At 44.5% G+C, this 115,343-nt stretch carries 96 protein-coding genes, 1 rRNA gene, 1 pseudogene, 1 riboswitch and 1 other annotated feature (2 of these 100 cut by a window edge); of the genes and pseudogenes, 63 read left to right on the top strand and 35 right to left on the bottom strand.

What is annotated here, in order from left to right:
• The 16 genes from AC1ECB_RS12750 to AC1ECB_RS12675 all read left to right on the top strand — a co-directional run.
• Positions 1-35 carry the final stretch of an ABC transporter ATP-binding protein gene (locus AC1ECB_RS12750; RefSeq protein ID WP_485669039.1) on the top strand. Its footprint begins 751 nt before the window's first position, so the window shows 35 of its 786 coding nt (coding positions 752-786); its start codon lies beyond the left edge, outside the window; it ends in the stop codon at positions 33-35.
• On the top strand, positions 32-1,672 hold the full coding sequence (nikA, locus tag AC1ECB_RS12745; RefSeq protein WP_485669038.1) for a nickel ABC transporter substrate-binding protein: 1,641 nt from the start codon (positions 32-34) through the stop codon (positions 1,670-1,672). Before AC1ECB_RS12750 ends, nikA (AC1ECB_RS12745) begins: the two co-directional genes overlap by 4 nt.
• Positions 1,673-1,695: 23 nt before the next feature.
• Complete coding sequence (locus AC1ECB_RS12740) at positions 1,696-2,250, top strand: methyltransferase family protein (protein WP_485669037.1); 555 nt, start codon at positions 1,696-1,698, stop codon at positions 2,248-2,250.
• Positions 2,251-2,432: 182 nt separating this feature from the next.
• A complete protein-coding gene (locus AC1ECB_RS12735; protein WP_485669036.1) occupies positions 2,433-4,670 on the top strand; it encodes a TonB-dependent receptor in 2,238 nt (745 codons plus the stop codon).
• A gap of 666 nt (positions 4,671-5,336) precedes the next feature.
• Entirely contained in the window at positions 5,337-5,921 is a 585-nt protein-coding gene (locus tag AC1ECB_RS12730) for a methyltransferase family protein (protein ID WP_485669035.1), read from the top strand.
• Positions 5,914-7,833, top strand: coding sequence for a TonB-dependent receptor plug domain-containing protein (locus AC1ECB_RS12725; protein ID WP_485669034.1), 1,920 nt, complete (start codon positions 5,914-5,916; stop codon positions 7,831-7,833). The genes AC1ECB_RS12730 and AC1ECB_RS12725 overlap by 8 nt, the downstream gene beginning before the upstream one ends.
• 317 nt (positions 7,834-8,150) lie before the next feature.
• Positions 8,151-8,897 (top strand): class I SAM-dependent methyltransferase, encoded by a 747-nt coding sequence (locus AC1ECB_RS12720; RefSeq protein WP_485669033.1) that lies wholly within the window; start codon positions 8,151-8,153, stop codon positions 8,895-8,897.
• 96 nt (positions 8,898-8,993) lie between these two features.
• Entirely contained in the window at positions 8,994-10,148 is a 1,155-nt protein-coding gene (locus tag AC1ECB_RS12715; RefSeq protein WP_485669032.1) for an ABC transporter substrate-binding protein, read from the top strand.
• Between the two features lie 15 nt (positions 10,149-10,163).
• Positions 10,164-11,210: a FecCD family ABC transporter permease gene (locus AC1ECB_RS12710; RefSeq protein ID WP_485669031.1), complete on the top strand. Its 1,047-nt coding sequence runs from the start codon at positions 10,164-10,166 to the stop codon at positions 11,208-11,210.
• Positions 11,210-11,977, top strand: coding sequence for an ABC transporter ATP-binding protein (locus AC1ECB_RS12705; protein WP_485669030.1), 768 nt, complete (start codon positions 11,210-11,212; stop codon positions 11,975-11,977). The genes AC1ECB_RS12710 and AC1ECB_RS12705 overlap by 1 nt, the downstream gene beginning before the upstream one ends.
• A 130-nt stretch (positions 11,978-12,107) precedes the next feature.
• The gene (locus tag AC1ECB_RS12700; RefSeq protein WP_485669029.1) at positions 12,108-12,620 is read left to right on the top strand and encodes a GNAT family N-acetyltransferase; all 513 of its coding nucleotides are present in this window, start codon (positions 12,108-12,110) and stop codon (positions 12,618-12,620) included.
• A 478-nt stretch (positions 12,621-13,098) separates the two neighbouring features.
• Positions 13,099-14,418: an S-layer homology domain-containing protein gene (locus tag AC1ECB_RS12695; RefSeq protein WP_485669028.1), complete on the top strand. Its 1,320-nt coding sequence runs from the start codon at positions 13,099-13,101 to the stop codon at positions 14,416-14,418.
• A gap of 32 nt (positions 14,419-14,450) precedes the next feature.
• Positions 14,451-16,049 carry a nickel ABC transporter substrate-binding protein gene (gene nikA, locus AC1ECB_RS12690; protein WP_485669027.1) on the top strand — a complete coding sequence of 533 codons (1,599 nt, stop codon included), beginning with the start codon at positions 14,451-14,453 and terminating at the stop codon, positions 16,047-16,049.
• A gap of 350 nt (positions 16,050-16,399) precedes the next feature.
• Complete coding sequence (locus AC1ECB_RS12685) at positions 16,400-16,810, top strand: MarR family winged helix-turn-helix transcriptional regulator (RefSeq protein WP_021170768.1); 411 nt, start codon at positions 16,400-16,402, stop codon at positions 16,808-16,810.
• 16 nt (positions 16,811-16,826) lie between these two features.
• Positions 16,827-17,738, top strand: a complete 912-nt coding sequence (locus AC1ECB_RS12680; RefSeq protein WP_485669026.1) for a cation diffusion facilitator family transporter — start codon at positions 16,827-16,829, stop codon at positions 17,736-17,738.
• Positions 17,739-18,032: 294 nt separating this feature from the next.
• On the top strand, positions 18,033-18,620 hold the full coding sequence (locus tag AC1ECB_RS12675) for a GNAT family N-acetyltransferase (protein WP_485669025.1): 588 nt from the start codon (positions 18,033-18,035) through the stop codon (positions 18,618-18,620).
• On the opposite strand, the gene AC1ECB_RS12670 is transcribed toward AC1ECB_RS12675, so the two are convergent.
• From AC1ECB_RS12670 to AC1ECB_RS12640, 7 genes are all read right to left on the bottom strand, one after another.
• Complete coding sequence (locus tag AC1ECB_RS12670) at positions 18,574-19,338, bottom strand: SDR family NAD(P)-dependent oxidoreductase (protein ID WP_485669024.1); 765 nt, start codon at positions 19,336-19,338, stop codon at positions 18,574-18,576. The genes AC1ECB_RS12675 and AC1ECB_RS12670 overlap by 47 nt on opposite strands.
• Positions 19,339-19,451: 113 nt before the next feature.
• Positions 19,452-20,207, bottom strand: coding sequence for a TIGR03943 family putative permease subunit (locus tag AC1ECB_RS12665; RefSeq protein ID WP_485669023.1), 756 nt, complete (start codon positions 20,205-20,207; stop codon positions 19,452-19,454).
• Positions 20,197-21,129, bottom strand: a complete 933-nt coding sequence (locus AC1ECB_RS12660; protein WP_485669022.1) for a permease — start codon at positions 21,127-21,129, stop codon at positions 20,197-20,199. Before AC1ECB_RS12660 ends, AC1ECB_RS12665 begins: the two co-directional genes overlap by 11 nt.
• A gap of 89 nt (positions 21,130-21,218) precedes the next feature.
• Complete coding sequence (locus AC1ECB_RS12655; protein ID WP_485669021.1) at positions 21,219-22,895, bottom strand: ABC transporter ATP-binding protein; 1,677 nt, start codon at positions 22,893-22,895, stop codon at positions 21,219-21,221.
• Between the two features lie 2 nt (positions 22,896-22,897).
• Entirely contained in the window at positions 22,898-23,740 is an 843-nt protein-coding gene (locus AC1ECB_RS12650) for an ABC transporter permease (protein ID WP_485669020.1), read from the bottom strand.
• A complete protein-coding gene (locus AC1ECB_RS12645; RefSeq protein WP_485669019.1) occupies positions 23,724-24,731 on the bottom strand; it encodes an ABC transporter permease in 1,008 nt (335 codons plus the stop codon). Before AC1ECB_RS12645 ends, AC1ECB_RS12650 begins: the two co-directional genes overlap by 17 nt.
• A gap of 8 nt (positions 24,732-24,739) precedes the next feature.
• Positions 24,740-26,335, bottom strand: coding sequence for an ABC transporter substrate-binding protein (locus tag AC1ECB_RS12640; RefSeq protein ID WP_485669018.1), 1,596 nt, complete (start codon positions 26,333-26,335; stop codon positions 24,740-24,742).
• Between the two features lie 536 nt (positions 26,336-26,871).
• On the opposite strand from AC1ECB_RS12640, the gene AC1ECB_RS12635 reads away from it, so the two are divergent.
• The 6 genes from AC1ECB_RS12635 (at position 26,872) to AC1ECB_RS12610 (ending at position 33,047) form a co-directional block, all read left to right on the top strand.
• The gene (locus tag AC1ECB_RS12635; protein WP_485669017.1) at positions 26,872-27,297 is read left to right on the top strand and encodes a DUF3842 family protein; all 426 of its coding nucleotides are present in this window, start codon (positions 26,872-26,874) and stop codon (positions 27,295-27,297) included.
• Between the two features lie 4 nt (positions 27,298-27,301).
• Positions 27,302-27,505 carry a CooT family nickel-binding protein gene (locus AC1ECB_RS12630; protein ID WP_485669016.1) on the top strand — a complete coding sequence of 68 codons (204 nt, stop codon included), beginning with the start codon at positions 27,302-27,304 and terminating at the stop codon, positions 27,503-27,505.
• Between the two features lie 88 nt (positions 27,506-27,593).
• Positions 27,594-27,838, top strand: a binding site (T-box leader).
• A gap of 98 nt (positions 27,839-27,936) precedes the next feature.
• Positions 27,937-29,571 (top strand): class I adenylate-forming enzyme family protein, encoded by a 1,635-nt coding sequence (locus tag AC1ECB_RS12625; protein ID WP_485669015.1) that lies wholly within the window; start codon positions 27,937-27,939, stop codon positions 29,569-29,571.
• A gap of 139 nt (positions 29,572-29,710) precedes the next feature.
• Positions 29,711-31,396, top strand: a complete 1,686-nt coding sequence (locus tag AC1ECB_RS12620; RefSeq protein ID WP_485669014.1) for a carbon starvation CstA family protein — start codon at positions 29,711-29,713, stop codon at positions 31,394-31,396.
• 1,026 nt (positions 31,397-32,422) lie between these two features.
• On the top strand, positions 32,423-32,728 hold the full coding sequence (locus AC1ECB_RS12615) for a type II toxin-antitoxin system Phd/YefM family antitoxin (RefSeq protein ID WP_485669013.1): 306 nt from the start codon (positions 32,423-32,425) through the stop codon (positions 32,726-32,728).
• The gene (locus AC1ECB_RS12610) at positions 32,697-33,047 is read left to right on the top strand and encodes a type II toxin-antitoxin system RelE/ParE family toxin (RefSeq protein WP_485669012.1); all 351 of its coding nucleotides are present in this window, start codon (positions 32,697-32,699) and stop codon (positions 33,045-33,047) included. The genes AC1ECB_RS12615 and AC1ECB_RS12610 overlap by 32 nt, the downstream gene beginning before the upstream one ends.
• A 407-nt stretch (positions 33,048-33,454) precedes the next feature.
• Here AC1ECB_RS12610 and AC1ECB_RS12605 read toward each other — a convergent pair whose 3' ends face one another.
• The 10 genes from AC1ECB_RS12605 to AC1ECB_RS12560 all read right to left on the bottom strand — a co-directional run bounded on the left by AC1ECB_RS12605 (position 33,455) and on the right by AC1ECB_RS12560 (position 44,583).
• Positions 33,455-33,928: an OmpH/Skp family outer membrane protein gene (locus AC1ECB_RS12605; RefSeq protein ID WP_485669011.1), complete on the bottom strand. Its 474-nt coding sequence runs from the start codon at positions 33,926-33,928 to the stop codon at positions 33,455-33,457.
• Between the two features lie 818 nt (positions 33,929-34,746).
• Positions 34,747-35,595: a hypothetical protein gene (locus tag AC1ECB_RS12600; protein ID WP_485669010.1), complete on the bottom strand. Its 849-nt coding sequence runs from the start codon at positions 35,593-35,595 to the stop codon at positions 34,747-34,749.
• Positions 35,596-35,606: 11 nt separating this feature from the next.
• Positions 35,607-36,791 (bottom strand): type II secretion system protein GspD, encoded by a 1,185-nt coding sequence (locus AC1ECB_RS12595; protein WP_485669009.1) that lies wholly within the window; start codon positions 36,789-36,791, stop codon positions 35,607-35,609.
• A 142-nt stretch (positions 36,792-36,933) separates the two neighbouring features.
• Positions 36,934-38,502 (bottom strand): hypothetical protein, encoded by a 1,569-nt coding sequence (locus tag AC1ECB_RS12590; protein WP_485669008.1) that lies wholly within the window; start codon positions 38,500-38,502, stop codon positions 36,934-36,936.
• A gap of 10 nt (positions 38,503-38,512) precedes the next feature.
• The gene (locus AC1ECB_RS12585; protein WP_485669007.1) at positions 38,513-39,694 is read right to left on the bottom strand and encodes a glycosyltransferase family 87 protein; all 1,182 of its coding nucleotides are present in this window, start codon (positions 39,692-39,694) and stop codon (positions 38,513-38,515) included.
• Between the two features lie 20 nt (positions 39,695-39,714).
• Positions 39,715-40,377 carry a PHP domain-containing protein gene (locus AC1ECB_RS12580; protein WP_485669006.1) on the bottom strand — a complete coding sequence of 221 codons (663 nt, stop codon included), beginning with the start codon at positions 40,375-40,377 and terminating at the stop codon, positions 39,715-39,717.
• A gap of 1 nt (position 40,378) precedes the next feature.
• The gene (locus AC1ECB_RS12575) at positions 40,379-41,350 is read right to left on the bottom strand and encodes a lysylphosphatidylglycerol synthase transmembrane domain-containing protein (protein WP_485669329.1); all 972 of its coding nucleotides are present in this window, start codon (positions 41,348-41,350) and stop codon (positions 40,379-40,381) included.
• Entirely contained in the window at positions 41,340-42,422 is a 1,083-nt protein-coding gene (locus AC1ECB_RS12570) for a DUF362 domain-containing protein (RefSeq protein ID WP_485669005.1), read from the bottom strand. Before AC1ECB_RS12570 ends, AC1ECB_RS12575 begins: the two co-directional genes overlap by 11 nt.
• Positions 42,419-43,609 carry an AarF/UbiB family protein gene (locus AC1ECB_RS12565; protein ID WP_485669004.1) on the bottom strand — a complete coding sequence of 397 codons (1,191 nt, stop codon included), beginning with the start codon at positions 43,607-43,609 and terminating at the stop codon, positions 42,419-42,421. Before AC1ECB_RS12565 ends, AC1ECB_RS12570 begins: the two co-directional genes overlap by 4 nt.
• 11 nt (positions 43,610-43,620) lie before the next feature.
• Positions 43,621-44,583, bottom strand: coding sequence for a decaprenyl-phosphate phosphoribosyltransferase (locus AC1ECB_RS12560; protein ID WP_485669003.1), 963 nt, complete (start codon positions 44,581-44,583; stop codon positions 43,621-43,623).
• 469 nt (positions 44,584-45,052) lie between these two features.
• On the opposite strand from AC1ECB_RS12560, the gene AC1ECB_RS12555 reads away from it, so the two are divergent.
• A complete protein-coding gene (locus tag AC1ECB_RS12555) occupies positions 45,053-46,366 on the top strand; it encodes a hypothetical protein (RefSeq protein ID WP_485669002.1) in 1,314 nt (437 codons plus the stop codon).
• A gap of 1,106 nt (positions 46,367-47,472) precedes the next feature.
• Here the strand turns inward: AC1ECB_RS12555 and AC1ECB_RS12550 are convergent.
• The 5 genes from AC1ECB_RS12550 to AC1ECB_RS12530 form a co-directional block, all read right to left on the bottom strand.
• Positions 47,473-47,934, bottom strand: coding sequence for an OmpH/Skp family outer membrane protein (locus AC1ECB_RS12550; RefSeq protein ID WP_485669001.1), 462 nt, complete (start codon positions 47,932-47,934; stop codon positions 47,473-47,475).
• 109 nt (positions 47,935-48,043) lie between these two features.
• Entirely contained in the window at positions 48,044-50,152 is a 2,109-nt protein-coding gene (locus AC1ECB_RS12545; RefSeq protein ID WP_485669000.1) for a TonB-dependent receptor, read from the bottom strand.
• A gap of 367 nt (positions 50,153-50,519) precedes the next feature.
• Positions 50,520-50,795: a hypothetical protein gene (locus AC1ECB_RS12540; RefSeq protein WP_485668999.1), complete on the bottom strand. Its 276-nt coding sequence runs from the start codon at positions 50,793-50,795 to the stop codon at positions 50,520-50,522.
• 146 nt (positions 50,796-50,941) lie between these two features.
• Positions 50,942-57,451 carry a two-partner secretion domain-containing protein gene (locus tag AC1ECB_RS12535; protein ID WP_485668998.1) on the bottom strand — a complete coding sequence of 2,170 codons (6,510 nt, stop codon included), beginning with the start codon at positions 57,449-57,451 and terminating at the stop codon, positions 50,942-50,944.
• Positions 57,452-57,821: 370 nt separating this feature from the next.
• Positions 57,822-59,546, bottom strand: coding sequence for a ShlB/FhaC/HecB family hemolysin secretion/activation protein (locus AC1ECB_RS12530; RefSeq protein WP_485668997.1), 1,725 nt, complete (start codon positions 59,544-59,546; stop codon positions 57,822-57,824).
• A gap of 182 nt (positions 59,547-59,728) precedes the next feature.
• Positions 59,729-59,850, bottom strand: a riboswitch (molybdenum cofactor riboswitch).
• Positions 59,851-60,514: 664 nt separating this feature from the next.
• Between AC1ECB_RS12530 and AC1ECB_RS12525 the strand changes: the two genes are divergently transcribed.
• The 12 genes from AC1ECB_RS12525 to AC1ECB_RS12470 all read left to right on the top strand — a co-directional run bounded on the left by AC1ECB_RS12525 (position 60,515) and on the right by AC1ECB_RS12470 (position 69,339).
• Complete coding sequence (locus AC1ECB_RS12525) at positions 60,515-60,715, top strand: helix-turn-helix domain-containing protein (protein WP_485668996.1); 201 nt, start codon at positions 60,515-60,517, stop codon at positions 60,713-60,715.
• Positions 60,716-60,976: 261 nt separating this feature from the next.
• Positions 60,977-61,384, top strand: coding sequence for a hypothetical protein (locus AC1ECB_RS12520; RefSeq protein ID WP_485668995.1), 408 nt, complete (start codon positions 60,977-60,979; stop codon positions 61,382-61,384).
• Between the two features lie 34 nt (positions 61,385-61,418).
• On the top strand, positions 61,419-61,634 hold the full coding sequence (locus tag AC1ECB_RS12515) for a hypothetical protein (protein ID WP_485668994.1): 216 nt from the start codon (positions 61,419-61,421) through the stop codon (positions 61,632-61,634).
• A gap of 7 nt (positions 61,635-61,641) precedes the next feature.
• A complete protein-coding gene (locus tag AC1ECB_RS12510; protein WP_485668993.1) occupies positions 61,642-62,220 on the top strand; it encodes an ECF transporter S component in 579 nt (192 codons plus the stop codon).
• Between the two features lie 20 nt (positions 62,221-62,240).
• On the top strand, positions 62,241-63,083 hold the full coding sequence (locus AC1ECB_RS12505) for an energy-coupling factor transporter ATPase (RefSeq protein WP_485668992.1): 843 nt from the start codon (positions 62,241-62,243) through the stop codon (positions 63,081-63,083).
• Complete coding sequence (locus AC1ECB_RS12500) at positions 63,065-63,913, top strand: energy-coupling factor transporter ATPase (RefSeq protein WP_485668991.1); 849 nt, start codon at positions 63,065-63,067, stop codon at positions 63,911-63,913. The genes AC1ECB_RS12505 and AC1ECB_RS12500 overlap by 19 nt, the downstream gene beginning before the upstream one ends.
• A gap of 24 nt (positions 63,914-63,937) precedes the next feature.
• Entirely contained in the window at positions 63,938-64,723 is a 786-nt protein-coding gene (locus AC1ECB_RS12495; RefSeq protein ID WP_485668990.1) for an energy-coupling factor transporter transmembrane component T family protein, read from the top strand.
• 33 nt (positions 64,724-64,756) lie between these two features.
• Positions 64,757-65,317, top strand: coding sequence for an Ig-like domain-containing domain (locus tag AC1ECB_RS12490; protein WP_485668989.1), 561 nt, complete (start codon positions 64,757-64,759; stop codon positions 65,315-65,317).
• Between the two features lie 112 nt (positions 65,318-65,429).
• The gene (locus AC1ECB_RS12485) at positions 65,430-66,227 is read left to right on the top strand and encodes an Ig-like domain-containing domain (RefSeq protein ID WP_485668988.1); all 798 of its coding nucleotides are present in this window, start codon (positions 65,430-65,432) and stop codon (positions 66,225-66,227) included.
• Between the two features lie 27 nt (positions 66,228-66,254).
• Positions 66,255-67,028 (top strand): hypothetical protein, encoded by a 774-nt coding sequence (locus AC1ECB_RS12480; RefSeq protein ID WP_485668987.1) that lies wholly within the window; start codon positions 66,255-66,257, stop codon positions 67,026-67,028.
• Complete coding sequence (locus tag AC1ECB_RS12475; protein ID WP_021170727.1) at positions 67,012-67,221, top strand: hypothetical protein; 210 nt, start codon at positions 67,012-67,014, stop codon at positions 67,219-67,221. The genes AC1ECB_RS12480 and AC1ECB_RS12475 overlap by 17 nt, the downstream gene beginning before the upstream one ends.
• A gap of 39 nt (positions 67,222-67,260) precedes the next feature.
• Positions 67,261-69,339, top strand: coding sequence for a (Fe-S)-binding protein (locus AC1ECB_RS12470; protein ID WP_485668986.1), 2,079 nt, complete (start codon positions 67,261-67,263; stop codon positions 69,337-69,339).
• A 274-nt stretch (positions 69,340-69,613) separates the two neighbouring features.
• Here the strand turns inward: AC1ECB_RS12470 and AC1ECB_RS12465 are convergent, their stop codons facing one another.
• Complete coding sequence (locus AC1ECB_RS12465) at positions 69,614-69,949, bottom strand: MarR family winged helix-turn-helix transcriptional regulator (RefSeq protein WP_485669328.1); 336 nt, start codon at positions 69,947-69,949, stop codon at positions 69,614-69,616.
• Positions 69,950-70,398: 449 nt separating this feature from the next.
• Between AC1ECB_RS12465 and AC1ECB_RS12460 the strand changes: the two genes are divergently transcribed.
• The 9 genes and pseudogenes from AC1ECB_RS12460 (at position 70,399) to hydG (ending at position 81,036) form a co-directional block, all read left to right on the top strand.
• Complete coding sequence (locus AC1ECB_RS12460; RefSeq protein WP_485668985.1) at positions 70,399-72,048, top strand: hypothetical protein; 1,650 nt, start codon at positions 70,399-70,401, stop codon at positions 72,046-72,048.
• 522 nt (positions 72,049-72,570) lie between these two features.
• Positions 72,571-72,969: pseudogene (locus AC1ECB_RS12455) on the top strand (M23 family metallopeptidase); the annotation flags it as partial.
• A gap of 65 nt (positions 72,970-73,034) precedes the next feature.
• A complete protein-coding gene (locus AC1ECB_RS12450) occupies positions 73,035-73,286 on the top strand; it encodes a hypothetical protein (RefSeq protein ID WP_485668984.1) in 252 nt (83 codons plus the stop codon).
• A 153-nt stretch (positions 73,287-73,439) separates the two neighbouring features.
• Positions 73,440-74,057: a glucosaminidase domain-containing protein gene (locus AC1ECB_RS12445; protein WP_485668983.1), complete on the top strand. Its 618-nt coding sequence runs from the start codon at positions 73,440-73,442 to the stop codon at positions 74,055-74,057.
• Positions 74,058-74,071: 14 nt separating this feature from the next.
• Entirely contained in the window at positions 74,072-75,010 is a 939-nt protein-coding gene (locus AC1ECB_RS12440) for a DUF1848 domain-containing protein (protein ID WP_485668982.1), read from the top strand.
• A gap of 37 nt (positions 75,011-75,047) precedes the next feature.
• Complete coding sequence (locus AC1ECB_RS12435; protein WP_485668981.1) at positions 75,048-77,051, top strand: molybdopterin-dependent oxidoreductase; 2,004 nt, start codon at positions 75,048-75,050, stop codon at positions 77,049-77,051.
• A gap of 134 nt (positions 77,052-77,185) precedes the next feature.
• Positions 77,186-78,961: a carbon starvation CstA family protein gene (locus tag AC1ECB_RS12430; protein ID WP_485668980.1), complete on the top strand. Its 1,776-nt coding sequence runs from the start codon at positions 77,186-77,188 to the stop codon at positions 78,959-78,961.
• Positions 78,962-79,333: 372 nt separating this feature from the next.
• Entirely contained in the window at positions 79,334-79,600 is a 267-nt protein-coding gene (locus tag AC1ECB_RS12425) for a TM1266 family iron-only hydrogenase system putative regulator (RefSeq protein ID WP_021170718.1), read from the top strand.
• Between the two features lie 17 nt (positions 79,601-79,617).
• Positions 79,618-81,036, top strand: coding sequence for a [FeFe] hydrogenase H-cluster radical SAM maturase HydG (gene hydG / locus AC1ECB_RS12420; protein WP_485668979.1), 1,419 nt, complete (start codon positions 79,618-79,620; stop codon positions 81,034-81,036).
• Between the two features lie 210 nt (positions 81,037-81,246).
• On the opposite strand, the gene AC1ECB_RS12415 is transcribed toward hydG, so the two are convergent.
• A complete protein-coding gene (locus AC1ECB_RS12415; protein ID WP_485668978.1) occupies positions 81,247-82,395 on the bottom strand; it encodes an efflux RND transporter periplasmic adaptor subunit in 1,149 nt (382 codons plus the stop codon).
• A 283-nt stretch (positions 82,396-82,678) separates the two neighbouring features.
• Between AC1ECB_RS12415 and AC1ECB_RS12410 the strand changes: the two genes are divergently transcribed.
• From AC1ECB_RS12410 to AC1ECB_RS12385, 6 genes are all read left to right on the top strand, one after another.
• Complete coding sequence (locus AC1ECB_RS12410; protein ID WP_485668977.1) at positions 82,679-83,743, top strand: hypothetical protein; 1,065 nt, start codon at positions 82,679-82,681, stop codon at positions 83,741-83,743.
• A 275-nt stretch (positions 83,744-84,018) separates the two neighbouring features.
• Entirely contained in the window at positions 84,019-84,621 is a 603-nt protein-coding gene (locus AC1ECB_RS12405) for a TetR/AcrR family transcriptional regulator (protein ID WP_485668976.1), read from the top strand.
• Positions 84,608-85,585 carry an HlyD family secretion protein gene (locus AC1ECB_RS12400; protein ID WP_485668975.1) on the top strand — a complete coding sequence of 326 codons (978 nt, stop codon included), beginning with the start codon at positions 84,608-84,610 and terminating at the stop codon, positions 85,583-85,585. The genes AC1ECB_RS12405 and AC1ECB_RS12400 overlap by 14 nt, the downstream gene beginning before the upstream one ends.
• Positions 85,582-86,484, top strand: coding sequence for an ABC transporter ATP-binding protein (locus AC1ECB_RS12395; protein WP_485668974.1), 903 nt, complete (start codon positions 85,582-85,584; stop codon positions 86,482-86,484). Before AC1ECB_RS12400 ends, AC1ECB_RS12395 begins: the two co-directional genes overlap by 4 nt.
• On the top strand, positions 86,484-87,389 hold the full coding sequence (locus AC1ECB_RS12390) for an ABC transporter ATP-binding protein (RefSeq protein ID WP_485668973.1): 906 nt from the start codon (positions 86,484-86,486) through the stop codon (positions 87,387-87,389). Before AC1ECB_RS12395 ends, AC1ECB_RS12390 begins: the two co-directional genes overlap by 1 nt.
• A complete protein-coding gene (locus AC1ECB_RS12385; RefSeq protein ID WP_485668972.1) occupies positions 87,386-88,510 on the top strand; it encodes an ABC transporter permease in 1,125 nt (374 codons plus the stop codon). Before AC1ECB_RS12390 ends, AC1ECB_RS12385 begins: the two co-directional genes overlap by 4 nt.
• A gap of 547 nt (positions 88,511-89,057) precedes the next feature.
• Here AC1ECB_RS12385 and AC1ECB_RS12380 read toward each other — a convergent pair.
• From AC1ECB_RS12380 to AC1ECB_RS12370, 3 genes are all read right to left on the bottom strand, one after another.
• Positions 89,058-89,255: a hypothetical protein gene (locus AC1ECB_RS12380; RefSeq protein ID WP_485668971.1), complete on the bottom strand. Its 198-nt coding sequence runs from the start codon at positions 89,253-89,255 to the stop codon at positions 89,058-89,060.
• 212 nt (positions 89,256-89,467) lie between these two features.
• Positions 89,468-90,244 carry a LytR/AlgR family response regulator transcription factor gene (locus tag AC1ECB_RS12375; protein WP_485668970.1) on the bottom strand — a complete coding sequence of 259 codons (777 nt, stop codon included), beginning with the start codon at positions 90,242-90,244 and terminating at the stop codon, positions 89,468-89,470.
• Positions 90,231-91,931, bottom strand: coding sequence for a LytS/YhcK type 5TM receptor domain-containing protein (locus tag AC1ECB_RS12370; RefSeq protein WP_485668969.1), 1,701 nt, complete (start codon positions 91,929-91,931; stop codon positions 90,231-90,233). Before AC1ECB_RS12370 ends, AC1ECB_RS12375 begins: the two co-directional genes overlap by 14 nt.
• Positions 91,932-92,080: 149 nt before the next feature.
• Between AC1ECB_RS12370 and AC1ECB_RS12365 the strand changes: the two genes are divergently transcribed.
• From AC1ECB_RS12365 to AC1ECB_RS12355, 3 genes are all read left to right on the top strand, one after another.
• A complete protein-coding gene (locus AC1ECB_RS12365) occupies positions 92,081-93,409 on the top strand; it encodes a C40 family peptidase (protein WP_485668968.1) in 1,329 nt (442 codons plus the stop codon).
• Positions 93,410-93,489: 80 nt separating this feature from the next.
• Positions 93,490-95,034: a hypothetical protein gene (locus tag AC1ECB_RS12360; protein ID WP_485668967.1), complete on the top strand. Its 1,545-nt coding sequence runs from the start codon at positions 93,490-93,492 to the stop codon at positions 95,032-95,034.
• A gap of 22 nt (positions 95,035-95,056) precedes the next feature.
• Complete coding sequence (locus AC1ECB_RS12355; RefSeq protein WP_485668966.1) at positions 95,057-95,419, top strand: hypothetical protein; 363 nt, start codon at positions 95,057-95,059, stop codon at positions 95,417-95,419.
• Positions 95,420-95,777: 358 nt separating this feature from the next.
• On the opposite strand, the gene nadE is transcribed toward AC1ECB_RS12355, so the two are convergent.
• Both nadE and AC1ECB_RS12345 read right to left on the bottom strand, forming a co-directional pair.
• A complete protein-coding gene (nadE, locus tag AC1ECB_RS12350; RefSeq protein ID WP_485668965.1) occupies positions 95,778-97,670 on the bottom strand; it encodes an NAD(+) synthase in 1,893 nt (630 codons plus the stop codon).
• Between the two features lie 161 nt (positions 97,671-97,831).
• Entirely contained in the window at positions 97,832-98,905 is a 1,074-nt protein-coding gene (locus tag AC1ECB_RS12345) for an HD-GYP domain-containing protein (RefSeq protein ID WP_485668964.1), read from the bottom strand.
• A gap of 195 nt (positions 98,906-99,100) precedes the next feature.
• On the opposite strand from AC1ECB_RS12345, the gene AC1ECB_RS12340 reads away from it, so the two are divergent.
• The 5 genes from AC1ECB_RS12340 (at position 99,101) to pckA (ending at position 103,901) form a co-directional block, all read left to right on the top strand.
• Entirely contained in the window at positions 99,101-99,358 is a 258-nt protein-coding gene (locus AC1ECB_RS12340) for a CPF_0552 family protein (protein WP_485668963.1), read from the top strand.
• A 255-nt stretch (positions 99,359-99,613) separates the two neighbouring features.
• A complete protein-coding gene (ybaK, locus tag AC1ECB_RS12335; protein WP_485668962.1) occupies positions 99,614-100,093 on the top strand; it encodes a Cys-tRNA(Pro) deacylase in 480 nt (159 codons plus the stop codon).
• A 33-nt stretch (positions 100,094-100,126) separates the two neighbouring features.
• Positions 100,127-100,801, top strand: a complete 675-nt coding sequence (locus AC1ECB_RS12330; protein WP_021170702.1) for a B3/B4 domain-containing protein — start codon at positions 100,127-100,129, stop codon at positions 100,799-100,801.
• A gap of 35 nt (positions 100,802-100,836) precedes the next feature.
• Positions 100,837-102,336, top strand: coding sequence for a threonine synthase (gene thrC, locus AC1ECB_RS12325; RefSeq protein ID WP_485668961.1), 1,500 nt, complete (start codon positions 100,837-100,839; stop codon positions 102,334-102,336).
• Positions 102,337-102,365: 29 nt separating this feature from the next.
• Positions 102,366-103,901 (top strand): phosphoenolpyruvate carboxykinase (ATP), encoded by a 1,536-nt coding sequence (gene pckA / locus AC1ECB_RS12320; protein ID WP_485668960.1) that lies wholly within the window; start codon positions 102,366-102,368, stop codon positions 103,899-103,901.
• Between the two features lie 40 nt (positions 103,902-103,941).
• Here the strand turns inward: pckA and ligD (AC1ECB_RS12315) are convergent, their stop codons facing one another.
• The 6 genes from ligD (AC1ECB_RS12315) to AC1ECB_RS12290 form a co-directional block, all read right to left on the bottom strand.
• A complete protein-coding gene (gene ligD / locus AC1ECB_RS12315) occupies positions 103,942-104,868 on the bottom strand; it encodes a non-homologous end-joining DNA ligase (RefSeq protein ID WP_485668959.1) in 927 nt (308 codons plus the stop codon).
• Positions 104,858-105,721 (bottom strand): non-homologous end joining protein Ku, encoded by an 864-nt coding sequence (gene ku / locus AC1ECB_RS12310; protein WP_485668958.1) that lies wholly within the window; start codon positions 105,719-105,721, stop codon positions 104,858-104,860. The genes ligD (AC1ECB_RS12315) and ku overlap by 11 nt, the downstream gene beginning before the upstream one ends.
• A 19-nt stretch (positions 105,722-105,740) precedes the next feature.
• Complete coding sequence (gene ligD, locus AC1ECB_RS12305; RefSeq protein ID WP_485668957.1) at positions 105,741-106,727, bottom strand: non-homologous end-joining DNA ligase; 987 nt, start codon at positions 106,725-106,727, stop codon at positions 105,741-105,743.
• A 261-nt stretch (positions 106,728-106,988) separates the two neighbouring features.
• Positions 106,989-107,285, bottom strand: coding sequence for a zinc-ribbon domain containing protein (locus AC1ECB_RS12300; RefSeq protein ID WP_485668956.1), 297 nt, complete (start codon positions 107,283-107,285; stop codon positions 106,989-106,991).
• A gap of 129 nt (positions 107,286-107,414) precedes the next feature.
• Positions 107,415-109,226, bottom strand: a complete 1,812-nt coding sequence (gene pepF / locus AC1ECB_RS12295; protein WP_485668955.1) for an oligoendopeptidase F — start codon at positions 109,224-109,226, stop codon at positions 107,415-107,417.
• Positions 109,227-109,330: 104 nt separating this feature from the next.
• Positions 109,331-110,113, bottom strand: coding sequence for an N-acetylmuramoyl-L-alanine amidase family protein (locus AC1ECB_RS12290; protein WP_485668954.1), 783 nt, complete (start codon positions 110,111-110,113; stop codon positions 109,331-109,333).
• Between the two features lie 84 nt (positions 110,114-110,197).
• On the opposite strand from AC1ECB_RS12290, the gene AC1ECB_RS12285 reads away from it, so the two are divergent.
• The 5 genes from AC1ECB_RS12285 to AC1ECB_RS12265 form a co-directional block, all read left to right on the top strand.
• Complete coding sequence (locus AC1ECB_RS12285; RefSeq protein ID WP_485668953.1) at positions 110,198-112,054, top strand: B12-binding domain-containing radical SAM protein; 1,857 nt, start codon at positions 110,198-110,200, stop codon at positions 112,052-112,054.
• Positions 112,035-112,991, top strand: coding sequence for a tRNA modification radical SAM protein MnmL/YtqA (gene mnmL / locus AC1ECB_RS12280; protein ID WP_485668952.1), 957 nt, complete (start codon positions 112,035-112,037; stop codon positions 112,989-112,991). The genes AC1ECB_RS12285 and mnmL overlap by 20 nt, the downstream gene beginning before the upstream one ends.
• Positions 112,992-113,079: 88 nt before the next feature.
• A complete protein-coding gene (locus AC1ECB_RS12275) occupies positions 113,080-114,612 on the top strand; it encodes an ATP-binding protein (protein ID WP_485668951.1) in 1,533 nt (510 codons plus the stop codon).
• A gap of 130 nt (positions 114,613-114,742) precedes the next feature.
• Entirely contained in the window at positions 114,743-114,898 is a 156-nt protein-coding gene (locus AC1ECB_RS12270; RefSeq protein WP_169535135.1) for a hypothetical protein, read from the top strand.
• Between the two features lie 400 nt (positions 114,899-115,298).
• A 16S ribosomal RNA gene (locus tag AC1ECB_RS12265) occupies positions 115,299-115,343 on the top strand (it continues 1,511 nt past the right edge of the window).

The raw sequence follows: 115,343 nt of genomic DNA, 5'->3' as shown, positions 1-115,343 counted from the left end.
AAAACGATGGTCAAGAACAAGGAGGCAGAAAATGAGCAGAAAAAGGATTTGTCTGTTAGTTGTTTTAATCCTGACAGTCACGCTGATTGCCGCAGGCTGCAGGCGGGCAGGCAGTGCTGATGAACAGGCGGCTGCCGGCAAAAATAATCCATTACCCGGCGGCGAGGTGGCAGAGGTAGTTAGCTGTGATGCTGTGGATTTTGCATCTTTTGATGTAAAGGGCGCAGGCGGCGGGCAAGGGTTCTTTTTTCACTCGGCCCTGGTTTATGAAACGCTGGTTGGCTATCAGCAGGGACAAATCGTGCCGCGTTTGGCTGAGTCCTGGGAAATGAACGGCCGGGAATATGTATTTCATTTAAAGAAAGGAGTAATGTTTACCGACGGTAGCCCATTTAATGCGGCAGTAGTTAAATTGAACCTGGAAATGCTGAAACAACACAGTGGTGTGCAGCTTGCGTGGTTCGGTGCAATCGCTCAATTGGAAGCGGTTGAGGTCGTTGATGAATATACGGTTAAGCTGATTTATAAACAGCCCTACTACGCAGCCTTGCAGGATCTTACCGGTGTATGGACCGGCATGATGTCACCCAAAATATTTGAAAATGGGAATATCCCCTATGGCAAAACGTTTACCGCAACTTATGGCACAGGTCCTTACCAACTGGCGTTGGAACAGTCGGAAAAGGGAAAATATTATACATTCGTCAGGAATGAAGGTTATTGGGGCGAAAAACCAAAGGCAAAAAAATACATTGTTAAAATCATCCCGGGGTTAGATGCCAGAATGATGGCGTTACGGGCAGGAGAAGTTGATTTTGTGGTGGGAGAACGCTTGATCTCTCAGGATGCCGTTGCCCAGTTTCGCTCTGACAAGAATTTTGGGGTAAAAATTTCGGAAGAAAGGATGAGAACCAGAAAACTCCTGCTGAATACAGCGAGAGGGCCATTAATGGATGCTAAGGTAAGAAAGGCGATTGCCTGCAGCATCAATAAAGCAACAATTATTAAAAATATTCTTTACGACATGGAAGAACCGGCAGACCATGTGCTAAATCCCAATTTGCCTTATTGTGATGTCAAGGTTGTACCTTATGAATACAATCAGGAACAAGCTCGGGCGTTGCTGGAGGAAGCCGGCTGGAAACAGGTTCCTGGCCAGCCAATCAGGGAGAAGGAGGGGCAGCCGCTAACTCTGGAAATGATTTACCGCACCGGTTATGGTTCGGACACAGAGGTTGCCCAGGCTGTACAGGGGCAATTAAGGGAGATCGGCATTGATGCCAGGACAGCCGGCACGGAAATGATGACTGCCTACAACAAAGGCACTGCCGGGGAGTTTGATATTGCGGTAAGCAGCACCTATGGACTGCCCTATGATCCACATACCTATATCAGCCCGATGCTTAACAATAGTTGGGATAATCCGGCCCAGCAGGGGCTTTCCCGGAAAAAAGAAATTAATGAAAAAATCGTCAGGCTGTTTCAAACGGTAGATACTGCGGAAATCCAGGAAATTTATAGTTATTTACTGACTGTGTTACATGAAGAAGTTGTCAATGTACCAATCGCATATAGCAAAGAAGTTCTGATTTTTAACCGGAATAAAATAAAAGATATTGATTTTAGCGGATTGCCAAACTTGGTTGATATTAGTCAAATAACATTCAATTAAAAAGAGTATAGGGGGTAAAAGTAATGGAATTAGTGCCGGAATTTTCAATTGGTTTATGGAATGGATGGTGGTTTTCGTTAATCTATCTTATCGTTAATCAAGGTATTCCCTTTTTCAGGAAAGGGACTCACAAACGTTTATTTACGCCAGCAAATCCGCATAAAACATTGTGGGAGGCAATAAATTATTACATTTCCTGGGTTGCCTGGATTGGGTCTGTTATTTTCCCGGTCTTTGTGCCTATCAATACCGGGACCGTTTATTTTTATGCCGGGACTTGTATATATTTGGCTGGCATGGCTTTAAACGCCATAGCATTGTGGAATTATGTAACTACTCCTCTTGACCAGCCGATTGTTAAAGGATTATACCGGTTTAGCAGGAATCCGATTTATATTATCTATAACTTCACCTGGTACGGCGTTGGATTGGCCCTTGGTTCCTGGTTGTTAATTATCATCCATACTATTGAAGTGATTGCCTGCCATATCATAACATTGTCTGAAGAGCGGTACTGCCTGCAGAAATATGGGAGAGAATATCAAGACTATATGACTAAGGTGCCGCGTTATTTTTAGAACTTAATTATTAGGATGTTCCCACGAAAATTGGATTAAATCGCTGGGGAGAAATCTATACATGAATAATCATTAGCAAATGTTAGTATTTCCTTGAAAAATTACCTGGATATAACTCTCTTAAAGATATATACTTAGAGAATTTACGTGATATTGTAATAAGGTTGGGGGGATTTACAATAATGCCACATATGAAATCACTAAAAAAAAAGCAAGCCATGCTTTGTGCCATGGTGAGTGGGGCGTTACTATTCCAAACACCGGCTGTTTCTTATGCTGAGGAAGTGGAGGAGCAAAGTCAGTATTCCTTCGAACAAGTGGTGGTTACGGCTACTAGAACCCTGCAGGCAACGAAGGATATTCCGGCAAGTGTTACTGTTATTACTGCCAATGATATTGAAAAAATGAATATCCAAAGTATTGATCAGGCCTTTATTATGGCTGCCGGAGTATACGATGCCCGGCTAAGGGGAATGTCATCCATAACGCCAATGGTTAATATGCGTGGTGTAGGATCTCAGACTTTGGTACTGGTGGATGGACAACCGCTAAATGATGCCTATATTGGATTTGTAACATGGTCAAGCATTCCTATTGATAGCGTAGAACGTATCGAAATAGTAAAGGGAACCGGTTCGACTTTGTATGGAAGTCAAGCAATGGGTGGAGTCATTAACATTATCACCAAAAATTCTCAGCAATCTCAGGCCAGCGTATCATCAAGATGGGAGACCAATAACACCTGGATGCACCAGGTCGCTATTAACGATAAGCTTACTGATAAATTAAGCTATCAGTTGAACTACGAGAAAAAAAGCACAGATGGGTATGGATCTAATCTGGCCGTGGTTTCGCCAACTCAAGGCACAGGTACGGGCAGCGTAACTGGTTGGAAACGCAGCACGACGCCAAAAGGCGTTAACAATTATATTGTGGGTGATATGGGGAATTCAACTTGGAATGAAGACAATATTGGCGGCAAATTAATCTACAAATTTAGTGATAATCGTACTCTGACTGCCAGTATACTGCATAATAAATATGAATTTGGTTACGGTTCTGAACATAATTTCCTTACTATGAATGGAGTTTCTTTTACAGGAAATGCCGATGTCGGTAATGGTAATATGATTACCGTAAATGATCGGACTTTTTGGGCGCAGCCTGGTGGCCGGGAAACAAATGTTTATACGATGAGTTACAGGGATGGTGAGAACGGGTGGACATTTAGCGGCGGTCTCACCGATACTGTAAAAAATTATATCATTAGAGCATCTAATCTAGATGGAACCGGACGGGTGCAAGATATGCCCTCAAGCCGGTTGAATATGGACTTGCAGAAAGAAATGCGGCTTAGTCCCAATGATTTGGCGGTTTTTGGAGTGCATTATGGTAAAGACAAAATGTCGGCTCATGAGTATTATCAGAGCAATTGGCGGGATTTTGGCAGTAAAACCGGTTTATATAATCAGGCGGCTGGTAACGCCAGCACAATAGCTTTCTTTGGGCAAAACGAGCATAAATTTTCTAATAAAATTAGTTTGACCACCGGGCTGCGTTATGACCGGTGGAGTACTGACGGTATGACACAGGCCGGACCGGCAATCAATCCTTCATATTATTCTGAACGGAGTGATTCGGCCGTCAGTCCGAAAATTGCTTTACAATATACAATGGATCAAACTTCCAGCATGTATTTATCCTGGGGGAAAGCTTTTCAGGCTCCCGATCTGTATAGTATTTATTCCTCATCAATTGGAAATGGGGTTCCGTACAACATATTGAATGACCCTAATCCTGATTTAAAACCGCAAAAAATTACAACAGTTGAACTTGGTGGAAAAAAGAAACTTAGCGATAAAACTAACTTAAGTATGACAGTTTTTCACAATAATATTACTGATATGATCTATAAGCGGACCGTAGGAACGATCACCCGAGACGGGAATACTTACACTTTAACTCATTTTGAAAATACCGGTGAAGGGACTACTAACGGGGTGGAAGTCGAACTTAGTCACAAAGTTAACTCAATATGGTCGGCTTTCCTCAATTATACCCAGCAGCGTCCGGTTATTACGAAATGCAAAGCGAACCCTGCAAGTGAAGGCAAGATAGTGACGTATGTACCGGAAAAGATGTTGAAATTAGGGATTGATTATCAAAAAGAAAAGTGGCATGGGCTGTTGACTGGTAACTATACCAGCAAGCGCTATTGGCAAGATGACAACAGCGACGTCGTTAATGGCGTCTACAGTTCCTTTGATCCTTTTTTTGTTATGAATATTAGACTGGAATACCAGTGGGATCAGCATAATACGATTACGCTGGGAGTTGATAATTTATTTGACCGTCAATATTTTAACTATTATCAGGCGCCTGGACGGACTTACGCATTACAGGTAACTCATAAGTTTTAATGCCCAAAATTTTTGACGCGATATAGAAAACGTTCAGTAGCGATGCCTGACTTAATATGTACTTATTGCAAAAAAGTAGCATTTTTTGCTTAGCAGGTAGTATTGACAACAAATGAATTGAATAGTATTTTTTTCTTTATTATAATCGACAGTAAGGTAATTATATACTGTAGCCTGATGTTCACGTTTTTCAGGATTATAAGCCTTAGATTTTCGTATTCTTGTACAAGCTATTGAATCTTTTACTTTCTGATAATGAAAATGTTGATCTGAAGATCAATCTGATGTAAATTGACAGTGAAGCCTATGTTGAGATGACTTGAAGGTCATTAGTTTGCTGTTGTTGTTGAAACAATAACAGCAAACTGATGACCTTTTTTGTCCATGGAACGGTTAACTTTCCCTGGATTGAACGACTAAGGCTTCTGTCAGCGTCCGAAAAGACTTGGCACAAGTCAAGTCTTTTCTTAAATGACTGTGATGGGGACAATCAGTGCATAGCTTGAGTATTGCTACCTGAAAAATCTATATAAGGCATTCAATATTGACAATTCGCGTTTATGGTGAGGAGAGATGAAAACATGAATTATCGATAAAAGAAAATAGCCGCTGTTGTCTAGTGTAAAGTGAGAGACTCAAAGTAAATATTATGTGAGGCGGTGGATTATGGAAGCAGCATGGTATCAACGGCTGATGATGATACAGATTATCTGGTATATTGTTTCCTGGTTGCTCTTTGCGTTTATAAATGCAGAGAGAATGACTAGTGCTGGTCCCGGCAAGGCATGGCAGATGGGGAACAAACTTATTTTTGTTTTAGGCTTAATATGGATGTGGTTTATTCCTTTTTCGCTCAATACAGCTTTTGGGATAGGTTGTTTCATAATTACTGTTGGCGAGATTGTACTTTCATTAGGCTTTTGGGCGATGCGCAAGCATCCGGAGCAAAATCAAACTGTCGTGGATTGGGGTATTTATAAATTCAGCAGAAACTCTCATGTTATGGCAGGAATTATTTGTTTGTTTGGTACGATTATTGCTGGCTGGAATCCTGAATCTTCCCTATATTTGGGTCTGTGGGTTTATTTTTTGGTGCGTGTTATCCAGGTTCACATGGGTGTGTTAAGTGAAGAAAACTTGAATATCAAACGATTTGGTCAAGAATATATCGATTATATGAAAAAAACGCCACGTTATGCGGGTTTTTCGCTAGCAATAATTAAACGGCGAGGAGAAGGCATGCATGAATAAACGACAAAAAAAGCTAGTAAGTGTTTTTATTGGCTGTGCATTAATGTTAGGCGCAACGGAGGCGATAGCAAAAGAACCGGAGTATAATCTGGACGATTATGTTGTAACTGCCAACCGTATTCCGCTACAAAAGGCAGACACTGCGGCCAGTGTAACCGTGATTACCCGTGATGAAATTGAAAAAGGCGGTTATACGCGTGTTCTTGAAGTTTTGGAAAAGACTAACATTGCAACCTTTAGTTCTGCTACAAACGATTATAGCATAAGCTCAATTTTTATTAATGGTGATGATCGTGTCCTGATGCTGGTTGACGGACGTAAAGTCAACAATGAATATGCCGTAGGCGGTGGCAAACTCAGGTTCAACCTCAATCTTTTGCCAAGTGTAAAAAATATTGAACGAATAGAAATTGTTCGCGGCCCGGTTTCTTCGCTGTATGGCAGTGATGCCGCCGGCGGAGTTATCAATATTATTACCCGTAAAGCTGGCACCCAAGAGACAAGTGTGCAGATGCGCAGCGGCAGCTGGGGAATGCAGAATTATACCTTGACGACAGAAAACAGCGAAAACGGTTTTGGTTATTTAATTACTGCTGAGCGCAAGCGACAGGATTATTTTGAATACAAGGATGCTAAGACAGGTTCAGTTAAGCGTATGCCAAATAGTGCCGTAGATCAAGATTCAGTTAGTATGAGACTAGATAAGGATTTAAGCGGGGGTCGCTCGCTCACATTCTATTGGAACTATATGAACAGCAATAACGGTTATTTTTTGACGCCACAGGGTTATAAGTGGCATAATCCTACCGCTTATGAAATTAATCGCAATAACGATCTTGATTTGACATATCGTTGGAAAAATAAATCGGGAACAGATGGATTATTCAAAGTTTACCATGGTGATGACCGGCTTGAATATTATCATTATATGGAAGGAACAGCGTTAGAAGTAGATAAGTATGTAGTAACCAGCAGGACAACCGGAGTAGAATGCCAGAATAACTGGAAGATAGCAGATAATTATGATATCGTTGGCGGCGTCAGTTGGCGAAAAGTAAACGTGGATATTCCCAGTGGTGGAGTTTATAACAAAGAAATAGCTAATAAAGCTATATTTTTAGAAAATCACTGGCAGTTGCCCAGTGATTGGTCTTTTACTGCAGGAATGCGCCATGACCAATACAACGTATTTGGCGGTCAAAACACTACCCGTTTTGCTGTTAACCGGAAAATTAATAAAGATACCAATATTTTTGCTTCCTGGGGACAAATGTTTAAGGCACCGGTTATTGAGGAATTGTATAGCCTGGGCATACCACGCGGTAATCCGGATTTGCGCCCGGAAACAGGCGAAACGCTTATGCTTGGCTTGAATACCAATTTGAATGACAAAACCAAATTACAGGCCAGTGTTTTCAGCAGTCGGATTGATGATGCTATTGTAAGATATACGGATGGTCTGTTAATTAAGTTTAAAAATGTTAACAAACAAAAACGGCAAGGTCTGAACATTGATTTGCTCCACCAGTTGTCTCCTGCATGGAATATTTCAGCCGGTTATGCTTATGTTCAAGTGCAAGAGAAAGGTATGGGAAACAGAGACTATTATGATGATCCTAAAAACAATCAGCCCAATGGTTACCGATTGAATGTTGAATACAGTTGTGATAAATGGGATGCCGGACTTACACTGCGTGGCGCTACCGGGCGTAGTCTGGCAGCCTTTACATCCACCTCATACTGGGTAGTTGACTTGGCGGCTAACTACAAAATAAGCTCTGATCTTAAAACTTATTTTAAAGCCTATAATCTTAATAACAGAGCTTATGAATTAAAAGCAGAAACAGGTTATGCTGGACAATTTCCCATAGCGGCACGTCATTTCGCTTTTGGCTTGGAACGACATATGTAGTATGGCAAGTCCCTTGGTAGCATAGTAGTTATTAAGCATAACCTGGTGATTTATGAATAATTTCACAATATGTATTGTACTGTTGATCATAATAAGTTATAATTTTAGCGAATACTGACTTGAAGGTCGGTGAGCTAGCTAGGAGATTTAGTACCTAAATATCAATAAGTAGACATATCCACGAAGGGTATTTGGACGATTACAGTCCTATCCTTTGTGGTTTTTTGTTTTTCAGGGGGAGATATCACCACTACTAAGTTGTTGGGTAATATAGCGAAGGTATAGCTAAAATTTGTTTTATAAAGGAGATAATCGATATGCTGGAACAACGTATAGAAACTTACTGGAATGGACGTGCTGATAGCTATAGTGATCTTGTAAAACGGGAAATGGTCTGCCGGAAAAAACAGGCCTGGGAGTCGTTACTGCGTAAGTACGCGGGTGAGCAAGAAAATCTCCAGGTGTTAGATGTGGGAACGGGTCCAGGTTTTTTTGCCATATTGCTGGCAGGACTTAATTATTCAGTTACAGCTATTGACAAATGTGAAGAAATGTTAAAACAAGCTCGGAAAAATGCGCTATCAGCCGGCAAATTTATTCGCTTTATAAAGACTGATGCCCACGCCGTTAGTTTACCTAACGAGAGTTTAGACTTAATTGTTTCTAGAAATGTCACCTGGCTGTTGCCAAATCCAATGGAAGTCTATCAAGAATGGCACAGGCTGTTAAAACCAACAGGAAAAGCATTGGTTTTTGATGCAAATTGGCATTTAGGTCTTAGTGACCCGGCTCTTCAGGCCGAATGTGATAAATCTTTGCAGTTGGCAATGGAAAAAGGGTACAAACAAAATACTTCACCTATGCAGCGAAACGAAAATGATGCTATTGCCCGTAAGTTGCCTCTAACCTATGAAAAACGACCGTTGTGGGATGAGCAAGCTTTTCGTAATTGTGGTTTTCGACAGGTAGAGGTTCAAGACAATATCAGTTCCATGGTTCATGATGAAATGGAGCAATTGTTATATAAGCCTACGCCCATGTTTGCCATTTGTGCCTCAAAGTAACTGGTTGAGAAATACTCAGAATGAAGGCTGCTTATGCGCAGGCATATATATTTTGATTTGTGTTGATGGAAAAATAAGAGGATGGGGATAGTTGCCATGAATTGGAAATCGTCATTAAAACAACTATGTGTAGTAGTTTTAGTATTTGCGGTTGCAATCACCGCACTAACAGGCTGCTTACAGCAAACAACGGTGAAAAAAGATGAACAAATACAGGTTACCGACCTTGCCGGTCGGGAGGTAAAAATCAAAGCGCCGGTCAATAAGGTAGTGCTGCAGTGGAGCGGCAGTGGTGGTGGTTTTATTACCATGCTGGCGCTAGAGGGGAAAAATGTACAGCAAAAGATTGCTGGTTGGGATAATGGATTAAAGATCAACCGCTTCGATATGTGGAAAAAGTATTCTGAAGTCATGCCAGAATTGGGAAAAATCCCTGATATAGGGAATATTGATCAGGATAGCTTTAATGTAGAAAAGGTTATTGCCTTAAAGCCAGATGTACTGATTTTACCGCTAAGTGTGCAGAAACAAGCCCAGGATATTATAAAAAAACTGGAAGCAGCGGGGATACCTACTGTATTTATTGATTATCATCTGGAAAGTGTCGAAAATCACACGAAAAGTATTCAATTGCTGGGAAAAATTCTTGGCAAAGAACAGCGGGCACAAGAACTGGCCGCCTATCACCAGGAACAGGTTAATAAGATCTACTCACGGTTACAAGCCATTAATAAGCCTAAGCCTAAAGTCTATGTGGAGTGCGGTTCAGAAGGTCCGGCTATATATGGTAATAGTTATGGAAACTATATGTGGGGTGCTTTAGTGGAAAAATGCGGTGGTAATAATATAACCAAGGATAAAATTGAAAAGTATGCTCCAATAAATCCTGAGTTTTTACTTAAGGCTAATCCTGATATTATTATTATCACAGGTTCATACTGGCCGAAAAAAACGGAATCCATGCGTATGGGCTTCATGGCCGACCAAGTAGAATCGCAGATGTTACTTCAGTCTTTTACCAAACGGACAGGCTGGGCAGAACTCAACGCAGTGAAGAATAAGCAAGTGTTTTCCATTCATCATGCTATTTCCCGTGAGGTTTATGATTCGGTGGTTATTCAGTATTTAGCGAAAAAGTTTTATCCTGAAGAGTTTCAGGATGTAGATTCGCTGCAAAGCTTCCAGGAATTCCATAAGAAGTTTTTGCCGGTTGAACTAAGCGGTGTCTGGATGATGGATTTGCAGAATTAGGCGAGGAGAATGGGTATGGAACTAGTAAAAGAACAAGTAGTATATCATGGTATTACTGCAAAAAAGTATTCCTATTTGCTTCTATTCGCTGCGGTATGCACGGTAAGCTTGCTTGTTGATATTTTGGTGGGGCCAGCTTGGTTAGCTGTGCCAGATGTAGTTAATGCAATTTTGGGGACAGGCTTGGTTGAGCCGACAACAGAGGTTATTGTCTGGTCCTTGCGGCTGCCGACAGCCTTGATGGCCCTGGTTGTCGGCGCAACCCTGGGCATTGCCGGTGCCGAGATGCAGACCATTCTGGATAATCCACTGGCCAGTCCCTATACTCTGGGGATATCGGCAGGAGCCGGTTTTGGTGCGGCATTAGCCATTGTCGTGGGGGGAGGTACACTGCCAATTCCCGAAGATTATCTGGTCCCACTCAATGCTTTTGTTTTTGCGCTGTTAAGCTGCCTGTTGATTTACTTCATCGGCAGGGCTAGAGCAATTACGGCTGAAACCATGGTATTGGCAGGAATTGGCCTGTTGTTTCTCTTTCATGCCTTATTGGCCTTGCTGCAATACATGGCTTCTGCTGAAGCACTTCAGGCCATAGTATTTTGGCTGTTCGGCAGCTTAATGAAGGCAACTTGGGCCAAAGTGGGAGTAGTTGCAACAGTCCTTGTCCTTGCCGTTCCTCTGCTGGTAAAAGACGCCTGGAAGCTTACAACCCTGAAGCTGGGCGATGAAAAGGCCAAAAGCCTGGGGATAAATGTCGAAAAGCTGCGGCTCAAGACATTTGTGCTTATTTCCTTGTTAACTGCTTCGGCAGTTTGTTTCGTAGGTACTATCGGCTTTATTGGTTTAGTCGGACCTCATATTGCCAGAATGCTGGTAGGCGAAGATCAACGGTTTTTTTTGCCAGTATCGGCTTTAGGTGGAGCCCTGCTGCTTTCGGCTGCTTCTATTGGCAGTAAGATGATTATTCCGGGCGCTATTTTTCCAATAGGCATTGTTACTTCACTGATCGGTGTACCGTTTTTCTTTTCTTTGATATTGACGCAGAAAAGAGGGTACTGGTAATGCTAGAAGTAAGTAATTTATCTTTCGGCTATGGCTTACAGCCAATATTAAAAAACGTCAATCTTACCTTTGAACCAGGCAAAATGACGGCTGTTATTGGTCCCAACGCAACAGGTAAGTCTACGTTGTTAAAATGTATCAGCGGCATTCTGCGGGGGCAGGGTGATATTCTGATGGATGGTAAGAAGCTAAGTACTCTTAAACCACAGGACATAGCAAAGCAGATCAGCTACCTCTCACAAGAAGGTTGTGGAAAAGCTGTTTTGAGTGTTTTCGAGGTTGTTCTTCTGGGAAGGGTACATTCGCTGTCCCTGAAAGTCAGTGATGTCGAGGTAAATTATGTTTTGAAAATTCTCAGGCAACTAGGTATAGAAAAATTAGCTGCCAAGAATATTTGCGAGTTGAGTGGCGGTCAAAAGCAGATGGTGTTTATCGCACAGGCGTTAGTGCGTGAACCTAGTATTTTACTCTTGGATGAACCGACAAATAGTTTGGATTTGCATCGTGAACTGGAAATGCTTGAACTAATCAAACAACTGACCATTAGCAGAAACCTGACGACTGTCGTTACTTTGCATCAACTTGATATGGTAGCCCGGTATGCTGATGAAATCGTTGTTTTATTTGATGGCGAGGTGTATGCAGCCGGACAGCCGGCAGCAGTGCTGACCGCGGAAATGCTCCGGACGGTGTACCAGGTGAATGCGGCCATTCATCAGGCCAGTGATGGCATTCCCCATGTTATGGTAATGAGTTCAGTAAAATAAAGAAGCGCTAAGTCATGTTGGAAAACCGAATTGAAAAGTAATGGAATAAGCGGGCTGACAGTATCAATGAAAATGTGCGAAAGGAAATGGCTTGCCAGGAAAAACAAGACATAACTTTGGAGAGTCATTAATGAAAATTGTTAATGGAAATATAACATTAAAATCATCTATTTTCAATGAATTGGAAAGACTAAATAATATCCATAGTGAAGCATGTGACTATTTTAGTTTTGATAAAAATCATACAATAACAAAACCAAAGGATTGTTTAACAAAAGGAGACTTGCCACCCAATGGGACAAAAGACAACTATGAGATTTTATCAATATATGAAGGAGACAATCTAATTGGATTTATAACTATGTACATAGGATTTCCTTTTGAAAAAGAAATATATATTTGCTTTATTTATATATCCAATAAAAGCCGTTATAAAGGACATGGCAAAAAAATTATTGATGTGATTTCTGCATATTTTAAAAAGAATAAATTTGAGAGTATTAGAATTTCCGTATCATTAAAGAATTGGAATGGTATAAAATTTTGGCATAAATGTGGATTTAATCATTTGACTATAGTTGATATAGAAGGAGATTTTTCTGAGAAAAACTATGGTTGTATAGAACTTAAAAAGACAATTTAAAAAGTAATTCATTTAATTTGTTTGAGATATCAAGCGATATGGTAGTTATGTTTTGAAAGTTCTCAGGCAACTGACAATAACCAGAAAGCTAACAACTGTCGGATGAAATAGTTGTCTTATTTGACGGCGAGGTGTATATGTAGATAAAAATACATAATTTTATAAAATTCTAAAAAAACTCGTATTGTAAACTAAAAAAAAGTACGTTATAATATGAACAATGCAGCAATGAATGCTGTAAGTAATTTTTACATTATGAAAATTAAAAACTGTTATTTGTTGGTTTGAAACCACGGTTAGCACAGCTAAGAACGGCTGAGCTTATCGTGGTATATTATTTTTTAAAGAAAAACAGATATATACATAATGTATGTAGGTTTTGAAACCTCAAACAGGACAGCTAAGAATGGCTGGTCTTATTTGTGGTTTTATTATTTTTAAGAAGCTAGCGGACGAGGAAAAGAATAGGAGAAATTTGATGAAAAAGAAAACTATGATTGCTTTGTGTACCGTATTCAGTTTTAGCATGGCCGGGACTTCACTGGCCGTCCCGGCAAATCTTTTTGCTGTAGTTCCGGAAAAACACTGGACCTATAGTGCTATCAGCCAGTTGGCGGAAGCTGGCCTTGTCGAAGGCTTTGGGGGCGGTGCTTACAAAGACAATGTTATCTTGACACGCTGCGAAATGGCAGCTATTGTAGCCAAAGCCATGGCAAAATCAGCTAACGCTGATACGGCAGCCCAAGCCACTATTGAAAAACTTAAAGCTGAATTTGCACCTGAATTTAACCTGAGTGAAACAAGTAATGTTGCCAGCCGGTTAGATAAATTAGAGAAAAATACGTCGCCGGTAAAAATCACCAATGGTGATGTCCGGATTCGTTACCAGAGTAACTGGGATCAAAAAGCTAAAAACACCGCTAGCGCCACAGACACGCGCATCCAAGAGCGTGTGAGGCTAAACATTGCGGCAGATGTTACTGATAATGTACAGTTCAACAGCCGTCTTGTGGCAACACATACCAGTAATAAGCGTGCTGCCAATGGTACAGATAAAGCTTCAACTTATTCTAATCCTGCCTTTGACAAGGCTGAACTGCAATGGAAGAATAAACAAGTAACTTTTGAACTTGGTCGTATAATACCAACATTAGGGCAGGGAATTATCTGGGATGGCAACTCAATTGACGGAGCCTATGCCACCTATGATTTTGGCAACGCCCAACTATCAGCCGGCTATGGTGATCTAGCCGTCTATACAGGTAGTGGGGCCACGACAAATGCAGCCTTAGCTAATCTGAATGTAAAAATTGGTCAGAATACTAACCTGACTGTCGCCCATCTGGATACCATGACTAATTCTGCCGGGTACAATTTTAACCAAACAACATATGGTTTTAAAACAAAAACCGGTGACTTTACTGTTAGCGGCGAATATGTAGATAACAATCATGACAAATTGCCGTCAGATGCCCAAAAGCATGGCTACTGGGGCAGAGTGCAATGGAAAGGCATCGACAATGCCAATCCGGGTTCTTATGGCATAAACCTTGATTATCTAAGCCTAGGCAATTATGCTGTTGATTCAACTAATAACCCAGGCACTTTGGTGGTAAGCGGCGGTAATGGTATTGGTGGTGCCGGTGCCAAAGGCTTTGGACTTGGTGTGCAATATGTATTTGCCAAAAACGTCAATGTTGAAGCCAGATATTATAATCTGAAACCATATAATGAAAATAAAGCCGGCTTTAGCGAATACAAACCGTCTTATCATTTAATTACCAACTATAAATTCTAAAATCTATAAGAAGCATAAGAAGGAGAGTTTAAATGAATTTCAAAAAAGTTCTAACAATGGTAATGGCAATTGCCCTGTGCACCGGCTTGCTTGCAGGCTGCAGCAAAAGTACTGGTGGTAATGCGGCTGTTGCTGACAAAAATGAAATTAACTATGCCAGTACCAAAGATATCCGTGACATCAACCCGCATTTGTATCTGGGTGAAATGGCTGCTCAAAATATGGTGTTTGAAGGTTTGACCAAAAATGAAGGTGGTAAAGTTGTGCCGGTTCTGGCGGAAAGCTGGGAAATTTCGCCTGACGGTTTGGAATATACGTTCCATTTGCGCAAGGGGGTTACATTTACTGATGGAGAACCTTTTAACGCGCAAGCTGTCAAATTAAATATGGATGCCATTGTGGCCAATATCAAACGCCATCAATGGTTGGATATGGTCAATGAAATTAAGGAAAATGTAGTTGTTGACGAGCATACTTTTAAACTGGTATTAAAGCATCCGTATTATCCGACTTTGGTAGAACTGGGGCTAACCAGACCGTTTCGTTTCATTTCGCCTAAATGTTTTATTGACGGTGCAACTCACAATGGCGTAAATGGCTATGCGGGTACCGGTCCCTGGATTTTGTCCAAGCACGAGAACAATCAATACGCAGTCTTTACCCGTAACGAAAAATACTGGGGTGAAAAAACAAAAGTCGCTACAATTAATTGGAAGGTTATGCCTGACCCCCAGACAATCTTATTAGCGTTGCAAAAAGGTGAAATTGATCTGCTGTTTGGGGCTGACGGTGATCAGATTGACCTGGATTCTTATAAGAAGATGGAAAAAGAAGGCGACTATAAAACATATCTCAGTCCACCGATTGCTTCCCGTGCTATTTTGTTAAATACCCAAGCACCTGTTACCAAGGAATGGAAGGTTCGTGAAGCCTTTGAACATGCTATCAATAAACAAAATATCATTAAAGGGATATTAAACGGCTCTGAAGAGCAAGCCGACACCCTAATGGCCAAAACCGTGCCGTTTTGTGATATTGCTTTAAAAACATTTGCTTATGATCCGGCAGAGGCCAACAAACTGCTGGATGAAGCCGGCTGGATTAAAGGCGCTGACGGCATGCGGGTCAAAGATGGCAAAAAATGTGAAGTGACTTTTTCTTATAACGCCAAGAATGCGCAGGAAGGCACCATTGCCGAGTCCATGCAGGCTGATTTGGCAGCAGTGGGCGTTACAATGAATATTTTGGCTGAGGAAAAACAGGCTTTTCTGGATAGACAAAGAACCGGTGATTTTGACCTGCAATATTCGTTGTCCTGGGGAACGCCATATGACCCGCAGTCTTATGTATCTTCCTGGAGAATTCCTGCTCACGGGGATTGTCAGGCGCAAAAAGGCCTCGAAAGAAAACAGTGGCTGGATGATACCATCACTACCATTATGATTGAAGCTGATGCGAGTAAACGTGCAGAAAAATACAAAGAAATTTTGACTTATATCAATGATCAGTGTGTATACATACCGATTTCTTATTCCAAAACTAAGGCTGTTGCCATCAAAGGCTTGCAGGGGGTTGCTTTCAACGATTCTCAATATGAAATTCCCTTTGAAAAGATGTATTTTGGGAAGTAATCGACCTACTGATGTGACAATGAACAAGTATCCTGGAATGGAGCAAGCCGCCGAAAGATCGCTATGCTCATGAACTTAGCGGCGGCCAGGTTCAACGTGTTTGTTCGGTTATTCCCTTTGAAATATAAGCTGCAAGAGTATATTATTTTTAGGATATTTAGGCATGAAACTATTGAGGACAGGAAATCCTTTTAGTTTTTCATGCTTTTTTGTTTCTAAAATGGGATGATGACTAACATTTTAGAAATAGGTATTGCTTTTGGGTGAAAAGATTGATTATAATATTATTAGAATATCAAACAATACGATATTAGAATAATATTATAATCAAACAAAAAGGAGGTAACGAATTGGAAAATTTGACACAGGAGCTACTTCGTTTTTTTAATGGATTTTCTTCATGGGAAAGTTCGGTTATCCGGGCAAGTGATTTAACAGTGTCAGAAGCGCATGCCATTGAAGTTTTAGGACAATATGGACAGCTGAATATGAAAAATGTAGCCATGAAGCTGGGGGTAACAACAGGAACTACGACAGTGACAATTGACCGGTTGGAACGAAAGCAATATGCCAAGCGTGAGCTTAGTTCCCAGGACAGGCGAGTATATTTAATCAGCCTTACTGAAAAAGGCTTGCAGGCGTATGAGGAACACCATCAATTTCATTCAGAGTTATCCAAACAAGTTTTGGGAGTACTGACTGAAGAAGAGAGTGAGCAGCTTTTAAAGACGTTGCAGAAGATAAATGCCGAAATTTTTTAGTAGGGGGTTACATTTGATGAGTTCACATCATCATGGCCAAGAGCATTATGGAGAGCCAGGGCATAATAATAAGCGTGGATTAGGGATTGCCCTGATTGTAACATTCGGTATAATGTTGCTGGAGTTCGTTGGTGGTTTGGTTACCAATAGCCTGGCGCTCCTGTCTGATTCAGGGCATATGTTAAGTGACGTAAGCTCACTGGCGCTTAGCTTGCTGGCAATTACGGTTGCCGCTAAACCGCCGTCACTAAGGAAAACCTTTGGCTATCAGCGATTTGAAATCTTAGCGGCCTTATTTAATGCCATAACCTTGTTTGTTATATCAGGATTTATTATTGTGGAAGCGTTTAGACGGTTTCAGCAACCCCAGGTTGTTGATAGTATCTCGATGATGGCCATTGCCTTTGTTGGGATGCTGGCCAATATTATAAGCGCAGTGGCCCTCTTAAAACAGGGTGATGTTCAGGAGAATATCAATATGCGCAGTGCGTATTTGCATGTTATTGGTGATGCTTTAAGTTCGGTCGGGGCCATCGTTGCCGGGGTACTTATGCAGCTTTACTCATGGTACTTGGTTGACCCAATTGTCAGCATGCTAGTTGCAGTTGTCATCAGCAAAGGGGCCTGGAAAGTGGCCAAACAGGCATTGCATATTCTTATGGAGGGAGTACCACCGAATATGGATGCCAGTCAAATCAAAAGCGATCTTGCTGCGATCAGCGGTGTCAGTGAGGTCCACGAGCTGCGGGTGTGGAGTCTGACAAGCGGCTGTAATGCGCTGAGTTGTCACTTAGTTGCTGAGGCTGCAGCAGATGGGCAGAATATACTAATGCAGGCTACAAACACTATGCGCGAAAAGTTTAAGATTCAGCAAGCAGCGATTCAGATTGAAACCCCAGATTACCAGTGCATGCAAAAGTTGATATAGATATAAAAGGTAGTAGCTGCGCTATTTACAAAAATCGGGTATCAGTATATAATAATCCATGAAATAAGGGTTATGAAAACTCTTGCACATGAAACTAATACATATAATGGAAAGTTAAATAAAATGGAAATCGGTATGAAGCCGCTAAGGATGCAAAATCCTTTTGGTTTTTCATACCATTTTTGTTTTTATTCTGTGGCCTATACTTTGCTGAGAATGTGAGCTACTAGTATAATGCTGGCAGTGTGGTTGTGTTGGGTTAAATGCTAGATGTGAAAAAGGAGAGGGATTCGCATGGAAATTAAACATAAAAATTGTACTATTCGCAAGATTACGGCAGAAGATATTGTACCCGCACTTGATTTCATCATTCCCATGCTGAAAGAGGTGTATCCCAATATACCTGATGTCGCAGTACGCTGGGACCTTGCTAACATGGAAGAAGCCTATGTTATACCTGATAACTCAGTCATGTTCGCTGCCTTTGAAAGTAGCGGACAAGTTGTTGGAACGGTCGCTATCAGACCTTATGATGATAGGATTGAGATGGTTCGTGGCTGTTATGATGTACCAGCCACAGCTGAGTTGTCCCGTTGTTATGTGAATAGCTCACTGCGTCGCCAAGGGATTGCCGGTATATTGGTGGCTGCCATTGAGGAATATTGCCAGCAATATGGCTATCAGACGATTTGTCTTCATACCCATAGGTTTTTACCTGGTGGTTTTCCATTTTGGGTAAGTCAGGGTTATATAATCCGAAAGGAGAAACCAGAAGAGTTTGAGACTGTATATATGGATAAGCTGTTAACTCAGCAATGTTCGCCTATTTTTAAAATTAACAGGCAGTTAATCCGCCATCAACCGTCCACACTGCACCAGTGACAAAAGATGCAGCGGCAGAAGCTAAAAAGGAAATAACGTGGGCAACTTCTGAAGGTTGTGCAATGCGGCCAAGCGGGTATAAATTTGCTATATCTGATAGAGTACAGATATTATTGGGAGCGGTAAGTTGACGGTCCAGCAACGGTGTAGCCACATCGCCAGGGCATACACAATTGGCGCGGATGTTATAAGGGGCGCATTCTAAAGCTAATGCTTTGGTAAGTGCAATGACCGCTCCTTTGGAAGCACAGTAGGCGGTACACAAGAGATTGCCATTGATTCCTGCATCAGAAGCGAGGTTGATGATCGAGCCTCCACCGGCTTTGCGCAGTTTAGGTAAAGCGGATTTGCACATGAAATAAACACCTTTTACATTGACATCCATAATAGTATTATAATCTTCTTCACTGACATCAGAGATTAAATTTTCTTGATAGATACCGGCTGAATTCACCAAAATATCAAGTTTTCCAAAGATGGTGGATGCTTGTTCTATTATGTTAACGCAGTCTGCAGGACGGGAAATGTCTCCCTGCACATAGTCAATAGTATTTGAAATTGTTGCCAGGGATTGCTTTGCTGCCTGACCCTTTGTAGAATCACGACCGACGATAACAACCTTTGCGCCGTTGGATAAAAATAGTTCAGCGGTAGATAAACCGATGCCGGAGGTTCCTCCAGTAATAACGGCGACTTTGTTGAGTAGGTCATACTGCATGATATGAGCTCCTGTCTTAAAAATATTGTTTAGGCTAGAAAAAATATTTCGGGTTTATGATTTACTTTTCCTGCTACACGTATAGTTTATCGTATCAAATTGGCATCTAAAATTTAGTTGTTGACATACACATAAGGAGTTGCCAATGGTTTGATAGGGATAACTTGTGTGGCTTTAACTACTGGTAATTTATTTCCTAGATAATTAAAGGTAGCTAATTTACCATGGATCTCTACCCAACTGTCGTTTTTTATGCTCTGACTGTCATCCCATTCAATAAAAAGTCCACTGGGAATGGCATCGGCAGCGCAGCAGGATATTTCAAACCGGGCGACGAAAAAATGCCGGGCCGGTGTTTGGTCCGGTCGGTAAACAAAACCTTTTAGGCTGATGTTTTTCCCAATAAATGCCGCATTGTTTTCATAGAAAGCAGTTATATATTTGACATGATTTTCAGCAGTTATTCCTAATTCAGGCTGGCTATCTGCTGGTAATACGGATAAGCTCACCGGTACGCTGGTGGCAGTCTGCATGAACTTTACACCTTTTTGTGAGGCGGTTGCCGAGCCAAGTGGGCTGATAGGAACAATTAGGCCTAGAATCAGTGTACCAACAAATACAATATAAGCTAGTTGACCGGTTTTATGGTGACAACCACAGGTGATGTTATGACGCCAGTCGAGTGTTTTGAACATCTGAATTATTGTCAGTACCACAAGCAACGTAAATCCTAGTTTGGCATTCCAGATGAATTGCGGATGGATTACTTGCGATAAGCCCGGTGTTGTTAGCGTATTGTAAAATAGCAGGCTAAACCCCATGAGCACAAGGAGCTTTAACAGATTTTGTCCTGATAGTTTAATGTACAAAACAAATCACCTCCCATAGTTGAGGAAAGTAAACCATAGATAAGCATATGCCAAATACAGTTGCTGTAATGAGCAAGACAAGCTTAAGGGTGAATAGCGGCTTGAAAATAGTAAGCAACATAGCGGTGTTTTTGATATCAAGCATTGGCCCGAAGATTAGAAAGGCTGCCAGTGATCCGGTACTAAAATGCTCCAGGAAGGGGGCAGCAATAAAAGCATCGGCTTGGGAACATACTGAGATCAGAAAAGCAAAAAGCATCATGCCGCCAACGGAATAACCAGGATCTTGGCCAAAAGACAAAAGAGTCAGGCGCGGTACAGTTGTCTGAATTAAAGCGGCCAGGAAAGAACCTATGAGCAGAAACCGGCCCATGTCAAAAAAATCGTCACAGGCATGATAGAGCATGGCACGCAGGGTACTTTGAAAGCTGGAATTTGAGTTGGGAGGCCGGTGAGTATGATGCCCGCAGCAGTCGGAGGTAGCTGCCGCTTCGCCGCTGGAAAGCATCAGGCGGTCATGGCTGGTGCTAATGATGAATGCAATAATAACAACAGCGATAAAAGCTCCAATTAGCCGATAGAGGACCATAGACGGAAATGCAGAAAAAGCCAGGTAAGTAGACCAGGCGACAAGCGGGTTGATGATGGGAGCAGATAGCATAAAGGCTATGGCAATATAGGGTGGTATCCCTTTGTGAATTAATCGGCGTATGATAGGTACCATTCCGCATTCGCAGAGCGGTAAGAATAAACCAAGAAAACAGGCGGCGATAATGCCTGTTAGGCGTTTTCGGGGTAATATCCGTTGAATCCATTCTGCCGGAACAAACAAGTGAATAAAGGCAGAAACAAACACTCCCACAAGTACCAGCGGGAGTGCTTCAATAATAATACTAAGGAAAATTGTATTAAAATCCTGCATACCGGACCCTCCTGTTAATTGGTAATCAATTGGTATAGTATATGGCCGGTAAACAAGAATATTCTTAAATATATTCAGAGTCCATAGTCTTAGCGCCAGTTGATGCGGGCCGCCACAGCCAGCAGTTTTTGGGTATATTGGTGCGTCGGGGCGGCAATTAATAGATGGGTTAGTCCTTCTTCCACGATTTTGCCATTCTTCATAACAGCCAGGCGGTCACTGATTTTTCTGGCCAAAGCAATGTCGTGGGTAATAAATAACATGGCCAGGCCGCGATCTTCCTGAAGATTGAGTAATAACTTGATTACTTTGGCTTGGACGCTGGCATCCAGTGCTGAGGTCGGTTCATCAGCAATAAGTATTTTCGGGTTTAAGGCCAGGGCACGGGCAATGACTACCCGTTGAGCTTCTCCGCCACTTAGTTGATGTGGATATTTATGGAGAAAGGCGTTATCTGTTGGTAGTTCAACTTCGTTGAGCAGCTTTTTGACAGCAGTTTGTCTGTCTGTTTCAGAACCGATTTTTTGAATGTCAAGAGGTTCTTTGATTAGCTGGCAGACAGTCAGGCGGTGGCTGAGCGCCTCTTTGGGATTCTGAAAGACCAGTTGAATTTGTTTATAAAAATCTTGGTTGCGTTCCGTGATTTTGACTCCGTTAAGGTGGATATTACCTGCGGTCGGGGGTGTAAGTCCCATAATGGTTTTTGCCAGTGTGGTTTTTCCTGAACCGCTTTCGCCAACAATGGCCAGTGTTTCACCTTCATACAAAGTAAGTGTTAGATCTTGTACAGCCTGGTGTTCATCCCATGCTTTGGTTAGGTTTGTTACCTGAAGCACAGGTACAATGCCGCCACGGTGACAGGCGAGCCTGCGCCCGTCAGTCAAGGTGAGCTCGGGCATACTGGCGTTGCAGCTATTCAGCCGTTGGGTACAGCGCGGCTGAAAAGGACAGCCAGGAAGATTATGTTGCATGGTGCCGGGAATGCCCTGGAAGTCTTTGACTGTCGTCATGTTGGGGTAGGCTCGGAGAAGACCGCGTGTATATGGGTGGCGGGGATTTTCCAATATTGCTCTAGCCGGGCCTAGTTCAATAATCCTGCCGCCATACAGCACGGCAACAGTATCAGCCAGTTCAGCGGCGGTGGCAATGTCATGGGTAATAAGGATAACTGCGCGTCCGGCGGCTGATTGTTGTAGGAGAGTGGTAATCTCTTGTTTGGTAAGCGGGTCAAGGGACGCAGTAGGTTCATCCAGCAACAATAGCTCAGGGTTGTTGACAAGAGCCATCGCAATGAGGGCTCGCTGCTGCTGCCCACCGCTTAATTCATGTGGATATGCAGTAGCCAGCTTGCCGGTCAGTCCGATTTCGGCCAGAGCTTGTAAGGCTAACTGGTAGGCGGAAGGTTTTGCGATATCCTTGTGCAGAATAATGGTTTCTGTTATTTGTTCGGCTGCCGTGTATAAAGGGTGTAAAGCATTGTCGGTATTTTGGAAAACCAGGGAAATGTCTTTACCTCTAATGTGACGCAACTCAGCCTCAGAGGCTGCGAGCAAGTTCTTATTTTGAAACAGCACTGTGCCTGTGGTGCTACCGGCGCAAAGTCCGGAAATGGCAAGTGCGAGTGAACTTTTGCCGGCGCCGGATTCACCGATGATAGCCAGTGTTTGGTTGGTTTTCAGAGTTAGATTAATATCTTTGAGTATGTCTGTGCCGTCATAGCTGACATGAAGATTTTGAATGTCAAGTATGGTCTTTTCTTGTTCCATGATTACCTCTTTTCTGAACGCAGCCGGGGATCAAGGGCGGTTTCAAGTGCCAGACCGGTAAAGGCCAGCCCGGCAATGGTGAGTGATACTGCCAAACCAGGTGGTATCAGCCACCACTGCCACACGTCGAGGTAGGTGAATGCCAGGGCCTGCTGCATCATTTTCCCCCAACTGATAAGACTGGGATCACTGATACCCAGGAAAGACAACCCGGCTTCCATAAAGATGGCGCGGCGGGCATAATGAATAAACAGTGCTATGAGCGTAGGCCCAAGATCGGGGAGTACGTGTTTTCTGAGCAGATATTGCTTAGTAGCGCCAAAAGTAGTGGCGGCAGCATAATTGGCTTTGGTCTTGAGGGCCAGTGTTTGAGCTCGCACAATCCGGGTTCCGTCAGGCCACATAAAGGCAGCTAATAGTAGTATTAGTAAAACTATGCTTGGGTGTAGATAAGCGGCAAACAAAATAATGACAATAATAGGTGGAATAACCAGCCATATATCAACAATGCGCATAATGGTTCGGTCACAAAGGCCGCCGTAGAGAGCGGCCAGGCCGCCAGCCAGCAAGCTTAAGGCGACTGCCATAAAAGCTGTACCCCCGGCAATGCTAAGTGAGGTACGGGCACCATAAAGGAGTTGAGTCCAGATATCTTGTCCGACCTCATTGGTTCCCAGCCAGTATCTGGTACAGGGCGGGTGAAAAATATCGCCTGTATAAGCGGTAGGACTAGAGTTGGTAAGAACCGGGGCCAGCAGGGCGGCGATGAAGGACGTAAACAGCAGCGACAAACCTAAACGGCCAAAGGTACTGTCTGTCAGCTCAATATCATACCGGATATGCACGATTATCTCTCCTTACTTTTGGCGATGGTGCTGATAAGCGAGGGTCAAGCCGGGCGCAGAGCAGGTCTGTGACAAAGTTAACGACCAGCACCAGCACAGCGGCCAGCAGCAAAATTCCTTGTAGCAGCGGGTAGTCACGGGTAAGAACGGCTTTGTAGAGTAATGAGCCAAGTCCAGGGTAGGAAAAGACTGTCTCAATAAATAAAACATTGCTTACCACATGCGTGAAGCTGAGACCGGCGGCGGTAACCATTGGCAGCAGCGCTGAGCGCGCCGCATGACGATAGCGAATGGCTATGTCCGGACAGCCTTTAGCGCGTGCTGTCCGGATAAAAGATTCTCCCATAACGCCAACCATAGCTCCACGGGAAAACAAGTAGGCGGCAGTCATCCGGACAAACACTAGTGCTGCCAATGGCAGCGTTAGATGCTGCGCAATGTCAGCAACTAGCTTTAAACCTGTGAATCCGCTATAGGGAGTAAGCGCACCGGACAAAGGCAGCCAGGCCAGCCAGACACCAAAAATCAGCAGCAGCACTATGCCGGCAAAAAAGTCGGGAAAACCGCTGATAAACATCATGATTCCCAGCAAATGACCATCTTGTTTACTACTCCGCTGGTAGCCGGATTCTATTCCCAGCAAGCTGCCAAGCAGGGTGGAAAGTACAAAAGCTAACCCAGTTAACAGTAGTGTCCAGGGCAGTACCCCGGCAATTACACTGACGACAGAAGTGTGGTAAAAGTAAGAATACCCCAGGTCGGCGTGTAAAAGTGCCTGTATATAGGCAACAAATTGTTCTGACCAGGTCTGGTCAAGGGCAAAACGATGAATAAGCTCAGCTTGCATTGCCGGTGTCATGACCATTAATGCTTCATCGCCATAAATGGCTTGTAGCGGGTCTCCTGGCAGCAGCCGGGGTAATATGAAGTTAAGAACGAGAATAGTCGATAAAGCGATAGCGTAGTCAACGGCTGTTTTGGTGGTAGGCATAGTAACCTCTATTTAACAAATGACATTTTATTAAGTGGTATAGGAACGCCGGAACCGACGCCTTGCATAGTAAAGTACAAGTTGGCGCGATTATTGTAAGCATAGTACCAATTGGGGTAATATAGGGCTAAGGCTGGTACATCGGCAGTTAAGGCAGTCTGGATTTCGGCAAAAATTTGTTTGCGGGCCGAAGTATCCATAAGTGTAGTTTGCCGGGCAAGTAAGGTGTTGAGAGTGTCATTTTTGTGGTAGCGAGCGCTGTTAAAACTTTTGCCTGTAATCATATTTGTTAAGTAATCCGGGTCAGCGCCCAAACCACCGTGCCCGTTTAAAGCCAATTCAAATTTTCCTTCATTAATGAGACTGTCCAGTGTTTTAGCTTCCAAGGCTTTCAGATTTACCTTGATGCCAAACTGTTCCAGTTGCGTTTTAATAAATTCACCTTGGCGTTCACCAGGGGAACCGGGAGAACCGGCACTTGCGCTAATAAGAAGTTCAACTTCCAGTGGTTGTCCGTTTTGTTCCCAATAGCTGCCGGTTTTGCTATAGCCAAGTTGCGTAAGCAGTTTGGCGGCATTGTCCGGACTATAGCGGTATGCTGCTGCTATAGCAGGGTTGTACCACTGGCTGTCAGGCGGAATGAGGCCAGGGTTACCAGGAAGTGCCTGACCGCGTAACGTGGTGTCAATTAGTGCCTTACGGTCAATAGCGTACGCTAACGCCTGCCGGAATTCAGTGTTGCTAAACGGTTCTTTTTGGTGGTTGATAACTAGTTTGGCAATCCAGTCGTGTGGCATGGTCAAAATTTTAAGACCTGCCTGTTCCAGAGGCTTGACTAATTCCGGTGGAATCTGAGCGATGTCAATTTGGTGCTGCTTCAAAGCAGCTGTTGACATTTCGACATTCATTTTTATGAATTTGAGCTGTTTGAATTTGGGGTTTCCCTGATAATAGCCTTCATAGGCTTCATATAAGTATGAACCCTGTTCTTTGTTATAATTAACAAGTTTAAACGGACCGGAGCCAATGAGGGCCTCTGGTTGCCGGAATTGAGTAGGATCGGTAATATTTTGCCAGATATGCTTGGGCAGAATCGGAATGGTGCCGGCAACTTGATCTAAAAATGGCGCGTGTGGGCGGGATAATGTAATTTTCACAGTAAAGCTGTCGATGGCTTCAACGGTGTTAATCATACTAATATCGGTTGTTTGATAGGGAAATTTTTTCAGATAATCAAACGTAAATAAGACATCTGCTACAGTCACTTGTTTACCATCATGCCAAGTCGCTGTATTGTTCAGATGGAAAAGGTAAGCGTTTTCGTTTGCGAGATATTCCCACTTAGCAGCCAATGCCGGAACATAGCCGTCAGCGTTTTTCCATAGTAAAGTATCAAAAATCATACTCATGCGGATATAGCCGGGACCGCGGGAATAATGAGCAAAAGGTGAGGGAAAGCCGTAATCGCCGGTGGCATCAGTAATGGTATAGACTTGATCTTGGGCTAGGGAGTCCGGCCCTGCCGGCGATCCGCCGCAGCCGAGCACCAGCAAGGTAAGGAACACAGCCAGCAGGGTCTTCAGTATCTGTTTATTTCCGGTCATATTTACCATCCCCGGCTATATTGGCTTGTTTGTTCATGATAATACCTCCAAAATTTTTTTGTTTTTAAATTAAAAAAAGGTATAAAAAATTGAAGGGGACTGCGTCTCCAACAAGGCTTCATACCTTTAATTTCAAATTGTGTAATTTTTATAGATATATTATCTCGTAATTGTGGTAAACTTGTCAATGAGTATTTCTGAGTAAAGATATATTGTAGATAATTCGTACTATCTATTGACATTTAAAAGTGAATTTTGGTACAATTAGAACAATGAAGGTAGCTGAAGCTGCCAAATGCCGTATGAAGTACGGTTGGTTTATTGAACGACTTAGAAATAGCCACTTGTAATGAAGATATAACCATGAAGGTTTCGTGTGAAACGATAATTTCATGGTTTTTCGTATTACCGTGCAGGAGTTCACTTGTGTTAGCTGGAAAGGGATAAATAGTAATGTACAATAATGCTGATATAAAGTAGGTGCCCGTGATAGAGGTTGACCGTAGAACTGATTTTGTAATGCTTGGAGGGATTTTGTGTACATTGCTGTTATAGATGGTCAGGGGGGCGGAATTGGTAGGGTCATAATTGATAGAGTTCGAAACGAATTTCGTAATAGCGTTGAAATTTTGGCTATTGGGACGAATTCGCAGGCTACCTCTGTTATGTTACGGGCTGGAGCAAATGAAGGTGCTACTGGCGAAAATGCAGTTATTTGCAACATTGATGAGGTGGATTTAATACTTGGCCCACTTAGTATAATCCTGCCTAACTCAATGAAGGGTGAGCTAACAGCTAAAATGGCTAAGCGAGTGGTTACCAGCAAGGCAAGGAAGATTCTGTTGCCAATTCATCGCAATAATATTGATCTAATTGGTATACACTCAGAGCCATTACCTCACATGGTGGAGGAGTTGGTTATACAAATGAAACAATACATACAAAGTGGAAGGAGGGAATAGTCACATGTGCGAGGCTAATGCGTATCTTCTCAAGAATGATAAAGAAGAGTTATTGATGGAACGGGTTGACAGGGTAGTGCCTCAGGATGGTGAAATCTATCTCGAAAGCATTTGGGGACAGAGAAAAACTATTGCGGCTAGAATTAAAGAATTGAACCTAGTCGACCATCGTATTATTTTGGAACCGACACAGGAAGGAAGTATTTGATTACTCGTTAGATGTTGAAGTTTTACTGCGTTTCCTCTATTATTGACATAAAGGAATTTTGTGTTATAATTACGATTAACAGCAAAAGACAAAAGCGATGATTGAGAAAAGTAGGTTTTTTGTGCTTGGCAGAGAGTCGGTGGAGGGTGTGAACCGGTAAGCAGATTAACTGAAATACACTCATGAGCAGCAGGTTGAAAAGAAATGAGTAGACTGTGCCGGTGTGCCGCCGTTAGCAAGGCTAGGGTATCGGACTGGAGTTCCTGTACCTAAAAGAGCGGCTTGCTATAAGCAAGCAGGGTGGTACCACGGATTGTTAATCCCGTCCCTGTAGGAATACAGAGACGGGATTTTTATGTTTATTAAATAATTTATAGAAGAAATTTATTTGCACTTTCTTTATTAAAGGTGTATTAGGGGGAACAAACAGCGTGTTAATAACGGAAATACTTTCTCGTAATGCTATTATGTATGGTGATAATACCAGCCTGGTTGAAATCAATCCGGAATTACAGGAAAAACATGAAGTTTCATGGCGTGAATACGAACTGATTGAAACAAATCCGGCGGCGAGTTTTCGACGAGAGATGACCTGGCGTGAGTTTGACGACAAAGCGAACCGGTTTGCCAATCTTCTGCTGAACAGAGGTATAAAAAAGGGAGATAAAGTTGCGATACTGTTAATGAATTGTATCGAATGGCTGCCCATTTATTTGGGTATTCTTAAAATCGGCGCTGTGGCAGTACCATTGAACTATCGCTATACTGCGGAGGAAATAAAATATTGCCTAGAGTTAGCGGAGGCCGCCACGTTGGTCTTCGGAACGGAATTTATTGACCGTATGGGAACAATTATCGATAAAATTTCTAATGGTAAAATGTACTTCTTTGTAGGCGAGGATTGCCCTTCATTTGCTGGAAACTACGACAAGCTTGCAGCAGATTGCTCCGCTGAAGCTCCGCTAATTAATCTTACAGATGAAGATGATGCAGCAATATATTTTTCCTCCGGAACTACAGGCTTTCCCAAAGCCATTCTTCATACTCATCGTAGCCTTGTATCTTCCTGCTATACCGAACAAAACCATCACCAGCAGGCGCGGGAAGATAATTTTCTCTGCATTCCGCCGTTGTATCATACCGGTGCCAAGATGCATTGGTTTGGCAGCTTTCTGGTAGGAGGCAAAGCCGTTTTGCTTCGCGGAGTTAAACCCGAATGGATACTGAAAGCTATTTCTGAAGAACAGGTCACAATAGTATGGCTGCTTGTTCCCTGGGCGCAGGACATTCTTGACGCGATTGAAAGCGGAGCAGTGAAGCTCGGAGATTATAAGCTTGACCAGTGGCGGTTAATGCATATTGGTGCTCAGCCAGTTCCACCAAGCCTGATTCAGCGCTGGAAAAAATATTTTCCCGACCATCTCTATGATACGAATTATGGTTTAAGCGAATCAATTGGCCCAGGCTGTGTCCATCTTGGTATGGAAAACATTCACAAGGTCGGGGCAATCGGCAAACCAGGGTTTAGATGGGAAGCAATGATTATCGGTGAGTCGGGCTGTCCTGTTGAGCAGGGAAACGTGGGAGAACTTGTTGTAAAAGGCCCGGGTGTTATGAAATGCTACTATAATGATCCGGAAGCGACGGCGGCTGTATTAAAAGATGGCTGGCTTTTTACCGGCGACATGGCCCGCATGGATGAAGACGGTTTTATTTATTTGGTTGATCGTAAAAAAGATGTTATTATTTGTGGCGGAGAGAATTTATATCCGGTACAGATTGAGGATTTTCTTCATCGGCATGATGCGATTAAAGATGTAGCAGTGATTGGCCTGCCAGATCAACGTCTTGGTGAAATTTCGGCAGCCATCATCGAACTAAAGCCAGATGGCAAATGCACTGAAAACGAAATAATGACATTCTGTTCTTCCCTGCCGCGTTACAAACGCCCGCGCAAGATTATATTTGATATGGTTCCACGCAACCCCACTGGTAAAATTGAAAAGCCGAAACTTCGGGAAAAATACAGCGCAGGAAACTTGGTTGCAGTTCAAACCCAGATATAAACTTATTGACAATAAAAAAAAATAGTGATATATTATACCTCAACAGAGGAGCATCTTTCGTCTTCTATGCGTTAATGCATGAGGAAGACGAAGGATTTTTTGTTTACATAAACATAAAATGGAAAGGGATTTAAAAATTATGACTGGCTTAACTTTATTGGGTATTGCGTTACTTGTCTGTGCAAGCGGTTATTTCATTTACGGCCGCTGGCTGACAAAAATATGGGGTATTGATCCTTGTGCTAAAACGCCGGCGTATCGTTTAGAAGACGGTAATGACTACGTTCCTTCTTCAAAATTTACTGTATTTGCGCATCAGTTTTCTTCTATTACCGGCGCAGGTCCAGTCACCGGGCCGATTATTGCTGCGATGTTCGGTTGGGTACCGGTTATGCTCTGGTTGATGATCGGTGGGATTTTCTTTGGTGCTGTTCAGGATTTTACAGCGCTGTATGCTTCCGTCAAAAACGAAGGCAAGTCTATGGGGATGCTGATTGAACAGTATATCGGTAAAACCGGGAAACAAATGTTTCTGCTCTTTTCCTGGTTATTCACTCTGTTAGTAACAGCCGCTTTTGCAGACATTGTTGCCAGCACTTTTAACGGTTTTAGTCCCAATGGTTCACTAGCGACTCCCAATGCCGCTGCTGCGTCGATTTCGATGTTGTATATTGTTGTTGCTATTTTCTTCGGACTTTTTCTAGAAAAAGTTCCCCTGTCAGAAAAACCGAAACTGGCAGTTGGTATTCTTTTGATTATCGGTATGCTGGCAGCAGGTATTGCTTATCCGCTTTATTTTGATAAGACAACCTGGATCTATGTTGTTTTTGCCTATATGTTTATGGCTGCTGTTATGCCGATGTGGCTGCTGATGGAGCCGCGCGACTATTTGAGTTCGTTCTTGTTGCTCGGTATGATTGCGAGTGGTGTTATCGGCGTTGTTTTTACTAATCCTACGATTGAATTGCCGGCCTTTGTTGGCTTTGAAGTAAATGGCAAGCCGCTGTTTCCGATCCTCTTTATTACCATTGCTTGTGGTGCCGTTTCCGGTTTTCATAGCTTAGTTTCTTCCGGTACTTCTTCCAAAACAATTTCCAATGAAAAAGATATGCTGTTTGTGGGCTACGGTTCCATGATGGTTGAGACCATCCTGGCTGTCGTTGCTTTGATCGTTGTAGGCGCTGCCGCTACCGGCGGAGTGATGCCGAAAGGTACGCCGTTCCAGATATTCTCCGCTTCTGTCGGCAATTTTCTGTCTATGTTTGGTATGTCCAGCTTTGTAGCGACCTGTGTCGTTACGATGTGCGTATCTGCACTGGCGCTGACTACGCTGGATTCTGTCGGGCGTATCGGACGGATGTGTTTCCAGGAATTATTTACCGGTGATACGACTGATCCGGCAAAAATGTCGCCAATGCAGCGTGTGTTGACAAATAAATACGTTGCTACAGTAATAACACTGTTCTTTGGTTATTTGCTTTGTCTGGGCGGCTATATGAATGTTTGGCCATTATTCGGCGCAGCAAATCAACTGTGTGCTGCCTTGGTTCTGATTGCGTTGGCTGTCTTCATGAAAGTCACCGGACGTCAGGGAAAAATGCTGTACATTCCCATGTGCTTTATGTTAGTAGTTACCTTAATTTCGCTGGGTATGTCAATTTATGGTATTGTTCGTAAAATCATGTACACTGGCGGCTTTTCTTTCCTGACTGATGGTTTGCAGTTAATTGTGGCCATTGCGTTGATTACATTGGCAATGCTGATTGCATCTACCAGTTTTAGAAAATTAGTTGATTCTTCTTCTAATGACGTATCTGTTCGGTAAGACGAAAAAGGAGAGGTATTTTACTTTTGGCATTGCCCCAAAAGTAACAAAAGGTCTAGGCCCCAAGCCTCCAAAAGCTGAAAAGCCGGGCGATATTCCTAAAATCCGTAAACTCGCTACGCTCAAACAGTACGGATTTTTTAACGGAATACCGTCCGGCTTTTCTCCTGCGGAACGCTTTTTCCGGCAAAGGCCGGGGGGTTACGGGAGTTACGAGGGGTGCCGGTCGCCTGTGCCGGGTTTAGAAACATGGGTAGAAACATGGGGACAGGGATTTTGTTTCCAAAATAACATCTGTTGGGTTTATCTATTTCCGATTGAGTATAAGTTTTCTTACCTAATGTAAAGGTGTTGTCAATAACCCCGTCCCCTTGACACTTCGGAGAAATAAAACAATGGTCAGGTTTAGTGTTTTGACAAAACGCAAGACTTGGTTCCTTTATTTAATATCAAATTCTTTCATGTCAGATAGGTTCCTGTCCCCATGTCTGCTGAGGCTCGAATTTTTACCGCCAAGGACACCAAGGAACGCCAGGGACGCCAAGGGAGTTTATTCTGAGCAGGCAAATTTAATAGCTTATGTTTTTTGGGGCGTTCTTTGACACTCTTGGTGTCCTTGGCGGTTTAACACAAATGTGGCCGGGGCGTAAGCTTTATACAGAAAGAAAGTTAAGTTTATTGAACCACAGAGACGCAGAGAACCCAGAGGGAACGGTTTGACATGTACATAAGGCCCGAATTTTTACCGCCAAGGATACCAAGGAACGCTAAAGGACGCCGAGGGAGTTTACTTATTCTGAGTAGGCAAATTTTACAGCTTATGTTTTCCTTGGCGTCCTTTGACACTCTTGGCGTCCTTGGCGGTTTAACACTTCCTCAAATATTACTGAAATTAGTCGTTACGCCTGTTCGCAGTCTGGCGTTACCTTGTCTGCTTGCTAGTCTCTTTAGAATATCGGAAAATTGATCTATATATTTTCCGAAAGATAAGATATACTAAAAATAAAGAGGAAAGAAGGTTAAGCCATGGTTAAAACAATTATTCGTCCAATTAGCGAGTTGTCCAAAAAGATAGCCGATGTTGAGGCGTTTGTTATCGATCAAGACACGCCTGTCCACCTAACTAAGAATGGATCTAATCATATGGTGATTATGAGCAGCACTCATTACGAAAAACTGTTGTCCAAAATCAGTATGTATGAAAATTTACTTCGCTCCGAAGCTGAAGTCCGGCAAGGTAAATCATTACCACTAGACATAGCTATAGGCGATATTGATCTGTATCTAAAGGAGCGCTTACATGAAAAGTCAGGACGGCAAGTATCGAGTTAATATTACTCCGAATGCCGTGGCTATTATCAAAGAGATAATGGATTTTTACATTGATGCTATTAATTACCCAATAGCTGCTAAAGAATTTAGGGATGCGGTTTATGAAAAACTACAGCTAATAGAAGAGATTCCCTATATGTATGGCATACCGGAAAATTTGCCTAATTTCACAGAGTTAGGTTATCACAAAGCACCGGTATATAAGCATCAGGTGATTTTATACTTGGTCGATCAGAGTCAAGAGAAAGTACACATCGTTTATGTCGTAGACACTCGGCAAAATCTCTGGTTGGCCACCCCCATAAAACTTTTAAAGTAAAGAAAGTTAAGTTTATTGAACCACAGAGACGCAGAGACCGCAGAGGGAACGGTTTGACATGCATTTCCTTCTGCGTACTCTGTGTTCTCTGTGGTTATACATAAGGCCCGAATTTTTATCGCCAAGGACACCAAGGAACGCTAAGGACGCCAAGGGAGATTATTTATTCTGAGTAGGCAAATTTTATAGCTTATGTTTTCCTTGGCGTTCTTTGAGGCTCTTGGCGCTCTTGGCGGTTTAACACAAATGTGGCCGGGGCGTAAGCTTTATACAGAAAGAAAGTTAAGTTTATTGAACCACAGAGACGCAGAGTAGGCAGAGGGAACGGTTTGACATGCATTTCCCTCTGTGTTCTCTGCGTCTCTGTGGTTATACATATCCCACGGCATAAACTGTGCCGGGTGGGGTCATAATGATCCCGAATACTCCGAGAAAAAGCAAGGTGAGCGATAATGTGCTGATTTTTTTGCTTCATTAAATATAGTTTTGGACACAACCATTGTCAGGCCTTTGGCTTCCGCCACTTCCTTGACGGCGGCGTTGATTTTGTCGGTGATGGATTTCAACAGTTCCTGGCGTTTTTGGGCTACGCGCTGTGTGAGTTGCAGATCCAGGTCCTGCTTGTCCTTGTCGCTCAGGTTGGCTGATTTCTCGGCAAATTCCTTTTTCGCCTGTTCGGTTTCGGCCTGTAAAATTTCATTCGCATGCTGCGTATCCGGATGCTTATCTAACAGCAGTCCGGCGTTGACGGTACCGACCGCCGACGCTGCAGTCTTGGCATAGGCTGTACTGGGCTGGAGTGCAATTATCCCCAGTATCCCGAGAAAAAGAAATGTAAGCGTTACTACGCTGATTTTTTTTGCTTCATTACATATAGACATAGTAGTTAATACCTTCTTTCCTGCCGTTAAGGCATAATTTTTACCGCCAAGGATACCAAGGAACGCCAGGGACGCCAAGGGGGTTTACTTATTCTGAGCAGGCAAATTTAATAGCTTATGTTTTTCTTGGCGTTCTTTGATTGTCTTGGCGTCCTTGGCGGTTTAACACTTCCTTCAAAGCCTTGCATGTCCACCTTGGGGATGTTGTAGTAATGGGTATGCCCGTTAAGGCCCGAATTTTTACCGCCAAGGACACCAAGGAACGCTAAGGGCGCCAAGGGAGATTAATTATTCTGAGTAGGCAAATTTAATAGCTTATGTTTTCTTTGGCGTTCTTTGACACTCTTGGTGTCCTTGGCGGTTTAACACAAATGTGGCCGGGGCGTAAGCTTAAGGTGAAACATGGGGACAGGGATTTTGTTTCCAAAATAATATCTGTTGGGTTTATCTATTTCCGGGTGAAACATGGGGACAGGGATTTTGTTTCCAAAATAATATCTGTTGGGTTTATCTATTTCCGAATGAAGGATGTAGAGTTGATTCTTCTTCTAATGACGTATCTGTTCGGTAAGACGAAAAAGGACTAGAAATTGAATTCTATGGTTGTCGTATAAAAAAGCGCTATCGCGTCCTTGAGGATACGGCTCTAACCGCAGAGTACACAGAGAGCGCAGAGGGGAGATGTATATCGAGACATTCCCTCTGTGTACTCTGCGCCTCTGCGGTTCAAAAAACTTATAATTTCTTATCTTATAAGAAACTACGCCAAACTGGCGTCAATTGAGAGTGACGCCAGTTTTTTAAAATTACTTATGCCGCTAGCGTATGCCTGCATATGGATTCTTAAGGTACGTTATTGGTTGGCGGTGATTTCCATGAACACGCCTTACCAGTTCAGCCGGTTTAGCCAGCCAGTTGATTCGGTTATATTCCCACATCCAAGGCGCAGTTGCATCAAAATAATAATAACTATCAAAGTAACCCCAACGGTTAAAAGTACGGCTTTGGCCGATGTCGTTACAACGCTGCCATAATTCTTTCAAGTCAACTAACCGGTAGACGGCACTTGACGCTGTACCGGTTTGACCACCTGTTCCCGGTACTTGTTTTTCCGGGGGGAGCGGGCAAATCCCGCCAGGACCCGGCGCTTTTTCGTTAGTCTTAACTGGCGATATTTCATGAGTACCGGCACTGACTACCAAGCTAGGATGTCCAGCTTCGAGCCGTACATGGGAACCGTTGCATTTCAGCCACTCATTATGATTATAAACCAATAGTAATTCTAGCTGCCCGGAACCTTTTTGCACCACAGCCAACACCCCGGCCATGTCATGCTCATGCTGGACTTTACCTATATGACGAGGATAGTAAAGGTAATAGCCGATAAAATAATATGTGTCACTTTCCACCAGAGAATAGTACACAGCTGCGCTGGGAGGGTAGTACGGCAGGTTTTCCCAATTGTTATTCATTCGCCAATCGCGGTCAAAGTTAGCTACAGTAAAGATATTTTCCCGCGACAGCGGGTTTTGGTCGTTATCCTGTTGATGAATAACCGGCGCCCACCGCAAAATCACGGCGGCGTCACTTGTAGCGCCAGCCTGTACTGAGGTAGTAAGCAATACTAGTAGAAATAATGCCGTCGTCAGAGCATGTTTCATAGTCATAGCACCTTCCCTCATGGATTAATCAGTTTGGGGGTAATTAGGATAATCAATTCGCTTTCATGGACTTCTCTATTTGTTGAGCGAAAGAACATCCCAACTAAAGGTAAATCACCTAACAGGGGAAATTTGATCGTATCACTGGTTTTTTGCCGTTGGATCAAACCGCCGAGGACAATTGTCTCGCCGTTTTTTACCCGCAGTGTTGTTTCGGCCTGACGGGTCCGGATATTCGGGTTGCCACTGGTGGTAGTGTCTGTTTTGTTACTGACTTCCGGTTTGATAATGGCCGTTATGGTACCATCGGTGTTGACAGTGGGGGTTATTTCCAGTTTGATGCCGACCTCAACGTAAGTTACGGTGGTGACTGTAGTGCCGCTGGAAATTTGCGTGCTTTCCACCGCTAACTTGTCACCGATGAGAATTCTGGCGGTTTGACCATCCAGGGCAGCAATGCGGGGACTGGCCAACAAATGGCCTTTTTTGTTTTCTATCAGACGATTAAGAGTACCCTTGAGATTGATGCCGTATTCTGGATGATTGGGAATACCGAGGGTGATGCGAAACGCACTGTTGTCGGTAAGCGCAGTTTCCGTCAGCCCGTTGACAGTACCCCAGTTGATGCCAAGATTTCTCAGGTTGTCGCGGGATATTTCGACTGCTTCGGCTTCAAATATGACCTGACGCGGCGGGATATCAAGTTTCGTTAGTATAGCTTTAACAGCGGCACAGTCGTCATCACTGCCTGTGACAACCAGCGTCTTATTTACAAATTCCACCTTGATTTGGTTATCGGGAAACAGCGTGGCGAGCATGGGTTTGACTTGATCTGCTTTTACATATTCCAACTGCACGACCAAAGGTGATAACCCGACGGCTGCCAAGGCATCGGGGGTGGGTTCAGGTACATTTTGCGGCGCAGTCGTAGTAGGCTGTCCCGCAGGGTTAGACGCGGGATTATTCGGTGCAGTTGCAATTGGTGCATTTAAAGCGGGCGTAGACGAGCCGGCATTCAGCGGAGCTTGTCCCGCAGGGTTAGCTGCTGGAGTTCCTGGTGCAGCTGCCAATGCTGGATTGGCCGTGGGTGGCGGTGATCCAGCATCCGGCGGCGCCGCAAAAGCAACAAATGGTATGATAAAAAGTAATAAACCCAAAATGAATAGGCAGAAAGTTGTCCTCTGGTAATGTTGCAAAACCAAATTGCTCACCTCATTTCTATTAGTGAATAGTAAGTGTACAGAGCATCTCTCTGCTGTAGCGGTGTATGACCTAAGCCCAACTTCCATAGGACTAATCGTCTAGGCAAGCCTCCTTTAACTGCAATTTTGATTACCCTTAAGTTCAATATACTGTTAACTTAACTCCGACAGGTAAACTATCTTTAAACTGCAGCAGCATGGGTTTGACCTTTTCATATGAATTGCTATCTAAAGCATAAAAGGTTACGTAGTTAGAAGCGGGCGTGATTCTTTCCTTGCCTAGTTCCATTACGGCCACAGGTTGCCAGGTGTAAGGTTTATTTCTAAACCAGGAATCGTAAATAATAGCTAATTTTACATTGTGCTTGCCGGCGAGCTTATCCATCCAGGCGGAATCTGTTGCGGCTTGTCTGGATTTGAGTGCTTCTAGTGAAGCCAGCCCCCATAAGTCTAATACATAATTGGGATTCTCGTAAGCAACCCAACCCAGATCATTAATGGCAACAGGTGCCTTATAATAATAGTTGACAAATCGGTGCATTTGATATTGTTGCTCAAAAATATTATTGGCGGCAATTGCTGTTGTTGCGGTAGTTTTCCAGGAATTGAATCCAATCCCGCAACATATGATTAGCAAAACCAGAGTATAGGTAACTGGTGAGCTTTCATCAAGTTCCTTATAGAGGGCATTATAGATTTTCGATAAAGCACCTCTGAAACTGTAAATGATACCCATGGCAGCTGCACTTACAATGTACATATCGTAACGATAATACCACCCGGAATAACCGAACAGCATATGCGCAATTACCGCTGTACCAATAATTAAAGCAAGATATTTATCTGCTGCTTTGGTATGGAAGCAGTTATAAAGTGCTAGCATCAAAACTGAAATTAGAAAAATACTAACAGGTACAAATGCTAAATGACTAAGCAAAGTATCCATGACAGCGGCTAAATGTCCTTTTTCCAGCAAAGCAGATTTGGCGATAATCGAACTGGGCCAATACCCAAGACCTAATGTATGCAGATAAGCCGAAAAACCACTGACTAACGCAACCAGTAGTAAACCACTGCTAACTGCTGCTAACCAGTATCTCTGGGCAACAAGACAGACTATGGCGGGCAAGGACAGAGCTAGATTTTCATACCGCACCAGCGGCCCCGCTATTATGGCCAGCACCAGCCATCCGGGAACCCGCTGTTCCCGGAGCGAAATTATTACCCCATACACTACCAGTAGTGAAATATAGACCTGGAGCGAGTGCTCCATACCGGTAAAAGCAAGACCAATTATATTGGTAATAAATACGATAGCCATTGTTGCTATTATTGTTAGCAACGTTTGCCGCTGGGCATTAGCTGCGGTAAGCAGCATACTGAATAGTTGGGTATACAGGTAAACCGTGCCGAGACTACAAATAAAATTAATAATCAGTGGCACATAATCAAACCAGCCGGCGCCGGAAAAAACTGCTAAAATGAAGGGCCAGATGATACTGGATGAGGGCGCGGAGTATTCAGTTAAATTTATTCCATAGTGACCGGCAGCAATATTTTTTGCCAAGGCCATATGGATATAGGGATCATCCAACGTATAGGAAAAAACGCCGGAATTTAGATGCAAAATATACACCAATTCTGCCAAGTAGATGACCGATAAAATGACAATATTAATATACAGTGCTTTTGTTTTTATATTAATCATCATAATCATCTCCCTAAATTAATTTGTTTTTTCGGTCAGGCTGTAACCTTAGCCCCAATATACTGCGCCTTAGGGCCAAAACTAACAATATTAATAAGATAATAGGTATTATATGAAGGTTAGTTAAGCGGGCAATCGGCGAATTTACCAACGGCATAAACCAAGCAAGTAACAGGACTATTTTTTCATAGGGTAACCAGCCCTGATTAAGCCCCTCCCAACCGTACCAAGCGATGCTAAGACCTAAAATAGTAAGATCATATTGGTAGGCGTAAGGAGTAGCAAGGAAAATGCTAACAGTCAGGATAATATAGGCCAGCGGGAAGCTTCGTTTGTACCACACCCAAGCCACAGCGATAACGGCAACAGCCGTAACCACTGCTTGTAGTCCGTAAGCTAAAGGAACAGAAAATCCGAAGGAACGCGCCATAGCAAAAACTGTTGTCATTTGGTACCAGGGTAAAGAGCCTATTTCTAATAAGTATTGGGCCACAGGCAGGGTACAATAGAACGTTTTCCAGCTGGCAATCCCATATACAGCTATACTAACTATAATTAAGGCTGCTGCTGATGCGCAGGCGGCGATAAGTGCCTGCCATTTTCTCGCGGCAACTAAGGCAATCACTACTAAAAACGCCAGGTGAGGCTTATATACCAGTAACCCTAGTATTATACCGGCAAGTACAGGTTGTTGCTCAAGCAATAACAGTCCCTGACCGAGCAGCAAGGCACTTAAAAAGCCATTCTGGCCGCAAATGAAATTCTGGAATGTTCCGGGAAAGGCCAAAGTAAGTGCCACAGTAGTGGGATGAGGGGCAATTTTGCGCACAACCATGATATATCCGGCAAGAGTGATAGCAAGCCAGGAGAATAAAGCTGCTAAATAAGGCAGAGTGGCGAAATAGGTCACCAGTAACAAAAACGTTGGCGGATAATACCAGCCTACAGTGTTAGTTCGCCCGGTAATTTGCTGTTCAACCGCGCATAAATCTTTGCCGTCATAGATGCCTAACACGTCTCCGGACAACAGTTTATGGGAGGCCGCGTAAAAACAAATGAAGTCGCCGCCAATGACTTTTTCGTTCCTGTCTATCATACCCGACCCGGTAAATACCCAAATACTAAAAGTAACTACATAAGCTAAAATGAACCCCCAGGAACAATAACGAATGGTAGTTGCGTTTAACAGTGTCATGCTGCCAATAACTCCTTTGTCTATTTTGGTAAGCCGATGGCACACTTCGCTTTAAACAGCTTAGTATAGCAATGCACCATAATACTACTCTTGGTAAACTTTATGAGTGAATTAGCTAAATTCCCTAAGAATGTGGCGGCGTCGCTAAAGTCGCCGATTGCTACATAACTACAGCCGATTTCCCAAGTCGTATGACAATCACTGCCGACCGAGATTGGCTTATGCTGCTGGCTGGCAAACCCGGCGGCTTTTTTATTATCCTGATTAAAAACATTCCGGGCATTATAGGCCTCAATAATGTCAACATAGCCGATGATCTGCGTCAAGGCCCCGTAACATATCGCCGACTTGCGCCAGCGGTCAAAAGGATGAGGCACACATACCAAACCGCCTTGTTCTCTGATGGCCTGCACTGTTGCCAGCGCAGATAGTCCTGGGGGAATTTCCTGCTGGAGAAAATACCCGATTATTTCGCCTTGTAGGGTGTTTATTTCTTCACCGACGACTACTTTAAAGGGAGCCTGTTCACGTAATTCCAGCGCGCCCCTAATAGTGTTGTGATCAGTAATGGCTACGGCGTCCAGTCCTCTTGCCGGGCAAAGCCGGAGCAAATCGGCAATTTTGATACCACAGTCCCGGGAATAGAACGTATGTACATGACAATCCATATTGATTCGCTTCATGCTAGTCAGACCTTGCGTTAAGGTTAAACCTGCGCCAATTGAGCAGCAGGGTCAATAGCCCTAAGAACACGCCGAACCATAATGTGCCAAATCTGGCAAACAACGTCGCCCCGGCAGCGCCGGTAAAGTCTATCCCGCAACTGAGCAGCAGACCAATCATACTGCCCTCGGCGACACCTAAACCGCCTGGGAGCATGGAAAGCCCACCAGCGATAGAACCCAGTGAAAACACAAACATCGCTACCTGTAAAGAAGAAGCAGTACCAAAACCCAACAATATATAATACAAGGCGATACATTCGCACAGCCAGGATATGACGCTAATTAGAACTGCTTTGAATAGCAAACCACTCCTACTCAATAGATAAGCACTTTCATACATATCTCTAAATAGCCGGGATTTGCGGTTTATCATGGGGATATTTTCAAGCCCCTGGAGTAAAGCCATTGCCAGCCGGCGCCATTGTAATACCAAGACGATGCCTAATGACAGGAGTAGTCCGACGATGATAAAGGTTTTTCCGTAATTAACGACACTGGCTGCCAGGCTTGCCAAGATCAGCATAGCAATCAGATCTGTCAGCCGTTCCGCAATTATCGTCGGCGCGCTACGGCAAAAGCTGACTTTGTGCTGCTTCAACAACAGGTACGATTTCAAAACCTCCCCGACCTTTCCTGGCGTAACTGCCATGCACAAGCCGGAAAAGAAAACCCGGGCGCTATCCTGCCAGCCGATCCTGATGTCCAGTTCTTCAAGATAAAGCTGCCATTTTAAAAATCTCCCCAGGTAACCCATCACTACAAACGCCAGAATTTGTGGTGCATAATGCCAGCCAAAGCCTTTGACCGCATTGCCAATTTGCCCGACATCGCCCCACAGCGCCAGACCGGTTGAGATGATAAGCCCCAGGACTAAACCAATGATCAGCTTGTTTTGCAGACTTTTAATAGTAATGCTGGTTTCATCCCTCATAGTGTTCAAATAACTGCCCCCATCGCATATTTTTTTTGAAATGTTCCATCTTACGCTTGCCTTTGAAGGGCCACCACAAGTAGTCGTGATAGAAAAATGAGCCAAAGATGAACAAATTCACCAGCGGTGTTCTGAATAACAGGTTTTGTAATGATCTCAGCGGCCCAAACCACACCACATCGCCAAAGCGGGAAGCTAAATTATCCCCGACCCGGAATTGAAAGTTCACCTTTTCCACATCTTCGCCAATTACTTCGATCTTCCGAAAGTCGCCAATACCCAGACCGCGTTCCTGCGCCAGGCGAATGTAGGGAATGTCCAGCGGTTCAAAGCCCATCATTTTACTGGCAACTGCATCAATCGCCACCTGATCAGCGCTGGCGAGAATATAATCCTTCTCAATCGGAATCATAGTGCGTGGCCCCGGGCCATTGCCGCAAACTGTGCCATCCATCACGGCAAAGACCCCCGGATGGATCTCTTGTTGAATTTGCAGCAAATCAACCAGGGTCTCGTGAATGACACTGTGTGTATAATGCCGTTTAGTGTTTAGCAGCCCGCCAAAGGCGTTTTTCATGGCGCCGGTGGTAGTTGTATAAATGTGACATTTAACTGTCGGCAAATGCACAACGTTTTTGCCATAAAAGTAGTCGGGAATACGAATACCTTCCGGGAAAACCTCGTGTAATGCCAGCAATTTTTCCTTGGGTTGATGGAATACCCATTTCATATCAGCATCTTTGAAGTTATACAGCACCGGAATATTATATTTCTTGAATATAGGAAGATATTTGTTCAGCTTTTCGCCTTTAAAAGCATTTGTTACCACAGTCTCGTTTTGAACACACGAAATTTTCTTAAAACCCTGCTGCTTGAGTCCGAGAATGGTTCCTTCCAACTGCCAGGGCGTGGAATTGGCACTGAGATAGGGGAAATGCCAGGAGATGTTATCCTTTAAAATTGTTGGAACAGTAGGGTCGAGAATACCGTTAACATTTGCTTTTCTTAGTAATTGTTGATAATCGTTAAGTACTGTTTCTGGCTTAGTCTTCATTACAAATACTTTACTCATGTACATAGCCCCCCGGAGTTATCAGTAATTTTCAGCATATTACGGCGCCAGTTATAGGCCAGACGGTGCTTTTGCGCGTAATAGTATAAGCCATGCACCATCCGTAAAAAAGTTAACAGGACAGGAGGAATAGTAAAGGGCTGATGAAAATTGGCAGACGATAAAATAGTATTGATTTTATAAGCCAGCCGCCAACTACGAAAATCATAATCAGCATCTGTATAAAACGGCTCAAACATAACGGTAATGATATCGCCAAGTACCGGCTGATATTCTGCCAATACCTCGTCCCCAAAACCCAGCACCCGGAGGTGCTTTTTTAATTGGCCCAGATCACAAGCCTGCATTACAATAGCTGCCAGGCAGTTGCGCTGCTCAGTAGTAAATTCCAGTTTGCTGCCAAAGTCCAAAATTGTCAGTTCAGGCGTCTGCCTGGTGCCGGTAACAAGGAAATTTCCCTGATGCGGATCGGCATGGATCATACCTAACCGCCAAAAAAGCTGAAGCTCAAAATTCCACAGTAAATCGTAAATTTGCAGCTTTTGGTCACAGGCAGCATTTGCTAACGCCTCATCCAAAAACACGCCGTTCACCCATTGACTGACAAGCACTTCCGAATTACATAAGGCAGTGATTGGCCGGGGTACATGGATGTGGGAGTCTGCCGCAAAGGTCTGAAAAACCCTGGTTTGCGTATGCAGTTCCTCGTGGTAATCGCATTCCTCCAGCAACTTTCCGGAAATAAAGGCAATCGTATCCAGCAGATAATTACCGCTGGGAAGGAAGGGCTTAGCTAAATAGGTCACGGCCCTTAGTACTTTAATATCACTGCCAAGCTTCCTGGCGATATGGGGATATTTAAGCTTCACGGCAATATCGCCATATTCCCTGGTTTGCACCTTAAATACTTGTCCGATGGATGCCTGAGATATATTTTGGGGCGCAGTGATAGGGGCTACACCAAGCTCTGCCAAAATACAGCTTATGTCACGGAATTCGCTTGTCCCTTGATTGCAAAGAGTTTGCAGGACTTGTGACGCTTCTCCCTCATATAACGTTAAATGCTGACCTAACTTTTGGGGAAAGCCATGAAATTCGCCCAGGGAATTTACTAACTGCCCGGAGTGTAAGTTACGCTGCAGGCGTAACAACAATAGCAATAGTTTTAAACTGCGTAAATAGTACATAGTATCACTCCTTAGCTGAAAGTATTGAGAATTACTAATACTGTGGCCCCATATAACAGCACCGTAAACAGGATGGGCTTGTCCTCTAATAAGATTCTTTCCGGAGCACCTCCTTGTCCTTTGACGTGTATTAGATATAGATAACGGAAAATACCATAGATAACTAAGGGAATAGTCAGCATAAGCTCAACTGGTTTGCCGGAGGTAAAGGTATACAGAGCATAACTCATAATGGTAGCAGTAGTAACAATGCCGCTGAACTTGTCCAATAGTTCGGTTGAATAATGCAGCAGCACTGGGCGGTGTACACCTTTGCTGTCTGCCGGCAAGTGCAGCTCATGACGCCTTTTGCCAATCGCTAAAAACAGGGCTAATAACAAGGTGCATAATAAAAACCATGGCGTCAACTGAACACCGATTGCCAATCCGCCGCCAACCGCCCGCAGGACAAATCCGAAGGCGATTGCCATAATATCCAGCAGCACAACGTTCTTGAGCTTAAAAGAATAGGCGATATTTATTACTAAATAGGTTACCAGCACTAAACCGAAAGACTCTCTTAAAGTAAAGGCGTACATACAGGTGCCGAGGGCCAGGACAATTCCCAGGAATAGACCCGCATAGGGATTTAGTTCGCCAGAAGCCATTGGACGCCGGCACTTCTGCGGATGCAGCCTGTCAAGTTCGCGGTCGACAAAATCATTTAGAATGTAGATGCTGCCTGAGCCTAAACAAAACAATATAAATGCAGTTAGACCTTCCAAGACCTGTGTCAGAGTAACGTTGGAAATTGAAAATAGCAGTGCGCCAAGCACTAACAGATTTTTGCTCCACTGCTTCGGTCTCAAACATTTAATAAAGTTAGAGACTTGACAGTAGAAGAGGTTCTGAATAACCCGTTTTTCTAATATACCATGCGTCTCCAAACCAATCACCCCTACATAATGAATGGTAATAACAACTATTGTTGCCATTATAAACCAAGCAATGATGAAAAAAATGTCATAATTTGCGAAATTAACAAGAATAAACAAAAATAAACAAAAATAAACTAACATAAACAAATATAAACAAATTACATATTAAGAGCATGCTTGACAAGAACGTATATGAACAAATATAATCAAATTGACACAGCAAATAGAAAAAATACCAATATCAGTTATATCCTGTTGCCATAGTTTATTGCTATTTTATTATTTTTGCTTAATGCTGTTGTAAAAATTGCAGCACAAGGCTTTCCCGGATATATGATGTGGACAAGCCTTAGTGTCACAAACGATGCCTCCCAGTGTGGAAAAGATTGTCGGCCCAGCCGGGGTGATCTTTTACATTCCGACTTTTTAAATCTAAAAGGGGATGGGGGTGATTGATGTTAACTGATGTAGATTTACGCAACACCTTGGTAAAATCCGCCAAAAAAAATTTAAGGAGGCAGACAAAATGATTACGTTTAAGAAAGCTGGTAAAAAAAGTAGTAAGTTAGCCAACATGGCCGCGCTTGCCCTGGCATTTACTGTGGCAGTGGGGTCCAGCGCCTTTGCGCTGAACTATAGCGGCAGCACGTCCGGTACCGGCAACAAGCCAATAAGCTTTAGTGGCTATCAGTATGTGGACAGCACCCATATCGCGGTGTTCTTTGACAAACAATCAGGCAGTCCGGGTGAAACCATTACGGCAGAACTGTTTGATGTCGTGCCGCACGGTAGCACCGGTGATAAGGTCAGCTCGGTCTCGGTATCCACAGGCGGTACAGGCGGCCAGTATAGCGGCACCACCGACGCCTATATCACCAAAGGTACCAAAGCCACCATCACCACCACGTCGCTGAGTGCCAACACGCTTTATGATGTGGTTATCCATGGTGCTCTGGAGGATAAAAACACGCTTAGCGTAGGCAACTACATGGAAGGAAAAGACTTGACATTCACCTTCAGGACCCCTGTGTCGGGTACATCATACTCTGATACTAACCCGCTTGTCACTTTTGTGGTGGGAGACCCTGACAGCACCACAGGCGTACCGGTAGAGTCCAATGCCATACTCATTTTTGACCGGCCGCTTGCTTCCGGTTCGCTTTCGACCTATTTAAGTACTTTGAATAGTACTTCTGGACTTAATGTTGGCTTCAAAGACACCACGAGCAGTACATTCGTACCGGGCAGTCAGAGTCATAACGCGATCTCCAATAACTACGACAATGTGAACACCACCTTCTACTACCCGATGACGAAACAAAGCACTAGCACGGCGGTCTATAACCGGACTGCCGGCCATAGTTATATACTGTACCTGCCGAGCTTCACTGATAACAGTTCCCATACTTATACCACTTTCACAGACGCTCTAACAGACACTACGGGCATTACTTCCTATAGTTTAAGTACAGCTGCCACTGATTACGCCGGCTGGGAAAATACCGGTAACCCTGCCGTCAATCTAAGTGCTACCCGTGTTAGCACTACTCAAATTAACGTGTCATGGCCTGTCGATCAGGATTACTCGATTCTTCCCGATCCTGCCGGGTTTAACGTGTACTACATCGACGCCTCTAACGCTGACGGCAAATATGCCAGCATCGATTCCTGGCACAAAGCAAACGCTAGTGTGATCAGCAATACCCATAGCTCGCCCATGTCCTATTCCATTACCTCCGGTATTGAAGCAGGCCACACCTATTGGGTCCGCGTTCAGCCCACCAACAGCGACAATACGCAACCAGTAGGCTTATCCATCTCCACTTCAAGTGCTCTCTAAGTAGAACATAGTTAAAAATAACGCCCTGGTCCAGTGTGACCGGGGCGTTAGCTTTATACAGAAAGAAAGTTAAGTTTATTGAACCACAGAGACGCAGAGAACACAGAGGGAACGGTTTGACATGCATTTCCTCTTCGTACTCTGCGTTCTCTGTGGTTATACATAAGGCTCGAATTTTAACCGCCAAGGACACCAAGGAACGCTAAGGACGCCAAGGGAGATTACTTATTCTGAGTAGGCAAATTTTATAGCTTATGTTTTCCTTGGCGTTCTTTGAGGCTCTTGGCGCTCTTGGCGGTTTAACACAAATGTGGCCGGGGCGTTAGCTTTATACAGAAAGAAAGTTAAGTTTATTGAATCACAGAGACGCAGAGAACCCAGAGGGAACGGTTTGACATGCATTTCCTCTGCGTACTCTGCGTCTCTGTGGTTATACATATCCCACGGCATAAACTGTGCCGGGTGGGGTCATAATGATCCCGAATACTCCGAGAAAAAGCAAGGTAAGCGATAATGCACTGATTTTTTGCTTCATTAAATATAGACATAGTAGTTACCTTCTTTCCTGCCGTTAAGGCTCGAATTTTTACCGCCAAGGACACCAAGGGAGTTTAATTATTGTGAGTAGGCAAATTTTATAGCTTATGTTTTTCTTGGCGTCCTTGGCTGTTTAACACAAATGTGGCCGGGGCGTAAGCTTTATACAGAAAGAAAGTTAAGTCTATTGAACCACAGAGACGCAGAGTACGCAGAGGGAACGGTTTGATATGCATTTCCTTCTGCGTACTCTGCGTCTCTGTGGTTATACATATCCCACGGCATAAACTGTGCCGGGTGGGGTCATAATGATCCCGAATACTCCGAGAAAAAGCAAGGTAAGCGATAACGCGCTGATTTTTTTTGCTTCATTAAATATAGACATAGTAGTTACCTTCTGTTTAACACAAATGTGGCCGGAGCGTAAGCTTTATACAGAAAGAAAGTTAAGTTTATTGAACCACAGAGACGCAGAGTGCGCAGAGGGAGCGGTTTGACCTGCATTTTCCTCTGCGTTCTCTGTGTCTCTGTGGTTATACATCCCACGGCATAAACTTCTGATTTACTTGTTACTTGCCGGTTATCTTTTTTAGGACATCATTGGTGATATCCGGCCCGCCGTAAATGACAAAAGTTTTGGATACAACCATTGTCAGGCCTTTGGCTTCCGCCACTTCCTTGACGGCGGCGTTGATTTTGTCGGTGATGGCTTTCAACAGTTCCTGGCGTTTTTGGGCTACGCGCTGTGTGAGTTGCAGATCCAGGTCCTGCTTGTCCTTGTCGCTTAGGTTGGCTGATTTCTCGGCGAATTCCTTTTTCGCCTGTTCGGTTTCGGCCTGTAAAATTTCATTCGCATGCTGCGTATCCGGATGCTTATCTAACAGCAGTCCGGCGTCGACGGTACCGACCGCCGACGCTGCAGTCTTGGCATAGGCTGTACTGGGCTGGAGTGCAATTATCCCCAGTACCCCGAGAAAAAGAAATATAAGCGTTACTACGCTGATTTTTTTTGCTTCATTAAATATAGACATAGTAGTTAATACCTTCTTTCCTGCCATTAAGGCTCGAATTTTTACCGCCAAGGACACCAAGGGGGACGACGCTCTTGGCGTCCTTGGCGATTTAACACTTTCTCAAATATTACTGAAATTTAATCGTTACGCCTGTTTCTACATACCTGTCAGGGGCAACCAGATAGGCCCCGGCGTAGTACTTCTTATCAAACAGGTTGCTGACTTTAATATAATAATCCCGATTATCTATGGTCTTGCTGATTCTCAGATCAACAGTAGAGTAACTCGGCAGTTTCTGGATAAGCATTCTGGTCGGGGAATCGCCGTTGCCATTGCCGTTGCCGTTACTGAACGCGCTGGTGCGTCCGCCGATATAGTTTAGTGCCAGATTGGCATTGAGGCCGTTCTGGCCGGTGTAGTTGAGGCCTACAGAGAATTTGCGGTACGGGATATCGCGTACTTGCTGTTGCAGCAGCGTGTCAAACGCATTGGTGTAGGTGTAATTTACGAAGCCTTTGACATGGTCGGCAATTTTTTTGTTAAGTTCCACCTCGAAACCATGCATATCAACATGGGGGATGTTGTAATACTGGGTATGCTGCTGGCCGAACCCCTGACCTTTGATCATGTTGGTGATGTCTTTGTTGAAGTAAGTGATGTCAAATTTAAACCCGTGCACCGAGTAGCCCACTCCCAGTTCGCGATTAATGGCTGTTTCCGGCAAAAGGTAGTCGCAGGCTGTGCCTTGCGTCAGTGTACCATCAGGCATTAGATAATAGTAACTTGTGGTGGTATAACCGTCAACCGTCGTGGTTACCGACTGCTGGGTGTCGCTGTAGGGATAGATGCCGCCGGGACCGGAGCGTTCTTTGGCATTGGGCCAGCGGTAGCTTTTGCCGACAGAACCATGGATATTGGTTTTATCGCTCAGTGCGTAATTAACGCTGAACACCGGATCGTTGGCAGTCCCTTTGCCGTATTGTTTGGATGGTGATTTGTAGGCTATGGTATCGATGTCGGCGTTGTCGCTGGTTTCGTAATGCCGGTAGCCGAGGCTTGTCGCCAGTTTGCCGAGATTGGTGACATTTTGCAGATAAAAGCTTTTGCCGGTGTAATCATAATAAGAACTGCCATTGTTTGATTTTTCAGTAAAGCTTCTGGTTTCATAGGCATAACCCCAGGTGGCAGTATTGACCTTACTTGTTCTAATGGTATTTTGTAATTCGTAGCCGTCGACCGTGCCGTCCCACCACAGATGTAACTTATCGGTTGTGTTGACTATAGAAGCGAGCAAATGACTGTCTTCCTTGGAACGGAACACTTTAAAACTCAGATCACTGTTGGCGCTGAGTTTTTGATTGTATAACGCGCCGATGTACGAGTTTTTAATCGGGTCATATTCCCAGTCATAAGTGTTGGACCAATAGTTGTTTTTGCCGGTTATGGTACCGCTGCGGCCGACATTTAAGACAATCAGGCCGGTAGCCGGGTCGATGCGGTTGGGCTGTTCTTCCTCGCGCTTGGAATAGGAACCGAACAGCGTGAGTGAAGATTTAGGGTTAAGATCCCAGGTAACCTTGCCGTTATAGTAGTCGGCTTTTAGCTTAGAATGGGCGGTATAGCCGTCGGTTTTTTCATTCTTGGCCGAAAAATTGTAATTGATCTTACCGGTATCGCCGCCGATTGAAGCGAAATAGGTTTGCGCATTATTACTGCCGGTGGTGATTGTGAGTGATTTGGCGATTTTTTCGGTAGCCTTCTTGGTGGTGATATAGATGACTCCGCCAGGAGCGTCGGTGCCGTAAATAACCGGTACGGCGCCTTTAATGATTTCGATTTTTTCAATATTGTCAGCCGGGATGGTGCGTAAATCCACCTTGCCGTCGCCGACCGGACTAAGCGGCACGCCGTCAACAAAAATCTTGGTATTATCAGCGTCGCTGCCGCGGAACTGGGCAATGGCCTTGCCCTTGGTGTTGCTGCTGGTGATAAATAAGCCGGTTACATCTTTCAGGGCATCGGCCGCATTTTGTGCGCCTTTGGCCTTGATCTCGTCCTCGGTAATGACGGTAAACTTAACCGGGTTGAGCTGTTTGAAAGCGTCAGCGGTTACCACCACCTCTTGCACTTCGGTGTCGCCTTCGGTATTGGCTTCTTCGGCTGCCGCCACCGCTGCCGAAAAACTGGAATACAGCAGCAGGCAACTAGCTAAAACAGCCAGCTTCTTTTTTTTCATTGCTTTTCTCCCCTCAGGATAATTTGAACTGATATGATTGAACCACAGAGACGCAGAGGGCGCAGAGTTTACCGTAAGCCCCTCAGCGATCTCTGCGGTTAATAAAAGTAGTATTATTGAACCGCAGAGGGCACAGAGGACGCAGAGGTTTTTTGCAAAGGGTACCCGTAAACCCCTCAGCGATCTCTGTGTCTCTGCGGTTAATAAAAGTAGTATTATTGAACCACAGAGGGCACAGAGGGCGCAGAGTTTTTTGGCAAGGGGTACCCGTGTAAACCCCTCAGCGATCTCTGCGTCTCTGTGGTTAATAAAAGATTTTTGCGGTTAATAGATTTCAATAGGTGCCTATCTTGGCCGTCTGTTGCTATTACTCTTGAACGGACTTGGTCGCATTGTCTGCTATACTGTCGTCCTGGCGTTTTATCACCCCGGCATCGGCTAATTGTTTGAGAATTTGCTGCTGCAGGCCGAACCCCTGGACAAAGCCTTCCAGCGGCAGGATGAGACGGTGGTTGATGTTAAATACTGGCTGGCCATTTTCACTTTTAAGATGAGGCTGCAGGGTCATTAAATCCACCCGGATGGTGTTGTTGGTAATGTGGATGCCGCTAATTCCGTCGGCGAAGATTTCCTGAATGTTCATTACAATTCCTCCTGTATTAGCTGTTGTAATTTTTTAACCGCAGAGGACACAGAGGGCGCAGAGGTTTATTGTAAGGGTACCACCATAACCCCCTCAGCGATCTCTGCGTCTCTGCGGTTAATAGACTTACTCTCTACTCCGAAAACCTATTCGAGTGCTACACCTTCGCCGATAATGGTTAAGAATGGCAGTGCTTCTGAGTTGATGCTCAGATCGGCGGTGGGTGAAACTATCGAGCCTAACCTGGTATTGGAGATGAGGGCCTCGGTATTGGCCGCATTACGTTGGTACTGGGCCGGTGTCAGTGCGCGGGTTAGCGGATTGGACGCAGTGAAGATGAAACCGCTGCCGGTTGCCGGTGCTGACTGGCCGTCCCATAAGACGAAATCGCCGGTCAGCCCGCCTCTGGCGTCATAGATCAGTTCAGTGCTGGAGCTGTCCACCTGGCTGGTCATCCGGGAAAGCTTGTCATAGGTTCTGGCGACATAGTACAGCGCGGTGTTGGATGAATAAATGAGCTGATCAGGGGCGTATACCAGCCAGCGTCCGCCGGCCGAAATGGCGTTGGCGCCGCTGTCATTGAGGAAGCCGGTGCCGGCCACCAGGGTAACGTTACCGCTGGCAGTAAGCTCGGTAGTATTGGTTGCTCCGTGGCGCAGGATGATGTTGCCGCCGGCGGTTATACTGATATCGCCGCCGAGGGCGACCAGTTGCTGATTGCCTAGAATGTCGGAAGTGAGATTATCTGAGTAAAAGTTGTTATTGAACATAATATCGCCGGGGGTAGTAATTGTAATGGAACCGGTGGCGATTATGCTGTTGGGGGGGTAGCCACGGCCTAACGAAAAATTATTGGCTATGAGGCTGCCGTTTATGATTGTACCTGAGACACCATTGAGGGTGCCTGATGAACAGAGGATATCATCACCGTCCAACCATGTATATCTATCAGCGATGGTTTTCGTAATAATATTCCCCATATTCAAGGTTGTGTCACCACCGTCGAGGATTACGGTATCTTTGATCAATTTGCTGCCAGACAGGCCGCTGGCGGTGGCGAGGTAGACACTGTTGGCTTTATAGTTGGCGTCGTCTGCTACGTACAGCAGCACGTCTTTGCCGGTGGGAACCGCTGTTGTGCTTACGCCGTAATAGAAACCGTCAACACCGAATTCGTGCGCCTGTGCAGCTAGTTTATATGTTCCTTCATAATCCGAGTACACAACATTAACCGTTTCGCCGGTGCCGTTTTGTACGGTACCGGTAAAGGTCTGTACTGGCGTACCGTCATACTGCCACTTGAGGTAGGGGAGGAAACTGTTGGTAATGCCCCAGGCAGAGGTATCCCAGGTGGAAAAATTGCTGGTCTGTAACATGTTGGCCCAAGTCAGGCCCCGGACGTTGGTGGCAGTGCCGGAACCGGAGCCGATCCCGGTGGTTTGCCCGGAGGTTGTTGTACACCAAACGGCGTCGGTAATGGTGCCGTTGTTCACGCCAACCAGGCCGCCGACTGTGCCGGTGGTGCCGGTGGTGGCGCCGACGCTGAAGGAGGTGGCGATGGTGCCGTTGTTTATCCCGGCCAGGCCACCAACTTTGCTGCCGGTGCCGGCAGCGGTGGTCTTAATCATACTGTAGGAGTTGGTGATTGCACCGTCATTTTCCCCCACCAGGCCGCCGACTGTGCTGGCAGCGCCGCTGGCAGTTACCGAGCTGGTATCATAGGAGCCGGTGATAGCGCCTGTGGTGGTGTTTACTCCGACCAGGCCGCCGACCGTGCTGGCCGCGCCGCTGGCGGTTACTCTGGCGGAATTGTAGGAATTGGTGATCGTACTATTGTTTCTGCCCACAAGGCCGCCAACGATGCTGTTGTCGGCGGTGCTGGTGACTGCGCCGGTATTGTAAAGGCTGGTAATGTTACTGTTATTAGTTCCGATCAGGCCGCCGACTTCGTTGCCGGCGCCATTGGCGGTTACCGCGCCGGTGTTGTAGGAACCGGTAAGGGTGCTGTTGGCGGTGGTTATCCCGGCCAGGCCGCCGACTTTGTTATTGGTGGCACGTACGGTTGTTTTCACTACGCCCTTATTGTAGGAACTGCTGATGCTGCCGGCGTTTTTACCCACCAGGCCGCCGGCAGAGTTGCTGTCGGCATCGCTGGTGATGGTAACGGCAGTGTCGACATAGGAGCTTGTAATACTGCCTGCATTTGTTCCGGTCAGGCCGCCGACCGTGCTGTTGGAGCCGCTGGCGGTTACCATACCGGTATTGTTGGAACCGGTAATGACGCCATCGACTGCATTGAATCCCGTTAGGCCGCCGACCAGGCTATTGGTGCCGCTGGCGGTAACGGTGGCTGAATTGACGGAGGCTTCCATACTGCCGGCATTGTAGCCGACCAGGCCGCCGACTGTGCTGCCGCTGCCGCTGGCGGTTACTGTACCGCTGCTGCTGCACGCTGTAATGCTGGTGCCGATGCCGCTGTAGCCGACAAGACTGCCAACATACAAATTATTCGTGCCGGCCACGATGTTGACGTTGGTCAAGTTAACGCTGCTGAGGGTCGCGCCATTGGTATAGCCGAACAGGCCGAGGGCGGAAGCGGCAGAGTTGGTGATGGTCAGACCGCTGATGGTATAGCCGTTGCCTTTCAGGATACCGGTAAAGGAAGTTGTGGCACTGTTGCCGATAGGCGTCCACGCCGTGCCGGTCAGGTCGATATCAGCGGCCAGAATATACGTACCGCTCAGGTTGTTGCTTAGGGCCAGGAGTTGATCAAGCGTGGTAATGATGGTGCTGCCGTTGTATTCCCACTTGAGGAGCGGGCGCGCCCCGGATAACGACCAGGTATTGGTAAAATCCCAGCCGCTGGGATAGCTGGCGCTGTTGCCCATTTGGGCAGTGGTCAGTCCAGTGACACCGGTTGCGGACGAATCACTGCCGACCCCTCTTGTCTGGCCGGAAGTGGTGGTATCCCACACTGAGGCTGCAACTGTGCCGCCGGTGCCGTCGCCGACCAGGCCGCCGGCTGTGCCGCCGGTCACTGCGCCGGCGCTGTAGGATGTGGTAATGGTGCCGCTGTTGACGCCGGCGATGCCGCCCGCTTTGCTGGCGGTGCCGCCTGATACCACACCGGCAACATCAAAATAGCTGTTGGTAATGGTGCCGGCATTGGTTCCTGTCAGGCCGCCGACATTGCCGGTGCCGCTCACGGTAGCCATGCTGTAGGACTGTTTCACAGTGCCGTTGTTATACCCGACCAGGCCGCCGGCATTGGTACCGCCGCTTACCGCGCCGGTAGTGTATACATTGGTAATGGTACCGCCGTCATTATAGCCAACCAGGCCGCCGACATAGGTGTTGTTGGCGCCGCCGGTAATGGCTAGAGCGGTCAGACCGACATCACTGATGGTTGCGCCGCTGATATAGCCGAACAGACCGATTGCCGAAGACGGCGGGTTGGTGATGGTAAGGCCACTGATTGAGTATCCGCTGCCGTCAAAAGAACCGGTAAACGGCGTGGCAGCACTGCCGATGGGGACGAAGCCGGTGGCTGTATTCCACATACCGGCGGCGTCAGTGAACAGCCCGCTCAGGTCGAGGTTGCGGCTAAGAGTATAACTGCCGCTCAGGTTTTCAGTTGCGGCGATTAATTGCAACTGGTGGGCGTTAGTGATGGTGGTGCCGTATAATTCCGACCGCAGGAAGGGGCGGGTAAAACCGTCGATCATGAACCAGGTGTTGGTAAAGTCCCAACTGCTGGCGTATTTAGAGGAGTCCATCAGGTCGGCTGTCGTCATGCCGGTGACGCCGGTGTAGCTGGCGGTATTGCCGACACCTTTGGTTGTATCGCTTATGCCTGAGGTCTGTGTATCCCAGTAGCAATCGGTGAGGGTAGTGCCATTGTTATTACTGTAGCCGACAAACCCACCGACAGAGTTGCTGCTGTCGCTGCTGCTTACTGCCCCGGTACTGTAGGAATTGGTAATGCTGCCGTAGTCAGTGTACCCAACCAGACCACCGAGGCTACCGCCATTACTTGTTACTGCGCCGGTGCTGTATGAATTTGTAATGTTGCCGGAGAGGTTATAACCGACCAAACCGCCGACTTTCGCAGTCATACTTGTAGGAGCTACCGTATTGGTAAGGGTTACTGCCCCGGTGCTGTAGGAATTAGTGATGGTGCCGTTGCTGTTAAATCCTATCAAGCCGCCGACATTGGCCTCGTTTAGTGATGATTTCGTAACGGTGACCGCGCCTGAACTGTAGCAATTGGTGATGGTGGAGGCGTTGTTTCCAATAAGCCCGCCAATAGCGTAGCCATTGCTAGTGTTGGTGCTTACTGTGACGGTGCTGTAGCTATTGGTGATGCTGCCGCCGTAACTGGTTCCTATCAGGCCGCCGAGGCTTGTTATATCACCGTTGCCGGTGATCGTGCCTGTGCTGTAGCAATTAGTGATGGTGCTATTTAGAACGTTTTGTCCTAGCAAACTGCCGCCGTTGGTCCAGGTACCGGCTATGTTCACATTTTCCAGTCCCACATTGCGGATAGTCGCCCGTATAGCGGAACCAAACAGACCCACCTGAAGATAAGAAGAGCTATTGATGTACAGTCCACTAATTACATGGCCGTCGCCGTCAAAAACGCCGTTGAAATTACTATATGTATTGCCGCCGAGCGGCACGAAACCCGTACCATCATTCCAACTGATGGTGGCGCCGGCGTCAATGTCTTTGCCCAAGGCGTAGACCCCATACAGGTTATCATTTATGCTCTGCAAATCTTCCACTGAGTTGACCAGCATGTAGGCTGTGAGATTGCCGGTAACGTAAGCTTGGTAAGGGTTGGTGAGAGTGGTTGTTCTTCGGGTGGTAACCGAGGTTGACTGGGTAGCCGAGTCGGTGTAACTTGTTGGATTATAGTAAATGGACACCGCCCCATCACTTACCACCTTGCCGTCTGTCCCGAAGGCAACTGTGCCGCTGCTGTCGGCGTCGCTGTCAGACCGCAATACCACATTGCCGCTGCCGGTGGTGATGGTCGCATTGACGTTGATGTCATTGTCAGCCTTGAGGGTGACGGCGCCGCCGCCGCTGCCGGTATTGGTGATGTTGGCGTTGACGTTGATATCGTTATCAGCCGCCAGGGTGAGGCTGTTGCCGCTCGACCAGGATACAGGGGCGGCTACTGTGATATCGCCGGTACCGGTGCCGTCGGTCTGGAGGGTGATGTTGGCGGAAGTTAGCTGGTTAGCCAGGTCAGTGGCGTTATATACATTGCCGCTGGTGGCGTCGGTGCTGATGGTGTATTCGCCGGGGTCCAGCAGCAGGGTGCCTGTCATGCCGTTGGGCGCCAGCAGGTTGGTGTAGCCTTTGTATAGCAGCGTCTGTTTACCAGACACTTCGGCGCTGCCGCCGTTGCCGCTGACTGAGCCGCCTTTAGCCGAGATAGTGCCATAGTAATTGGTGGTGTCATTGGCCCACACCACGACCTGGCCGCCATCGCCGCTGGTGATGGCATCGGCGTTAATGGTGGCGGTGGCTGCTACCGTGGTAGTAGTGGCATTCTGTTCTGTACTTTTGCCCTGGTAATTGCCGCCGATGAGCGCCGTGCCGCCGCCCTTGGCGCCGGACACGTCAACCTTAGCGCCGTCGGCCAGGGTGACGGTATTGCCTAGTACCTTAACAGTACCACCGGTTTCGCCCGCGTTTTTCCCGGAGGCGTCCAGCGTGCCGCTGCTTACTACTGTGCCGTTAGTGCCGCCGTTCAGAAGGATTTTGCCGTTAACATTGCTGACACTGCGGGCCTGAATAATGCCGCTGTTGTTGACTACTGTACCGGTGAGGTCGCCGGCCGCACCGGCGGCCATGATGACTTGTCCGCCGTCAGCCTGGATGAGATTGTGATTGGCTGCACTGGCATTTATCGCTGCCTCGTCCACAGCCAGGTTTAACAGCCCGTCGCCATCCATATCCAGCGTGATGGCCAGGCCGGCGCCCAGGGCTACTGTGCCTTGCTGGGCGACAATGATACCTTCGTTGGCCACCTGGGGGCCGAGCAGGGCTACATAGCCGCCGTTGGCGGCCGTAATGGTGCCCTGGTTGACGACAGTGCCGATGGTGCCGTCCCGGCCGGTAAATTTATATTTGCCGGCCTGAAAATCACTGTCAGACAGATCTAAGGTCGAGGCCACCAGCCCGCCGACGTCGACCTTGGCACCGGGGGCAAACAGGATGCCGTTGGGGTTGATGAGAAAGACTTTGCCGTTGGCCGTTAGGGTGCCGTAAATTGCCGAAGCGTCGTTGCCGATGACCCGGTTTAAGGCGATAGAACTGGAGCCGGGCTGAATGAAGTTTACTGTTTCGCCGCTGCCGATGCTGAAGCTCTGCCAGTTGATGCCGAGTTTATCGGTAGTCTGGGTGATGGTGGTAGTCGTGCCACTGGAACTGATGGTACCGGAACCGGTGGTCACTGTGCCGCCGGTCGGATTGGCAGAGACCCCGCTTATACTGCCGAGCAGGATACCGGCTGCCATTACAGACGGCAAGATGCTTTTGGCAAGTATTTTCAGGGGATTAATCGTGGGAGTGGATTTGCTGACACTGTTTTGCAGATGGCTTGGTTTACTGCGCTCCCAATCGCGCCGCCATTTTCTTTGCATATGTGTACCTCCTAGCTCAAAATAAAGGGATGAACGGATTGACCGCCAAGGACGCCAAATGTATTATTGTGGATGGTTAGCAGGTGATTTTTCCAGTGACTGTTATTAATTTTTCTCTTGGCGCCCTTGGCGAGCTTGTGGCGCTCTTGGCGGTAAAAAACAGTCTACATCAGATGAACTGTCTTCCTTGTTCAATCACCTGGCGACTTTGTGGATTAACGCCAAGGACGCAGAGAACGCCAAGAACGCCGAGAAAACCAAGAAAACATAGGACTATATAATTTTTTCATAATGGGCTGTGTGTATAACCCCTTGGCGAGCTTGGGGGTTCTTGGCGTTCTTGGTGGTTAAAAAAATCCATGGTAGTTCTTTAGAAACGCTGGGTGCCCTTCACCCACCACCGACCGCTTTTGTCGGTGTCTGAGGTTGCATCACTGGAGCTTAACTTCCAGGCATAATCAACCCGTAAAGTGTAGTCTTTTTGCTTATTTAGAATGAGTCCCAGGCCGGCGCCGGTAAGGAGGCGGCTGTTATCGCCTGATCCGGCTACCGGATTTTTATCAATGGATACCCTGCCGCTGTCGATGAAGGCTGCCAGTTGGAAAGCTGGTGTTGGCATATTCCAGCGTAGTTCGCCGGTTAAGAGGTAGCCCTGGTCGCCTGATGCTTCGCCCTGGGGGTAGGCTCTGACGGCGTTGGCGCCGCCGATAAATAGTTTTTCGGAAGAATCAAGGTTTTTGCTGGCAAGTTGTCCGGTGAAACCAAGGTAGAGATTCAGCCGGTTATTTAGATATTGTAACCGGTTGAAGTTAAAGTTGGCTTTGGTATAGGAACCGGCAGTTTGCAGGCCTTTGCTGTCGACAGTTTTTGCGTCGTTGCGGTACATATCCTGGCCGTCGTCAATGCTCAGTCGCCCGGTGACGATTGTCAGGGCGAAGTTGTTGACACCGCCGCCGTGAATTTTGTCCCGGCTGTTGCCGTTCAGGCCGAAGGTCCAGGCATTGCTATGCTTGTTGGTAAAGGCATCGTATTCGTTGATATGGTCTTTAACTTTGCAATGGTCATACTCAATTACGCCATAAAGGTTGTAGTTACGGGAACGGACAAGGGGGTACATGCCGTAAATACCGGTATTCTTGGCACTGCCGCCGGCATCAAGGGCCTCGAATTCCTTACCGATGGTGTAGTGTAACTGGGAATAGCCTACGCCGATTCTGGCACCCTGACTGCCGACAGGCAGCATGTAGTTGATTTTGGCGTTGTTCAGGTCGCCCCCGGATTTATTACCGCTAATGTATAGCGCGTCACCTTTGCCGCTGATGTTGTTGAAGTTAAGGTTGAGGTCGCTGCGCTTTTGGCCGGTGAAACGGTTGCCATAGTTATCAATGGAAAATTCCGCGGTTGTGGCTTTGGTGTCGTTAATTTCCACGATAAGGTCAGAGGTGCCGCTTGTTTTGCCTGGCGCCAGAGTGGCTTTGATACTAACGCCGCTGGTATCACTCAATAGTAACAGAGTGCGGTGGAGGAGGTCTTGTTTTACGTAGTCGCCGCTTTTGAGGTTACTGAGCATCCGGGCGGCGGTGTTATCGGCAAGCCGGGAATGGTTGCGGATGTCGATGTTGCCGTATTGACCAGGGACAACCGTGATTTCTGCTGTCCCGTCGGTGATGTCCTGGGCGGGAATAAGGGCGTTGGCAACCATATAGCCATGATCGCGAAAGTATTGGGAAATACGGCGGGCGATGGTTTGCAGTTCAGACAAGGTAAGTTCCTTGTTGGTTGCGTCTTTTACCAAGTCTTGCAGCGTGGCTTCGCTATAGATGGTTTGCCCGGTGATATGCAGGCCGCTGATTTTGAATTTGTCACCTGTTTGCTGCTGCGGCGCGTCGGTTTGATCTTCGCTGACTTCGATTTTGATATCGGCTTTGGGAGGAACGACGATTTTTTGTTCTTTCACACTGTCGGCGATTTGGCCGCCGATTTGACCCATATCCGGTGTGGCGGCAGAGGCGGGCAAGGTTGAACAGGCGATAAAAGCCAAGGCCAGAGTCAGGCAGTGCTTACGGCTGTGTGATAATCTGTTTTTTCGTAGCATAATCTCATCCTTTCTCTTTTTTTAAACTGGGATCGCAACACTAGTAAATAAAGTGGAGGGAACGAAGCTTGAGTTATTTATCTTAAAGGCCACATGACCATAGTTTGAAATAGAAAAAGTTGTTCCTCTTTTGTAAAAAGACGAACAACATACTGCGACACGCCAATACAGGCATGGCTATGCCGCTACTACATTGCACTCCTTTCCAAAGCAGGGGAAGCACAGCCGTTTCCAACTGTACCGATCGGCTGAATACCGTGCCTGCAGGGGGTTAGGTAGATCAGCTAAGGAGCTCGCTATTTTGTTTGCGGTAAGTGAATAAAGAAGCGCAATGATCTGTTCTTACTAGCTACAGAATGCCCGGTTTCGTCATATAACGACAAAAACATCCTCCATAATAGTTTGTTTAGCTAACAAAAATGATGACAACAGTCCCTTCCATAAAAAATATATAGCCAAAAGGTATATAGCAAAAAATAATGGTAGTTCAATTAAGAGTTGAGTGAGTAATCTGATTTAATCAATAACGGAATGCCAATCTATTCAATACTATCCGCAAATATAAATGTACTATATCATAGGTAATTTTAAATTGGATTCCTTTATGTTAATTTTTGTTTGCGTATAGTTGCTATTTTTGCAACATTCTACATTATTTCTGAAGTTCCTGCTAGGTAATGCTAATAAATCCATTTATTTTACGATTAGGAAATCTGTACCACCAAAATTCTAGATTAATTCTTTGTTTTATTTGTTTTTGATTAGTAAAACTAAGGAAAATTATTCAATTATCTTGACAAAAGTTACCATATGCTATTAAACTACACTAAACTGTATTTAATTTAAAGGAGGCATCAAAATGAAACCAACTAAAACAAACACAGCTCATTAAGTAGTAATTGGGACACTGGTTTTTAGCACCTATATATATATAGCCGAAAGCAACGAAGTGAGGTGAATGTACTATCATGAGCAATCCTATAGTGTATTATACCGCCGAAGAAGTCGCTGCATTGCTGAAGATCACAAGATTTACCGTATATAAGATGATTAACCGGGGAGATTTGCCAGGATATCGTATTGGCCGGGAATTTCGTATTGAAGCTTCGGATCTGGATGCTTTTATTCGAAAATCCAAAGACCAATTGCGGCAAACTCTCAGCTTGTAAAGTTAGTTGGAATTTCATCTCCAGCGCAAGACAAACTCGTTATTTAGTCTCTATCACTGTCACGCACTCTTTAAAAATTTTTATATTTTACCAAATGTGGTAGGTTTAAGGGTTATTAACCGCAGAGACGCGGAGATCGCAGAGGGATATACGAAGCTCCCTCTGCGCTCTCTGCGGTTCAAAATTATTTCAACATCTATACAGGAGGACTAGTAACGCCGGCTTTGTTGTTTAAATTTTGGAAGATGTGGTGATTTAAAAATGTTAAACAGAAGGATAACGCTTAGTGTCCTGTTAATAGGGCTGATTGTCTTGGCTGCCTATGGTACCGAGTATTTAGCCAAAAACCGGGGCTTACATACGGCAACCATGATTACTATTCAAAGTAATAATAAAACGGCGGCTTTGTTTGGGGTTGATGTGCTGCGACAATTAGATGCCGGCGGCCCGGGCCTGTTTGCTGTGCTGGCTGCAGCGGGTATTGACAGGTTCAGTAAAGTCGAGGTTAAGGGGCTAAAGAACAATACCGTATACCAGATAAATAATAACGAAACAAACAAAAACCTGAATTTACGGTTCACTGACCGGGGAACGGTCAATTTATGCAATAACAAAGCCAATAAAGCTATTTTGGTTGAAGATGTCAATGAAATTAATGCGGTAAATTAATTAGGCTTATCTTGGAATACGAGGAGGTATGGCGATGAATGACCAATTATTGCGTATCGATACTTTGAAAAACCAATTGCTGGAGCTGGGCTATCATCAGTTTCAGATAGATAGCGTCATAAAAGAAACTACCGGCTCGGCTTGGGTGGAGAACATTAGTCTGAGCCTACAACAAGAACTTATTACAGCGTTGGAATACTACATCGGCTTTGCCGGCAGGTGTAATGTACATAGTAAAGCAAAGGAGTAAGCAACTAATGGAAGTAACGAAAAAAAGTGCAGATAATCAAGTTATTGTGCTGGAGAAGTTTATGTTTAAACTTGGTTTGGCTGATGTACTGCGATTAACCATGTTCGGGACGCTGATTTCGGTAGCCCGGGACATAACCAGGCTGCCTTTGCACTTGCCGGGACACACCAGTATTTATTGGATGGGGATACTGGTGCTGGGTAAGGGGTTAATTCCGAAATTCGGCGCGGGGATTGTTATGGGGATGGTCTCTGGTGTTTTGGCGGTGTTATTGGGGGAAGGAAAAGAAGGTATGCTGATCTTTTTCCGGTACTTCATGCCTGGCTTGCTACTTGATTGTCTGGCGCCACTGTTTAATTATAAGTTGGAGTCACCGGCTGTCGGGGCCATCTGCGGCGCAGTTGCCAGTTTAGTAAAATTGGCAGTAAACTTTGCCGTAGGGCTATTGCTTAAGTTGCCACTGGCGCTTCTGGCCATGGGACTGGGGATTACTTCGCTTTCTCATGTACTGTTCGGCGCAGCCGGTGGGATAATTGCCGCCTTGTTAATCAAGCGGCTAAAACCCAGACTGACAAACTGGGAATAGGGAGTAAGGAGGGGCTGACAGTGCCGTCTGGCAGTATCGAACTGGTCAATGTAACCAAAGAGTATCAGGTTTGTGGCACCAGGAAAACGGCGGTTAACAATGTAAGCCTAACTATTCGGCAGGGCGAATTTGTCGGCTTGGTCGGGATGAATGGGTCAGGCAAGTCTACCCTGGCCCGGCTGATCAACGGTTTAATCCGGCCTACCGGCGGCCGGGTGATTGTTAACGGGTTGGATACCGGGGACAATAATTCATTACAAGCAATAAGAAGCCACGTAGGTATGGTCTTTCAGAATCCGGATAACCAGCTGATTAGTGCCATCGTTGAGGAAGATGTGGCCTTTGGACCGGAAAATCTTAGGCTGCCTGCTGAAGAGGTACAAGCACGGGTGGATTGGGCCTTGCAAGCCGTGGGGCTGGTAGAATTGCGCCGGCATGCTCCGCACCTGTTATCAGGCGGACAAAAGCAGAAAGTGGCCATTGCCTCAGCCTTGGCAATGCGGCCAGACCATTTAATTTTAGATGAACCCACCTCAATGCTTGACCCTGCTGGCCGTCAGGAACTACTGGAAACCTTAACAATACTTAATAAACAATATAACATTACCATTGTGTTGATATCCCATTATATGGAGGATATGGTCCGGGCTAACCGCTTACTTGTGCTTGATCACGGCGCAGTCTTGCTTGACGGAGTGCCTGGGCAGTTGTTTGCGGCACCGGCAGAATTGGCACGGGTTGGTTTTGCCCCGCCGGGAATTGTCCGGTTAGTCAATAATCTGAGAGCAGGGGGGTATGAAATAGACCAGGGCATCAATACTGTACAGGAACTGGTGGAAACTATATGTCAATTATCGAGGTAAAAAATGTAGACTATGTCTATTGTCGGGGTACTCCTTACGAAAAAAAGGCTGTGGACAATGTTACTTTGTCTGTTAGTCAGGGTGAGTTTTTGGGTATCGTGGGGGCCAATGGGTCAGGAAAATCGACGCTGGTGCAGCATTTTAACGGGCTGCTGGCCGCCACCTCAGGTCAGGTAAGCATTTGTGGACAGGATACCGCACATAAGCAGTCCCGGAATGAATTGTGGCGCAAAGTAGGGTTGGTATTTCAGTACCCGGAGCAACAACTGTTTGAAGATACGGTGTTTGCCGATGTAGCCTACGGCCCACGGAACCTCGGGCTTGATGCCGGGGAGGTTGCGAACCGAACCAGCCGGGCTTTGGCCAAGGTTGGTTTAGATTCAGCGGTTGCCGGGTTGCCGCCGGTTTGTCTCAGTGGTGGTTTGCGCCGGCGGGTAGCCATCGCCGGCGTGCTGGCCATGCAACCGGAGATTCTGGTCCTGGATGAGCCAACTGCCGGTTTGGACCCTGGTGGGCGGGAGGTTGTTTTACAGCTAATAAAAAAATTGCAGCAGGAAGATCACACCACTGTAGTGATGATTTCCCACAGCTTGCAAGATGTTATCACTCTGGCTGATAATATCGCTGTTCTGGAACAAGGCAAATTGATTATGCATGGGCATCCCCGGGAGGTTTTAGCGCAAAGCGGCTTGCGTAAGGTAGCTGGGATTATTTTGCCTGATTTTTTGCAAGTGATTTTTGCCCTGGCCGCACGCGGGAAATCAGTTAATACCGGTATTACTACCCTTGAAGAGGCGGAAGCTGAAATAGTAAAAGTCCTTGGTGGTTAATTTGTTTCCTAAGGAGATTCGTCCATGAAAGACATCAAACTGGGTCAATTTGTACTAGGCAGCTCTTATCTGTACCGGTTAGATCCCAGGACCAAAATAATTAGCTGCCTGCTCATCACTTTTTCGGTATTGTTTGACGCAAAATGGTTCGTATTGCTATATAGTACTTTGCTGATTATGGCGGCAATTATTTTATCCCGGCTTAAACTTAAAACAATTATGCGTGGTTTGCGTAAACTGAGTCTGATGTTAGTAATGACTTTTACTGCTCAGTTGCTGCTTACCAAGGGTAATCCGCTGTTGCATGTGGGGTTTGTAAGTATTACCCAAGAAGGTATTGAACTAGGTATTACAACTCTGTTCCGGTTATTAATATTGTATTTGTGTTCTTCCTTACTAACCATGACGACCTCACCGGTTAGTCTGGCCACAGGTATCGAAGCGTTGCTGGCACCGCTTCGATACGTAAAGATACCGGTCCACCAGTTTGCGATGATCATTGGTACAGCTTTCCGGTTTATTCCCACAATCCTGGAGGAAGCAGAGTCCATTACCAGGGCGCAGCGAGCCCGGGGGGCACCGTTTAATTCACCCAATCTTATAACCCGGTTAAAAAGTATGACAGCGGTATTAATTCCGTTATTAGCCGCTTCCTTACAACGGGCTGATGACTTGGCTTTGGCCATGGCTAGCCGGTGTTATGCCGGAAGTCCCAACCATTTCCGGATGCGTAATTTGTCTTTGGCAAGGGGGGATAAAGTTTCTCTGTTGGTGGTTGGTGTATTATTTGTCGTGCCATTTTTTCTTTAGAAATTAGAACAATATTTGGAAGGTGTGAAATAAATGATTAGCAAATTAAAAGTCAAACTGATATGTGCGGTATTTACCATTTTATTGCTGCAAGTAGCTGCTTTTGCGTATGCTCAAGGGGGGGGAGGCGGACAGGTCAAGTCGGTTAGTTTAATCTCTGTTACCCTAGTAGACGGTGGAGATCTGCAAGCTGCCACTGATATACCGGCGGAACCAACATTTAAATTACATTTTAATAAAAATGTAGTTTTTAACTGGGAACATAATAGTAACTGTGTTAGCCTTATTTCCCAGGACAATGAAAATATACCGGTCAGTGTAACCAAGCTAGATGATAGTGCTGATTTTAGTCAAAGGCAAAATATATTTGTGCAACCGGTGAATCCTCTCAGGTCAGGTACTTCTTATTATTTAAAGATTTCCCCAAAAATAAAAGCTAAGAATGGTGCCACGCTTGGGGGAACCAACGGGGAGGAGATAGTTATTACCTTTATCACCAAGGGTGAGGCGACTGTGCAACCGCCCCAGTCTGCTGAGTCTGGTGATATACAGTCTGATACCGCTGCCCCTCCGGCTAATTCTGGTACGCTATAAGACTCTAAGCAGTAAGGATAGTGAAGAAACCGCCGAAAACGCCGGGGAAAAAAATGGCGCTTTTAGCGGTTAGACAATATAAGTGTTAATAAATTTTGCGAGGGGTGAGAACATGCTTGGCAAAGTAAAATGGAAGCCGATAAGTGCGATATTGATTATTTTGTTCTTGCAAGTAGCTGCTTTTGCCTATGCCGAAGGGGGAAAACAGGCAGCTTCACCAGGAGGGACAGGTCAAAAACCGTTCAATTTAGCTGCTGTTACTCTGGTAGACGGCGGTAATGTGCAAAATGCCGTAGATGTCCCCACAGACGCCAATTTTAATTTGCAATTTGATAAAAATGTAGTAAACAGTCTAATCTGGGGAATTAACAGTAAATGTGTTAGCCTTGTTTCCCAGGACGATGAAAATATACCGGTTAATGTAACCAAGCTGGATGATACTATTGATTTTAGCCAAAGGCAAAACATTTTTGTGCAACCGGTGAATCCCTTACGTCCCGGTACTGCTTATTACTTGAAAATTTCCCCGGAGTTAAAAGCTAAGAATGGTGCTACGCTTGGCGGAACAGGAATAACGATTGCCTTTAAGACTAAAGGCGAGGCAGTGGTACAACCGTCCCAGTCTGCTAGTGAGCCGGATGACATACAGCCTGCCGCTGCTACCCCGGCTAACGTCGCTTTGCCTAATGACCTGAGCGGTAAGGATAAGCAATTGTCGGCGGAAAAACCAGAGCAACAACAAGCTGCTGCCAGCACGGCCGCAGCTACAGGAACAAGTATTCAGGACTTGGATAATAAACCCAAGGAAACAACAGCAAACTTTGTTAGTTGGATAACTCCTATTGGAATTGTCGTAGTTGCCGGGTGGATTGTCTTTGAAATACTGATAAAAAGGAACAGGAAACAATAGCGATAAATGATAAGAGGGGTGAGTTTTATGAAAATTCTTGTATGTATTGATGATACAGATAATATTGACAGTAGAGGAACGGGAACACTGGCTGAAATGATCGCAGGTGCTATTGAAGAACACAACTGGGGTAAATGCTCCTGGATTACCCGCCACCAATTATTGATTGATCCGGCTATTCCCTATACTTCACATAATAGTTCAATGTGTTTTGCCGCTGATATCGAAAGCGGCTGTCTTCAGCAGATTATTGACTATGCAGCTGAATTTCTTGTGAGGGAAAGTCAAGTCGAGGCCGACCCAGGCTTATGTGTAACGGTAGTCGATGATTCGCTTGATAAGCAGAGTTTGATAGATTTTGGCTACAAAGCCAAGCGGGAAGTGTTAACCAAAGCCGATGCCTATAGTTTAGCCAGAAAGTTGAACATTCATCTTTCCGAACACGGGGGCAATGGGCAAGGAATCATCGGAGCCTTAGCCGGGGCTGGTTTACGGTTAAGTTACAACGATGGCCGGTTTAAGGGAAGGCTCAAAATTGATGCTCCGGATAATATTATTTCAGTAAAGGATTTGTGCTCTCATCCAGCTGTTGATGAAGTAAGATGCTTGGAGGGCGCCTGTTTGGAAGCTGGTGAATTTGTTTTGTTGGGGAATATGGTTAAGCCGATTCTTATTGAAGGCAAGGCCGTGATATTGGTTCAACAGTTAAAGGCCACTGATGGCCGGGCTTTGTGGGAAACATGTTCCAAAAACCAAATTAGTGCCTATGAGGAGATGAGGACTTTTGTGGCTGATAAATGAAAAGGGTGCAAAGGAATTTAGCGGTGGCAAGCAAGATTGGGCAGGGGCTGCCAGGATAGCAAAAAAATGTCTGAGCTTTCGGGTTGATGTTGAAGAAGAAATGGTAGCAGATGATGAAATTTCCTGTTATAATTGCCGCTATCGGCGCTGGACAAGGCGTTCATTTGAATGTTGCAGTTCTAAGAGAAAATAGGCCCATTTCTTTAAATTTAATTACAAGTTGGGTGATTTTATGAAGATGACATTGATGGCTGTATTTGTCTTTTCCCTGATAGCCTTAACATCGGTGGGCTATTTTATCTACGGAGTTTTTCGCCGTTATCGTTTTACGCAGTTAGGCAGACGAGAAAACCGTCACAATCGTCCTGTTGAACGGTGGAAATACTTTTTAACTAACGTAGTTGTGCAAAGGAAGGTCCGGGAATACCCCGTATTTGGTTTGTTTCACCTGTTCATAGTGTTCGGCTTTCTGATTTTATTGGTTGGTATGCCGAATATGGCCAAAGAAGGGCTGTTTAATAGCAATATTCATTATATCGGGGATAACTATTATTTTCTGTTTATAAAAGATATTTGTAATGCGTTGATCATAATTGGCGTAGTAGGAGCTGCAACCCGCAGAACGGTCAGGAAGCCGGAATGGCTGAAAAACGGTGTCACCGATTTTGCCAAACTTGGCTTGATTTTAACCATTGTGTTGACTGAAGTTGGCTTTCACGCTGTCCGGTTTGCTTTAGGGCAAGACCTGAATTTGATTTCAGCTGCCCCGCTGGCTTTCGCTAGTGCGCAGTTTTTTGTAAGTATTAATGAAGTTACTTTATATAAGGTTATGCCTATTTTCTGGTGGACTCATTTCCTGGCTGTATTTTCATTATGTTTTATTATTCCTAATTCTTCGCACTTACACTTGGTTTTTGCTCCTTTTAACGCTTATTGGCATACCCTTGCTCCTAAGGGAGCTTTAAGTAAAATCCAACAGGACGACGCTGTGATTGGGGCCAACCACATGGAGGATTTTACCTGGAAGCAACTGTTTGATGCTTATTCCTGTGTAAAATGTGGTCGGTGTAATGGCCAGTGTCCGGGGCAATTAAGTGGCGAGCCGCTTAAACCACGGGCCATAAACGGACGTTTGCGTAAACACATCGAAGCAAGGGCGCCCCTGATACTAAAGGGAAAAACTTCTCTGGCTGTCATAAAACAAGATATAGATACAAAAATAAATAAAGCAAATAAAGCAAATAAAGCAAATAAAACAGATAAAACAGATAAAACAGATAAAACAGATAAAAAGGCCAAGGGCGATAAATTCAAAAAAAATCTGGCCGGGGGGTTGTTTGAACAGGATTTTATTTGGAGTTGCACAACCTGTGGGGCGTGCCTGGAGGCCTGTCCGGTATCCATTGAACATGTTAGCAAACTAATTGATATGCGACGTTACCTGGTATCAACCGCAGGTAATATCTGTGATAGCATGCAGCAAGTCTTTGACGGGATCGCCGGCCAGGGCAGTCCCTGGGGTTATAGTCGCCAAGACGGTCTTCCATGGGCCAGGGAGTTATCTGTACCTACTATTCAGGAAAATCCACAGGCGGAATATCTCTATTACGCCGGTTGTGCAGCTAATTTTGATGCAGCGGCGCAGAAAACGGCAGCAGCTTTTGTAAAACTTTTACAGGTTGCAAACGTCAACTTTGCCGTTCTTGGCAGTTCAGAATGGTGCTGTGGGGATACTGCCCGGCGCATGGGCAATGAATTCCTCTTCGAAAAAACAGCAAATGATAATATTGCTGCCTGGAATAAGCTGAGGATTAAAAAGATCGTCACTACCTGCCCGCATTGTTTTAACACCTTGAAAAACGAGTATCCTCAATTTGGCGGCGAGTTTGAAGTACTACACCACGCTGATTTTTTGGCCAAATTACTCCGGGAGGGGAAGCTGTTGGCTAATAAACCGTTTGCTAAGGCGGTTGTATTTCACGATCCTTGTTATTTAGGGCGGTATAATGATGTATTCAGTTCGCCGCGGGATGTTATCAACGCTGCTTCTGAGACTCAGCTAATGGAAATGCCGCGTTCAAAGCAGCGAGCTTTTTGCTGCGGGGCTGGGGGAGGACGGATTTGGACGACGCCGACAGCCGATAATTTGATCACCGGTAACCGTGTCAAAGAAGCTGTCGCAACCGGGGCCGAAGTAATTGGGACTGCCTGTCCGTTTTGTAAAATGGTTTTCTCTGAAGCAGTTAATTTGGATGGTTCTCATAATATTGAAGTTTTGGATATCGCCGAAATTTTAGCGGCGAGCTTATGATTTATGGTCTATTAGGGCGAATAGCACGAAAGTTAAGTTTATTGAACCACAGAGACGCAGAGTACGCAGAGGGAACGGCTTGACATGCATTTCCCTCTGCGTACTCTGTGTTCTCTGTGGTTATACATATCCCACGGCATAAACTGTGTTTTTCTTGGCGTCCTTGGCGGTTAAACATCGGAAATTTACTTTTGTATTTTCCGATATATCAGGCCAGGACCTGCCCTGGATGGCAGCTTGATTGCCCCGGGGTTTATCTGCTGTCCGGATGGCCTCAGTCATTATTTTGCTGCGGAAAGTGTTTGACCAGTTTTTCCAGTAACATTATTAAGAACTGCTGTTCTTCCGGGGTCAAGTAATCGAGCGGACCGGCTAGCTTTTGGAAAAATTTAGATTCTGACTGGTGAAACATGTTCTGTCCTTGATCAGTTAAGCGGATTATTCGCACCCTGGCGTCGGCGGTATCGGCAAATCGGGTAATGAGTCCGGCGTTCTCCAAGCGGTCAAGCATTTGTGACATGGTGGCGGGACGAACACCTATCGTTTTCGCAAGATCACCGGCACAACATTGCTTGCGGTCCCACAGTGATTTCAAGATCCACCACTGCACCTTGGTAATAGATGGTAATAGACCCTGGTCTGATAAGTCAGACTTTGGGTTCCGTAATTTGCGGTTAATTTTATGAATTAAGGTGTATAGATGCTCGGTTTTATCATATGGAACCAAGGAATCACCTCAGTAAAATATAGTTGGCTGAACAAAATAGTGAAACTAAATGAATGTAAAACGATAAAACATAATTTATGTTGTAATGAACTATTTGTTATTCTACATGTAAAATAAAAATCCTGCAAATTTTAACTATTTATTGCAAATTTTTGTAATTTGAAGCAGTTAAATTGGAAGTTTTTATTTGATTTTTGTTCTGTATTGTTTTATTATTAGAAAAGAAAAATTTGTAAATATAACAAATTTTTAACTTTTAGGTAGTGAAAAACAGAATCTTTCACGTCTGACAGAACCCTGTCCCCTTGTCCGTTCTGAAAGGAGTCAAACAAATGCGAATAGGTATGAGGCAAATTCGCCTGCTCATAAGTTGTATAATCCTGGTGACCTGCTTTGCCGTTCAGGCGCAAAATGCCCTGGCAGCTACTATTCATATAATTCCGGTAAAAGGCGTCTCGAAAGATTTAGCCAACGAGTTCGGATCAATTACATCCCGGGTGTTGCAATTCTATCAGGAGGTATACAATTTTACTCCTGCCAAGTCCATCGGCATCGTAATAGTTGCTAACGAACAAGACTATGTTCAGAGGTTGCAGCTTGATGGCTATTCTAAAGAGCAAGCTATCCGGACTGCCAAAGTTTCGTCAGGTATCTTCTTAAATTCAAACCCTTTTGTTACGGCAAATGATGGTGCTACCTATACCTTTTCTTTCGGTAAAATACAATACTCAAATCCGACTATTATTATCTGCGCAGATAAAAGCACAACATATATCCCGCGAATTTGTACGCTAACACATGAAATGTTCCACCTGATGCAGCAAGAACTCAAAGGGAATAATCCAGCCCATGAGTGGCTCGTAGAGGGTTCTGCAAGAGCAGCCGAATTTGTTTTATTGGAGTGGCTGGGAAAGGGCTCACTGGCGTCTCACCGCCATAACCTTAGCAATAGTCTGGTCAATGTCAAGTGTATGGCCGATCCCAACGACATGAAGAATGGTGGTTTTACCTGGATAAAACTGATAGAGGAGAACATGTATCCTTATCAGGTTTCCGAAGCGATGACTGATTACTTGATGCGTAAAGTGGGTAAGCCATCCGTTATCCGCTATTTTGCTCTTATCAGTGAGACCGGCGATCGTAACGTTGCTTTTCGCAAGGCTTTTGGCATGAGCTACAATCAGTTTGTCAAAGACTATAAAGCTTATATGAAGCAGGAAGCCGCTGCAGCCGGGCGGATAAAATTTGACGTGGAAGGCGAGGTTGCCCCGGAAGTTGTCCAGACAATCAGCGGGAATGGTGTAGCTATTGAACAGATGCTGCGAAGCCAGGGGTGGACGATGACGATGTCTCAACGTTTTGTCTTGGTTCCCAATGCAGATGTGATGAAAAATGTCCTGCGGAGAGAACTGTACCAGATCAATGAGGGGCGAAGGGCTGATATTGCCCGGCGGGCGACGATAGCGGCGATTGGGGGAATGAATTACGTTTATGACACTGGCAAGACAGTAACTTCTAACAGCGACATTAACCCGCTGGCTCTGGTAGTATGCCGGGACTCGATCCTAATGACTGCTCAACCGTCTTTGGCAACAAGTATATATTGGCTTTATGAGGGGACCGCGCAATTATTGGCGGCGAAGGCAACAGAGGCTGCAGGTGGGAAAAGTGTCACCAACTGTCATCAGGAGTGGATTAGTACGATTCAAAAAGCGGCAGGATATCCGTCGCTCACACAAATGAAAAGCTTGTTACCGACAGTAACCTCCCGCTATAAGGGGGACGTTATTTATGCTACCGTTGCTCTAGCGGCTGAATATTTAGCCGGGAAGACTGATTCTGGTGCCTTATTACGATATTTTACAGTACTCCGTGATCTTAATAATGGTCCCCAGGCGTTCCAGCAGGTCTTCGGCATGTCTGTGGAAGCGTTTGATGCGGACTTCGCTGCTTATTTAAATGCGCAAAAGGAAAGTAACTAAAAATTTCAATTGAATGCATTACCCCATGCGAGTGATAGTATTTTTCAAATTTCTTGCATTATGTATAGCTAATAAGCGTTAAACGGTAATTACGGCAACATTCAGACTAAATCATCAAATGGTAAAATGGACGGGTTTCCGTTATAATGTAAATTGATCGTGTTATGACTTTGATGGTTGGGCATAGCAGTTAGCTGCCTGGCTCTGTCAATATGTTGTGGCTACTTTATTTATTGGGGAGGAGATACGGTAATGCAGAGTTCGGATGAAACGCATAGCGAGCAGAAAGTAGGCAGTAGGTGGATGAGAGCTATTTCTATCAAATGGCTGATTCCGTTACTGTGCGTACTTATTATATTTGGGGTAGGGATTGTCACAAATCATCACCAGATAACTAGTGCGAGCAGTATTCCAACAACTGAGCAGGAACCTAGTAAGCAGGAAATTAGTAAACAGGGAGCAATCCAGTATAGTGGAAGTGGACAGGCTCAAGACATGGAAAGTATTACAAAGAAGGTTGCTAAGCTAGCAATTACGCCTTCTATTTGGCCGACAAGCGGAGAGGTTACTTCGGGTTTTGGCTGGCGTAGTTCGCCATGGGGTGGGGGTAATGAACTACATCCGGGGATTGATATTGCCAATAGTATCGGTACACCTATTTTTGCTACTGCTGATGGTGTTGTTGAACAAAGTGGCTGGTCTGGAGGCTATGGCAATACCGTGCAAATTGATCATGGCAATGGTATTGAAACAATATATGGACATAATTCCAGCGTACTAGTTAACGCTGGTCAAAGCGTGAAAAAGGGTCAAATTATTTCTTATATGGGCAGCACTGGGAGAAGCACAGGACCACATGTTCATTATGAAGTCAGAGTAAATGGCACTGCTGTTGATCCTATTCGTTTTATGGTTTTATAGACAGGCTAAGGTGCTGGGACACTTGAAAATTTAGTGAATATACTAGATCAAGGAGGGATACTTTTATGCAATCCCAAAATGTTCCAGATCCTTGTGCTGTTTTGTGCCTGGAGGAATTAGAAAAACAAGCGAGAAGACTAGCCAATTCGACTAAGACGACCATAGCTGCCGGCAACTCTGTTGTGCTTTTTACAATGTTAGTATTAGAAGAGGTTCTTGAACAACTTGCAGTAGACCCAATTACTAATTTACCCAATATTATAGCGGTTTCGAATAGTATTGCGAATTTGAATGACAGCATACAATTTGATCCGTAAGGGTTTCTCGTTATAGACGCTTAGACTTTTTGGTTTAGGCGAACTTTTTGTTTGAACTGGCAGGACAAGCTTAGAGGAATGCAAGCATTCTGTAGAGAATGCAGATGGATGTGAAGCAGGCAGTGTGATGAAAATAGATCTATGGAGGAAGAAATGCGTATTCTGGTGTTAGTTGCTAGCGTTATATTTGTTTTTATGCCGGTGGCATTTGCTGGGTCACCGCTAATGGGGGATGAACTTAATAGCAACACGGTGTTTGATTTATCAATTATGGGGCCGCCGCTGGCGACTAAGGAGCAATGTTTGCAGTACCTGTTTAGCAGGAATCCATTTCCAGCGCTTACTGTTTCAGCGGAAGAATTAGTCGACGATTTTTATACTGAGGCTACAGACGAAGGCATCCGGCCTGACGTTGCATTTGCCCAGGCGTTGCATGAAACTGGTAATTTTAAGTATGGCGGTGATGTGATACCGCTACAGAACAATTATTGTGGTTTAGGGACAGTTGGCGATGGGGGACGAGGAGCATGGTTTATTTCAGCACAAATCGGTGTCAGAGCTCAGGTACAGCATCTATTAGGCTATGCGTCTACAGAACCGCCGAAGAAGGAAATTGTTGATCCCCGGTACAATCTATTAAAATGCAGCAAAAACTTTGGCGGAGCGAAAACCTGGACTGATCTCAATGGGAAATGGGCTGTGCCAGGTACGACCTACGGACAAAAAATTTTAAAAATCCATGCAAAAATTATGCGTGAAAAAACTGACTGACAAAATGGTGAAACATGATAATTAGTGCAAGCAGAAGGACCGATATACCGGCTTTCTATTCGGAATGGTTTGTAAATCGCCTGAAGGCTGGTTATGTATATGTAAGAAATCCGATGAATCCTAAACAAATCAGCAAAATACCGCTTAACACCGAAGATGTTGATTGTATTGTGTTTTGGACAAAAAACGCAGCACCAATGTTCGATAAGTTAGCTACGATAGACGCACTTGGCTTTTCGTATTATTTTCAATGGACGATGACTCCATACGGCAAAGATATCGAATATAATTTGCCTGAAAAAGCAAAGGTTATTGATAGCTTTAAAGCACTTAGCAGTAAAATAGGCAGTCATCGCACCATATGGCGTTATGATCCTATCATTGTCAGTCAACAGTTTCCGCAAGAATATCATGTCCATACCTTTGCCAAGATGTGTCACTTGCTAAAAGGGTATACGAACAAGTGTATTTTTAGCTATGTTGATTTATATGCCAAAACCAGCAAGAAGGCAAAAGGCATTATTGGCAGCGAGGTTGATACACTGGGCATGTTAAAAATAGCGGAAGAGTTTGCTGAGATTGCCAGGCTGAATAACATCTCCCTTGAAACTTGCTCTGAGCAAATTGAGCTTAGTCAATTTGGCATAAGACATTCCGCCTGCATTAATAAGCACACTATTGAGACAATCATTGGCTGTGCTATTGATGTGAAAAAGGCAAAAGGACAGCGTGAATATTGCCGGTGCATTGATAGCGTAGATATCGGCGCCTATGATTGCTGCCCGCATGGTTGTGTTTATTGCTATGCCACCGCCAGCGAAAAGGCTGTGCTTGAAAATAGGAAGCGGCATGATGTCAATTCACCACTGCTTATTGGCAGACCCTGTGCAACCGATAAAATTACAGAACGAATCGCAAAAACCGTAAAGAATTCGCAAACGGTACTATTATAATTTAGTCTGCAGGAAATATAATTAGGGGGAATTGCTTATGAAAAAAATAGTACGCTCAGTCTGCCCCTATGATTGCCCGGACACATGTGGTCTACTTGTTCACGTAGATGATGGCAGGGTTGTCAAGGTTGAGGGCGATCCGGATCACCCATTTACTAGAGGAACACTGTGTCCGAAGATGGTTCATTATGAACGAACAGTCCATTCAGAACGGCGAATCGTCACGCCATTGCGGCGGATTGACAGTAAAGGGAGTGGCAAATTTGCGCCGATTTCCTGGGAGGAAGCCTTTGAGCGAATTACAGCAAACTGGAAGGGAATTATTGCTCAGTATGGAGCCGAAGCCATACTGCCATATTCCTATGCTGGGACCATGGGGGTCGTGCAGCGCAACGCCGGACATCCGTTCTTCTATAGCCTAGGTGCTTCACGCCTGGAGCGAACTATTTGTTCCCCAGCCAAAGGATACGGCTGGAATGCTGTTATGGGTCAGACATTGGCGCCACATACCAATGAGATTCATAGCAGTGATCTGATTATTCTTTGGGGTATTCATACGCTGGCAACCAATATTCATAGTATGCATGATATAAATATTGCCAAAAAACAAGGAGCCAAGGTGTGGCTAATTGATACTTATGAGACACCTACAGCAAAAATCGCTGATCGAATGATTACTGTTCGTCCAGGTACTGATGGCGCTTTGGCACTTGGTATGATGCATGTAATAGCACGGGAGAACCTGGCGGATAAGGATTTTATAGATCAACATGTACAAGGATATGAGGAATTAGTAACAACTGTTTTGCCGAAGTATTCACCTGAGATAGTCAGTGAGATAACCGGTATTGCTGCTGGCGCAATTGAAGAGATAGCCAGACAGTATGCGACGGCAGCGGCTCCTTTTATTCGGCTGGGCAGCGGTTTATCCCGCTATTGTAATGGCGCAATGACTGTCAGAACAATCACTTGTTTACCTGGGGTGGTTGGAGCCTGGGGAAAACCAGGAGGAGGACTGTTGACCGGTACATCTACCGATGCGGCTTTTCCGAGTAATATGGTAACTCATGAGGAGTTTCAAGAACAGCCAACGCGAATGCTCAATATGAATAAACTGGGTCAGGCTTTAACTGAAGTGATTGATCCCCCAATTAAAAGTCTATATGTATATCATTCCAACCCGGCAGCCATTGCTCCTGATCAGAACCTGGTATTACAGGGGTTGGCGCGGGAAGACTTGTTTACTGTTGTTCATGAACGTTTCATAACTGATACGGCGAAATATGCTGATATCGTTTTACCGGCAACTACCTCACTCGAACACAGCGATATGTACCGCGCCTACGGAAACTACGTAATGCAGCGTGCCTATCCTGCAATTTCGCCAGTAGGGCAGGCAAAATCCAACTGGGAGGTATTTTCGCTGCTGGCAGAGGCAATGAGTATTAATAAACCTTTCTTTAAACAGTCAGCTGATGATTTAATTGATACTATTTTGGCTAAACCATCTTCCTGGCTGGCAAGTACCCAACTCGAAACATTGCGGGAAGGACGACCACTGGAATTATCGCTGCCTGCTGGTTACAAGACTCAGTTTAGGACGCCTTCAGGGAAAATAGAAATTCTCAATCCTCAGGAAGATGCTATTTTGCCTAACTATACAAAGCCGCACGGAGATGATGCCGAATTTTGGCTGGTTAATGCGCCTGATATGCGCTTGTTAAATTCGTCGTTTAATGAAAGAGCAGACCTGACCAAGAACAATAAGATGCTTTTGCAAATGAATCCGGATGATGCCGGAAAAATGGGGCTAAAAGATGATCAGCTTGTTATTGCCGGCAACGAACGTGGCGAGGTAGCTTTTACATTGCGAATTTCAGCTAAAATCCCATCAGGGATTGTTGTTGCTGAAGGAGTATGGTGGCTGGAACATGCTCCCGGCAATCGTTCAGTCAATACTCTGACGTCACAGCGCTTAACAGATAAGGGTAATGGAAGTACATTTTATGATGTCAAAGTAAATGTGAGAGCAGTACAGTAGCTCATTTCTATTCACCCGGTGATATTTCTATTCATGCAGCTTTTTAGATCATTCATATAAATTGTATTTATTAATGCAAATTTTTACTTTATATTTATTTTAGTAACTATAAAGTAATTAAGGAGGCAAGCTTTATGAATGGTCTTTCTCTTGTTATTATTGCGGTTTTGGTGCTAACTCTTTGCTATCGTTATTATGGCGCCTTCATTGCAGCGAAAGTCTTGGCGCTTGATACTAATCGCCCGACTCCGGCTGTTGTCCATGAAGACGGTCATGACTATGTACCCACAAATAAATGGGTAACTTTCGGACATCATTTTGCCGCTATTGCCGGCGCTGGTCCACTTGTTGGGCCGGTACTTGCAGCACAGTTCGGTTATTTGCCGAGCACTATCTGGATACTTATTGGTGCCTGCATGGGCGGTGCAGTCCATGATATGATTATCCTCTTTGCATCTGTTCGACATGACGGTCGTTCTATCGCAGAAATTGCCAAAGCTGAGATCGGCAATTCTGCTGGTTTAGCTGCTGCAATTGCCGTTATTTTTATTTTGGTTATCACCATGGCAGGTATGGGCATTGCCGTTGCCAATGCCTTGTTTAACAGTCCATGGGGTGCCTTTACAGTTGGGGCAACTATTCCAATTGCACTCTTTATCGGCGTCTACATGCGCTATCTGCGTCCTGGTCATATTGGTGAAGCATCTTTTGTTGGTGTGGTTATGGTTGTTGCCGCTGTATTTGGCGGAGCTTGGGTTCAAGGTTCTTCCTGGGCACCTTTGTTCACACTGAGTCGTACACAATTGGATATTATTCTTCCTGTATATGGTTTTATCGCTGCTGCACTTCCTGTTTGGCTTTTATTAGCGCCACGTGATTATTTGAGCACCTATATGAAAATCGGCACCATCGGTGCTTTGGCTATCGGGATTATCATTGTTAATCCGCAAATCCATATGCCGGCAATCACTCAATTTGTCAGTGGCGGCGGTCCGGTGGTTCCTGGTCCGGTCTGGCCTTTTGTTTGTATTACTGTTGCCTGTGGGGCAATTTCCGGATTTCACTCTATTATTGCCACCGGCACAACACCAAAAATGATTACTAACGAAAGCGAAATTTTACCAATCGGTTTTGGGGCAATGCTTGCTGAAGCATTTATAAGTATTATGGCGCTGATTGCAGCAACCAGCTTGATTCCTGCCGATTACTTTGCCATTAATAGTGCTCCGGCAGTATTTGCAAAACTGGGGATGAATGTTCAGGAACTTCCAATCTTGGCACAACTGGTTGGTGAAGATATTGCTGGCCGGCCAGGTGGCGCAGTATCGCTTGCAGTGGGTATGGCGCATATTTTCGCCCAAATCCCTGGTTTGGAAAGCTTTATGTCCTTCCTGTATCATTTCGCGATCATGTTTGAAGCTTTGTTCATCTTAACGATTATTGATGCTGGTACCCGGGTTGGCCGTTATTTATTGCAAGAAGTTGGCGGCATGGTGTACAAGCCACTTGCTGACGCACATTGGATTCCGGGTATCATCTTTACTAGTGCTTTAATTTCTTTCGCCTGGGGTTACCTGCTATTTGGCGGTTCCATTGCGTCGATTTGGCCATTATTCGGCCTTTCTAACCAATTGCTTGCCAGTATGGCGTTAACTATTGGCACTACCATGCTGCTGCGAATGGGGAAAGCAAAATACCTGTGGGTTACCCTTATCCCCCTTTGCTTTATGCTCGTAACAGCAATGACCGCTGGGTTCTACAACATATTTGAATTTTATGTACCAAAAGCACAATGGTTATTGGCTGGTGCCAGTGTAGTAATGATGATTCTCATCGTCTTTGTTATTGTTGATGCCGTAAAAGTATGGTTTACGATAAAACCTGCTAAAGATGTAGAAGAAGTGATGTAATTAAACAATCTACCCTTCGTATCCCTTTGCGCTCTTTGTGTCCTTTGTGGTTTAACAATTGTGAAAAGCAATAGAAAAATGAGTATTGTTTTTTATCTGAAAATATGTTACGATTTAGTCAATATTTAGGTAAGCTGTTTAAGATTGAATGAGTTTCATTTTTTCTTACGGCAAACCATAGGTAATTTTATAAACAAAGTATCGTGCTGATTGCATGAGGGTTCGTCCCAAATGAGAAGGCGAGAGAATAGGTGTAATTTAGGGAGAAGCATAGCCTTGTATATTGCTTCCCGTAATTATTGACGTCTATCCTTGCGGCCTTTTGGGTCACAAGGATTTTTTATTTTATATTTTAAGGAGCTAAAAAACCTTATGGAAACAAGGATTGCGCTTATTGGAATTGTGGTTGAAAACAAGGATTCCGCCAAAAAGATAAACGATATTCTTCACGAATATGGCGAGTACATTGTAGGGAGAATGGGCATCCCTTATCCCAAACGTAATGTTTCAGTAATTAGTATTGTTATGGATGCTCCCAATGATATTATCAGCGCTCTCTCCGGCAAGTTAGGAATGATTCCCCATGTCAATAGTAAAACTGTGTACTCTAAGCTATCTCCAATCGCAGATAAACAATAATAAAAGGAGTGTTACTAATGTATAATTGTAAATCAAAAATTGCTGCTGAATTTATTGATGACCAGGAAGTGTTGGACACGCTGGCTTTTGCTCAGCAAAACAAAAGTAATCGTGAACTTATTGACAGCCTTATAGAACGTGCCAGGGATTGCAAAGGTCTGACTCACCGTGAAGCGGCCGTACTGCTGGAGTGTGACTTAGAAGATGAGAATGAAAAAATGATGTCACTGGCAAAAGAAATCAAGCAAAAGCTTTATGGAAATCGTATTGTAATGTTTGCGCCGCTATATCTTTCTAACTACTGTATAAATGGCTGTGTATACTGCCCCTATCACTTTAAAAATAAAAATATTTCCCGCAAAAAGCTTTCACAGGAAGATATTGCCCGTGAGGTAACTGCTTTACAGGACATGGGGCATAAGCGACTGGCGTTGGAAACAGGCGAAGACCCTGTTAATAATCCGATTGAATATGTTTTGGAAAGCATCAAAACTATTTACAGTATCAAACATAAAAATGGTGCTATTCGCCGTGTTAATGTCAATATTGCCGCAACAACTGTGGAAAACTACCGTAAACTCAAGGACGCCGGTATTGGGACTTATATTCTTTTCCAGGAAACCTATAATAAAAAAGCCTATGAACAGCTGCACCCAAGCGGACCAAAGAAAGACTATGCCTACCATACCGAAGCCATGGATCGGGCCATGGAAGGCGGGATTGATGATGTTGGCGTCGGTGTTTTGTTTGGATTAAATATGTATCGTTATGATTTTGTTGGTCTGCTTATGCATGCCGAACATTTAGAGGCGGCTATGGGAGTTGGCCCGCATACCATCAGTGTTCCGCGAATTCGCCCGGCAGATGATATTGACCCCGAAAACTTTAGCAATGCTATTTCTGATGACATATTCGCCAAAATAGTAACTGTGCTCCGAATTGCTGTTCCGTACACCGGTATGATTGTTTCTACCCGTGAATCCCAAAAAACCCGTGAGCGAGTGCTGGAATTAGGCATATCCCAAGTCAGCGGCGCATCCAGTACTAGTGTTGGTGGATATTATGAAAAAGAAGCAGAAGACGATAATTCGGCTCAGTTTGATGTAAATGACAGCCGTACTTTGGATGAAGTTGTAAATTGGCTGCTGACTTTGGGCTATATTCCCAGTTTCTGTACGGCTTGCTATCGTGAAGGACGTACAGGTGACAGGTTTATGAGTCTGGTAAAGACAGGACAAATTGCCAACTGTTGTCAGCCAAATGCCCTTATGACTCTTAAGGAATACTTAGAGGACTATGCTTCGGCAGATACCAAAGCAAAGGGTGAGGCCGTAATTGCCAACGAAATTCCCCGTATTACCAATGAAAAAGTTCGTAAGATCGCCATTGAGCATTTGACAGAATTGAACGATGGAAAACGCGACTTCCGCTTTTAAGGCTGCGGACGTAGTTAACAAGAAACCGCCGGCCTGTGTAAGGTCTGGCGGTTTCTTGTGCCATAAAATAGAAAGTTTTTTTGTACTTTGGCGCTTTTATAATTCTTTTCTAACAATTTGCATGTATGCTATAAAGGTCATTAGGAAACGCATCCCTATGACGTGACCTCTTACGTCTTGCCTTTGGGTGAGGCGATTTTTTTTGTTTTTTTAAGGGAGTGCTATAACATCGCCATCTTTTAAATTGTTTATACCACTGGTTATGATGAGGGCTTGTTCTGGTAAACCTGATGTGATTTCTACGAAGTCATTGATAGTGGCGCCTATATCTACCTGTTGCCGGACGGCTTTGCCGTCAATAGCCAGGTACAAATAGTTGAGTCCCTGGTCTTGAAAAACTGCTGCTAGCGGCACAGCACGAACAGGTACTGAATTGCCGGTTTTCAGATGAACTTGTACAGGGAGTTCTGCTTTGAGCAGGCCATTGGTATTATCGACCCTGATATGGGCAAGAAATGATGGCGTGTCAGTCCCAACTACCGGATAAATGGCTTCGACTTGACCGGTGAGTGATTGCGATGCTGAATCATTGACCACAATTTCAGCCAGGGTGCCTGAGGAGACAAGATATAAATCCTTTTGTTCAAGGTGAACTACGACGCGAACATCGCCGCCAGTGTCTAGTACCATTAGCTGCTGGCCTGTCTGGACTGTTTTCCCGTTAGCGGCAGCAAGTCCGGTGACCTTGCCGCTAATTGGAGCAGTAAGGTTAGCCGAGCCCGGCAGTCGTGTAGAGCTGGAGCTATTAGAAGAAGACGCTGTATCTTCTTGGGCGCTGGATAAGGCTTCGCGCGCAGCTTGTAAGCGGGCGGATACATCTTCAAATTGTCGGCGTGCAATGCCGCCTACTTGATACAATTTCTGATAACGGTCATATTCTTTGGCAATATTGTCATAATTGGCCTGGGCCTGCTGCCGTGATCCCTCATTTTGGCTGGCTGGAATAGGAGTAACTGCTGTTTCTATGCCGGCAGATGCTGCGGAGCCTTCAATGTGAGCAAGCAGTTGTCCGGCTTGTACCTGCTGTCCTTCTGTAACATGTACCTCACTGAGGAGGCCGGAAATTTCGGCACTGATAATGACTGCCTGTCGGCTTTGGACAGTGCCGGGCAGTATGATTGCTATTTCTTTATTTATAATACTGACAGGTGCCGTTGTTACAGTAGCTGGTCCTTGTTGCGGCACAACATGTCCAAATGAAAAAGGACCGAAGTAGCGGACTCCCAATAACCCTGCTATGAGGACGACTGTTATCAGGATGGTTGGGATAAACTTGGCTGGTATGGTAATTTTATTCATAGACTTCATCTCCAAATGCAAAAGTATTACTACTATAGTCCTACTTTTTTCTTTATTCGTCAAGCTTGGGAGAAATTTTTTGGCAGCTGTAGTGTATCAATAGCAAGGCTACGCGTTGCCCCAATTGCACCTCTGTGTTCGATAAATAGATAACAGGCTTAAGCAAATTCCTATTTTCTCCGATAGTATTAAAAAGAATAACATCCACTATTTAACATAATTATTGTTGCAACAAAACTGGGTAAAGGACTACCTAGCCTATTATTTCAAGGAGGAGATAACATTGAAGATTGCTAGTTCCACTATTGCCATGACCAGCCAGCATAGTCTGGTCGAGCAGGATGTGCAGCAGGAATCGCTGCAGGTATGGTCAGGGGGGGAAGCAGATCCGCAAACGCGACCGGCACAGATAGCTTTGTTAGCTATGCCGCAGGATCTAGTTGACATTTCTGATCAGGCAAAGCAAATGTCAGGAGTACAGACGGCAGAGGCTGAGCCATTTGAAATCAGTGACAAGGATAAACAGAAGCTGCAGCTTATTCAGGATTTTATTCAAATGATAACTGGAAAGAAGATTAAGTTTGTTATCCCGACAAAGGAACTTAACCTTAAACCTGCTGAAAACCAGACTTCGCTTTTTCAGGGACAACAGATAAGCATGCAAGGACAAGCTAATCTTGGCTGGGGATTGCGGTATAGTTTCTACCGGGCTCATTCGGAGAAAGAAAGTGTGGCCTTTGGTGCGGCGGGAGTTGTGAGGACGGCTGATGGACAAGAAATTAACTTTTCGGCGCAGTTAAATATGACCAGGCAGTTTATGTCTGAACAAAGCATCAATATTAAAGCAGGAGATGCTTTAAAAGATCCGCTGGTAATCAATTTTGATGCTCCGGCAGCCAAACTTACTACGACGAAATACAGCTTTGACCTCGATTCTGATGGAGTAGCTGACCAGATATCTTTTACTGGCCCAGGCAGCGGTTTTCTTGCCCTTGACACAAACGGTGACGGAAAAATTAATAATGGCCAAGAACTGTTTGGTCCGGAAAGTGGCAATGGGTTTGCTGATTTGGCGGCCTATGATAGTGATGGTAACAACTGGATTGATGAGAATGACGCTATTTATGAAAAACTGCGCATCTGGACAAAAGACGAGCAGGGAAATGACCAGCTATTGGCGTTAGGTCAAAAGGGTGTGGGAGCCATATATCTAGGGAATGTTTCCACAGAATTTGCGATGAAAGACAGTACTAACCAGCAGCAACTTGGACAGCTGAGAAGTACAGGTGTATTTCTACGGGAAAATGGTACAGTAGGTACCATACAGCAAGTTGATTTAGCGGTATAAGTCATAAGGGAAGGGTACAGAAGGTGCTCTTCCTATTTGATACATAAAGAAAGTTACGTTTTTTGAACCGCAGAGACGCAGAGTACGCAGAGGGAATGGTTGACATACATCTCCCCTCTGCGCTCTCTGTGTCCTCTGCGGTTAAACATATCCTCAAGGGCGCAGTAGCTCTTTTAATTTTTAGAAAAGAAGGGTGAGGTTTTTCTTGACAAGGATAATGCTGACAAGTACAATTTAATCAATCGATTAATTAATTGTACGGAAGGAGTGAATTTGTGGAAAAAGAAACAAGAGATAAATTGATTGAGGCAGGGGAAAAATTGTTTTCCGCAAAAGGGTTGGCGGGGGTATCGATACGGGAGCTGTCACAGGAGGCAGGCGCAAATAGTGCATTGATCTCCTATCATTTTGGCGGCAAAGAGAGTTTGTATTCGGCAATTCTTGAAAAGCAGTTTTCGCCTATAGGGATATTGTTGGACTCTGTTTCCGGGACAAAGGCTTCACCAACCGAAAAAATCATCAAGTATGCGCAGGGTGTAGCCATGGTGCATGGTAAAATGCCCTTTTTTACTAAATTTCTTATGGGCGAGATTATTAGTCCCTCCCGCTTCTTCGAACCGCTTATCCAAAAGTATATTCACCGAGTCTACGGTTTTTTGACAAATACAATACGCGAGGGAATTGATTGCGGTGAATTTCGTAAGGATATGGATGTTAACGCAGCAGCCTTGGCATTGGTAGGTATGTTAAACTTTTATTTTATTTCCCGTCCTATTTCGCGGCGCTTTGTGCCAGATGGTACTGTGCAGGGTGAAAATTTTGTCGTGCAAGCAGTAGAAATTTTTTTGAGTGGGGTGAAAGAGTGTGGTGATAAATAAAAAAATACTGGTCGGTGTTCTGCTTGCCCTGCTTGTCGCAGGGGGAGCAGTTTATAAGTATCTAAGACCAGCGGAAACCGGTATTACGGCTACAGGCACAATCGAAGTAACGCGGGCCGATGTTATGCCAAAGGTGAACGGTTATTTGACAGGACTGGAGCTAAAGGCTGGCGATGCGGTTGAGGCCCGGCAAAAGGTTGCTAAGATAACCAGAGCAGATTTGGAAGCCCAGGTTGTCAGGGATGAAGCCGCATTTGCCAAGGCGGCTGCGCAACTGCGGGATTTGGAAGCCGGGCCGCGCAGTCAGGAGCGTCAGGAACTGAGTGCCCTGCTGGATTCGGCCCGGTCGACATATGAAAAATACAGACAGGATTACGAACGTTATCAAAGTCTGTATCAATCTGGCGCAATTTCGCTGCAGCAGCTGGATACCGCCCGTTCCAACATGGAAGTGGCCTATGGTAGTATGATTGCAGCCAATCAGCGGCTAAGTCTGGGAAATGAAGGCAACCGGCCAGAAGCTATTGAAGCGCAGCACCTGGAACTGGAACGCAGTAAGGCGGTGTTGGCAGCCAGCAAGGTATTGTTAGAAGATACGGTGGTTATCAGTCCGATCAGCGGACTCATTCTTTCTAAAAATTTTGAAAATGGTGAGTATGTTAATCCCGGAGCTGCCATTTTGACAGTGGGGGATATGAACGATTGTTGGGTAAAGATATATGTGTCTTCAACCCAATTAGGACTGATTGCTGTTGGGCAGGAAGCCAAGGTAAAGGTAGATTCTTTTCCGGACAGAGTATTCCGCGGAGAAATCAAAGAAATTAACCAAAACGCCGAGTTTACTCCCCGTCAGAGTATTACGCAAAGCGAACGGGCCAATCTGGTGTTTGCGGTTAAGGTACAGCTTGACAATGCCGAAGGGATTTTAAAGCCAGGTATGCCGGCAGATGTGGTGCTTAAATGATTACCCTTACCAATGTTACCAGACGGTTTGGCGTTTTGACGGCTGTAGATAATCTTACTTTGAAGGTTGCGGCCGGAACAATCTTTGGTTTGGTGGGGCCTGATGGTGCAGGCAAGACGACGACAATTCGTATGATTACCGGCATTATGGCAGTAACTTCAGGCAGTATAAGTCTGCTGGGCAGTGAAAATGCTGAGAATGTAAAAGCGCAAATCGGCTATGTGCCGCAAAAATTCAGTCTATACGGTGATCTCACTGTCATGGAAAATATTCGTGTTATTGGAGCGTTATATGGAGCGGATCAGCAGCGGGTAAATGAGTTAGGAACGGAAATTTTGGCTTTTACTAACTTGCTGCCCTTCAAGGATCGTTTAGCTGACAATCTGTCAGGGGGTATGAAGCAAAAGCTGGCGTTGGCTGCCGGGCTTATGCACCGGCCGAAAATCTTTTTTCTGGATGAGCCTGCTACAGGTGTAGACCCTGTTTCCCGGCGGGAGTTTTGGCAAATGTTGTACCGGCTGAATAAAGAAGGCATGACAATCTTTGTTTCTACCCCTTATATGGATGAAGCTGAGCTGTGTACACAGGTGGCATTTATGAATCAGGGCCAGCTTGTGGCCTGCGATACGCCCGCACGTTTGAAGGCGGCATATCCTTTCCGTTTGCTGGAGCTTAAAGCAGAGGGAAAACAGATAAAAAAAATCCTGGCAGGGTGTCCGATTCTGGACATTAATGCATTTGGCGATCATTACCATTTGGTAACAGCACCTGCTGCAGAAGTAAATCTGCTAGTTGAAGCCGCGCTAAAGGCAGCCGGAGTGACAGGATATGCTCTCCGTGAGATTCTACCGACGTTAGAGGATATATTTGTTCATCTGGCAGGGGAAGGGGAATCGTAATGTATGCTGTAGAAACAGAAAACCTTACCCGGGTTTTCGGCGATTTTGTGGCTGTCAATCAGGTTAACCTTAAAATTCCGCAAGGCAGTATTTATGGGTTTTTAGGACCTAATGGTTCGGGAAAATCGACAACCATCCGCATGTTATGCGGAATTCTGGCCCCCACAAGTGGGCGTGGTCAGATCCTGGGGCTGGATTTGGCAGCACAAGCCGAAGCAATTAAAGCGAAAATCGGCTATATGTCACAAAAGTTTAGTTTGTATGATGACCTGACAGTGATTGAAAACCTTGAGTTTTATGCCGGTTTGTATAGTTTGCAAGGGCCTCAGCGGCAGGAACGGATAGAGTATATGCTGGACATGGCCAGACTGAAAGACCGTCGGCAGGAAATGACGGCAAACCTTGCCGGTGGCTGGAAGCAGCGGCTGGCACTAGGCTGTTCTATTTTGCATGAGCCGTCGATTCTATTTTTGGATGAACCAACAGGTGGTGTTGACCCTAAGTCTCGTCGCATGTTTTGGGATATTATTTACGAGTTGGCAAACGAGGGGACGACAGTTATGGTTACTACTCATTTCATGGATGAAGTTGAACACTGCGATTCTATTGGGTTTATCTATGAAGGTAGCTTAATCGCGAATGATACACCTGCCAATCATAAGCACAATTTGCCAGGAATGTTGCTTGAAATTTCGACTCAGGACCCTATGGGGCTGTTTAGTGAGCTGGTGGCCGAGAAGCGAGAGGTTCTGGATGTGTATCCTTATGGAACCAGTGTACATGTTCTTATCCAGGAAGCGCGGCTAACCGATTATCAGAATTATGACTATCGGGTAATTACTCCGTCGCTTGAGGATGTATTTGTTTTCTATGTAAAAGCGAAACGTAAGGAGCTGAGCGTATGATTCGTCTGAGAGCCTTGCTGGTTAAAGAATTCATCCAAATGCGACGTGACCGGTTGACTTTTGCAATGATGGTAGTCATGCCTATTATACAATTGTTGCTGTTTGGTTTTGCAATTAATACTGATGTTAAGCATTTAACTACGATTGTCTTTGATCAATCGCTGCAGCAAGAGGGGCGGGATTTGCTGTCTGCCTTTCAAGCCAGTGAATATTTTGACATGAAGTATGTGGCAAAAAATTTTCAGGAAGTAAATGAGGCTGTGGAGAGTGGTAAGGCCAAGGTAGGCATTATTATTCCACCAGATTATACGGACAATATTAAGCATGGGCGCAGTGCAGCCGTGCAGGTTATTGTTGATGCCTCTGATTCAATGGCAGCCTCTTCGGCTATTTCATCGGCGCAATTAATCGGACAGCTACGTTCCCAGGAAATACTGCTAAAACAGATGCAAGTCTCGCAGGGAAAGCAGGTAACATCGCCAATTGATATTCGCATTCGTCCCTGGTATAATCCTGACTTTATTTCTGCATTTTACATGGTGCCAGGTATATTGGGGATTATATTGACCATGACTATGGTCATGATTACCTCAATGGCTATTGTTCGTGAACGGGAGCGGGGTACACTTGAACAATTGATTGTAACGCCGATGAAATCCCATGAATTGATTCTGGGCAAAATCATTCCCTATATTTTTGTTGGTTATGTTCAGGCCACATTAGCGTTGGTAGTAGGCGCATTGGTGTTTGTTGTGCCGATGAAGGGCAGTATTGTCTTGCTTTACAGTTTGACCACACTATTTATTATTGCTTCTTTGTCTTTGGGAGTACTCATTTCAACAGTAACCAGGACCCAGATGCAGGCTATGCAAATGTCTTTTTTTGTATTTCTACCTAGTGTGTTGTTATCTGGTTTCATGTTTCCCAGGGAAGCTATGCCGCAGCTTTTCTATCAGTTGGGGCATTTGCTGCCACTGACTTTCTATCTGGAAATACTACGCGGCATTATTCTTAAAGGGATTGGCATCAATTTCCTGTGGTCGCAGGTATTTGCCCTGATTGTATATATTCTGGCAGCTTTGTCAATCAGCATCTTGAAGTTTCAAAAAAAGATTGCCTAAACCCGCATATAAGAAAAACGCTACGCGTCCTTTGAATTTGAGCACATCAGCTATCCAATACCCAAATCCGTGAATCCTATTGTTGAGTCAATGGAATACAAGGAGCGGGGTGTTACTTTTGGCATTGCCCCAAAAGTAACAAAAGGTCTAGGCCCCACGCCTCCAAAAGCTGAAAAGCCGGGCGATATTCCTAAAATCCGTAAACTTGCTACGCTCAAACAGTACGGATTTTTTTAACGGAATACCGCCCGGCTTTTCTCCTGCGGAACGCTTTTTCCGGCAAAGGCCGGGAGGTTACGGGAGTTACGAGGGGTGACGGCCACGGAACGCGGAGCACGGAGCACGGAGCACGGGGTACGGGGTACGGGGTACGGGGTACGGGGTACGGGGTACGGGGTACGGGGTACGGGGTACGGGGCCGCCTGTGCCGGGTTTTAGACTTGACACCTCTTGTTTTATAAGGCCTCCGTAACTTCCAAACTTATATTTTCTGATACATTAAAAAATCCGCGTTCACTTAGTGAACGCGGATTTTTTTAATACTTACTTATTTACTATAAGTATCCAGATAACTTAGCCCTAATTGTTCGTACAGCTCGAGATGCTGGATAACAGCAATTTCTTGATTACTGCTTAAGTTGCTGATGATGTCTATACCAATAGCATCTTTAATTATACTTTCAATTTCAAAGGTGCAATAGCCTAAAAAAGTTAGGCGTTTAATTAATGATATAATGCGTTTCATATCTATATTCCTCCTTAATTCTAAATTGGTAATCATCACGTTAGAAAACGTAATCAGCCGCATTACCATGGACTACTACCAATTACTAATTAGAACAAAGAGAAATTCGGAGAACTACTTTTTCTAAATAGGGGGTTTAAAACCACATGGACAATAATCTATTACAATATATCATGACATATTTATAAAGTCAAGATATATTTTTTGGTAATTTATTTTAGTCCCAAAATTTCCTTTATTTTTTTTATTTGGCTTTTACCGACAGGTACCTCGACATAGCTGCTATTATCAGGTGTAGACAATTTTAGCCAGTAAGTACCTTTGAACCAGGGGATGACTTCCTTAACTTTTTCCATATGGACAAGGTAGCTTCTGTGTACGCGTAAAATGGGCGTGTCCCGCAGACGTTCTTGTAGTTCTGTCAACGTGCCGGAGTAGTTGTATTCTCCGGCTAGGGTTATAATTTTGACTAAACCTGTAAGGGTATGAATATAGATAATGTCATCATAATCAATTAACATGATTTTGCCATTTTTCTCAACAGCCAGTTTGTGTACTGGTTGTTGAACTGCTGAAGCCAATGTTTGATCAAGACGTGCGGTGGCTACTTGCCATTCTTCGGGGTGATATTTTTCTAAACGAAGTACGGTAGCTGCTACTCGCTCACTTTCAAACGGTTTTAGCAGATAATCAACAGCGCCTATTTCAAATGCTTTAAGTGCATATTCATCATAGGCGGTGGCAAAAACAATAAGGGCTTGTGGCGCGGCCGTCCGTAAGGCCAGCGCGGTATCAAGGCCGCTCATACCCCGCATTTGAATATCAAGGAATACAACATCAGGGTCACACTGGGCTGCAAGGCCGACTGCTGCCGGGCCGTTGTCCGCCTCACCAATCACGGAGATAGCCGGCAGCTGGGACAACAAAAATTTTAGTTCATCGCGAGCCGGTAGTTCGTCATCAACAATAATGGCTTTAAGCACAATCATTCACCTCGTTGGTAAGGCATTTGGGAAAACGCAATGTAATTGTGGTGCCCTGGCTAGGTTGGCTCGTAAGTGTTAAGCCATAACTACTGCCATATTGTCCGCAGAGGCGTTCATGCACGTTGATTAAGCCAATACTTTCACCACTTGGATGCTCAAGTGGATTGTGGGCTGCTAAATCCATACCTACACCGTCGTCTATAATATTCATTTCAATATCGTTCCCGCAATCAGTAGCTTTAATTGTAAGTGAGCCACCGGCTGCTTTGGGCTGCAAGCCATGTTTTATGGCGTTTTCTACCAGCGGCTGGATGGTAAGTGAAGGAATCAGATATTGATTAAGCTCAGGCTCAATGGCTTCTATTACCACCAGCTTTTCACCATGGCGGGCTTGTTCAATAGCAAGATAAGCGCGGACTTGTGCCATCTCCTCATAGATGGTAATATTTTGCCCGGTCTTATGCAGTGTATAACGGAAGATCATACTTAATTTGATTAGCAACTCTCGCGCTAAATCAGGCTTAGTGCGAATAAGCGAAGTAATGGTATTAAGGGTATTAAATAAAAAGTGGGGATTAATCTGAGCGTGCAGGGCTTTCATTTTGGCTTTGTCAGCCCTTTTAGCCTGGTGGTCAATCTCGGTAAGTTCAAGTTGGGTGGAAAATAAATGAGCCAGACCAGTAGCGAAAACGATATCTGCCTGACCCAGGTTGCTCTTATGGGTATAATATAGCTTTAAAGCACCAATCACTCTGTCGGCGCTTTTTAGTGGCACAACAATAGCACTTGCAAGCTGACAGCCAGCGTGGGCACAACCGATGCCGGCCTTATCCCGGGCAAGCTGCACTTGACCGGTGGCAAGCGCTTGGCGGGTAGCTATTGTCAGAGTGGTATTTACCGAAGGGGCATGATGAGAACTTTCTGCTCCTGTAAACGCTATTACTTTCTCGGTATCTGTAATAGCTATGGCATCATAGCCTGCGGTAGCCAAAATGATATGAGCTGTTGCCTGTGCTGATTCCGCAGTGAGGCCGCGCCTTAAATAAGGTAATGTTTTGTTTGCAATATGAAGTGCTTTGTGGGATTGCTCGGCACTAATCTTTTCTTGTGCATCAGTGGTTGTTTTTATAATCAGCATAAATACCATCAAGCCCAGTGAGTTGGCAACAATCATGGGTAACGCAATTTCGCTGACAAGCTCTACAGCAAGATAATAGGGACGTGCTGTTAATAAAATAATACCCATTTGCATGATTTCCCCAAAAACGCCGGCGGCAAGTGCGAGCCACCAGGGAATTGGACGACCTGGGAAGTATTTGTGAATCATACCGGCCAGCAGGCCTTCACAAATATTGGCTAACGCGCAGGAAAAGGAAGTAAAGCCGCCTAAGAGGTAACGATGGCCGCCGGCAATAATTCCGGCTGATATTCCCATAAGGCGTCCACCAATAAGGCCGGACGCCATAACGCCGACAACCCGGGAATTGGCAATAGCATCATTGACGGGTATACCGGCATAGGTGCCAGAGATGCCGATAAGACCAAAAAAAATGGTAAGCAGCAGGGCATCCTGGTAAGTATTACGGCGGTTTATCAGACGTCGAAATATGCTGGTTTGCGATAATACAAAAGCAAGCGTGGCGGCTACGCTTAGTCGTTGAATCATTTCTAATAGTAATTGTTCAGACATACCTATCCTCCTCATTTCTTCAGAATAGCATTTTTCACGGTAGCTGACAATCATTTCTGTCAATGCTTGCAGGATAGTGCGGGTAATTTGGTGAATTATGCTTAATGGAAATGAGTGGCTGATTAGCTGAATGAGGGAGGAAGTAAAGGTTGAAAAGATTATTGTTATTTGTAACCGTGGTAACTATGATTACTATGGCGGCTTTTGTAGGGCCGGCAGCGGCGGCAGATGCATATAAGGTGATGCCTAATGTTGCCCCGATGATGCTTAACGAAACCTATTGGATTAATAAATTGCAAGAACCTAATCAAGTAATTTTGGAACAAAAGGAGATTGCGGCCTTTAATCAGGCGGTAATTGATAAGTCTCCGGATACAGTTTTTGATTTGCGCCAGTACCCAAGTAAATTGTTAAAGGAAAAACTAGTAAGCCTGATCGCTGTACCTAAGCTGCCAGAGGAGCGGGAATATGTAAATGGTCAGCCGGTTACAGCTGATTATTACAGCATGCTTGCGGCTAAATGTAATGTAGATGCGATTGCACCTAGTACCCTGGTGCGGTTTGCGTTCACTGTGACTCGTGCTAATATCAGGACTTATCCTACAAATGATTTTGTGGCCGACAAGAGTGATGATCATGAATTTGACTTGTGGCAGGAAACGGCGATTGATCCGGCTGAACCTGTTGTTATATTGCATGAAAGCCTGAACAAAGATTGGTATTATGTTCAAACCTATAATTATCGGGGGTGGCTGCCAGCCAGGGCGTTAGCTGTTGCTGCCAATCGGCAGGAGTGGCTGAAGTATTTTGATACAGCGGAATTCCTAACAGTGACAGCCCATAAAATTACCATCGGGGATACTGTGTTTGCCATGGGAGCCAAACTGCCGCTGACTGACAGCAAGGTTTCTTTGCTGCGCGAAAAACAAGGTAAGGCAGGTAATTATGCTGTTAAGCTGCCGGTACGTGGTCCTCAGGGAGAATTAGGTTTCGAATTGGCTGCAGTGCCGATGGATAATCAGGTGGTTCGCGGGTATCTGCCATATACCAGAGCTAATATTATCAGTCAGGTGTTTAAATTACAGGGTCAGCGATATGGCTGGGGCGGAATGCATGATAGTTGGGACTGTTCTTCGCTGGTGCTTGATGTATACCGGGGTTTTGGCTTAAAGCTGCCGCGCAATGCTGATGAACAGGAGTTGGCCGCTGGCCGAACGATTGCATTTTCAGGAAGTGACCGGGTAGCACAAATCAATAAGTTGGAACCAGGGGATGCTATCTATATGCCAGGCCATGTTATGATTTATCTGGGTCGGGAACAGGATGGCCGCCAATATGCCATTCACTCGCTGGGTGGATATAATACAGAGGAGGGCCGCATATCAGTTATGCGTGTGGTTGTTAGTGATCTGTCAATTAAAACAAGGAATGGAAAAACATTCCTAAATGCACTAACTAACGGGAAACAATTCCAATAAGTGGAATACTACTGGTTTAGAGGGGGCAAACGTGTTATAATAAGGTTCGTTAACGTGCTTAAAGGAGTTAAATATTTACCATGACCAACATAAAAAATGTTTATGATGAAGTCCAGGTCTTTTTTGAAGAGCTGGAATGGAATTCAGCAATAAAACGGGAATGGATTGAAGGTTTTTTGCGTCATAAGGCTTGGCAGGGTGCTGATGACCAGGTTTTAAGGGATAGGTGGCACAATCTGCAAATGTTTGTATCATATTTGTCTTATTCTGGTGATACAACCCTTGATGAGCTGACAGCTGTCGAGTATAGTTTGGCTGTTGAATGGATGATTGTACAAACAGAAGGGTTTAAGCCTAATATTAAGGTGGTAAATCATTTATTCGATGTATTGCGAGAGTTTTATGACTATTTGTCTACCAAAAAAATACATTTTGATACTGCGGAACTTGAACAGGCAGCGGCATTTATGACTGGAGGCAAGCAGCTTAAGTTTATTGAACCAGAGGACGAAGAAAGCATGATATTCAAAGAAGCGTCACTTAGTACTATACCGAAAGATATCGGAAGCATAGTTGGTGAAGCGGTAGAACGGTTGATGCATAAGTTTAGTTCTTATTTCCAGCGAGAAAATTTCATTGATGATTTTGACCGGGCGCTTTCGCTGTATTTAGGACCGCTTGGGCAAATGCCGGACGATGAACATGACGATGAATTCTGGCTGGGGTTTTGGGATTATTTTTTATTTGATTATCATTTACTGGCAAATGACCGCGCGCCGATAATGCAGTTTGAATTGGATTGTAGTAAGCAGTTGAATGAAGAGGAACAAAAAATCCTGAAAGAGCTTTTGAAAGCCAAGTTTACAGTATTTTACGTTGAAAGCGTAGTTAATCAGGAGTGGGTTGATTGCATTAATCTGTTAACTGACGAAAAAATTCGTTTGCCTAATCCGAATTATGATTATAAACATGTAAAAAAATTGTTGTTTTATGGACATGTCTTTCTACAACAAGAGGAACACGAATTGGTTATGATTAATTTCATTACCAGTGTTGAAATTAGTAGTAATTTGCGCCGACGGATTAAGGAAGAAATTAATCGTCAGAAAGCTATGTTAGATTTGCAACAACCGGGTGTTACCTGGGGTGAATTTATTGAGCGGCATGCTAATGCGGTAAGACACACGATTGATCTTTTAGCTACCTGGGCTAGGGTTAATGTTACTTCATACGCCCAGATGGAACGCAACTTTCCGCAGCCGGTAACTGATGAAAAAGCCGTTAATATGGCAGTAGCAAAATCCATTGCAACTTATATGCCCCAATTTGGCTATTCGTTGCATGATGTTGTTTTGGCCCAGAAGATGTGGCAGGATTTTTCCCGGATTACCACCGTAAATGTTCGAAAACCAGCTGTATGGGCTGCTGCTGTCATTCAGGTTTATTCTCATATTAATAATGGTGAGGCCGATATGCCGATAAACGTATTAGTCGAAGATATGAAGGTAAGTAAATCAAGTATTAGTGCCAGCAGCACTAAGCTTTACAATGTATTAAAACTGGAAAAATATGATCCCAGATACTTAAGTGAAGAGGGCATGATTTCCTTGCTGTATGATCTATAATAAGTGTCAGGAGGGGTAAACCATGCAATGTCCTTACTGTAATGAGTTAATAAAAAACGGAGCAGATACCTGTCCGCACTGCGGCCATACATTGGCGGTTACTGTATTAAGCCGTCAGGAACGGGATGGTTTTAACGGCATTACTATTGAAGGCGACAATGTTCATGCCCATCATGGGCAGGATAGCAGTTATGAATCAGGCGCTGCGCCACGGGTTAAACGAATCAATTTTTCCTTTGGTTCTTACGGCTGGGCTGGAAATTTGATGGTAGCTGCTATTTTAGCCATATTGTTATTCTTTTTCCTGCCTGTACTCCTGCTTGTCCTATTGGTAATTGGTGCCGTGTTCATTGGCATCTGGCTATTGCGGATGGTGATAAAATAGTAGTAAAAAACACGGTAAAGGGATTATCCTTTTGCCGTGTTTTTATAAGAAAGTATGTGTTTTTGAGAGTTATGGAGGCCTTATAAAACAAGGGGTATCAAGTATAAAACCGGGCACAGGCGACCCCGTGCCCCCGTGCCCCGTGGCCGGTACCCCTCGTATCTTCCGTAACCCCCCGGCCTTTGCCGGAAAAAGCGTTCCGCAGGAGAAAAGCCGGGTGGTATTCCGTTAAAAAATCCGTACTGTTTGAGCGTAGCGAGTTTACGGATTTTAGGAATATCGCCCGGCTTTTCAGCTTTTGGAGGGTTTGGGCCTAGACCTTTTGTTACTTTTGGGGCAATGCCAAAAGTAAAACCCCTCACTGATCTCCAGATAGTAAAGTATGTTTTATTTTTAAGTATTTTTGAGTAAAATACACACTGTTTTGTGCTTCGCGGTGATCAAAACCGTAGACCCGGCGACTGACAGCCAATACGGGCGGGGCTTGAATGCGTTTGGCTACCGCCATACCGGTATAGAGACGCCACCACCGTTCCAGGTCTTCAATAAATTCGCGCGGCCCGGGAAATAATCGCGTAACAAGACCAGCCTGGCAGCCTAGTTTTTGTTCTAGCACAGCAGGGCCTTGGCTATACCAAACTAAAATATCTTCCGGCGTAGCGCGGTTCCAATATTCCATAAAAGAGCGGAACAAATAGTCATGATAGGGATAGATAATGGGATCTCCTTTGCCTTGGTCAACCGCTTGCTCAAAAGAAAGCTCTGCACTTGGCACTAAATCAATGATTGCCTGGGGAATCACTTCCCGTTCATAGACATGGGTATTTAAATAGTTAGCCAGTTGATAGACCTGATGTTTCCATAGGTCAGCCAATGCGGCTAAGAATCCGGCCTGATCGCCATAGAGGGTAGAGTAGCCGACTGAAAGCTCAGTTTTGTTGGCATTGCAGGTGAAACCGCCGCCAAAAGCAGCCGCGATGCCTGCCAATAACCGGGCAGAACGATCCCTGGCCTGAATGTTTTCCAGGACAAAGGAAGATACCAGAAAGTTAAATTGTCGACCATCGGCCAGGTTGGTGACTGGTGTACCACTGATTTGAGAGGCCGTATATTCGACTGATTGTTCAATAGGCATTACTGTGTATAGGCAGCCAAGATTTTTTGCCAGCTGGGCGGCTAAATCCCTGGTTGTTTTGGAGTTGAATTTACTCGGCATATTGACCAGCAGGATGTTTTCCGGGTTTAAAATACGGGCAAATAGTGAGGCATTTACTGCTGAATCTATGCCGCCTGATAGGCCGATGACTACCTTGGTCATTCCAATTGACTGTAAGAATTTTTTGATCCCATAATTGACCGCTTGATATAAGCTGTCAATGGTAAAATCATTAGGTATGCTGATTGATGGCAGATTCCGGCCACTTGTTTTAATAGCAAGGTCAAGGTAATCCAGCGTTTCTGTAAACGGCTGGCAGTAGGCGATAATTTCCCCCATGCGGTTATATACTGTACTGAAACCGTCAAAGGTATATACTGTTTTACCATTATTTTGGAGGCCAACAGTGTTTACATAGATAAGTGGTACGCCAGTTTCCCGGGCTTGCCTGGAAAATACCCGGTTACGTTTATTGTTTTTACCCAAAGTAAATGGTGAACTAGAGAGATTGATTATCAAATCAAGGGGACCATTGGCCTGAAGGGCGGCAATAGGGTCAACGTCATAATCATCATTCCAGCCGTCTTCGCAAATAATACAGCCCAGACTATATTCTTTATTCCTGATCGTAACTTTCGCAGGTATCAGCAGGGTTTCAATATCCTGCTTGCGTTCAAGTGCCAGTTTGCGCAGACTAAAAAAGTGCCTGGTGTCATCAAATTCACGGTAATTGGGGTGCAGTGTTTTGATGCGGGTGGCGACAAGTTGGCCATGTTGGGCCACAAAGCAGGCATTATGTTTGCGTACCCGGCCATCATCGCCGTGTTTGTCCCATTGCACCGCAACATTACCGAAAATGATGCAGATATTTTGGGACGCATCAATTATCTGACGGCCAAAATCTTCGCAATCCTGCAGAAAAGACGATTGTTCCCAGGTATCACCTAATAAATAACCAGGGACGGCCATTTCGGGAAAAATAATCATGTCAGCATGCTGGTTACAGGCATCCTGAATCATGATCAGCATTTTATTGGTATTTAAATCTGGTCTACCAGGAATAACCTCCATCTGGCCTAAAGCAATTTTGAGCAAAAACTATTCACCTCTATCGTACATATGACGTGTAGTATTTTTTCGCTGCCCGAATGCACTTGTCCTTCTAAAAATTACTACTTTGACTATATTATTTGTAACTATGTTAAACAGATTGATTAATAATTATTAAATTAACCGCCTAAGGGGGGCGGTTTGGTCTAACGCACTATATAATGAATTGTAATTTCCTTCTGTTCGGATAAATCAAGGACTATTCCATTATCTAATTGAACTATCGAGCGTGCAGGCTGATATTTATTTATATAGACCACGCGGCCCTGGCGCCCGTCTGTGAGTATTACCCGGTTGCCTGACAAAAAATTCGTCATATTATCAGTAAAGGTTATGCAGATTTTGGGGTCTAGCCGATAAACCTCATCGCGCAGTTTCTGCAGGCTAAAATAGGGACTTAATTTTGACTGTGGATTCTCGCAGTTGATTGTCATCCCTTCATCATATAAATCTGCCACGGCCACAATCTTGGCATAGGGATGGATGTAGTAGTCAGTAATACCGCCAGGGTAACCGCTGCCATCCCGCCGTTCATGATGCTGGAAAACAGCTGCAGTAATACTGGGTGAGATCGCAGAATTTTTACTTACCAGATGATAGCCGAGAGCAACATGTTTCATATATTGTTCATAGGAGTCCGGTGGAAGCCGGTTAGGTTTATGTAGTAGCTCCAAAGGTAAGCGTGATTTGCCGACATCATGCAATAATCCGGACAAAGAGATGGCATTAACGGAATCTGGCGGATAGTTGAGCCAAGTGGCAATAAGGGCAGAGATGGCACTAACATTGACGCTATGGTAGATAGTATAGTCATCACAAGGCGGTAAATTGTATAAGCGGTCAATTACATTGCCTGCTTCGACAACACCGGTGGCAAGTTCATTAGCAGTGACAGTAAAGGCGTCGAGAGGAATTTCCTGGATAGCTCTGATATCGTTAAAAGCCTGTTGGACAACGGAAACCGATTGATTATATGTATTAAGAAATTTTTGCAACTTTGGATCAAGCAGGGGGTTAAGGGTGGTTACCTCAGTGTAGACGGAAACACTGGGTATTTGCCAATTGCTTAATTTTTGAATTGTGCTTTGAGTAAGAATACTGTTTTCACTAACTAGCACTTTTCCATCAGTGGAGCAGACATCACGGGACAACTGCATTCCGGGGACAAGATACTCAAAGGGCTGATGGATTATTTTACGGTTTTCGGCTGTTTCGCTCATAAATCCTCACAGTATAAGAATTAACATATTATATATAGAAGTGCAATAGTGTTATTCAACAAAATATGGCAAAATCCTTTAGGTATGGGGAGGAGCTATGTTGGAAAATTTCTGATTATAGTAAATTATAAGCAGGAATTATGATAATTTATGATAAAATGTATATAAATAATATAATAGGAGGTGTTGTTTACAATGGCTGATTGCTCGACAATTATGGCTATTATTCAAGACAATCGTGTGGAAACAGCGGTAAAGGTTCAAGATGTACTTACCAACTATGGCTGCCATATTCGGGTGCGGTTAGGGCTTCATGATGCGGCTGTAAGTTCTTGTACCAACAGTGGCATTATTTTACTACAGTTGTGTGGTGAGGAGGTGCCGGTAAAGCAGCTAGAACAAGAACTGCAGCAAATACCTAGTGTAAAAGTAAAATATATGAATCTTGATTAGCGGATACGGGCGCGGCTTACCGCGCCCGTATCTCTTTATCCGATGATCAAGGTGTTCTACAAGCGGAGTCGTAGAACATCTTGATCGCCGGATAAGTTTGTCAAAACTTCAATGGGGTAACCCTCCATCTGAAGCAATCTCACTTTATTGACAAATAGAGGAATCAATAATATACTGTGAAAAAATATATAGAATGCTTGTTAATAGTATAGTATGATTATAGAGTTAGATAAGTAGAGGAGAACGTATAGTGCTATGAAAACAAATGCTGCCCGAATATTGGATGGTCTTCAATTTGCCTATGAATTGCGTGAATATGAGGTTGATGAAACAGATTTGAGTGCAAAAAATGTGGCCGAAAAAGTAGGGATGCCGGATGAACAGATTTTTAAAACCTTGGTATTGAGAGGCGATAAAACGGGAGTTATTATGGCCTGCATTCCTGGGGCTGCCGAACTTGATCTTAAATTTTTGGCAGCCGCCAGTGGCAACAAGAAAGTAGAAATGGTATCACTAAAAGAGGTTCAGCCGCTTACTGGGTACATTCGCGGCGGCGTTTCACCGCTGGGACCCAAAAAGCACTATCCGGTTTTTTTAGATAAAAGTGCAGCAAATTGGCAAGTAATTGCTGTTAGTGCAGGTATACGAGGCTGTCAGATTGTCCTTTCACCTGAACACTTGGTGCAGGCTGTAAATGCTCAGGTTTGTTCAATTACTCGCGGTAGTAAAAATTAATAGCTAACTATCCAGGAGGAGTTTGTTTTTATTATGAAAATTACGATTCAAGAAAGTATTAGTCAGGTTGTACCTAATTGCCGCTTAGGATATTTGACTATTAATGATGTTGTTGTCAAGGGTACGCCGCCGGCCTTAAGCCAGGAATTTAACAGGCTGCAAATAGAAGTCGGTCAAGCATATAATATGGATTTACTGCCAAAGCTTCCCCGGATTTTGGCAGTACGTAATATGTACAAAAAACTGCACTTTGATCCGTCACGTTATCGACCCGCATCAGAAGCGTTGGTGAGGCGTGTATTGCAGAAAAAAAACTTGTATTATGTAAATAGCGCGGTAGATGTCAACAACTATTGTTCTATCAAATTTTTATTGCCATTTGGGCTTTATGATTTAGAGCAGATTGTAGGCGATTGCAGTTACAGGCTGGCAACAGAGGGGTATTATACCAGCATTGCCGGTAAAACCGTTTCCACTGATGATAAACCATTTTTAACAGACAGCCTTGGCGTATTTGGTAATCCTACTGCTGATTCACGGCGGACGGCAGTTACATTGGCAACGCGTAAGCTATTAGCTGTTGTTTACGCTGATGAAAGTGTCAGTACCGCTGAATTGAATAATGTACTTGATTTTGCAGCTGACATGTTTGTTTGTTATAATGGCGGGACTGTAACAGGGAAGCATATTGTTAATGCTAAAGAATAATTATAATTATTGCTTTTATTGGGAGGAGACTTTGTATGTATCTTAGCACACGCGGCCAGGTTGATCGTTTGACGGCGGCTCAGGCCATTGCGCAAGGGATAGCCCCTGATGGTGGTTTGTTTGTACCGGAAGCTATTCCGTTAATAGATGAGCCGTTTATAGTAAGATTACAATCGCTTAGTTATCAAGAGCGGGCAGCTGCTATATTGCAGTTATTTTTGACTGATTATACAGAGGAAGAATTAAAAAGCTGTGTAGCTGGCGCTTACGGCGGCGGTAAGTTTAGCAGCCCGGCAGTGGCACCTGTTGTCAAGGTTAATGATAGGACGTTTGCATTAGAATTATGGCATGGTCCGACCAGCGCGTTTAAAGATATGGCACTTCAGCTATTACCCAGACTGCTGTCTGGTGCGCTCAAGAAAATTGGCGAGCAGGCCCAAATTGTTATTCTTGTTGCTACCTCCGGGGATACGGGTAAAGCCGCTCTGGAAGGGTTTAAGGATGTGGAACAAACCCAGGTCATGGTTTTTTATCCGGAAGAGGGGGTAAGTCAGATTCAACGCCTGCAGATGGTTACGCAGGAAGGGGAAAATCTTAAAGTATTTGCGGTGAAAGGCAACTTCGATGATGCTCAGACAGGTGTAAAACGTATTTTTAGCGACAATGGTTTTAACGCCGAACTTGCCCATGACGGGTTTAAGCTGTCGTCAGCTAATTCTATTAACTGGGGCCGGTTAGTGCCGCAAATCGTGTATTATTTCAGCGCCTATGCCGATTTGGTGCAAAAGCAGCAGATAACGCAAGGCGATAAAGTGAATTTTGTTGTTCCTACGGGAAATTTTGGTAATATTTTGGCAGGCTATTATGCTAAGCTGATGGGATTGCCCATCAACAAGCTGATTTGTGCCTCAAATAGTAATAATGTATTGACTGATTTCCTTACAACCGGTGTATATAGTCGTAACCGGCAATTCTATAAAACGTACTCACCTTCGATGGATATTTTGATTTCAAGTAATTTGGAACGGCTGCTGTACCAAGTTACCAATCAGGATTCCAGGCAAGTCAGCCAGTGGATGAAAGAACTCAATACCACCGGGGAATATCGCATTGGTGATGAGTACTTAGCAACTATCAAAGAGGTGTTTCCGGCAGGCTGGGTCGATGATGTTCAGACAGCAACTACCATTGGCCAGGTTCATAAAGAGTTTGGCTATGCACTTGATCCGCATACGGCAGTGGCCTGGCAGGTTGCCGAAACCTATCGCCAGCAGACGGGTGATACTACTTTGAATATTATTGTCTCTACCGCTAGTCCGTTTAAATTTAATCAAACTGTGCTAAATGCATTAGTCGGAGCGGAGCGCGTTACTGATAAGTCTGAGTTTGCAGTTTTAAAGCAGCTGTCTCAGATCATTGATAGACCGGTGCCGTCAGCACTTGCTGAGCTTGAGCACAAGGCTGTTCGTCATACGGCTGTATGCGGTAAACAGGATATGCCTATGGTGGTAAAAGCAGCATTGAATATAAGATAATTTAATATAGTATAGGGGGAGGCGAGGACATGAGTGGGAATGTATATCGTGATTTAAGTCCCGCGCAGTTGGTAGAAGCTGCCATTCGGAGGCAAGAAGGGCAACTGACCACTAGTGGAGCGTTGCAGGTTACAACTGGTAAATACACAGGCCGCTCACCTAATGACAAGTTTATTGTTAACTCGCCAGATGTGCATGACAAGATTGCGTGGGGTGAAACTAAGCCACTTGCAATGGATAATTTTACTCAGCTGTATAGCAAGATGCAGGCATATATTCAAAACCATGATATTTTTATTTTTAACGGTTTTGCGGGCGCTGATCCAGAAAATCGTATTCGTGTTCAGTTTATCAATGAATTTGCCTGGCAGAATCTATTTGTGCATCAATTGTTTATTTGCCCGGAAATAATACAATCAGAAGCAGACTACGATTATAAAGTGATTTGTCTGCCAAATTTCAAGGCAGATCCTGCTGTTGATGGTACTGCCTCTGAAGCCTTTATCGTTCTCAATTTTGCCAAGCGATTGGTACTTATTGGCGGTACTCATTATGCCGGTGAAATGAAAAAATCAATTTTTACTGTTATGAACTATATTTTGCCGGAACAAAATATTTTATCAATGCACTGTTCGGCAAATGTTGGCGCTAGCGGGGATACCGCTTTATTCTTTGGGCTAAGCGGTACAGGAAAAACCACCTTATCGGCCGATCCGGCCCGTCAATTGATTGGCGATGATGAGCATGGCTGGAATGATAAGGGCATTTTCAATATTGAGGGTGGCTGTTATGCCAAGTGTATTGGTCTTACCTATGAGACTGAACCGCAGATTTGGGAAGCCATCCGGTTTGGTGCCGTATTAGAAAATGTGGTTATTGATTCGGTAACCCGTCGACCTGATTTCACTGACGGCTCAATCACGGAAAATACTAGAGTTGCCTATCCTGTGGATTATATCCCGAATGCCCTGATTTCCGGTATGGCGGGGCATCCACAAACCATTATATTTTTGACAGCCGATGCCTTCGGTGTGTTACCGCCTATTGCCAAACTCAATACGGAACAAGCCATGTATCATTTCTTATCAGGTTACACCAGTAAGCTTGCTGGTACCGAACGCGGTATTACCGAACCTCAGGCTACTTTTTCTACTTGTTTTGGTGCACCTTTTTTGCCGTTGTCAGCCCACAAATATGCGGAACTCTTGGGAGAAAAACTTAAGTATCATCAAACCAATGTATTCTTAATTAATACAGGTTGGTCAGGTGGTCCTTATGGTGTTGGCAGCCGTATGAAGCTATCTTATACCAGAGCTATGGTGACAGCAGCCATTGAAGGGCAGTTGGCAGAGGCAGCTTACCAACTGGATCCGATTTTCAACATTTATGTTCCAGAAAGCTGCCCGGGTGTACCGGCTGAATTGCTCATGCCGCATAATACCTGGAATGATAAAGTCGCCTATGAACGAAAAGCTCAGGAACTTGCCCGGTTGTTTATTAAAAACTTCAGCCGCTTTACTCCAAACGTTTCCGAAAAAATTATTGCTGCCGGGCCTAAAGGTTAATTGATGGACCGCCGTTTACCACAGGGGAGCGGCGGTCTTTTCATTTTTGAATAACTGGCAGTTTTTGTTTGAGCGTAAGCACTGGGGCAAATAAATCGCCTAGTTTATTAGTTCGATCTAATACATGGGAGGCTTCAAAGCTTAGCAAGTTAGGATTTTTTTGTTTGTGGGCGGCGAGAACTTCTTCCCAGGTTACGGGGGTAGAAATAGTGGGGCGTTGTCTGGCACGGAGTGAATAGACACAAACAGTTGTTTTGTGTTCGTCATTTTGACTCCAATCGATAAAGACTTTGCCTGTACGCAGTACTTTCTTCATATTGGCAACAATCAGATTGGGATATTTTTCCTGAAAACGGGTGGCAAGTATGCGGGCAAAGCTTTTGGTCAGGTCATAGCTTGCCGGTGTATTGAGGGGTATATATATCTGTAGGCCTTTGGAACCTGAGGTTTTGGGGAAACTTTGCAACCTATGCTTATCAAAATAATCTTTTAACAGCAGGCCAACTTGGGCGCAGTCCACAATAGTAGCCGGCGGACCTGGATCGAGATCAAAGACTAATAAGGAAGGCTGGCTTACTTTGGGACTCACTGACAGGGAGGTATGTAGTTCAAGCGCTGCCAGGTTGGCCGCCCATACTAAGGTTGGTAAATCAGTGGCGTTACAAAAGTTGATCGTGCGATTATTACTGCTGCTCCAGATGGGAATGGTCTTAATCCAATCAGGACGAGGGGTTGGACATTGTTTTTGGTAGAAAAACTTGCCTTGTGCACCATTGGGGTATCGTTTCATAGTCAGTGGTCTGTTGGTAAGGTGGGGGAGGATGAGTGGCGCAATACGGATGTAGTAGTCAAGCATTTCTCCTTTAGTAAAGCCTGTAGCAGAATAAAATACTTTAGCAAGGTTGCTGACTTTTAGTTTACGTCCCGCTACTTCAAGGGTTGTTTTGAGCTTGCTGTCACTGGGCACTGGCTTTTTTCCTTTTTGCAGCTGTCGGTACCTTTTCAGCGATACCTTGTTTTTTAGCTTTACTGCTGTCGTTTTGGCCCTTTATGGCCGAAATGCTGGCTTCAAGAGCTGCCATCAAGTCAATTACTTTGCCGCCTTCCTTGACTTCTGGCTGGCTAATGACGGTTTGTCCTTCCGCCTTTTTCTCGAGCATATCCATAACCTGCTGATAATACTGGTCATGGTATTTGTCAGGTTCAAATCCAGTAGCGAGGGATTCGATCAACTGTTCGGCCATGGCCAGTTCTTTCTTGTTAGGTTCTGCCACCTCTGTTGGCAGTTCTTCTAACTCAGCTGCGGCAATGACCTCGTCAGCAAAGTGCATAGTTGAAAGCGCCAGCGCTTTTCCCGTAGGGCGGATGGCAGTAAGATATTCTTTATTGCGCATAACTACCCTGGCGATGGCGACTTTCCCGGTATTTTTCATAGCCGCCAGCAATAAGAAATAGGCTTTACCTGCTCCTTTATCCGGAGTGAGATAATAGCAGCTATTGTAGTATAGCGGGTCAATCTGCTCCAGTTTAACAAAATCTTCAATAGCAATTGTGCGGGCATTTTGGGGCTGAATGGCCTCAAGTTCTTCGCTGGTGACAATTACATACTGCTCAGGCGAGATTTCATAGCCTTTAACAATGTTGTCAGCAGGTACTTCTGCGCCGTCAGACGGGCAGATTTTTTTTAGGCGAATGCGGCAACCATCTGATTTGCGCAGTTGATTAAAGTGAATGGATTTCTTCTTGACAGCGTTGTACAGTTTGACCGGAATATTGACAAGACCAAAACTGATTGAGCCGCTCCACATCGGGCGGGGCATAGGCATTACCTCCTAATGCTTAGTCTTCACGGATAACTTGCCGTGGATCTTTGTCATCTCTTAACCCTTTAAAGGATGGATGACGGAGGGTATGATTAGGGGTCCATTCGGTAAATTCGAATTCACCAACCAACAGTGGTTCGACAAATCGTGCGTTTTTAGTGGTTGGTTGGTGAGAAAAGGGATTAGTTTCTCTTCGTAGCGGTGCCAGCAACTTGGTGAGTAATGTAAGTGTGGCCTCGGTAAAACCGGTACCAACTTTACCTGCATATAACAAGTGCTGCGGTATACCACAGGCTTTTGCTGACTGAGGTGTACTATCATAATAACCGAGCAGGAGTGCGCCGATTTGTCCCTGGCGTGCACCCTGGCCGGGTATCCAGCCGCCAATGACTAGTTCTTGGCGGCGTTGATTTTTGATTTTGATCCAGGTCCCGGTACGTTTACCCGCTTGATAAGGGCTGTCTAAGCGTTTGGCAATAATGCCTTCTAAGCCTAGCTTACGGCTGGCGGCCAGAATGGCTTCTCCATCGCCTGTTTTGTAAGCAGGGGTTTGCCAGTGAGGGCCGCTGAGAGTTAGGTTTTCTAATATAGCTCGCCGCTGAGTATACGATTTTTCCAACAGTGGGGAATGATCGAGAGACAAGATGTCAAAGATGATATAGTTTGCCGGAACATTTTTTTGCATTTCTGCAATAACCATCGCCTTTTTTAACCCCATACGGTGTTGCAGCAGGGAAAAAGAAGGGCGTCCGCCAGTATCAAAAGCCACAATTTCTCCATCGAGAATTAATTCAGAATGATCGTTGGCTACTACCGTCGCCAACGCCGCAAGTTCCGGGTATTGGGGAGTAATATCCTTAAGGTTGCGGCTCATAAGCATAAAACTGTTTTTTTCCAGGTAAAAGAGAACTCTGATACCATCCCATTTAATTTCAAAGCTATATTCAGTTTGGGCGGCAGGCAGTGGACCAGCTTTGGCGAGCATTGGTTTGATGATTGTCATAAATTTAGTAGCCTCGTTGAACAAATAGTTTAGTAGTAGTTTTTGCAGAGCAGGCGAATTTATTACAATATTAAAAAAGCGCTACCGCGCCCTTGAGGATATGTTTAACCGCAGAGGACACAGAGAGCGCAGAGGGGAGATGTATATCGAGACATTCCCTCTGCGTACTCTGCGTCTCTGCGGTTCAAAAAAACATATACTTTCTTATCTTACAAAAAAACAGGCCAGAACAAATCTGGCCTGTTTTGTAAGCAGTACTAATTATCTGTTGGCTTGGAAGCAATCGCGGCAATACACAGGTTTTCCGGCAGTAGGACGGAAAGGAACCTGGGTTTTAGCGCCACAGGCACTGCAAGTAGCATCAAACATTTCACGTTGGGGACGAGAGTTGGCACCTATGCGGCCATTATTTTGACGTTTTCTGGCTGCACGGCAATCCGGGCAGCGGGAAGGATCATTTTGGAAGCCTTTCTCAGCATAAAAAGCTTGTTCAGATGCAGTGAAAGTAAATGTTGCGCCGCATTCTTTGCAGGAAAGCTCTTTGTCTTGAAATTCCATGTTTTAACCAACCTCCGTAATATGTGTTTGACACAAACAATTGCTGGTCGGTTGGTCAAGACACGAAGCTGCTAGCCATCGAGAGCAATTATATTGTCATATTCAATATAACCCGCCGATATGCAATTGTCAAGACTTGGATAATAATAATTCCAATTCGTCAAGCATGGCTGAAAACTTTGCAAGGGTGAGCTCAACAGGTTGTGATGTGGACATATCGACACCTGCCTTTTTGAGTATCGTAAGGGGATAATCGGCGCCGCCGCTTTTCAAAAACCCGATATAGCGTTGCTGGGCACTGGTGCCCTCCTGTAACATTTTTTCGGCCAAGGTAGTGGCTGCTGCATAACCGGTAACATATTGGTACACGTAAAAGTCCATGTAGAAATGAGGGATTCTGGCCCATTCAACATCGATTTCAGCGTCAACCACCATTTCGGGGCCATAGTATTTGGTATTAAGTGTATGCCAAATTTCATCAAGTAAGTCAGCTGTGAGAGTTTCCCCTTCCTCGGACTTGTCATAGATATCCTTTTCAAACTCGGCAAACATGGTTTGTCGGTAGACTGTGGCTCGCACCATTTCGAGGTATTGGTTAATTAAGTATAGTTTCTTTTGCCTGTCAGTTGTTGTTTTTAAAAGAAAGTCGTTCAGTAAGATTTCGTTGGTAGTGGAAGCTACTTCGGCGGTAAAGATGGTATATTGGGAGGTGGCATATGGCTGAGTGGCCTGACTGTAATAACTATGGATGGCGTGACCCATCTCATGCGCCAGGGTGCTGACATCTTCCAGGCGATCATTATAGTTTAAAAGTACGAATGGGTGAACACCATACACGCCCCAACTATAGGCACCTGTTTGCTTGCCTTTGTTTTCGTAGACATCAATCCAGCCGGAGGTCAGACCTTTATTCAGGAGTGCCAGATATTCAGGGCCAAGTGGTGTCAAACCGTCCCGGACTAATTGCAGGCTTTCAGGGTAGGTTATGTTGAATTTTACTTCTTGTGCTAACGGGGTATATAGGTCATACATATGGATGGTATCCAGCTTTAGTACCTTTTTCTTAAGGGCAATATAGCGGTGTAGTGGCGCTAAATTGTTATTGACAGTAGTAAGTAGATTGGTATAGACGCTTAGCGGGATGTTGCCATCAGATAAAGCGGATTCGATGGTTGAAGCATATTTGCGGGTGCGGGCATAAAATATATTTTTCTTTACATTGCCTGTTAAGGTGGCAGCAAAGCTATTGCGTAAACTATTGTAAGAGGCAAATAAGCCTGTGAAAGCATTTTTGCGAACCTGGCGATCAGCTGACATAATTAAAGAGCGGTAACGCCCTTCACTCAACGTGATGACTTTACCATCTTCGTCAGTGATGTCAGGAAATGTCATATCAGCATGGGCCAGCATGTTAAAGATGTTTTCTGCTACCTGAGTAGCTTCGGTTGACCGGGATAAGATCTCTTCTTCATTTGGTGATAAAACATGTTGTTTTTGACGAGTGAGGTTGTCAAAGTAAAAGCTGTAGTCGGTCAGTGCTTGTTCCAGGCGGAAAGCAGCTAGCACAGTATCAGGCATAGCAAGGATTTCTGGTTCTATGAAAGAGATGGCTGTGCCTAATTCGGCAAGCAGTCCTTCAATTTTACCGACAAGAGCCTGATATTTCGCATTGGCAGTATTTTCATCCCGGTGAAGGCGGGCATAGGCAAATAATTTGTCAGCCACAATGCTAAGCTCGTCTCGCAGCGTTAGACAGGCTGCAAGACGAGAGGCTGATTGGGATAACGTTTCTTTGTATTCAACTATTTTAGGTAGATCTTTTTTGATTTTGGTGAAATCAGTTTGCCACAACTCTTCGCTGGCATAAATATCTTCTACTTGCCATTTATACTCAGCCTGTATTTGATCACGGGTGGGTAAAGCTGTAGATGCTTCTGACATAAAACCACTTCCTTTTGTGAGAATATATAGTATATATTAGCATAGTATGGTGATATTTCCTGGTATATATGAAATTCAATAAAGATTTTTTTCTAAGCGTGGTGTTATACTTTGAAGTATTTTAATATACCGGTACAAATGCTTTCGGCCGCATTATCCCGGCCATCTACGCTGGATAATAGCATTTCTTCTACTATATTGGAAATAAAGGCGACTTCGATAAGTATTGATGGCATATCGGTGTAACGTAACACATAAAAACTCGCAAAGCGGGCTCCCCTGTTTTTAGTATCTAAACGTTCTACAAGGCTTTGTTGTATGAGATTAGCAAGTTTTAAGGAATCCTTGTTGCCATAGTGGAAGGTAGTAGTGCCTGCTGCCGTATTACTGGTAAAGGCATCGTTATGGATACTAATAAATAAATCTGCCTCTGCTTGATTGGCGACTTCAACGCGGGCGCTAAGTTCTTCCTGGTCGGTTGCCTCTGCAGAAGCAACCTCGGTATCAGAGTCTCTGGTCATGACAACGGTAGCTCCGCTTTTTTCAAGCTTTTCCTTAAGCAGCAAGGCAATAGCCAGGGTATTATCTTTTTCCATAGTGCCAGTTGGACCGATTGCCCCTGGATCACTGCCGCCATGACCGGGGTCCAGGCAAATAACTTTGCCGGCAAGGCGGGCATTTTCATCCTCAGTCCGTTCATCTGTATCATTGTCGCTTGGCAGTGGCGGTATTGAGGGATCTTTAGAGTTTATCATAACTAATTCCCGTTGTGCATCATAGCGGATTCCGAATTGTAATGCTTTGGCTATATTGCGGAGTGTTATTAATAAATCACGGTTGACGCGGGCGCTGCCAGGCAGATAACGCCCATCAATCATAATCCGCATTGTTTTCACCGTCCTCACGTAGTATAGGTGGGCTTTAAGGCAATAGCTGTTTATCTTATTTTAGTTTATGCAGAGCAGGTTTTAATGGTGAATAGCTGCCTGGACACGCTAAAGGTATTTGACAAGATAGTCCGAAACTACTATACTTGCAGGGAGATTATGGATGGGAGAATGCTTGTGAAAGTTGTACTGTCAACATTAAATGCGAAATATATTCATTCATCCCTGGCGCTACGCTATTTAGCATCTTTTTGTAGAGCGCAGGGACATACTGTAGCCGTTCGTGAATATACGGTGAACAATGGTTTGCTTGAGATATTGAGTGACCTTTATACCTGTCAGGCTTCTGTAATTGGTCTGGCCTGTTATATTTGGAATATAGAAGCAACTCTGCAGCTGGCTGCACTTATTAAAAAAGTGCAGCCTAAGGCAATCGTTGTCCTGGGCGGTCCGGAGGTATCGTATCAGCCTGAAGACATATTAAAAGAGCATGCGGCAGTTGACTATATCGTGTTAGGGGAAGGCGAGCAAAGTTTGGAGGCCTTGCTGACAATGCTGGCTGACAGGCAGACTATGACGAATATTCCAGGGGTGGCATATCGGAACCAGGGAGAACTAGTTATGAGTCAGCCCCAACAGGTTGCCCGGCTTGATGATATTCCTTTTCCTTACACACACGAGGATATGGGAGCCCTTAAAGATAAAATATTGTATTATGAAAGCTCGCGCGGCTGCCCCTTTGCCTGCCAGTACTGCTTGTCAAGTGCTACTGCCGGTGTGCGGTTTCTAAGTCTGGAGAGGGTAATGCATGATCTGCAATTTTTTATTGAGCATGATGTAAAGCAGGTTAAATTTGTTGATCGTACTTTCAATGCCCGTAAAGATCATTACTTTCCAATATTAAAGTTTTTAGCGGAGCAAACTTGCCGGACTAATTTTCATTTTGAGATTGCCGCTGATATTTGGGATCAGGAAGTGGTAGATTTTTTGCGGCAGGTACCACCAGGGCGGTTTCAGTTTGAGATAGGTATTCAATCCACTAATGAGCAAACACTAACTGCCAGCAAACGGCACAACAACTGGCCACAAATCGTGAACTATGTCAGTCAAGTCAGGGATTACGGCAATATTCATTTGCATCTGGATTTAATTGTTGGTCTGCCTTATGAAAATGGTACGCTATTTGCTAAGTCATTTAATGATGTTTATCGCCTCCAGCCTGATATGCTGCAGATCGGCTTTCTTAAACTGCTTAAAGGCTCAGGCATCAGGAAGAGTGCTGCCAGCCATGATTATGTATTCATGGAGACTGCGCCTTATGAAGTATTGGCAAACAAATATATGGACTATGCCACAATCAGACACCTCAAGATTTTGGAAGAGGTGTTTGAACAGGTATATAATAGCAGGCGTTTTCCATATAGTTTGCCCTGGCTTATTGCGCTAACTGGTGGTGATGCATTTGCTTTCTACAGCAAATTGGCCGGTTATTGGGAGCAGCATGGTTATCAGCTTGTTGCTCACAGTACCAAGAGCTTGTATAAATATATGGCTGACTTTGGCACTGCCTTTTATCCGCAGATCAGGCATGAATATCATGAACTTTTGAAGTTTGACGCCCTTATGAGCGAACATGGAGCCGTTCGTCCTGAATTTTTACCCTGGAACCAGGTTAATCAAGCCGCCAACGACAATTGGGCCGGGAATAAGACGGCCTTTTGGCGGGATAGTGACCGTGTTCGCAGGTATTTGCCTAACTTTAGGTTTACTACCTGGCGAGAGATTAAGAAGACTTATCATATAGAAGTATTTAATGTGGATATTCCGACGTATTTGCAAGGTGCTGCAGGTTTGGATAAACGCGAGGTGGCCGTACTTTTCTCTTATCAGAATACAAAACCATCTTATCAGGTGATTAATTATGATGATTTCTGGAACTAGATATAATACATATTCTGCCTACCTGCACCAAAGGTATGGCGAAAAAGTGTACAAACTACCTGTGAGCCTGCCAGTGACCTGTCCCAATCGCGACGGGCAATGCGGGCAGCAGGGGTGTGTGTTTTGCGGTGAAATTGGCGCCGGTTATGAAAATCTGCCGGCATCGCTAACTGTCAGTGACCAATTGATCGCCAACAAAGCCCATATTGCCCCAAAATATAAAGCAAAAAAGTTCATACCTTATTTTCAAAACTTTAGCAATACCTATTTACCGGTAGAGGATCTAAAACGGCATGTTCTGGAAGCTTGTCAGGAAGACATTGTTGCTATTGCATTAGCAACCAGGCCTGATTGTATTAATGACAGTTATTTAAAGATGCTGGCAACTATCAGGGAAGAACGCGGCGTTGATATTAGTATCGAGCTGGGGTTACAGACCGTTAACTATCACAGCTTGATTAAGATAAACCGTGGTCATACCCTTGCTGAGTTTATTGATGCTGCACTGCGCATTAAACGTTGGTCGATGGATGTATGCGCACATCTTATCCTCAATCTACCCTGGGACGGCATGACCGATACAATAGAAAGTGCAAAAATCGTTTCGGCCTTAGGCATTGAACAGGTGAAGCTGCATGCGTTGTATATTGTAAAAAATACTGTGATGGCTAAGTGGTATCAGCAGGGTAAAATTAGCCTGATTAGTAAAGAAGAATATGTTGAGAGAGTGGTTTCATTCCTGGAATATCTTCATCCGGATATTGTTATTCAACGTCTTATTGGCCGCGCACCGGAGACAAATACGCTGTTTACAAATTGGCAGACTGGCTGGTGGAAGATCCGGGAGGCGATTGAAGAACAATTACGGGTGCAGGACACCTGGCAAGGCAAGCAGTGTAACTATTTAAATGGTTCTGCAGTAAGAAAGTTTTTATAGTGCAATTTTATAATAGTTGGTAACTTTTGAAGGATTTCCCACGAAGGAGGTCGAATAAATAATAAATTTCTCATTGGAGATGTAATTAATGTCAAATCTTGAAATACTGAATTCTCCGGAGTTTAAAATATTTGTTAATAAGACTTTCGCAGGAGATGAATCTAGTTATCACTTCTTTGATATGATGCCTATTGGACTTTCAATTACTACAGATATTTCTTGCAAAGAGATTAGGCATAATCCCAAGGCTGCCAGTTTTCTGCGAATTGGTGATTGGAGTATTCTTTCACATTCTGCATCAAATGCCACATTTTTAAAAATATTGCGTGATGGGCGGGAACTATTGCCGGAAGAAATGCCTATTCAACGCGCAACATGGCTTGGAGAACAGATTAAAAGTGAAGAACTGGAATTTGTATGGAATGATGGAGTTCGCAAATTTGGCTTATGGAGTGCCCGTCCCATACATAACGAAAATGGAGTTATTGTTGGTGCTTTAGCTGTATGCGAAGATATTACCGAACGCAGATTATTGGAAGAAGAAAAACTAAAAGCAACCGAAAATCGTTACCTAAAATATCTTGAAAATATGCTAGAGTGTTTTGCAGTTTTTCGGGTCGAGCGTGATAAAAAAGGGCGGATAGTTGAATTTCGCTCTGAGTATATTAATGAATCAGGCCGCCAGGATCGTAATATTACTAAGGAAGAGTATATTAGAAGGAGCATGCACGAACTGTATCCGGATTCTATAGAATCCGGCTTGTTTTCGATGTGTTGTCGCGTAGTCGAAACAGGAGAGTCTATAGAATTAGACTCGCTTAATTTTTCTAATGTGAAGAAACCAAATACTATTGAAGTATATGAAGGTAGGATAATCAAGCTGGATAGTGAAAGAATTACTCTTTCTGGCCGTAACATTACAGAAAAAAAGATACTGGAAAATGAAATTGGGCGTCTTGATAGACTTAACATTGTTGGCGAGATGGCTGCTAGTATTGGACATGAAATTCGTAACCCGCTTACAACAGTACGCGGTTATTTGCAAATGTTCGGAATGAAGGACAAATACGCCGAGCATAGGAAACAGTTTAGTACGATGATTGAGGAATTAGACAGAGCCAATTTAATTATCACTGAGTTTTTATCGCTTGCCAAAAACAAGGTTGTTGATTTTCAACGCGCTAATCTGAACGAAATCATAACTACATTATTACCGCTATTACAAGCTGAAGCATTTCACCGAGGAAATATTGAACTTAAAATCGAACTAGATGATATTCCTGAGTTAGAGTTGGACAAGAAGGAAATGCGACAGCTTTTAATGAATCTGGTGCGAAATGCAGAAGAGGCATTGTTATCTAATGGTACAATAGTTATCAAAACAGGGCTAGATGAGGGAAAAGTATTTTTGTCAGTTCAGGATTCGGGGCACGGAATTTCAAAAGATATTTTAGATAAGTTAGGAACTCCCTTTTTAACAACTAAGGATAATGGAACTGGCCTTGGCCTACCAGTCTGCTATAGAATTGCAGAACGGCACAAAGCCAAAATAAAAGTAAAAACAGGTATAAATGGAACAACCTTTTTTGTGGAGTTTAATAATCCAGCAACGAGAGAATAAAGGGCAAGGATGGAAAATAGTAAGAATAAACTTACTCTTCTGTGATTGTTTAAAGCTATTTACAAATGTAGTTAGAGTTGGTAATATAAATATTGCAGTTTAAAAATTAAGGGAGAGTGTAGTGCTACAAATGAAAAAGCTTCAATTATTAGAGCAGATTGATAAACTTTCATCTCTGCTTCATAGTGACGATTTGCAGGAATTTAATTTCACCGCAGGGACAATCAGCGAAATGCGCATGAAATTGGATATGTTGTCAGAAGAATATATAGAATGCTATTGCTAAACATCGTTTATACGATGTTTTTCTTTTGGGAAATATGCTGTTGACATAATACTTTCATCGTGGTACTATAAATGAGTCGTTTTTTATAGGTAATGGGGCAACAAAAAGATAAAATAGAATATTGACACTCAGTAATGTGCTGTGTTAATTATATAAAGTCAATTGCGCCAAGCAACGAAAAAACTACAAAAAATGTATATTGACATGTCAAATATGATGTGATAATATATAAAAGCTGTCGCCGCACAATGCGGATGCCACAGCACGTTCCCTGAAAACTGAACAATGTAAGTAATGCATCAAAAAAGCCAGATGTGCGATAGTATGTCGCTTGCGACAAACTAAACTAAAAACAATTTTTTAATAGCTTTAAAGAGCCAATTGGCTTTTCATAAAATCCTTTATGGAGAGTTTGATCCTGGCTCAGGACGAACGCTGGCGGCGT

The organism is Sporomusa sp. 246TCP1 (assembly GCF_057319775.1).
Note: the sequence above shows the minus strand (reverse complement) of the source record. Positions and strands in the feature narration are given on the sequence as shown.

Bases quoted from the DNA above. Each gene is read 5' to 3' on its own strand.
- nikA (WP_485669038.1), top strand. From the start codon at position 32: ATGAGCAGAAAAAGGATTTGTCTGTTAGTTGTTTTAATCCTGACAGTC.
- AC1ECB_RS12740 (WP_485669037.1), top strand. From the start codon at position 1,696: ATGGAATTAGTGCCGGAATTTTCAATTGGTTTATGGAATGGATGGTGG.
- AC1ECB_RS12735 (WP_485669036.1), top strand. From the start codon at position 2,433: ATGCCACATATGAAATCACTAAAAAAAAAGCAAGCCATGCTTTGTGCC.
- AC1ECB_RS12730 (WP_485669035.1), top strand. From the start codon at position 5,337: ATGGAAGCAGCATGGTATCAACGGCTGATGATGATACAGATTATCTGG.
- AC1ECB_RS12725 (WP_485669034.1), top strand. From the start codon at position 5,914: ATGAATAAACGACAAAAAAAGCTAGTAAGTGTTTTTATTGGCTGTGCA.
- AC1ECB_RS12720 (WP_485669033.1), top strand. From the start codon at position 8,151: ATGCTGGAACAACGTATAGAAACTTACTGGAATGGACGTGCTGATAGC.
- AC1ECB_RS12715 (WP_485669032.1), top strand. From the start codon at position 8,994: ATGAATTGGAAATCGTCATTAAAACAACTATGTGTAGTAGTTTTAGTA.
- AC1ECB_RS12710 (WP_485669031.1), top strand. From the start codon at position 10,164: ATGGAACTAGTAAAAGAACAAGTAGTATATCATGGTATTACTGCAAAA.
- AC1ECB_RS12705 (WP_485669030.1), top strand. From the start codon at position 11,210: ATGCTAGAAGTAAGTAATTTATCTTTCGGCTATGGCTTACAGCCAATA.
- AC1ECB_RS12700 (WP_485669029.1), top strand. From the start codon at position 12,108: ATGAAAATTGTTAATGGAAATATAACATTAAAATCATCTATTTTCAAT.
- AC1ECB_RS12695 (WP_485669028.1), top strand. From the start codon at position 13,099: ATGAAAAAGAAAACTATGATTGCTTTGTGTACCGTATTCAGTTTTAGC.
- nikA (WP_485669027.1), top strand. From the start codon at position 14,451: ATGAATTTCAAAAAAGTTCTAACAATGGTAATGGCAATTGCCCTGTGC.
- AC1ECB_RS12680 (WP_485669026.1), top strand. From the start codon at position 16,827: ATGAGTTCACATCATCATGGCCAAGAGCATTATGGAGAGCCAGGGCAT.
- AC1ECB_RS12675 (WP_485669025.1), top strand. From the start codon at position 18,033: ATGGAAATTAAACATAAAAATTGTACTATTCGCAAGATTACGGCAGAA.
- AC1ECB_RS12670 (WP_485669024.1), bottom strand. From the start codon at position 19,338: ATGCAGTATGACCTACTCAACAAAGTCGCCGTTATTACTGGAGGAACC.
- AC1ECB_RS12660 (WP_485669022.1), bottom strand. From the start codon at position 21,129: ATGCAGGATTTTAATACAATTTTCCTTAGTATTATTATTGAAGCACTC.
- AC1ECB_RS12655 (WP_485669021.1), bottom strand. From the start codon at position 22,895: ATGGAACAAGAAAAGACCATACTTGACATTCAAAATCTTCATGTCAGC.
- AC1ECB_RS12645 (WP_485669019.1), bottom strand. From the start codon at position 24,731: ATGCCTACCACCAAAACAGCCGTTGACTACGCTATCGCTTTATCGACT.
- AC1ECB_RS12640 (WP_485669018.1), bottom strand. From the start codon at position 26,335: ATGACCGGAAATAAACAGATACTGAAGACCCTGCTGGCTGTGTTCCTT.
- AC1ECB_RS12630 (WP_485669016.1), top strand. From the start codon at position 27,302: ATGTGCGAGGCTAATGCGTATCTTCTCAAGAATGATAAAGAAGAGTTA.
- AC1ECB_RS12620 (WP_485669014.1), top strand. From the start codon at position 29,711: ATGACTGGCTTAACTTTATTGGGTATTGCGTTACTTGTCTGTGCAAGC.
- AC1ECB_RS12615 (WP_485669013.1), top strand. From the start codon at position 32,423: ATGGTTAAAACAATTATTCGTCCAATTAGCGAGTTGTCCAAAAAGATA.
- AC1ECB_RS12610 (WP_485669012.1), top strand. From the start codon at position 32,697: ATGAAAAGTCAGGACGGCAAGTATCGAGTTAATATTACTCCGAATGCC.
- AC1ECB_RS12605 (WP_485669011.1), bottom strand. From the start codon at position 33,928: ATGTCTATATGTAATGAAGCAAAAAAAATCAGCGTAGTAACGCTTACA.
- AC1ECB_RS12600 (WP_485669010.1), bottom strand. From the start codon at position 35,595: ATGACTATGAAACATGCTCTGACGACGGCATTATTTCTACTAGTATTG.
- AC1ECB_RS12590 (WP_485669008.1), bottom strand. From the start codon at position 38,502: ATGATGATTAATATAAAAACAAAAGCACTGTATATTAATATTGTCATT.
- AC1ECB_RS12585 (WP_485669007.1), bottom strand. From the start codon at position 39,694: ATGACACTGTTAAACGCAACTACCATTCGTTATTGTTCCTGGGGGTTC.
- AC1ECB_RS12580 (WP_485669006.1), bottom strand. From the start codon at position 40,377: ATGAAGCGAATCAATATGGATTGTCATGTACATACGTTCTATTCCCGG.
- AC1ECB_RS12575 (WP_485669329.1), bottom strand. From the start codon at position 41,350: ATGAGGGATGAAACCAGCATTACTATTAAAAGTCTGCAAAACAAGCTG.
- AC1ECB_RS12570 (WP_485669005.1), bottom strand. From the start codon at position 42,422: ATGAGTAAAGTATTTGTAATGAAGACTAAGCCAGAAACAGTACTTAAC.
- AC1ECB_RS12565 (WP_485669004.1), bottom strand. From the start codon at position 43,609: ATGTACTATTTACGCAGTTTAAAACTATTGCTATTGTTGTTACGCCTG.
- AC1ECB_RS12560 (WP_485669003.1), bottom strand. From the start codon at position 44,583: ATGGCAACAATAGTTGTTATTACCATTCATTATGTAGGGGTGATTGGT.
- AC1ECB_RS12555 (WP_485669002.1), top strand. From the start codon at position 45,053: ATGATTACGTTTAAGAAAGCTGGTAAAAAAAGTAGTAAGTTAGCCAAC.
- AC1ECB_RS12550 (WP_485669001.1), bottom strand. From the start codon at position 47,934: ATGTCTATATTTAATGAAGCAAAAAAAATCAGCGTAGTAACGCTTATA.
- AC1ECB_RS12545 (WP_485669000.1), bottom strand. From the start codon at position 50,152: ATGAAAAAAAAGAAGCTGGCTGTTTTAGCTAGTTGCCTGCTGCTGTAT.
- AC1ECB_RS12540 (WP_485668999.1), bottom strand. From the start codon at position 50,795: ATGAACATTCAGGAAATCTTCGCCGACGGAATTAGCGGCATCCACATT.
- AC1ECB_RS12535 (WP_485668998.1), bottom strand. From the start codon at position 57,451: ATGCAAAGAAAATGGCGGCGCGATTGGGAGCGCAGTAAACCAAGCCAT.
- AC1ECB_RS12530 (WP_485668997.1), bottom strand. From the start codon at position 59,546: ATGCTACGAAAAAACAGATTATCACACAGCCGTAAGCACTGCCTGACT.
- AC1ECB_RS12525 (WP_485668996.1), top strand. From the start codon at position 60,515: ATGAGCAATCCTATAGTGTATTATACCGCCGAAGAAGTCGCTGCATTG.
- AC1ECB_RS12520 (WP_485668995.1), top strand. From the start codon at position 60,977: ATGTTAAACAGAAGGATAACGCTTAGTGTCCTGTTAATAGGGCTGATT.
- AC1ECB_RS12515 (WP_485668994.1), top strand. From the start codon at position 61,419: ATGAATGACCAATTATTGCGTATCGATACTTTGAAAAACCAATTGCTG.
- AC1ECB_RS12510 (WP_485668993.1), top strand. From the start codon at position 61,642: ATGGAAGTAACGAAAAAAAGTGCAGATAATCAAGTTATTGTGCTGGAG.
- AC1ECB_RS12500 (WP_485668991.1), top strand. From the start codon at position 63,065: ATGTCAATTATCGAGGTAAAAAATGTAGACTATGTCTATTGTCGGGGT.
- AC1ECB_RS12495 (WP_485668990.1), top strand. From the start codon at position 63,938: ATGAAAGACATCAAACTGGGTCAATTTGTACTAGGCAGCTCTTATCTG.
- AC1ECB_RS12490 (WP_485668989.1), top strand. From the start codon at position 64,757: ATGATTAGCAAATTAAAAGTCAAACTGATATGTGCGGTATTTACCATT.
- AC1ECB_RS12485 (WP_485668988.1), top strand. From the start codon at position 65,430: ATGCTTGGCAAAGTAAAATGGAAGCCGATAAGTGCGATATTGATTATT.
- AC1ECB_RS12480 (WP_485668987.1), top strand. From the start codon at position 66,255: ATGAAAATTCTTGTATGTATTGATGATACAGATAATATTGACAGTAGA.
- AC1ECB_RS12470 (WP_485668986.1), top strand. From the start codon at position 67,261: ATGAAGATGACATTGATGGCTGTATTTGTCTTTTCCCTGATAGCCTTA.
- AC1ECB_RS12460 (WP_485668985.1), top strand. From the start codon at position 70,399: ATGCGAATAGGTATGAGGCAAATTCGCCTGCTCATAAGTTGTATAATC.
- AC1ECB_RS12450 (WP_485668984.1), top strand. From the start codon at position 73,035: ATGCAATCCCAAAATGTTCCAGATCCTTGTGCTGTTTTGTGCCTGGAG.
- AC1ECB_RS12445 (WP_485668983.1), top strand. From the start codon at position 73,440: ATGCGTATTCTGGTGTTAGTTGCTAGCGTTATATTTGTTTTTATGCCG.
- AC1ECB_RS12440 (WP_485668982.1), top strand. From the start codon at position 74,072: ATGATAATTAGTGCAAGCAGAAGGACCGATATACCGGCTTTCTATTCG.
- AC1ECB_RS12435 (WP_485668981.1), top strand. From the start codon at position 75,048: ATGAAAAAAATAGTACGCTCAGTCTGCCCCTATGATTGCCCGGACACA.
- AC1ECB_RS12430 (WP_485668980.1), top strand. From the start codon at position 77,186: ATGAATGGTCTTTCTCTTGTTATTATTGCGGTTTTGGTGCTAACTCTT.
- AC1ECB_RS12425 (WP_021170718.1), top strand. From the start codon at position 79,334: ATGGAAACAAGGATTGCGCTTATTGGAATTGTGGTTGAAAACAAGGAT.
- hydG (WP_485668979.1), top strand. From the start codon at position 79,618: ATGTATAATTGTAAATCAAAAATTGCTGCTGAATTTATTGATGACCAG.
- AC1ECB_RS12415 (WP_485668978.1), bottom strand. From the start codon at position 82,395: ATGAATAAAATTACCATACCAGCCAAGTTTATCCCAACCATCCTGATA.
- AC1ECB_RS12395 (WP_485668974.1), top strand. From the start codon at position 85,582: ATGATTACCCTTACCAATGTTACCAGACGGTTTGGCGTTTTGACGGCT.
- AC1ECB_RS12390 (WP_485668973.1), top strand. From the start codon at position 86,484: ATGTATGCTGTAGAAACAGAAAACCTTACCCGGGTTTTCGGCGATTTT.
- AC1ECB_RS12385 (WP_485668972.1), top strand. From the start codon at position 87,386: ATGATTCGTCTGAGAGCCTTGCTGGTTAAAGAATTCATCCAAATGCGA.
- AC1ECB_RS12380 (WP_485668971.1), bottom strand. From the start codon at position 89,255: ATGAAACGCATTATATCATTAATTAAACGCCTAACTTTTTTAGGCTAT.
- AC1ECB_RS12375 (WP_485668970.1), bottom strand. From the start codon at position 90,244: ATGATTGTGCTTAAAGCCATTATTGTTGATGACGAACTACCGGCTCGC.
- AC1ECB_RS12370 (WP_485668969.1), bottom strand. From the start codon at position 91,931: ATGTCTGAACAATTACTATTAGAAATGATTCAACGACTAAGCGTAGCC.
- AC1ECB_RS12360 (WP_485668967.1), top strand. From the start codon at position 93,490: ATGACCAACATAAAAAATGTTTATGATGAAGTCCAGGTCTTTTTTGAA.
- AC1ECB_RS12355 (WP_485668966.1), top strand. From the start codon at position 95,057: ATGCAATGTCCTTACTGTAATGAGTTAATAAAAAACGGAGCAGATACC.
- AC1ECB_RS12345 (WP_485668964.1), bottom strand. From the start codon at position 98,905: ATGAGCGAAACAGCCGAAAACCGTAAAATAATCCATCAGCCCTTTGAG.
- AC1ECB_RS12340 (WP_485668963.1), top strand. From the start codon at position 99,101: ATGGCTGATTGCTCGACAATTATGGCTATTATTCAAGACAATCGTGTG.
- ybaK (WP_485668962.1), top strand. From the start codon at position 99,614: ATGAAAACAAATGCTGCCCGAATATTGGATGGTCTTCAATTTGCCTAT.
- AC1ECB_RS12330 (WP_021170702.1), top strand. From the start codon at position 100,127: ATGAAAATTACGATTCAAGAAAGTATTAGTCAGGTTGTACCTAATTGC.
- thrC (WP_485668961.1), top strand. From the start codon at position 100,837: ATGTATCTTAGCACACGCGGCCAGGTTGATCGTTTGACGGCGGCTCAG.
- pckA (WP_485668960.1), top strand. From the start codon at position 102,366: ATGAGTGGGAATGTATATCGTGATTTAAGTCCCGCGCAGTTGGTAGAA.
- ku (WP_485668958.1), bottom strand. From the start codon at position 105,721: ATGCCCCGCCCGATGTGGAGCGGCTCAATCAGTTTTGGTCTTGTCAAT.
- ligD (WP_485668957.1), bottom strand. From the start codon at position 106,727: ATGACAATCATCAAACCAATGCTCGCCAAAGCTGGTCCACTGCCTGCC.
- AC1ECB_RS12300 (WP_485668956.1), bottom strand. From the start codon at position 107,285: ATGGAATTTCAAGACAAAGAGCTTTCCTGCAAAGAATGCGGCGCAACA.
- pepF (WP_485668955.1), bottom strand. From the start codon at position 109,226: ATGTCAGAAGCATCTACAGCTTTACCCACCCGTGATCAAATACAGGCT.
- AC1ECB_RS12290 (WP_485668954.1), bottom strand. From the start codon at position 110,113: ATGCGGATTATGATTGATGGGCGTTATCTGCCTGGCAGCGCCCGCGTC.
- AC1ECB_RS12285 (WP_485668953.1), top strand. From the start codon at position 110,198: ATGGTGAATAGCTGCCTGGACACGCTAAAGGTATTTGACAAGATAGTC.
- mnmL (WP_485668952.1), top strand. From the start codon at position 112,035: ATGATGATTTCTGGAACTAGATATAATACATATTCTGCCTACCTGCAC.
- AC1ECB_RS12275 (WP_485668951.1), top strand. From the start codon at position 113,080: ATGTCAAATCTTGAAATACTGAATTCTCCGGAGTTTAAAATATTTGTT.
- AC1ECB_RS12270 (WP_169535135.1), top strand. From the start codon at position 114,743: ATGAAAAAGCTTCAATTATTAGAGCAGATTGATAAACTTTCATCTCTG.